This is a genomic window from Streptomyces sp. NPDC006743, assembly GCF_040703815.1.
Lineage (GTDB): Bacteria > Actinomycetota > Actinomycetes > Streptomycetales > Streptomycetaceae > Streptomyces.
The window spans coordinates 1-95,198 of record NZ_JBEYJA010000030.1; the positions used below are offsets into that span (position 1 = coordinate 1).

Genomic DNA, 95,198 nt, shown 5'->3' on the forward strand with positions numbered 1-95,198 from the left:
CGGGCGGGCGGGGGGGGGGGGGGGCGCGGCGGGGGGGGGGGGGGGGGGGGCGGGGGGGGGGGGGGGGGGGGGGCGGGCCCCCGCCCCCCCCCCCCCCCCACGGGGGGGGACGCCGCGAGGATCAGGGCGCCCCGAACGTCAGCACCAGCTGCGGGGTGTTCTCCGCGGCCGACGCCTCCCTCGACCAGAGCCACAGCGCGTCCGTCCCGGTGCTGGTGAGCGCCATGTCATAGGTGCCGCCCAGGGCGGGGGAGAGCGCCGAGGTGTCGAGCGCCGCCGAGTACAGCGTCGAGACGTCGCCGGCGCCGCTCAGGGTGCCGAGCACGGCCTGCGACACGGCGGGCCGGGTCGCGAAGGTCGTCCCCGCCTCCGTCCAGTCCCCGGTGACCGGCAGCACGGAGATGTCGTCCGTGCTGCCCGCGCTGCTCAGTGTGGTGGTCTTCACGGCCAGCCGTGCGCTCTTGAGCACCGTCCCGGCCGGTGCCGACGGCAGGTCGAAGCGCAGGTACGTCTCGTAGGCCGCGCTGCCGCGCACCGCCAGCGAGGTGGAGGTGCCGTAGGCGGTGCCGGCGGCACCGGCGTTGACGTACGTGTCGGCCGTCGCGGGGACGGTCCGCACGGTGTCGGCCGGGGCGGAGGCCAGGGTGTAGTGGCTCTTGACCTGGTCCGCGCTCAGGACCGACGGGTAGATCGCCGTCTCGTCGATCTGCCCGGCGAAGTAGTTGCTGAAGGGCTGGTTCGGCCAGTTGCTGAGGTTGTCACCGCCGACGTGCCAGTAGCCGCTGTAGCTCTGGCTGCCGGTCTCGGCGAGCGTGCCGGCCCGGGCTCCGTCGACGTAGAGCACCACCCCGGAGGGCCCCTGCGTGGCGACCACCTGGTGCCAGGAGCCGTCGTTGTAGCTGCCGGGCGAGGTGACGGTGCGGGTGCTGCCCGTGTACACGCCGAAGACCAGCCGGCCGTCGTTGCGCATGTAGATGTGCTTGTCGTAGCTGCTGCTGGTCCGGGTGGTGTTGTTGCCGAAGCCGACGAGCTTGCCGCCGCGGGTGGTGGTCGTCCTGAACCAGGTCTCGATCGAGTACTGGCTCGGCACGGTGGTGCGCTTGTCGCTGTAGACGTACTGGTTGCGGCCGTTGAAGCCGATGGCGGTGGACGGACCGGTCACGGCGGCCGGCGTCTGCCGCAGCGCGGGCGCGTTGACGTGGATGCCGCTCTGGTCGCCGGGCGAGGTGTCGTTGACGTAGGGAGCGGCCGACTCGTCGTAGCGCCAGTACAGTCCGGCGCCGTCGTCGAGGACCTTCGCCGCGTACTTCTGGGCGGAGACCGGCACCGTCACCGTCGCCGCGGCGGACAGCGCGGAGGTGTTGCCCGCCCCGTCGGACGCGGTCACCCGGTAGTTGTAGGTGGACCCCGCGGTGACGTTCTTGTCGATGAACGACATCTGCGGGCGCGACCACTCCACGGAGTCGCCGTCGACGGTGTAGACCGGCGTGGAACCGCCGTTGCGGTAGACCTTGTACGTCAGCTTCGTGTCGTCCGTGTCGAGACTGGCGCGCCAGCGGACGTGGGTCTCGGTCGGCTTGACGGCGTCGGCGCCGACCGACGGCACCGTGGGCGCACCGGTGTCCGGGGAGGCCGCGAAGCGTGTCAGGCCCTGGGCCGCCGAACCGTTGACGGTGGTGAACTCGCCGCCCACCCACATGTACTTGTTGTCGGCGGTCTCGGAGACCACCATGGCGCGCGGCCCGATGCCCTCGCCCAGCCCGTCGTTGGTGTCCGGGAACCAGCCCAGCTTGTTGGTGCCGGTCGTCGGCTCCGCGAGCAGGTGGTGCCGGCGCCCGTCGGGGAACTCCCCGACGCTGGAGCAGTCATGGGCGTGCGAGGCGCTGTAGAGCACGTCCTGGTACGACCTGACGGCCTGGGTGGCGCCCAGGCAGGTGTCGCGCCAGCGCTGGTCCAGCGTCGACAGGTCGAGCGCGATACGGCCGTCGAAGACGCCGCCGCCGGTGCCCTCGTTGCCGGTGTAGAAGCCGGTGGCGTCGGTGTCGAGCGCCTTGACCACCGAGTTCGTCTCGATGAACCCCTGGTAGGTGCGGACGTTGGCGCCCGTGGTCGCGTCCACGACGGCCAGGGCGTGCGAGTTGGCGCCGTTGACGGTGAAGAAGTCACCGCCGAGGATCACGTTCTTGCCGTCGGGGCTGACCGCGACGGCCCGGCCGGGCTCGTCGACGTCGGCCTGGAACGGCTCGACCGCGCCGCTGTGGGCGTCCACCGCCGCGTACCGCGCGTGCGCGCTGCCGCCGACCGCGGAGAAGTCACCGCCCAGGTAGACGGTGTCGTCGGTGACCGCGAGCGCCCGCACGGTGGCGGAGACGCTCGGGTGGAAGTCCGCCCTGGGTGTGCAGGTGGCGATGTCGATGGCGGCCAGGCTGGAGACCTGCGTGCCGTTGACCGCGCCGAAGTAACCCCCCGCGTACAGCGTCTTCTGGTCGGGCGAGACGGCCAGCGCCCGCACGGTCGCGGTGCCGCTGCCGACGGTGAAGGACAGTCTGCACGACGTGGGCGCGCCGCTCGCCGCGTCCAGCGCGACGAAGTTCACCGCGTCCTGCGCGGTGCCGCTCGCCCCCTCGGGCGGGCGCACCTGCGAGAAGGTGCCGCCCGCGAAGACCGTGCCGTGCGCCTGGGCCAGCGCCCACACGATGCCGTTGGTCTGCCAGGTCGGCAGGTCGTCGGCGGTGAAGGCGACGGGCGCCGTCACGGCGGCGGCCGGCTGCGGTGGCAGGGCCACCACCCCCAGACCCGCCGCGGTGGACAGAACTAGGGCGGCGCTGAACCGCCTGGATCTCTGCATGAACCCCCCGGCTCCCGGGCCCGCTCACGGGCCCTCTGCCTCGGACCCGCCCGGTGATTCCCCGGGCCGGACGGGACCGAATCAACTTGTTCGCTCGCGAACCATACGAGCACATGACACGCCATGGAACGCTTTTGGCTCATCCCGTGGGAAAGAGGAAGGATCCACGCGCCCCGGCCGCCCCACGGGCCGCACGACACGCGCCCGCGGCGTACCGGGCCCCCTCCCGCCCGCGCCCCGCGTTCAGCGGTCGATGCGTACGGCGATGCCCGCGAGCTGGTCCTCCACCTGCCGCACATCGGAGTCGACCATGATCCGCGCGAGTTCGTCCACCAGGACGGTGGGCCGCCAGCCCAGCGTCTCGCGCGCCTTGGAGGCGTCGCCGATCAGCGCGTCGACCTCGCTCGGCCGCTCGTACTTGGGGTCGTAGCGCACGTACTCCTGCCAGTCCAGGCCGGCGTGCGCGAACGCGGTCTGCACGAACTGCCGCACCGTGGACGGGACTCCCGTGGCGACCACGTAGTCCGTCGGCACGTCGTGCTGCAGCATCCGCCACATCGCCTCGACGTACTCGGGGGCGTACCCCCAGTCGCGGACCGCGTCCAGGTTGCCCAGGTAGAGGCGGTCCTGCAGGCCGGCCCTGATCCGGGCGACGGCGCGGGTGATCTTGCGGGTCACGAAGGTCTCGCCGCGGCGCGGGGACTCGTGGTTGAAGAGGATGCCGTTGACCGCGAACATGCCGTACGCCTCGCGGTAGTTGACGGTGGCCCAGTACGCGAAGACCTTCGCGGCGCCATAGGGGCTGCGCGGGTGGAAGGGGGTCTCCTCGTTCTGCGGGGGCGGTGTGGAGCCGAACATCTCCGAGGACGACGCCTGGTAGATCCGTGTCTGGACACCGCTCGCCCGGACGGCCTCCAGCAGCCTCAGTGTGCTCAGCCCGGTCACGTCACCGGTGTAGAGCGGCGCGTCGAAGGAGACCCGCACATGGGACTGGGCACCCAGGTTGTACACCTCGTCGGGCCGAATGTCGCGCAGCAGGTTCACCAGGGCGACCCCGTCGGAGAGGTCCGCGTGGTGCAGCACGAACCGCCGTTCGGCCTCCTGGGGGCCCTGGTAGATGTGGTCGATCCGCTCGGTGTTGAAGCTGGACGACCGCCGCACCAGGCCGTGCACCCGGTACCCCTTCGACAGCAGCAGCTCCGCCAGGTACGAGCCGTCCTGCCCGGTCACGCCGGTGATCAGCGCCGTCTTGCTCATGCGGTGTTCCCCTCCCTGCCGGACGCGTCCCTCGGACGGATCCGGTCCCTGCGCCCGCCGTACGCGGGCCGCATGTCATGAACAACAGGAAAAATCAGCAGAGTTGACGATGCGGGCTCTCCCGTGACACGGCTCCTGGCATGATCCGGCCCATGACCGCATCGCTGCTGCCCGAACGTGCCCGTGTCTTCGTCGCCGGCCACCGGGGTCTGGTGGGCTCCGCCGTCGCCCGCAGGCTCACCGCCGACGGCCACGAGGTGCTCACCCGTACCCGCGCCGAACTGGACCTGCGTGACGCCGCTCGCACCGCGGCCGAACTGGCCGCCCTGCGCCCCGACGCGGTGGTGCTCGCCGCCGCCAAGGTCGGCGGGATCATGGCCAACAGCACCCAGCCGGTGCAGTTCCTGGAGGAGAACCTCCGCATCCAGCTCAGCGTGGTGGCCGGGGCCCACGCCGCCGGTGTGCGCCGCCTGCTCTTCCTCGGGTCGTCGTGCATCTACCCCAAGCACGCCCCCCAGCCGATCACCGAGGACGCCCTGCTGACCGGGCCGCTGGAGCCCACCAACGAGGCCTACGCCCTCGCGAAGATCGCGGGCATCGTCCAGGTGCAGTCCTACCGGCGCCAGTACGGCGCCTCCTACATCAGCGCCATGCCGACCAACCTCTACGGCCCCGGCGACAACTTCGACCTGGAGACCTCGCACGTCCTGCCCGCCCTGATCCGCCGCTTCCACGAGGCGGCGGCCGAGGGACGCGAGGATGTGGTCCTGTGGGGCAGCGGCACTCCGCGCCGGGAGTTCCTGCACGTGGACGACCTCGCCGCCGCCTGCGCCGTGCTGCTGCGCTCCTACGACGGCGACGACCCGGTCAACGTCGGCTGCGGCACCGACCTCACCATCCGCGAACTGGCGGCGACGGTCGCCGAGGTCACCGGGTTCACCGGCCGGATCGTCTGGGACACGACCCGGCCCGACGGGACCCCGCGCAAGCTGCTCGACATCTCCCGGCTCGCCGGGCTCGGCTGGAAGCCGGCGATCCCCCTGCGCGACGGCATCGCCGCCACCTACGCCCACTGGCGCGACGGCCTCGACGGCTGAGGCGCCCGGCACCGGCCCGAGCGCGGACCCCGGCGGTGCCCAGCGCACGCCGGGGCACCCGGCAGACACCGGCGGGCCCCTCAGTACGCCCCGCGGCCGTCGAGGACGGCGCGGAACGTGCGGGCCATGACGTCCACGTCACTGGTGAACGACCAGTTGTCGACGTACGCGAGGTCGAGCCGGACCGTCTCGTCCCAGGACAGGTCGGAGCGGCCGCTGATCTGCCACAGTCCGGTCATCCCCGGCCGTACGGACAGCCGCCGCCACTCCACGGGCGTGTAGTGCGCCACCTCCTCGGCGAGCGGCGGCCGCGGACCCACCAGGGACATGTCACCCTTGAGGACGTTGACCAGCTGGGGCAGTTCGTCCAGCGACGTGCGCCGCAGCCAGTGGCCGACCCGGGTGACGCGCGGGTCGCGGCGCATCTTGAACATCGGACCGTCGTGCTCGTTCTCCTGGGTCAGGGCGGCCTTCTGCCGGTCGGCCCCCACCCGCATGGTGCGGAACTTCCACATCACGAAGGGCTGCCCGGCCCGGCCTATCCGCTCGTGGCGGTAGAGCACCGGTCCCGTCGAGGAGACCTTCACCGCGGCCGCGACGACCAGCAGCACCGGCGCCAGCACCAGCAGGCCGAGCAGCGCCGTGCTGCGGTCCAGGGCCCCCTTGAGCAGGGGCTGTATCCCCTCCCGTACCGGCGGGGCCACCCGCAGCAGCGACATGCCCCCTGCGGACCCGGTCTCCAGCCGCTTGACGGACACCTCCACCAGGCCGGGCGCCACGAACAGCTCCAGGCCCGCGTCGTGCAGCCCCCAGGACAGACGGCGCAGCCGCTCCCCGGCGAGCCCGGGCCCCGGCACGACCAGCGCGAGATCAGCGCCGAGCCGGTGCACCTCCCCGACGACGAGATCGGCGTCCGCGGCGGGAGCCTCGGGCGCGGCGCCGGGAAGACGTTCCCCGATCCGGATCCCCGAGGCGACCGGACCACTGCCCACCGGAACGGCCCCCACCGCCACGTACGGGTGGTCGGTGCGGGCGGCGAGGTGCTCGGTGACCGCGTCCACCGCGGCGGGCTCGCCCACCACCAGGACCTTGATCACCGCCTGGGCCCTGCGGCGCACCGCCGACAGATGGCGGTGCACCGCCTTGCGGCACACCAGGGTCAGCACCAGGCAGGGCAGCAGCGCCACCAGGCACAGCAGCGCGGCCAGCCGGACCCCCGCCGCGGCGTGCGCCACCGCGAGCACGCCCAGCAGGATGAACCAGTCGTGGAGCACCGGCAGCGTGCCCCGGCTCTCGCCGATGGCCCGGCCCGCGTACCGCGAACGGCACAACTGCACGCCCGCCCAGGCCAGCCCCGCGACGATCCCGCCCGGTAGCGCCCACGGCTGCCGTGCGGCCGAGAGCATCAGCGTCACCGGCACCCCGGCGCCGGCGAGATCGGTGATCAGTGAAGCGGGAAGGTACCAGCGGGACTTGCGCCCCATCCACAACGAGGCGGCGCGCCCCCGCGAGCGCGCCGTGCGTGATCTGTCGGAATCAGCGGCCTGAACATCCCACATGTACCCCCCCCAGGCACGTTCTGCGGCATGACGCGCCGGATGTCGCGAACGTTCATCCGTCGAACATGCGGCGCGATGGTGAACAGTACGGCAAACTTGTGCACGACGGGAGGGTTTACGTGAACGTCACCGAGAAGTGCCGCGCCGGGCGAAATCCACTGCGGAGCACGCCGGTTGACCGCCTCCCGCCACGGTCCTGCGGAAAACGGCACGGACGTCGAACACGCTGGCTACAGTGAGCGCCCCGGCGTGGAAGGGGCCGCGCCGGAACGATCGTGGGGGTGCGCGGTGGGGGACGACAGCACGGCCGGTGGCGGACCGGCGGGCCGGGACGTCATGGCGGAAGCGGACGAAAGAGCGGGTGGAGCCGGTTCGCCGGCAGGCGTCCCCCAGCAGGGGGCCGGCCCCCGGGAAGCCCCGGCCGGCCCCACGCGGCCGGACGACGACGCGCCCCGCCCCGCACGGGCGCGGCCCGGGCGCCGCAGGAGCCGGACACGCCGCGTACTCCTCGCGGCGCTCGCCCTGTTCACCGTCGGCCTGCTCATGGCGGGCGGTGTCGTCTGGTGGGCCGTCGACCACTACACCGGGAAGGTCGACCGGGTGTCCGGCGCCTTCCCGACGGACGTCCCCGCGGCGGCGCAGCCGGCCCCCTCCGCCGGGGGACAGACCTTCCTCCTCGTCGGCGTCGACAGCCGCTCCGACCTGCCGACCACCGGGCGGGACGCCAAGGCCCCCGAATGGAAGTACGGTGCCCAGCGCAGCGACACCATGATGCTGGTCCACCTCCCGGCCGACCACTCGGGCGCGTACGTCGTCTCCCTGCCCCGGGACGCCTGGGTGGACATCCCCGGGCACGGCCGGGCCAAACTCAACGCCGCCTTCTCCTGGGGCGGACCGCCGCTGCTCATCGACACGGTGCAGCGGCTGACCAAGGTGCGCGTCGACCACCTCGCCGTCATCGACTGGGACGGCTTCAAGAAACTCACCGACTCCGTCGGCGGGGTGGACCTCGTCGTGGACGGCGCCCGCCGCCACATGAACGGCACCCAGGCCCTGGTCTACGTCCGGGAACGCCACCACCTCCCGCGCGGCGACTTCGACCGCACCCACCGGCAGCAGTACTTCCTGCGGACGCTCATGGCCAAGGTCATGCGCCCCTCGACCTTCTCCAACCCCCTCAAGGGGGCCGGGGTGCTGGACGACCTCACCGCCGCCGTCAGCGTCGACGACCGGCTCAGCGACGGCGACCTGCGCGCCCTGCTGTGGGACAACAAGAAGGTCCGCCCCGGGGACATGGTGTTCATGAACGCTCCCGCCAAGGGCACCGGCATGATCTCCGGCCAGTCCGTGGTCCTCCTGGACCCCCGCGCGGGCACCGAACTGTGGCAGGCCATGCGGGACGACGCCCTCGACCTCTACCTCCAGTCGCACGACGCCGACGTGCTGGGCGGTACGACACCCTGACGGGACCGCCGCGACCGGGCCGCACGTCCCCTCCGGGCCCGTTCGCCGGACAACGGACCGCGCCTGCACTAGAGTTCGCAGCGGCTGCCCACCGGCGTCCGCGGAGGAAACCCATGACGGACCACCCCGCTCGTCCCGCGCACCCGCACCGCAGGCCCACGCGCCGCAGGCGGCGCACCCTGTTCGCCGTCCTGGCCGGCCTGCTGCTCCTCGGCGTGATCGCCGGCACCGGCCTGGCCCTGGACCGGAGCGGCCCCGCGCCCCGCGCCGACCGCGCGGACACCACGGCACTCCCCTTCGACCTGCCGGCCGCCCGGGTGCTGCGCGCCGGCCCGCACCTGGTCTTCGCGCACTACTTCCCGCCGTACCCGCTCTCCCTGGACAACCAGCCCGCCGCGCACGACTACTACGCCCGCAACTACCTCACGCCCCAGGGCGAACAGGGCAGGCACGCGGCCTACGGCGGACTGCTGCGCGACCGGCCCCTGCCCGTCCCGCGGTCCCCGGGCGACTGGCAGCTCGCCGACCTGGAGAAGGAGGTGAGGACCGCACGGGACGCCGGCCTCGACGGCTTCACCGTCGACCTGCTCTCCCTGACCGGCCCCAACCGGCAGCGCGTCGACCTGCTGCTGCGCGCGGCGCACCGCGTCGACCCCGGTTTCCGGATCGCGCTGATGCCGGACATGACCTCCCTGCACACCGACCCCCGGACCCTGGCCGACGCGCTGGCCCGGCTCGCCGCGTCCCCGGCCGCCCACCGGCTGGCCGACGGACGTCTGGTGGTCTCCCCCTTCAAGGCCGAGGCGCAGGACCCCGCCTGGTGGAGCCAGGTCACCGCGCGGCTGCGCGACCACGGCATCCGCACCGCCCTCGTCCCGGTCTTCCTGGACTTCCGCGCCAACGCCGAACGGTTCGCCCCGATCAGCTACGCCTTCTCCTCCTGGGGCAACCGCAGCTACACCCGCCAGGGGGACGTCCCCGGGGACGTCCGGCTCGCCCACGCCCTGGGCAAGAAGTGGATGCAGGCCGTGTCCGTGCAGGACGCCCGGCCCAACCAGGGCGTCTACGACGAGGCGGGCAACACCGCCACCCTCCGGTCGACCTGGAACCACGCGATCGGCGACGGTGCGGACTGGGTGCAGCTCACCACCTGGAACGACTACTCGGAGGGCAGCCAGTTCGCCCCCTCGCTGCACAACGGCCACACCTACCTGGACATCTCCTCCTACTACCTCACGCGCTTCAAGACCGGGGCCTGGCCGCGCATCGTCCGCGACACGGTGTACGTCACCTCGCGCGTCCAGTTCACGGACACCCGCAACGCCCCGCTCCAGCCCCGGCTGATGCGCCCCCGCCCCGGAACCGCGGTCCCGCGCGACCAGGTGGAGGTGCTCACCTTCCTGACCGCGCCCGCCACGGTCCTCGCGCAGGTCGGCACCGTGCCCCACACCTACCGTGCGCCCGTCGGCGTACACGCCCGATACCTGGAGCTGAGCCCCGGCCTCACCAAGGCCGTGGTCCGCCGTGGGGACACCACCGTCACCGAGGTCACCACCCGCTACCCGGCACGGCGCACGGTCACCGTGCAGGACCTCCAGTACTACGGGGTCTCCAGCCGCCGCTGACCCGGGCCTGCGGGGCGCGGCCCACCCTGCGGACGGCACCCGGTGGCCGGCACCCGTGGGACGCCGGCCGGGACAATGAGAACCGAGACCGGCAGGAGGCGCCAGAGCGCTTCTGTACGGTGTTTCCGGTGGGCGGTTAGGGTGCGGGCATGAGCGATCAGGCCCCGACCTTGGAGGATGTCGCCCGAGAGGCAGGTGTCTCCCGGGCGACCGTCTCCCGGGTCGTCAACGGCGTCCGCAATGTGGACCCCGCGATCCAGGAACTGGTGAACCGGGCCATCGAGCGGACCGGCTACGCCCCCAACCGGGCCGCCCGCGCACTGGTGACCCGGCGCGCCGAGACCATCGCGCTCGTCGTCTCCGGAGCGGGCGCCCCTGCCGAGGACGGCCAGGACGCCTTCGCCTCCCGGGTCTTCGCGGACCCGTTCTTCGGACGGGTGGTCGCCGGCGTCGTCGGCTTCCTGCGTCCTCGCTCCATGCACCCCGTCCTCATGTTCGCCGAGTCCGCCGAGGACCGGCGCGAGGTGCTCACCTGTCTGCGCCAGGGCCGCGCCGACGGCGCGCTCGTCGTCTCCACCCACGCCGACGACCCGCTGCCCGCGCTCCTGGCCGGGGCAGGGCTGCCCGCCGTGCTGTTCGCCCGCCCGGCACGCCTGCTCCCGCTGAGCTACGTGGATCTGGACCACCGGCACGGCGGCCGCCTCGCGGCGGAGCACCTCCTGGCGACCGGCTGCCGCCGGCCGGCCACCGTGGCCGGACCGCTCGCCGTGTCCGCCGGCCAGGAACGGCTCGCCGGCTTCCGGGACACGATGGCCGCGCACGGACATCCGCACGTGCCCGTCGCCGAAGGCGGCTTCACCCTCGAAAGCGGGATCTCGGCCGCGCAGCGGCTGCTCGACGGACACCCGGAGGTCGACGGGGTGTTCGCGGCCAACGACCTGATGGCCCAGGGCGTGTGCCAGGTGCTCCGCGAGCGCGGCAGACGGGTGCCCGACGACGTCGCGGTGATCGGTTTCGACGACTCCGGGATCGCCCTGTCCTGCGTGCCGCCCCTGACCACCGTCCGCCAGCCGGTCGAGCAGATGGCGGCGGAGATGGCCCGGCTCCTGGACGCACACATCCGCAAGGAGCGGACCGAACCCACGTCCGTGGTCTTCGCACCCGAACTGGTCGTGCGGGACACCACGTGACCTCGCCCCTCCCCGGCATGAGCTGAACCGTCGACGGAGATCGCGGATCGTCCGGTCCGGGGCTACCAGACGAGGATCCCGCCGCCTTCGGCCCTGGCGCGCAACGCCGCGGCGACGATGTTGTCGAACCGCTTGGTGACGTAGCCGGTGTCGTAACCCGTCTGTACGGCGAGGTGACCGAGGTGCGGACGGATCGCCTCGCACTCCGCCAGAAAGTCGTCGATCTCCTCCCGCTCCACACAGAGATCGTCGCCGTCGAGCCGGGGGAAGAACCGGGATCCCAGGCTCCGGAACGCCTCGGACCCCCACAGCCGGGTGCGGGTGCTCTCGAAACCCGCCAGGGTGTCTCCGTGCTCGGGGTCGTCCAGGAAGTGGTGGCCGCCGTCGGCGTCGTACACGAAGGTGTGCACAAGGAGGGTCATACGCCCAGTGTCCCGGCCGGTGCCGTGCCGCGTCGAGCGCATTGGCCTCGCCACGCCCGTCGGGGTGTTCACCGCTGCCGAGCCGGGAGCGCACGACGTCGCGCGGGCATCCTCGGTATCGGTTCACGGGCCGGGCCGACGAGCACCGGCCCGCCGTCCCGGCGCGGCCCCCGACGCGTCGAAACCCAACTGTTGCCAAACGCCCTCGCGCTCTTTCTCCGCAGGTCATGGACCATGCGGTCGCCGTGCCCCGCCGCCTGGTCCCCGGCATCGCCGGCCGGTCGCGCAAGGTCCCTGGTCGAACCTCTTGACGCCTTCTTCTTGCGAGGCTTAACTCACATTCTAAATTAAGCCGTCCGCCCCTTCAGAAGCCGAACGCTCCCCGCGTTCTCGAGGTGGTCCACGGCTGTCAACTCCCGGAAAGGGACACCAGGAGCCATGCGCAACATGCGAGCCGCGGCCGTAGGCGCCGTCACCCTGTCTCTCACCCTCGCGGCCACGGCCTGCGGAGGCGGTTCGTCCACCGGCGGCGGGTCCGGCGACTCGCCCAAGACGCTCACCTACTGGGCCTCCAACCAGGGTGCCGGCATCTCCGTGGACAAGAAGGTCCTGCAGCCCGAACTCGACAAGTTCGAGAAGCGCACGGGCATCAAGGTGAAGCTGGAGGTCGTGCCCTGGTCGGATCTGCTGAACCGGATCCTGACCGCGGCCACCTCCGGGCAGGGGCCCGACGTCCTCAACATCGGCAACACCTGGAGCGCCTCCCTCCAGGCGACCGGCGCGCTGCTGCCGTGGGACGCGGCGAACTTCGCCCGGATCGGCGGCAAGGACCGCTTCGTGGACTCCGCCCTCGGCTCGACCGGGGTCCCGGGCAAGGACCCGGCGGCCGTACCGCTGTACTCGATGTCCTACGCCCTCTACTACAACAAGAAGATCTTCGCGGACGCCGGGATCACCGAGCCGCCGGCCACCTGGGCCGAACTGACCGCCGACGGGAAGAAGATCCAGGCCCAGGGCAAGCAGGTCCTCGGGGCCGAGGGGTCCAACCTCTCGGAGAACATCCACCAGGTCTTCGTGCTCGCCAAGCAGCACGGCGCCGACTTCTTCACCGCCGACGGCAAGCCCGACTTCACCGGCGACGCAGCGGTCGCGGCCGTCAAGCAGTACGTCGACCTGATGGCGAAGGACAAGGTCATCCCCGCCGGCAACGCCGAGTACGCGCAGAACCAGTCGCTGAGCGACTTCGCCAAGGGCAGGACGGCGATGGTGCTGTGGCAGACGGCCTCCGCCACCTTCAAGTCGCTGGGCATGAAGGACTCCCAGTGGGCTGTCGCCCCCGCACCCGTGCAGTCGGGTGCTCCGGGCACCGGAACCCAGGTCAACTCGATGGTGGCCGGCATCAACCTGGCTGTCTTCAAGAACACCCACAACCTCGACGGCGCCACTCGGTTCGTGAAGTTCATGACGAGCGACGAGGAGCAGAAGATCCTCAACACGGCCTACGGGTCCATCCCGCCGGTGAAGTCCGCGCAGGCTGACCCGGCGTTCAACTCCCAGGGCACCGCGGTGCTCCGCCGCACCCTCGCCACGAGCGCCGCCGCGCTGCCCCAGGTGGCCGACGAGTCCCAGTTCGAGACGGCCGTCGGAACGGCCGTCAAGGAACTGTTCGCGGACGCGGCCGGCGGCCGCCCGGTGACCACCGAGTCGGTGAAGGCCAGACTCCAGAAGGCCCAGCAGCAGATGCCGGCGAAGTGAGCACGGACACCCTCATGACGACCACGGTCCCCGAGACGGGCGCACGGCCGGTGCACGAGGCTCCCCCCGGTGCGGCCCGCCGCCCGCGCCGCACCGGGCGGATCAAGCGCATCGCCCTGCCCTACCTGCTCCTGCTGCCCGCGCTGATCCTCGAACTCCTCGTCCACCTCGTGCCGATGGTCATCGGCGCCGTGATGAGCTTCAAGGAACTCACCCAGTTCTACATCCGCGACTGGGGCACCGCGCCCTGGTCCGGCCTCGGCAACTACAAGCTGTCGGTGGACGTCGACGGCCCGGTCGGCGAAGCACTGCTGCACTCCTTCCTCGTCACCGTCGGCTTCACCCTCCTCTCCGTCGCCCTGTGCTGGGCGATCGGCACCGCGGCCGCCGTCCTCATGCAGGACGCCTTCCGCGGGCGCGGCCTGCTGCGCACCGTCTTCCTCATCCCCTACGCGCTGCCCGTCTACGCCGCCGTCATCACCTGGGCCTTCATGTTCCAGCACGACAACGGCCTGGTGAACCACCTCCTGCACGACCAGCTCCACCTCACCGGCAAGCCGTCCTTCTGGCTCATCGGCGACAACAGCTTCTACGCCCTGCTGACCGTCTCGGTGTGGAAGGGATGGCCGTTCGCCTTCCTCATCGTCATGGCCGGGCTGCAGAACATCCCCAAGGAGCTGTACGAGGCGGCCGCCCTGGACGGCGCCGGACTGTGGCAGCAGATCCGCCGCATCACCCTGCCGTCCCTGCGACCGGTCAACCAGGTGCTGGTCCTGGTGCTGTTCCTGTGGACGTTCAACGACTTCAACACACCGTACGTGCTGTTCGGCAAGTCGGCGCCCGAGGCCGCCGACCTCGTCTCGGTCCACATCTACCAGTCGTCCTTCGTCACCTGGAACTTCGGCACCGGATCGGCCATGTCCGTCCTGCTCCTGCTGTTCCTGCTGGTGGTGACGGGCGTCTACCTGCTGCTGACCTCCCGAGGAAGGAAGACGGCCGATGTCTGACACCGTCCGGGCGCCCCGGCCGGCCCGCTCGCCGATGGCCCCGCCGCGCTCCTTCCTGTGGACCCGGCGGATCTTCCTCACCCTGCTCGGCGGATTCGTCCTGGTGCCCGTCTACGTCATGGTGTCCAGCTCGCTCAAGCCGCTGCAGGACGTCTCGGGGAAGTTCCGCTGGCTGCCCAGCGGACTCACCCTCCGCCCGTACGTCGACATCTGGTCCACGATCCCGCTCGCGAAGTACTTCCTGAACTCGCTGATCGTGGCCGGTGCAGCGACCGCCGGCTCGGTGGTGATCGCGGTCTTCGCCGCCTACGCGGTCAGCCGTTACTCCTTCCGCGGCAGACGTGTCTTCACCGTCACCGTCCTGTCCACCCAGATGTTCCCGGGCATCCTCTTCCTCCTCCCGCTCTTCCTCCTCTACGTCAACATCGGCAACGCCACCGGCATCGCCCTGTTCGGCTCCCGGGGCGGCCTCATCCTCACCTACCTCACCTTCACCCTGCCCTTCTCCATCTGGATGCTCATCGGCTACTTCGACTCGGTGCCGCGCGACCTGGACGAGGCAGCCCTCGTCGACGGCTGCGGACCACTGCGCGCACTGCTGCGCGTCGTCGTGCCGGCCGCGACACCGGGCATCGTCGCCGTCGCCGTCTACGCCTTCATGACCGCGTGGGGCGAGGTGCTGTTCGCCTCCGTCATGACCAACGACACCACCCGCACCCTCGCCGTGGGCTTGCAGGGCTACTCCACCCTCAACGACGTCTACTGGAACCAGATCATGGCCGCCTCGCTCGTCGTCAGCGTCCCCGTGGTCGCCGGGTTCCTCCTCCTCCAGCGCTACCTCGTCACCGGACTCACCGCCGGCGCGGTCAAATAGCGCCCCCGCTCCTCCCGAAAGGTTCTCCGTGTCCGACTCGATCGACCTCGCCGCCTTCCCCCCGGACTTCCTGTGGGGCACCGCCACGTCCGCCTACCAGGTCGAGGGCGCCGTCGCCGAGGACGGCCGCTCGCCGTCCATCTGGGACACCTTCTCGCACACCCCCGGCAAGACCGACAACGGCGACCACGGCGACACGGCCTGCGACCACTACCACCGCTGGCCCGAGGACATCTCCCTGATGCGGCAGCTGGGCACCAACGCCTACCGGCTGTCCGTCGCCTGGCCCCGGGTGGTCCCGGACGGCGACGGCCCCGTCAACGCCAAGGGCCTCGCCTTCTACGACCGGCTGGTCGACGGTCTGCTGGAAGCGGGCATCACCCCCAGCGTCACCGTCTACCACTGGGACCTTCCCCAGACCCTCCAGGACCGCGGCGGCTGGAGCGAACGCGCCACCGCCGAACACCTCGCCCGCTACGCCTCGGTCCTCGCCGAGCGCCTGGGCGACCGGGTCACCCAGTGGGCCACCCTGAACGAGCCGCTGTGCTCCGCCTGGATCGGCCACCTCGAAGGCCGGATGGCCCCCGGGCTCACCGACCTCACCACCGCCGTCCGTGCCTCCTACCACCTGCTCCTCGCCCACGGCCTGGCCGCGCAGGCTGTCCGGGCGGCCGTCCCCGGCGCACAGGTCGGCCTGGTCACCAACCACTCCACCGTCGCCGCGGCCTCGACGAGACCGGAGGACGTCGCGGCGGCGGCGCGGATGGACGGGCACACCAACCGCTGGTGGCTGGACCCCGTCCACGGCCGCGGCTTCCCCGCCGACATGCGGGAGCTGTACGGCGTGGAACTCCCGGAGCGGCCCGGCGACTTGGAGACCATCGCCACACCCCTGGACTGGCACGGGCTCAACTACTACTTCCCGGCCACGGTCACCGACGACCCCACCGGCCCGGCCCCGTACGCCCGTGAAGTCCGTCTGCCCGACGTCCCGCGCACCGGCATGGACTGGCAGATCGACGCCGACGGCCTGGAGAGCCTGCTGATGCGGCTCACCGACGACTACGGCGTCCGCCGCCTGTACGTCACCGAGAACGGCTCGGCCTTCCCCGACACCGTCGCCCCCGACGGCAGCGTGGACGACCCCGGCCGCACCGGTTACCTGGAGCAGCACCTGGCGGCCTGCGCCCGCGCCGTCCGCAAGGGAGCCCCGCTGGCCGGCTACTTCGCCTGGTCGCTGCTGGACAACTTCGAGTGGGCCTACGGCTACGACAAGCGCTTCGGGCTCGTCCACGTCGACTACGCGACCCAGAAGCGCACCGTCAAGACGAGCGGGCGGCGCTACGCGCAGATCGTGCGGGCGCACCGCGAAGGTGCTGCCACCGCCTGACCCGCACCGCGGGCACCGGGCGCCGTCCGCCGGACCACGTCCGGCGGACGGGGCCCCTCGGCGCACGGCCCGGCGGCCCGACGGCAAGAAAGCCCCGCCTCACGGCCCGCCGGTGACCGTCAGCGGGCCCTCCCACCGCAGGTCCCCGGCCGAGCGCCCGACCATGAGGCGGTACGTCCCCGGCTCCGTGCGCCAGGCACGGTCCGCCTCGGACCAGTACCGCAGGGCCCTGGCCGGCACGACCACGTCCGCCGTCACCGCCCCGCCCGCCTCCGCGCGGACCTCGGCGTACCCGGCGAACCAGCGCTCCGGCCGCTCCACGGCCGATCCCGGGAGTGCCAGGTAGACCTGGACGACCTCCCGGCCGGTGCGCCGCCCGGTGTTGCGCAGCCCGACCCGCACCGTGAACGCGCGGCCCGCGGTGGCCCGGGCGGGAGCGTCCACGGCCTCGTAGTCCCACGTCGTGTAGCCGAGGCCGTGACCGAACCAGTACGCGGGCAGGCGCCCGGACCGCAGCCACGCCCGGTGCCCGATGTGCAGGCCCTCGGCGTACTCCAGCCGGCCGCCGGCCGGGCGGGTGTCCGTGACCGGCGCGTCCGCCAGAGAGGCCGGCCAGGTGGTGGGGAGGCGGCCGCCGGGCTCGGACCGGCCGAAGAGGACGTCGCAGACGCCCCCGCCCGCCTCCTGGCCCGGGAACCAGGCGAGCAGCAGGGCACCCACCTGCTCGCGCCAGGGCAGTTCGACGGGGCCTCCGCTGTTGACGACGACGACCGTGCGCGGATTGGCGGCGGCCACCGCGCGGACGAGATCGTCCTGCCGGCCGCCGAGGGACAGCCCGGTGCGGTCGTGGCCCTCCGTCTCGCTGTGCTCGGTGGTGCCGACGAACACGACCGCCGCGTCCGCCTGCCGGGCGGCACCGGCCGCGGCGGCGAGCGCCGCCTCCGGGTCCTCCTCGGGCGGCGCGGCGGCCAGCACCACGGCACGTCCGGTGCCCGCCACCAGTTCCCGTCCGGCCGTCAGCCGCACCGGCCGCCTCGACGTCAGGAACGCCCGGACGGTGTGCACGGGCGGGGTGACGTGGACGGCCGCCGGATCGTCCGTGCGGCAGGGGAAGTCGCCGTTCAGCAGCACCTGTTCGCCGAGGCTGAGCGACAGGCGGCCGAATCCGCCGACCCCGAAACTCCATTCGCCGGTGCACCTGGGCCGCAGCAGTGCGCTGATCTCCACGGTGTGCGCGCCGGGCACCACAGGCGGCTCCAACTGGCGGCCGGACAAGCGGTGTTCGGCGTGCAGTTCGCGGCCGTGCCGGTCCAGCAGCCGCACCAGCACCCCCGGCGTGCCCGACCTGGGATCGGTGCACACGTCCGCCTCGACGGGGGCGGGAGGCAGACCGAGCGACGGGCCGGGCACATGGACCACCCGCGCCCGGCCGCGCAGCCCGGTACGGATGCCGTCGAGCGGGGTCACCGAGCCCGGGGGATGGACGCCCGCGCTGCCGCCGCCCTGGAGGCGGGGCGTCGCCGCATGGGCTCCGAGCACGGCCACCGTCGACAGCGCGGCCGGGTCCAGCGGCAGCACGCCCTCGCTGTTGCGCACCAGCACACAGCCCGCGGCGACGGTACGACGCAGCAGCGCGCGGGTGCCGCGCGCGCATGCCGCCGGTGTCCGGCGCGGCGGGAGGGGGCCGAGGGCGCCCACGCGGCGGGCGAGCCGCAGCAGCCGCCGCACCTTGTCGTCGACGCACCGCTCGGGCACCCGCCCGCCGGTCACCGCGTCGGCCAGGGAGCGCGCCCATGGGCTGTCCGGGCCGGGCATCGCGAGGTCGAGCGCGGCGCGGCCCGGCTCCTGAGCGCTCCGTACGGCCGCCCAGTCGGAGACGGCGACCCCGTCGAAACCCCACTCGTCCTTGAGGACCTCCCCGAGCAGGCGACTGGCGGTCATGGTGGTGCCGTTGACGCTGTTGTAGCCTGCCATGACGAGCCACACCCCGGCCTCCACGGCCCGCTCGAACGGAGCGAGGTACACCTCCCTCAGCACCCGTTGCGAGACCCTGACGTCGACCGTGAGCCGTTCGGTCTCCGAGTCGTTGGCGACGAAGTGCTTGGCCGCGGCCGCGACGCCCTGCGCCTGGATGCCCCTGATCAGCGCGGCGCCGGTGCGCCCGGCCAGCTCCGGGTCCTCCGAGAAGCACTCGAAGTGGCGGCCGCCGAGCGGGCTGCGGTGCAGGTTGAGCGTGGGGGCGAGCACGACGTCCACGCCCTTGCGGACGGCCTCGGCGGCCAGCAGCGTGCCCAGTTCCGTCAGCAGCTCCTCGTCCCACAGCGCGCCGAGGGCCGATGCCGAGGGCAGCAGGGCGGAGGTCCGCCGTTCGTCCCAGCTCTCCCCGCGCACGCCCGCCGGCCCGTCGGAGCAGACCATCTGCCGCAGCCCGATGTCCGGTTCCGCGGCCGTGCGCCACGTAGTGGCCCCGGTGAGCAGCCGTACCTTCTGCGCCAGGCTCAGCTTGCCGACGAGCCGGTCGGTCAGGTCGCCGTCCGCGTCGCCGTTCATGCGCTCGCCCGGGCCCGTGCCCCTGTCGTCGTTCATCCCCACCCCTTGGTGTGCTGTGGCGGCCGTTCCCCTCGGCGGGAAGCGGGCCGAAGGCCCGGCCGGTCCCGCACGGTGCGCGCGGGACCGGCCGGTGCGCGCGGACCGGGCCGGCGCTCAGGGCAGCCGGTAGTTCTCGTCGAGGGCCGCACCCGCCTCCGGGTGCGTCTGGTCGTAGCCGCGGGCGTCGCACTGCAGGCCGCCCACGACGCAGTGGTCGACCAGCGCCTTGAGCGTGGCGTCGTCCCAGGCGTCGAAGAAGTCGTAGTGGAAGGAGTAGCCGCGGCCGCTGGCCAGGCGCACCTGGCTCATGTCACCGTTGACCGGGAACGCCATCTTGAACTCGATCATCGGCACCGCCACCGGGTGATCGGCGGGACACACGTTGTCGTTGGTGCCGGGTCTGACGACCGGGTAGGCCATGTGGCTCTTGTGGTCCGGTGTGTCGAGGTACCTGCCGTCCCAGCAACTGGGCGCCTGGAAGCGGATGTTGAGCTGGACGTCGGCCCGGTCGGGGCAGCTCGCCGGGAAGTCGGTGTTGAAGTAGCTGTCGCCGCACTCCCAGCCCTCCACGAAGCCCGGGTGGCGGCGGAACTCGTCCGCGCTCTGCATCGGACTGCCCACGACGAACCGCAGCCCCTTGGGGAAGGGCCGCACACTGGTGTAGTCGGTGACACCGGACTTGTAGTAGATCGTCTGCGGCCCGACGGGCAGGATCTTCCGGTCGCCCTCGAACAGCGAGGGCATCCAGTAACCCGAGGCGTCACCGGGCGCCTTGCAGGTGGTGGCGCCGCCCTCGAGGGAGGCCGTGGTGCTGTGGGCGTCGGTCGAGGTGTTGCCCATGAAGGTGTGGTCGTGCGACTTGCCGGGCTGGCCCGGGTAGACGATCGGGTCGTCGGGGGCGGTGTGGGTGACCGAGCAGTTGGCCTGGAACTCGTGGAAGTAGCGGTGGGGCGGGTCGGCCGACGACGGTGTGACGCCGGTGACGGGGACGGGGGCCGGTATGTAGCCGTCGCCGTCCGGGTCGTCGGCGGACGCCTGGGTGGACACCGCCATCGTGTGCCCGGCGCGGGAGACGGCTGCCGCGACGGGCACCTCGCGCCCGCCGTCTCCGGACGCGGAGGCGGAGGCGATGGTGCCGGCGCCCAGGGCAGCGGCGAGGAGCGCGGTGCCGAGGAGCAGTGCGGGAAGCCGTTTCGGACTCGATCTCATGGGGTCTCCTGCCCGTGGGATGGGAAGAGGGCCCGCGCGCACGCACACGGGTCACAGGGGCCGCACACGTGTGTCGCACACGTCGGACCTGTCGGACCTGTCGAACGTGTCGCGCGGGTGGTGCGATCGGTGCGGTGGTGGCGGGCCACGGTGCCGGCCGGGCCACGCCACCGGGGTCCGGGGCACAGCGGTCAGCCGTAGATCCCCAGTTCATGGAGGGAGTAGCCCCAGCTCGTGCCGCGCGCCGTCAGATGGAGGCGCATGTAGCGGGCGGTGGCCGACACGTCGAAGGTGTCGACGTCACCGTCGCCCGCGGTGGTGGTGTACACCGAGCGCCAGGTGCTGCCGTCGTCGGAGACCTGTACCTCGTAGGACTTGGCGTAGGCGGGGTCCCAGACGAGCTGGAGCCTGCGCAGGGCCTTGGACGCGCCGAGGTCGACCTGGATCCACTGGGGGTCGCTCCAGTCGCTGGCCCAGCGGGTGCCGGTGTCCCCGTCGACGGCCAGCGCCGGGGTGCACGGGCAGTCGCCGTAGGACTGCTGGAAGGAGGAGGCGGTCACCGGCCGGTTCAGCGCGAGGTCGGTCCCGTCGACCGGCGGGGCGACGACCTTGACGGACCTGGTCTCGATGCCGGCGTTGCCGTGTCCGTCCTCGGCCTGGACGTAGACCTTCCACACGCCGAGCTTCTGCGGCGCGGTGACGGCGAAGGTGCCGTCGCCCGTGGAGCGCCACCGCGCCTCGACGAGCCGCTTGTCGCCGTTCGCGTAGATGCCGCTGAGGTAGATCTTGCAGGTGACCGGATCGCCGTCGGGGTCGCGGACATCGGCGTGCACGGTGAACTCGCCGCCGGCCGGGGCGGCCGAGGCGGGGGAGACGCTCATGCCGCTGATGACCGGCGGCATGTCGGCACCCGCTGTCGAGCCGGTGTACGCCTGCTTCACGGCGTAGTACGACAGCCGCTTCAGTCCGTCGGGCACCAGGTTGAACCAGACGCCGCCGAAGTCGTGCTCGGTGCCGTAGTGGAAGAGGGTGGCGCCCAGGGCGACACCCGGGTGGGCCTTCACGCAGTTCCACGCCTTGGTGTACCCGTCGGCCTTCTGCACGTCGGTGGGTTCGTCGGGGACGCCGTTGGCGTCGTCCGGCACCTCCCACTCGCCGGCCGGGCCGGTCTCGGTGATGATGTACGGCTTGGTGTAGCCGCCGTCGATCCAGTCCTGGCGGACCTTGCACACGTTGCTGTAGGAGTTCATCGCGTACAGGTCGAGGTCGGGCGCGTTGCGCTTGTAGTAGGGCCAGGCGCCGGTCCACGCGTCGGTGGAGGTGACCGGGTGGCCGGGGTCGATGCCGTGGATCTTCTTGGCGACGTCGTCGACGAAGCGGGTGTAGGCGTTGCGCTGTGCCTCCAACTGGTCGCCGCTGTAGCAGTTCTGCAGACCGAGGACCGACTCGTTGCCCACGTTCCACATCAGCGTCGCCGGATGGTTCTTGTACGCCTGCACCCACTTGGCGAACTCGGTGAGCGCGTTGTCCTTGTACGTCGTGTCGTTCACGTAGTCGACGCAGCCGCCGGCGCCCGGGCCGCCGCCCGGCTGGAGCCAGAAGCCGTTGATCACCCGGATGCCCTCGGCCGCCGCGGCGTCCAGCAGCGCCTCGCTGGAGCCGTCGGTGCCCCAGGTGCGGATCGTGTTGGCGCCCATGGCCTTCACGTCCGGCAGGTACACCGGGCCGTCGGAGGCCGCGGGTCCCCAGGTCACGCCCTTGACGGTGTACGGCTGGCCGCCCACGGTCAGGCGCCAGTCGCCCTGGGTCCCCTCGACCTTCACGGCGCCGCCCGCGGGAGGCGGCGGTGTGGTGCCGCCCGCGGAGCCGTAGACCTGGAACTCCCACAGCGAGTACCCGTATCCGCCGGAGCGGGCCAGCCCCTGCATCCGTACGTAGCGGCCGGTCCCGGACACGGCGAGGTCGTCGGTGCCGCCGTCACCGCCGGTCACCTTCTTCAGGGTGTGCCAGTCGGTGCCGTCGTCGGACGCCTGGATCTCGTAGTCCTTGCCGTAGGCGCTCTCCCAGGTCAGGACGACACGGTCGAGGACGGACTGCTGGCCCAGGTCGACCTGGAGCCACTGCTGGTCGCTCCACTGGCTGGCCCACCGGGTCCCGGTGAGGTCGCCGTCGACCGCCGCGGCGGCAAAGTAGCCCGCTCCCTCCTGCGAGGAGGCGGTGGCGGTCTTCCCCTGGGACAGCAGGGTGCCGGCGGCGTGTGCGGCCGGCGCGAGCGCGACGGTGAGCGAGGAGGCGAGCAGGGCGCCGAGCGCGAGCAGGGGCACAGCTGCCCGGCGTGGAGCGGAGACGGTCGCGGAGGGTGGTCTGGACACGGAGGTGCTCCTGACGGCTGGGTTCGCTGCGGGAGGGGCCCCGCCGGGCCGGGGTGCGGGGCGGGCGGCCGGCCCGGCGGGGGCGTCGTGGCCGGGACCGTGCCCGGGGCGGCACGGTCCCGGCGGCCGGGATCGGGGGAAGGAGGGATCAGGGGTAGGACACGACGTTCGACGGAACGGTCGAGGTGCCCGAGGTCGGCGGGCCGGTGTCGTTGATGACGTGCTCGTACTGGCCGTTGCCGCCCAGGGAGACCACCAGGACGTCGTGGAACCTCACCCCGGGCTTGACGGGAGCCTCGAAGCCGTGGTCCTGCCGGATGGACGGGTCCGCGGTGTAGTTGCAGTAACTGCCCAGGCCCCAGGCCTCGTGCGTGGTGACCGAGTCGTCGACCTTGTAGGCGGCGTACCCCTTGGTCGTGCCGTTCTGGACCGCGGCCTGGTCGGGCGCGTCGTAGGCCTTCTCGTTCTGGAAGAAGACGGTCCGGCCGCGCTCACCGTGCCATTCGACGTCGTACTTGTTGAAGTGCTCGACGAACAGGCCGGTGGCCAGGACGTCGTCGCCGTTGACGCGGACGCCGTAGTCGGCCCGGTTGGTCTCCCAGCCCACGCCGTCACCGTGGTCCGCGCGCCACACCCAGGTGTGGTCGATGATCGTGTCGTCGCTGTTGACGACCAGGCTGGTGGTGGCCCGGCCCGGGCCGGCACCGCCGATGCGGAAGTAGACGTCCTGGAGGGTGGTGGGGTCCGCGGAGTGGTCCGCGCCGGTACCCGGGGTGCCGATCTCCAGCAGGGTGGGGGAGTTGACCGGACCGGCGTCGACGAGGAAGCCCGCCAGCCGCACGCCGTCGACGTCGGCGACCTTCATCGCCGTCACCCCGTTGTCCGGGACGATCGTGGCCAGACCGAGGCCGAGCACGATCGTGTCCGGCCGGTTCACCTGGATCGTCTGGTCGACGTGGTAGATGCCGGGGGTGAACAGCAGGTTCAGGCCCTGGGCGAGCGCGGCGTTGAGGGTGGCCGCGGTGGCGCCCGGCTTGACGACGTAGAACTTGCTCAGCGGGACCGACTGGCCCTGCGTGGCGCCGTTCGCCCACGTGGTGCCGCGCGCGTCGGTGCGCTTGGCCGGGGCGAACACCTTCAGCTCACTGCCGGCCAGGTAGAGGAACGGCTTCTCGCGGGAGACCGGAGTGGTGTCGAGCGTGGTGTACGGGGGTGCGGGGAAGCTGGTGGCGGGCGCACCCTCCACACCGGAGAACGTCATGTTCCACACGCCGTTGGTCCAGCCGCCGACGGAACTGTCCCGGGTGTACCACTGCTGCTGCGAGTACGGTCCGACGGTCCCGTCCACCTTGCTGTCGGCGATGTAGCCGCCGCTGGCCCAGCCGTAGCCGGCGGGCGCGAGGTTGAGGCCGCCCTTGACGTGCATCCGGCGGAAGGAGGACGCCTGGGCGACCGCCCACCGGTCCGTCCCGCTGACCGGACGCAGGGCGAGGTTCTCCGCCGAACGCCAGAAGTTCTGGGTCGCGTTGCCGCCCGCCCAGCCGGCGTCGACGGTCACGTCGCCGTTGAAGGTGGTGTCGTCGGGCCGCAGGCCGAGGCCGGCGATCTGGGTGTAGAACCCGATCTGCGCGTTGATGTTGTTGTACGTGCCGGGCTTGAAGAGGAACGCCTGCCGGCCGGTGCCGAACTGGGCGGACTCCTGCTGCTTGAAGACCGCGTCCAGCTTGCCCTGGATGTCGGGGGTCGAGGGGTCGATGATGTGCACGTTGGGCCCGAGATCACCGCCGCCCGGCAGGGTGGGGCCGCCGTCACCCGTACCGCCGTACACCTGGAACTCCCACAGCGAGTAGCCGTACTGCGTCGCCCTGCTCACGCCGTACATGCGCACGTAGCGGGCGGTGCCGGAGACGTTGAGCGTCTCGGTTCCGCCGGTGCCGGAGGCGGTGGAGTAGGCCGTGCTCCAGCTGGTGCCGTCGGTCGACAGCTCGATGCGGTAGGCCTTGGCGTACGCGGTCTCCCAGCGCAGCACCACCTGGCTGACGGCGGCCGGCGCACCGAGGTCGATCCGGATCCACTGCGGGTCGGAGGCGGCGCTCGACCAGCGGGTGGTGAGGTCGCCGTCGACGGCGCCGGAGGCCGGGGTCCCGTAGTTCTCCTGGCTGGACGCCGTCACGGGTTTTCCCTGGGACAGCAGCACGGCGGCGGCCTGCGCCGCGGGGGCCGGAAGCAGGACGAGCAGGGCGCCGACCAGCGCGGCCACCAGCGCGCCGACCGTGACCGGGCGCGCGGGAGCGAAACGCCTTCTTCCTGGGGGCAGCACCGTGTCCGGGGCATGTGGGGACATGAAGTCGTCTCCTGGGGAGGGGAGGGGGAGGAGCGCGGGGTCGGGAGAGCGCTCTCCGGAACCATGCCCGGCCGTCATGGCGCGGTCAAGAAGTTGAGCAGGCTTTTCTTTCGGCTTTGCTTAAGCAGGTGGGAGTGGGAGGGGCCGGGGGGAGATCCACTGGACGGACACCGGTCCGTGGGGCGTGTCATCGCCGTGAACCGGAAAGGCACGTGGCTCGGCATGAAGGCGGCGGCGCCGCACCTGCGCACGTCGCGCGCCCGTGCGCCCGGACATCGCCAGGCGCGGGTTTGCCGCGCCCGCCCTCGTTGCCGGTCAGGGGTACCGCAGGGGGGTGGTGCCGGCCGGATCGGCCCGGCCGCACCGCAGATCCGCAGATCCGCAGATCCGCTCAAGGCGCGTCCCGCCGCGTCCGGGCCGGTCAGGTCGGGTCCCGACGCGTCCGATCCGGTCAGGTCCGGTCCCGCCGCGTCCGGTCGGTCAGGGCGGGTCCTGCCCCGGCCGGGGAACCGGTCAGGTGCTGCCCGACCGGTTCCCCGGCCGGGTCGGGTCGGGTCCGCATCAGGCCGGCTCGGGCCGGGGCTGTGGGCCTCGTCGCCGCCGGGGCTCAGTCCGCGTGCGGCCGGGCCAGGCCGTGGTCGTAGGCGAAGATCACCGCCTGGACGCGGTCGCGGGCGCCGATCTTCGACAGGACGCGGCCGACGTGCGTCTTCACCGTGGACTCCGACAGGACGAACCGCGTGGCGATCTCACCGTTGGTCCAGCCCTTGCCGATGGCGACGAGGATCTGGCGTTCGCGGTCGGTGAGGGCGCTCAGGCGCGGGTCCTCGGCGGACCCGTCCCCGGGGGGCGGGACGATGCGGGCGAACTCGTGCAGCAGACGGCGGGTGAGCGCGGGAGCGATCACCGCGTCGCCGACCGCCACGGCCCGGATGCCCGCGAGGAGTTCCTCGGGGCGGGCGTCCTTGAGGAGGAAGCCGCTGGCCCCGGCGCGCAGGGCCGCGTAGACGTACTCGTCGAGGTCGAAGGTGGTCAGCACGAGGACCCGGGAACGGTCTCCCGCGGCGGCGATGCGACGGGTGGCCTCGATGCCGTCCATGCCCGGCATGCGTACGTCCATGAGGACGACGTCGGGGCGGAGTTCGGCGGCCTTGCGCACGGCCTCGGCCCCGTGCCCGGCCTCCCCGACCACATCGGTCTCGGGAACGGAGTCCAGGAGCATGCGGAAGCCGTACCGCTGGAGCGGCTGGTCGTCCACGACGAGCACCGTGGTCATCGCGCACCGCCCCGGGGGGCCAGGTCGAGGGTGGCGCGCACCGTCCATCCCGGGCCCGCCGGACCCGCGCTGACGTGTCCGCCGTAGAGAGCGGCGCGTTCCCGCATGCCCACCAGGCCGTGTCCTTCCTCGTTCGTCGTGCCGGGACGGACCGCCGGTCCGGGTGGGCCGGAGTCCTGGACCGCGATGGTCAGCCGGGTGTCCTCGGCCACGATCGCCAGGGTCGCCCGCGCGCCCGCGCCGGCGTGTTTCAGCGTGTTCGTGAGGGCTTCCTGAACGATGCGGTAGACGGTCAGCTGCACCCCGCTGTCGAGGGCGTCGACATCACCGGCCGTACGATAGAGGACCTCCAGCCCGGCGGCGCGCACGCCCTCGCACAGCGCGTCGATGTCCGCGAGCCGGGGCTGCGGGCGCAGCTCGGGTTCGCCGTCCGCCTCGCCCGCCTCGCGGAGCACGCCGAGCACCCGCCGCAGTTCGCTCAGGGCCTGGCGGCCGGTGTCGCCGATGAGGTGCAGGGCCTCCTCCCCCCGCGCCGGAGCGGTGGCCGTGGCGTAGGCGCCCGCGTCGGCGAGCGTGATGATGACGGACAGGTTGTGCCCGACGATGTCGTGCATCTCCCGGGCCACCCGGGCCCGTTCGGCCGCGACGGCGAGTCGGTCGCGCTGGTCGCGTTCGATCTCCAGCCGGGTCGCACGGTCGCGCAGCCCCGCCAGCTGGGCCCGCCGGATGCGGACCATCAGGCCCAGGGCAAGCGCCGCTGTCGCCGTGCTGAGCAGGAAGAACAGTGCGTCCCAGACCGAGATCACCGCCGAGACCCGCGCGGCGACCAGGCTCAATGCGCCCGCCATGGCCGCGCAGGCCCACGGCAGCTGCCGGAGCCGGCCGTGCAGGGTGAGGCTGTACAGGGCGACGAAGAGCGAGACGTCCGCACGGAGCGCGGCGCCGAGGGACCACTGGAGGACGAACACGGCCGTTATGACGCCGAAGGCCACGGCGGGTGCCCGGCGCCGCCACAGCAGCGGCAGCACCAGCCCGGTCTGCAGACCCAGCATGCCCGCCACGGGCAGCCGGGTGAACAGCAGGCGGAAGCGGCGCGGGCCGTCGCCGTCGCCGCCGCCGCTGATCACGCCGAGCGCGTGCAGCAGGTCCGGCACGCAGAACAGCAGGAAGACCAGCACCACCACCGCGGTGTCCAGCGCCCAGGGACGGGCCCGGTCGGCGTGCCGCAGCCGCTGGCCGGCCCGGCCGAGCCGGGCGACCAGCGGCCCCATCCCGCCGAGGTCGTCGGCGGGCACGGCGGGCGCGGCGGGCACCGGGGTGCCGGCGGTCACTGATGTCACCAGCCCATGATGCGGGCTGCCGCCGCTCACACGTCGCTGCGCACCAGCCGGTACGCCGCACCGGCCAGCGCCGCAGCGGTCCAGCCGAGGAGGACCAGCAGCCCCGCGGAGGGGGACAGCGCCGTCGAGTCATGGGTCAGCGCGAAGACCGACTCGCCCGCGTGGCTCGGCAGGTAGGGGGTGATGTTCCCCTGCCATGACGTGGGCAGCAGGGAGACCAGTCCGGGCACCAGCATGAGGGCGGCGACCAGGACGGAGATGCCGCCGGCGACCGACCGCAGCAGCGCACCGAGGGCGGTGCCGATCACCCCGACCAGTCCGAGGTAGAGCCCGGCGCCCAGCAGGGCACGGACGACACCGGCGTGAGTGATGCCCAGGGCGGCGGGTGTGCCGGACACGATCCGGCTGCCGACGAGGAAGGCGGCGCACGCACCCACCGTGGCGACCACCAGGGCGACCAGTCCGTACACGGCCGCCTTCGACCACAGCACAGGCAGCCGGCGCGGCACCGCCGCCAAGGTGGAGCGGATCATGCCGGTGGAGTACTCGCCGGCCGTGACCAGCACGCCGAGCACGCCGAGCGCGAGCTGGGCGAAGTTCGTGCCGAACAGGGACAGGCTCAGCGCCGTGGACGTGGCGAAGTCGCGGTCCAGGCGGCGGCCGGAGCCGACGTCGGACCTGTAGTGGCTCGCGGCGATGACACCGAAGGCGACGAGGAACAGCAGGCCCAGGCCGAGGGTGATCCAGGTGGAGCGCAGGGACCAGAGCTTGGCCCACTCGGAGGCCAGCACACGCCGTCCGGTCACCCGGTAGGCGGGGCGGGCCGGGGCGGCGGGGGCGGACTCGGGGGTCTCGGGTGTGGCCGTGAGGGTGCTCATGCGGCGCTCCCTGAGGTCTCGGTGCGGGTCGTGGAACCGTGGTACTCCACGGCGTCCCGGGTCAGTTCCATGAACGCCTCCTCCAGCGACACCGCCTTGGTGGTCAGCTCGAACAGGGGGATCCCGTGCTCGGCCGCCTTCAGGCCGATCTCGCGGGCGGACACCCCCGTGACCTGAAGTTCCTCGGAGCCGATGCGGCCGGTGATGTCGACGCCCGGTCCGGCCAGCACGTCCCGCAGCCGCGCCGGGTCGTTCGTGGCGACCTTCACCGTGTCGCCGCCCGCCTCGCGCACCAGGTCCCGCACGGTCGTGTCGGCCAGCAGCCGGCCGCGCCCGACGACGATCAGGTGGTCCGCCACCAGCGCCACCTCGCTCATCAGGTGCGAGGAGACGAACACCGTGCGCCCCTCGGCCGCGAGGGAGGTGAGCAGGTTCCGGATCCACAGGACGCCCTCGGGGTCCAGCCCGTTGACCGGCTCGTCCAGCATCACGGTCTGCGGATCGCCGAGCAGGGCCGCCGCGATACCGAGCCGCTGGCCCATGCCGAGCGAGAAGGCACCGGCCCGCTTCTTCGCGACGCTGCCGAGACCGGCGAGGCCGACGACCTCGTCGACCCGGCGGCGCGGGATCCCGTGGGTGAGCGCGAGCGCCCGCAGGTGGTGGTGGGCCGAGCGGCCCGGGTGGATCGACTTCGCCTCCAGCAGCGCCCCGACCTCCTGCAGCGGCGCCCGGTGGCGTGCGTAGCGCTGTCCGTTCACGGTGACGGAGCCCCTGGTCGGCGCGTCGAGTCCGACGATCATGCGCATCGTCGTGGACTTGCCCGCGCCGTTCGGCCCCAGGAAGCCGGTCACCGTGCCAGGCCGCACGGTGAAGTCCAGACCGTCGACGGCGGTCTTCTCCCCGTACCTCTTGGTGAGCTGCTGTGCCTCGATCATTCGCGTTCCCTCTTCCGGACTCCGGCGTCCGAAACGCCCGACGCCTCCTGCCTCACGCTAAGTCCGTGATCCGCCCGATCCGGTGGTACCGCGGGCTGAAACCCGGGGGGCCGGTGATACCGCGGTACTACGGCCCGGCCGGGCTGCCGGGCTGCCGGGCTGCCGGACTGCCGGACTGCCGGACTGCCGGACCGCCGGACCGCCGGACCGCCGAGCGGGGCGGTGGCGCGGCGGGGTGGGGTCGCGCGGTGCGGCGGGGTGCGGTGGGGCAGCGGTGCGGTGGGGCGGCGGCGGGCGGGGCGCGTGAAGGGGCGCGCCCGGCCCCTGGCAGCGGAGCAGCATGCTCCGCCGGTCCAGGGCCGCAGCGCTTCGGGCAGGGCCGGCGGACGGCGCCGGTCAGCCCAGTGACGCGGTTGCCGCGCGCAAGTCGTCCAGGGCCGCCAGGGCGTGCGGCGCGAGTCCTCGCGCGTCGTCCCGGTCGCCTTCGCACCACCGGGCGTAGCCGCGTTTGAAGGCGAGGACTCCCAGCTCGCCCGCGAGATGGGCGGTCGGCTCGGGGACGCCGCGGGTGACGAGCGCGGCCGTCATCGCGGCCGCGAGACCGACGCTCTTGAGGGCGTCGCGCTCCTGGAGTTCGGTGCTGGCCGCCACGGCGGCCTCGAGGCGGGGGCCGAGTTCGCGGTTGGCCGGTCCCATGGCGCTCGACGCGCGCTCGAGACCGGCCGCCACCGCCTGCAGCGGGCTGGCGTCCGCGGGCGCCTCCGCGATGCCGTCGGCGAGGAGCCTGCTGAGCGTCTCCTGCCCGGCGACCAGCAGCTCCCGCTTGTCGGAGAAGTGCCGGAAGAAGGTGCTCTTGGTGACGCCTGCGCGCTCGGCGATCTGCGCCACCGTGGTCGCGTCGTACCCCTGCTCGGTGAACAGGTCGACGGCCGCGACGACGAGTCGCTGGGTCGCCCCTGGTTGCCATCTAGCCATGAGGACAGGATAGGTGATGGGACTCTTGTCCCGTCACCGTGTAGTGTCAGTGACGGGACAAGAGTCCCATCACTTTCAGGGAGTACTCATGCACGTCTTCGTCACCGGCGGCACGGGCACCATCGGCTCCGCCGTGGTCGCCGAACTGCTCGGCAACGGCCACACCGTTCTCGCGCTGGCCCGCTCGGACGCCTCCGCGCACACCCTCGAGAGCGCCGGCGCCAAGGTGCTGCGCGGAGACCTGGCGGACGTCGGTGTCCTGCGGTCCGGCGCCGCGCAGTGCGACGGCGTGATCAACCTGGCGTTCGGACGCGACTACAGCAGCCCGGACGCGCTCGCGCGGGCCGTCGCCGAGGAGAGCGCCGCTCTGGCCGCGTTCGGGCAGGAACTCATCGGAAGCGACCGCCCGGTCGTCACGGTCTCGGGTACACCCTGGGTGCCGGGCCGCGCCTCCACCGAGGCCGATCCGCTGCCGACCGACGGGCCGGTGGGCGGCAGGGGCCGATCGGTCACGGCACTGCTGGATCTCGCCGAGCGCGGACTGCGCAGCATGGCGGTCCGCATGCCGCGCACGGTGCACAACCGGGGACAGGGCGGCTTCGCCGGGCTGCTGGCCGAGGCGGCGCGCCGCACGGGGGTGGCCGGCTACCCGGGCGACGGCACCCAGCGCTGGCCGGCCGTGCACGCGCTCGACGCGGCGGTCCTGTTCCGCCTGGTCCTCGAATCGGCACCGGCCGGGACGTCCTGGCACGCGGTCGCCGACGAGGGCGACGCGGTGCGGGACATCGCCACCGTCATCGGCCGGCGCCTGGGTCTGCCCGTCGAGCAGGTTCCGCAGGAGACCTTCGGCCCGTTCGGTCCGATCTTCGCCATGGACCAGCCCGCGTCCGGCGCCCGCACCCGCGACGCCCTCGGCTGGCAGCCGGCCCACCCCGCCCTCCTGGAGGACCTGGAGAACATCCAGCCCTGACCCAGGTGAGCGGGACGTTACGGCGGATCGCTCACCCCGACGGCCAACCGGCCCGCCCCAGCCCGCCGGTGGACATTGTCCTGGATCTGTAACGGCGCCCGCCCGGCGCAACGGGCCGCGGATCATGCCCATCTGAATGGTCGGCGAGGGCGCAACAGGGCGCCGTCGCACACAGGGGAGCGGGCCTCGCCATGGGGGAGACCCGCGGGAAGGAAGTCCATGACCAGGACGAAGAAGGCCGGGACGAAGGCACGCTACGGCCGGATGGCCGTGATCGGCGCGCTGGGTCTGGCCTCGGTGACGCTGGCCGCTGTTCCGGCGTTCGCCAAGGGCGACGTGGACGTCACGGCGCCCCGCACGGCGCACGTCGGCAAGACGATCACGGTCACGGCGCAGGGCGACGACGACAGCGCCGGTTTCCTGCACCAGCTGTGCCTGGAGGAGAACGGCTTCGGCGAGGGCTGGCACCAGGAGAACTGCAGCGCCGTCCACGACGGCGACGTGCGGGTGACCGCGCACGGCACCTCGGCGCGCCGCGGGGACCTGAAGTTCCGCGCGGTGCTGTACGGCCTGACCAGCAAGCACGACCAGCACCCGAAGCGCCTGCACGCCTCTGACGTGGTGACCGTGCACGTCCGCTGACCCGGCACTCCGGCCGCGGGCAGTGGCACAGCCGCTGCCCGCGGCCGGACGGCCGTTCGCCCACGAGTCAGCCGACGGCACGCGAGGCCGCGGTGTCGCGCAGTTCCGTGAGGTCGAGCGGCGGCAGCCGGGACAGCTCGGCCCGCGCGCAACGCAGCGCTGCGGTGTGGTGCGGGGTGCCGAGGGTGGCCGTCACCGCGGCGGCGATCGTCTCGCGCGGCGCCCCCACGCGAGGTGCGCGCCGAGATCACTGCATTCGGCCAGCACCAGGTCGGGGCGCGCCCGTGTCCACGCCGTGATCGGATCGCGGGCCTTCGCGCCGGCCCGGTCCGGCCACAGCCGGCCGAAGACATACCGGCTGAAGGGGCCGTTCCCGCTCTCCTTCCAGATCTCCCTCACCGCCTGCTGCACCGCGCGTCCTCGGCCGCGGAGATCTGCTGACACCCCGACAGACAACGGGCCCCGCGGGCGGGTTTCATCGGTCGGTGACTGTGGCGGGACGGTGACAAGCGCCGTACCGGACGGCGTGGCGCGAGCCGGGACCCAGGCGCCCGGGACGGTCGTCGTAACCGCCGGACGGCGTCATCGCGTACTCGGGGCGCGGTGTACCGGCCGTAGCAGGTCGTGCGCGAGCACGAGGACGGCGCGTCGTGCGCGAAGCCGACGGTGAAGACCCCCTCCTCGCGTGTCCACGACCGCGTCCCAGCACGGCGGCCCACACCAGGGAGCCGACACAGCGGCAGGGCATGTGTGCGGGAACCACAAGTGAGCCGCTCCGTATGGACGGTAGGCCGGATACCGCAGCCGGTCGAGACCCGGACACCGGGACATCGGCCAGCCCGGCTCGTCTCGTGGGATCCGCGAGGTGAGAAGGGGCTCATCGCCGGGTGCGACGCCGGGCCGGCCTCCCCGGCCTCTGCGGGACCCCGGCCGGCCCCTGGGCCGTCACCGGCCTCGGCCTGTGACACTGAACCGCACGCCGATCCTCCGCCCGAGCCGACACCTTTCCCAAGGAGTCCGAAGCAAGCATGAACACCAAGCAGCCGACCGTCACCGCCTTCGCCGTCTACCCCGTGGCGGGCCGCGACTCCATGGCACTGAACCTCTCCGGAGCCCACGCCCCCCGCTTCACCCGCAACGTCCTCGTCCTGACGGACTCCGAAGGACGCACGGGCCTCGGGGAGGTACCCGGCGGCGAGAAGATCACCCAGACCCTGCGCGACGCCGAATCCCTCGTGACCGGGTCCAAGGTCGGCGACTACAAGCGGATCCTGCGCGAGATCCAGGACCGTTTCGCCGGCCGGGACGCCGGCGGACGCGGCGCCCAGACCTACGACCTGCGCACCACCGTGCACGCCGTCACCGCTGTCGAGTCGGCACTGCTCGACCTCCTGGGCCAGCACCTCGACGTACCGGTGGCGGCCCTCCTCGGCGACGGCCGGCAGCGCGACACGGTCCGCGTCCTCGGCTACCTCTTCTACGTCGGCGACCCCGACCGCACCGACCTCGACTACCACCGCGCCCCCGACGCACCGGTGGACTGGTACCGCATCCGCCACGAGGAGGCCCTGACCCCCGAGGCGATGGTCCGCCAGGCCGAGGCCGCCCACGAGCTCTACGGTTTCCGCGACTTCAAACTCAAGGGCGGCGTCCTCGACGGCGCCGAGGAGGTCGCGGCGGTACGCGCTCTCAAGGAGCGCTTCCCCCAGGCACGCATCACCCTCGACCCCAACGGCGCCTGGTCGCTGCGCGAGGCCGTCGAGCTGTGCAAGCCCCTGGCCGGAACCCTCGCCTACGCCGAAGACCCCTGCGGAGCCGAAGACGGCTACTCCGGGCGTGAGATCCTGGCCGAGTTCCGCCGCGCCACCGGCCTGCCCACCGCGACCAACATGGTCGCCTGTGACTGGCGGCAGTTGACCCACGCCATCGCTCTGCAGTCCGTCTCCATTCCGCTGGCCGACCCGCACTTCTGGACCATGCAGGGCTCGGTGCGCGTGGCCCAGCTCTGCAACGCCATGGGCCTGACCTGGGGCTGCCACTCCAACAACCACTTCGACATCTCCCTGGCGATGGTCACCCACTGCGGAGCCGCCGCACCGGGGGAGTACAACGCCCTGGACACCCACTGGATCTGGCAGGAGGGCCTGGAGCAGCTCACCGTGGCGCCGCCTCGCATCGTCGACGGCGAGATCGCGGTCCCCGACGCACCCGGTCTCGGCGTACAGATCGACATGGACCGGCTCCTCGCCGCCCACGAGCTGTATCAGGAGAAGGCGCTGGGCGCGCGGGACGACTCGGCCGGCATGCGATACCTGGTCCCCGGCTGGGAGTTCGACGCCAAGCGGCCCTGCCTGGTCCGGTAGACCGCCGCAGCACATGCTCCCCGCGGCTTCCGCTCCACGGGATCCGCTCGGCGGTCGGACCCCCGGAACCGAGGGCCGGGGGCACTGTCCGCTCCTCGCGCCCGGCGGCCGGTCGCCGCCGGGTGGCGGGCCGGCTGCCGGCCGCAGTGGCTCAGATGCCGGCCGCTGCAGGCCGGCCGTCGGTGGCTGTAGCTCGGCTGTCGGTCGCTGTCGGTCGCTGTAGGCCGGTTGTCGGCGGGGGTCGGTGACCTGTCGGTGGTCTGTCGCCGGACGCCAGCACAGTGGAGTCGTCCGGCGCCGCTCGTCAACGGCACCGGACACCGGCACCACCGTCCCGGCCCGCTGGTACGGGCTCCCCGGCATGACCAGCCGGGAGCCCGTCCAGTCGCCCACGACCAGGAAGAACGTACCCATGACCAGCGATGTCACGATCATCGGCGCCGGCCTCGGCGGCCTCGCCCTCGCCCGCGTCCTGCACCTCAACGGAATACCCGCCGCGGTCTACGAGGCGGAGCCCTCCCCGGACTCCCGCGCACAGGGCGGAATGCTCGACATCCATGACTACAACGGGCAGATCGCCCTCGAGGCCGCCGGGTTGACGGAGCAGTTCCGCGCGCTGATCCTGGAGGGCCGGCAGGCGATGCGGGTCCTCGACCCGGACGGGACCGTCCTGTTCGACAAGGCCGACGACGGCACGGGCGGACGCCCCGAGGTGCAGCGCGGCGAACTGCGGCAGATGCTGCTCGACTCGCTGCCGGCCGGCACCGTCCGGTGGGGCCACAAGGTCGTCCGAGCCCGGAGCCTCGGCGACGGCCGTCACGAGGTGACGTTCGCGGACGGCGGTTCCCTCGTCACCGGGCTGCTGGTCGGCGCGGACGGCGCGTGGTCCAAGGTCCGGCCGCTGCTCTCCGCCGTCACCCCCGAGTACACCGGCAAGTCGGTCGTCGACACCTACCTGTTCGACGCCGATGTCCGGCACCCGGCCGCGGCGAAGGCGGTCGGCGGCGGATCGATGATCGCCGTCACGCCGGACCGGGAGATCTTCGCCCACCGGGAGAAGGACGACACCCTGCACGCCTACCTGGGGCTGGCCCGGCCGCGGGAGTGGTTCGACGCCATCGACTTCACCGATTCCGCCGCGGCCACCGCACGGATCGCGCAGGAGTTCGACGGCTGGGCGCCGGAGCTGACCGCGCTGATCACGGACGCCGACACCGCGCCGGTGCTGCGCCCCCTCTACGCCCTGCCGACCGGGCACCGGTGGGACCGCGTGCCAGGGGTGACCCTGCTCGGCGACGCCGCCCACCTCGCCGCCCCCAACGGTGAGGGTGCCAACCTCGCCATGCTCGACGGCGCCGAACTCGGCAAGGCCCTGGCCGCCCACCCCGGGGACGTCGAGACCGCGCTCAGCGTGTACGAGCGTGAGCTGTTCCCGCGCAGCGCCGAGGCCGTCGACTTCGCGACCGCCGAGGCCCACGCGGCCGATTCCGGCAACGCCACTCCGCACGAACTGGTCGCAGCCTTCACCCGGAACGAACCGCCCCGGGGCCGGTGAGGCACCCGCCCGGGCGGTCCGTTCGCCGGCTCCCGGCGCCGGGCAACCGCGCCGGGGGTCGGCGGGGCCTTCGCCCGGGCCGTCACACGGGCATGCGCTCGTGGGAGTGATCGTCCTCGGACGGCCGTGACGCGGGGGAGCGGTCACCGGGTTGTCAGGGCGGCGGGGCGGACTGAGCAGGAGCGGGTCGCGGTCCTGCGCGGCAGGAAGGACGAAGGACGGTGCACCGTGAGGGCAAGTCCGGGCGGGACCGCCCGGCCCTGGCCGTACGGCTCGGTCTCGAGCCGCATCCCGAGGGCGGCTGGTACCGCAGGCTGTGGTCGGCGGGCGAGCAGGTCGACACCGCACAAGGGCGCCGCGTGGCCGCCTCCGCCATCCACTACCTGCTCGCGCCCGGTGAGCAGTCCCGCTGGCACCGCGTAGCCGGTGAGGAGCTGTGGCTCTGGCACAGTGGCAGCCCCCTCATCCTCGCCCACGGCCCTCGCCCCCACGCCCACACGGCCTCCACCACTCTTCTGGGCCCCGACCAGGCGGCCGGGCAGGTGCTGGGGGCCGCCGTTCCCGCCGGGATGTGGCAAAGTGCCCGCCCCGCCGGTGGCGACCCCGTGCTCGTCACCTGCGTCACCGCGCCCGGCTTCGACTGGAGCGACTTGACGTTGCCGCCGGACGGCAGCTGAACCCGTGCGCCGGTCCGGTGAGCCCGTACGCCGTTCCCGCTCCCGGCGACGGCCGGGGCGGACCGGTCCGGGGCCGCGAGGGACGGGAAGGGCGCCCGCCGTGGATCCGGCGGCCGGTGAGCCACGCTGGTGGAGGCGAGAGCAGCGGTGGTGACGCGTTCGGCGACGCCGGCGATGCCGTCACGACCGCGGGGCCGTGGCGGCATCGCGGACGGGATCAGAGGCCCTTTCGCAGCGAGATGTGAGCGGACGGTCGGGGGAGCGATGAGTTCCGGGTCCCGGCCCGGTCCACCCCTGTAGCCAGTGAAAGCCGCGCCTGAACTCCGCGCCTGAACTCAGCGAGGGGATCATGACCACTCATCCGCTGCCGCCCGTCGTCGACGCCGCCACCTGGGAGCGCCGACTCCAGACACTGCGAGCCAGGGAGAAGGCCGCCACCCGGGAGCTGGACGCCATCGCCGCCGAGCGCCGCCGCCTGCCGATGGTGGAGATGCCCGACTACGTCCTCGAAGGCGAGGACGGGCCGGTCCGCCTGGTGGACGTCTTCGACGGCAAGAGGCAGCTGATCGTCTACCACCACATGTGGTTCCCCAGCAAGGAATGGCAGTGTCCGGGCTGCACGGGTTTCACGGCGCAGTTCACCCGCCTGGAATTCCTGGACGGCTATGACGCGCGCTTCGTCGTCGTCACCCAGGGCCCGATCGACGAGGCACTCGCCTACAAGCGGCGGGTCGGCAACCGGATGACGTGGTACTCGACCGCCGGCAGCTCCTTCGGAGCAGATGTCGGCGCACCGCCCGGGGGAGCGTTCGCGGTGAACGTGTTCCTGCGGGACGGCGACACCGTCTACCGCACCTGGCACACCGGCGGCCGGGGCACCGAGCAGCTCACGCACACCTTCGCGCTCATCGACCTCCTGCCGTACGGGCGGCAGGAGGAATGGCAGGACTCGCCCGAGGGGTGGCCGCAGTCCCCCACCTACAGCCGCTGGCCGGGCTCCGAGGACATCGCCGCGCTCTACGGCCCGGGCGCCGACGGGGCGGAACGTCTGTGACCTGCCAGTTCACACACGCCACGGTGTGAGCCTCGACGGCGGGGCCCTGCCGGGCCGGGCGCCGGGACGAAGTGCTGCCGGCCGGTCCCTGCCGTGGGGCCGGGTCCGGGACGACGGGAGTGAGTGACCGCGAGGGCGGGGCAGCTCGCTCGCCGTCCGGGGCGTGAGGGGGCATACGAAGACCCCGGACGTGGGCGCCGGGTGGCGAGTCCGCTCAGCGCTGGGCCGGGGTGCGCCGGGTGACCGGCAGCGGCGGGGTGACGACGGGTTCCAGGAGCTGGGCGAGCTGACGGCGCTGCTGCGGGTCGAGCCGGCCGGTCGCCGGTGCCAGGGCGTCTCGGATCTCGCCGTCCAGCCGTCGGGTGAGTTCGAGTCCGGCGGGGGTGAGGAAGACGTCCACGGCGCGTTTGTCGTCCGGGTTCCTGCCGCGTTCCAGCAGTCCTCGGCGTTCGGCACGGTCGATGAGGCCGGACATCGTCGACTTGTCCAGGCCCAGGAAGGCCGCGAGGTCGGTCATCCGGGGCCGGCCGCCCACCGGACGCGCACCACGAACACGGCATCACCGTCGCCGCGCCCACGGACGGCCCTCGCCGACGAGGGCTTCGCGCACCCGGCCGGGGTGTGACGACAGGTCTCGGGCCGCCGATCAGGTGAGGCGCTCGGCGGTGTAGGCCTCGATGGCGTCGCGCTGGAACGCCGCGAGGCCGGGTGCGACGGCTTCGTAGGCGGCGCGCCAGGCGGGGTTGTCGACGCAGGCCCGGCCCATGGCCCGGTGCTCCTCCGCCGACACCGGGCGCAGGGCGGTCAGAGCCCGGTACTGGGCGTCGATCTCGCTCTGCACCGGCTCGGAGTCCGCCGGGTGGCCGGCGGCCCGGAGTTCGGCGAGGCGGATCATCTGGGCGGTGCGTTCGCGCTGTCCGGCCTCGATGTCCTGCGGACTCAGGCCGGCGACGTGGCGGGCGACCCGCTCGGCGTGGGCGGGGAAGTCGCGCAGGCTGTCCTGGTACTGGTCGGGCTGGACGCCGTCGAAAAGGTTCTCCGGGCGGTTGATGGTCATGGGGGTGTCGTCCTTCCTGGACTCTTCCAGTTCGGCGATCGTGCGGGAGACGGTGGCGGCCAGTGTGCCGAGCCGGTCGCGTTCGGCCAGCAGCCGCCGGTGGTGGCCGCGCAGGGCTTCCACCTCGTCGACCTGCTCGGCCAGGACGCGGCCGATCTCCTCCAGCCCCAGACCCAGCGCCCGCAGGACGAGGATCTGCTGCAGGAGCAGCAGCTGGCGTTCGCCGTAGTACCGGTGGCCGTTGGCCCCGGTGCGGGCGGGCGGCAGCAGGCCGATCTCGTCGTAGTGCCGCAGGGTCCGGGCGGTCACGCCCGACATCCGGGCCACCTCCGCGATCGGCCAGTCCATCACCGTCTCCCTCATGCTCACCTCACCGGGCCGGTCTTTCCGGCCCTGGTGACGACCGTAGAAGCTGCCGCAACGGCAACCGCAACCCCGCACGGAACACCACCTCGCCGGCCCCGGGCGCAGGATGGCGTGCCTTCGCGCGGCGGCAGCGCCTGACGTCACCATGACGCCTCCCTCCGCCGCCCTCGGGCCGGTGCAGCGAGCCGTGAAGCCCGCCGAAACCTTCGTCGGCTCATGGTCCGAGGCCGGCGCCCGCCGCCGTCACTGGGCGGTGCCGGCCAGCAGCCAGCGGCGCACGTGCACTTCGAGCAGCACTCGCCCGCTGCCGGGACGGGTGGGAGCGGACACGTCCCACCCGTATTTCCGTTCGAACGCGGCCACGACCTGGTGCGGGAAGCCCTCACGCATCAGTGATGCGTCTCCTTCGGCGACGACCGGAAACCGGCCGTCCTCCAGAGCCAGGGACACGCGGGGTTCCTTGCGGATGTTCCGGACTTTGACGGAGCTGTCGTCCGAACCGATCCACCACCGGGAGTCCTGGTAGACGAACCAGACCGGTGTGACGTGGGCGGAGCCGTCCGGACGCACCGTGCACAGCCAGACGTTCTTCTCCTCGGCCAGGCGCGGAAGGACGTCCGGCCCCGGCTCGTTCACAAGATCACTCATTGCGCCATCGGACCAGCTGACGTGCTGAAACACATCGGGCAACGCGTCGGACCATCGGCCTAGGTCTCGCGGTCCGAAGGGAAGGTCCCCTTCGGCAGTGAGCGTCCTGGCCGGGATACGGCATCCATCAGGGAGGCTCTCGTCGTGCCCGCGCCCGCTCTTCCCGAGCGCTCGCCCAGGCCCTGCTCGTCCAGCCCGCCCCGCTGGTCCTCGACGAGCCCTGGTCCGGTCCGGACGCCTCGGCCCACAAGGGACCCGCCGGGTTCATGGAAGGACGACGTGATGACCCGTGCGAGTCGCTCCCACGGCACTCGTCTTCTGCGAGAACAGGTGATGACGATCACGCGGAACGGCATACATGGACCTGCAGCCGCTCCGAGTCCCGCGAGCGAGTGGGCTGTGTGCTCGAGTCGCCCTGTCTCCAGTGAGGAGCCATATGCAAGCCATCACCGTGCGAGACCGTGACGCCGGTCCTGCGGGCATGTCTTTGACGGACATCCCCTACCCCCACGCGGCCGAGAACGACGTCATCGTCCGGGTGCACGCCGCCGGCTTCACCCGTGGCGAGCTGGACTGGCCCGCCACCTGGACCGATCGCGCCGGCCGGGACCGTACCCCGAGCGTGCCCGGGCACGAGCTGTCCGGTGTCGTCGTGGAGCTGGGGTACGGCACCACCGGTCTGAGTGTCGGCCAGCGAGTGTTCGGCCTGGCCGACTGGACCCGCGACGGCAGCCTCGCCGAGTACACCGCGGTGGAGGCCCGCAACCTCGCCCCCCTGCCCGCGGACATCGACCACACGCTCGCCGCGGCCCTGCCCGTCTCCGGACTGACCGCCTGGCAGGGCCTGTTCGACCACGGCCGCCTCACCACGGGCCAGACCGTCCTGATCCATGGCGCCGCGGGCGGCGTCGGCTCGATCGCCGTCCAGCTCGCCCGTGAAGCCGGCGCCCGTGTCATCGGCACCGGCCGGGCCCCCGACCGGGACCGGGCACTCGCCCTCGGCGTTCACACGTATATCGATCTGCAGACCGGGAAACCGGAGGACGCCGGCGAGGTCGATGTCGTGCTCGACGTGATCGGCGGCGACATCCTCGACCGCTCGGCCGCCCTCATCCGGCCCGGCGGCACGCTGGTCACCATCGTCGCGCCGCCCCGCGTCCGTCCCAAGGACGGGCGGGCGGTCTTCTTCGTCGTCGAACCCGACCGCGCCAGACTCGCCGACCTCGCCACGCGAGTGCGGGACGGCCGGCTCCAACCGGTCGTGGGGGCTGTGCGGCCGCTCACCGAGGCGCCCGCCGCGTTCGCCCCCGGCAAGCGCGCCCCGGGCAGGACGATCATCCGCGTCACGGAGGAATGAGCAAGAGACCGGACCCGTAGTGAACCGGACGGCGGATCGCCCCCGGCCTACCCGGCCGCGGCCACACCGCCCGCGCCCGCGGCCCGCCCGCCCCTCCGGCCGGCCGGGCGACGCCAGGCCGACGGCGACGGCCGCGGTGCCCGGGCGCCGGGTCGGGACCTCGAACCGGTGCAGGGGGCGGTGAGTGCGACGGCCTCCTGACTCTTCACTTCTCGGAGCCTGCCAAGGGGATTGACGCGGCTCCCGTATGAGGGGTTAATTCCTTGGTGCCGTACATGGGAGCGCTCCCAAAGTCATCGTGGACGCGCACCTCCACCCCTACGTATCCGAGGAGCCCATCCGCATGAGCGCACGCGACCATGCCGGAAGCACTGGAACACCCGGCAGAGCCCGCCTGACCGCAGGAACCAGAGGAAGCAGAGGCGCCGGGGGATCCGGGCGGACCACCCGAGCCGGAGGAACCGGCGGAACCCTCCGCCCGCTCACCGTCACCGTGGCCGCCGCGCTGGCCGCGACCGCACTCGCCGCCGCTCCCGCGCAGACAGCGGCGGCGGCGCCGGCGCAGGTGACCCGGCCCACCACCCTGTACACGCCGCCCGCGAACCCGGACGCCCGACGCCAGGTCCTGGAGCTGGCAGGGCAGGGGAGGATCAGGGACGCGGCCGGCGTCCTGGCGATGACACTGACCCCGCAGGCCGTGTGGTTCGGCGACGGCACACCCGACGAGGTGCGGGCGTCGGTGCGCAAGACGGTCGTGGACGCGGCCCGCCGCCACGCGCTGCCGGTGCTGGCGCTCTACGACATCCCGGGCCGGGACTGCGCCCAGTACTCGGCCGGCGGCGCCGCCGACACGGCGCAGTACGAGGCGTGGATCGACGCCGTGCGCGCGGGCATCGGACGACTGCCCGCCACCGTGGTCCTGGAACCGGACTCGCTGTCGCTGCTGCCCTCGGACTGCGGCCAGGACGACGCGCAGGGCAGCAGGACCACCGAGCGCTACGCCGAGATCCACTACGCGGTGGACGCCCTGGAGCCGCTCGCCGGGACGAAGGTCTACCTCGACGCGGGGCACAGCGGCTGGCACAGCGTCAACGACATCGTGCCCCGCCTGGTCACCGGCGGGGTCGGTGACGCCACCGGCTTCTTCCTGAACATCTCCAACTACCGCTCCGACAGCGAACTGGCCTGGTACGGCAAGCTGATCTCGTCCTGTCTGAGCTACGTGTCGGCCGGCGGCCCGGCGGCCGACTGCCCGAACCAGTGGTGGCCGGTGAACGACGCCCAGGCATGGCTCGACACACATGTGCACGAGGCGCCGTCCGCCATGAAGCACTTCGTCACCGACACCAGCCGCAACGGCCAGGGCCCGTGGACCCCGCCGGCCGGCGTCTACTCCGACCCGCAGGAGTGGTGCAACCCGCCCGGCCGCGGCACCGGTGCCCGGCCGACCCCCGACACGGGAGACCCGCTGGCCGACGCCCGGCTGTGGGTGAAGATCCCCGGTGAGTCGGACGGACAGTGCACGCGCGGCACGGCGGGCCCCGACGATCCCGAGCGGGGCTACCCGGACCCGGCGGCCGGCAAGTGGTTCCCCCAGCAGGCCCTGGAACTGGTGCACAACGCCGACCCCCGGCTGGTGCGCTGACCGGCACACGCGACGGACGGGGGCACCGGCCCGGCCGGCCACGGCGCCCCCCACGAGCCCGGCGGACCGCGCGTCCGCCGCGCTCGCTCCCGGCGTCCTGAAGCCGGACGCCACGGGATCCGAACCGCCGACGCCGAGGCGTCAAGGCGCAGTTCGCACGGTACGCCGAAGGGGTGGTTTGACCGGTCGTCGGCCGATCGTGAGTGCGGAGGAGGCGAACACTGAGGGGAGGGCTGGCACGGACCACGGGGGAAGGGGCACGGCATGGCCGACGGCACGGTCGTGGTGGCGGTGGCGGAGCATCCGGAGGACAGGAGCGCCACCGCAGGGCAGCTCGCGCGCATCGCCGAGGAGATCCGGGCGGGCGGCTTGCGGGTCCGGTGGGTGGTGAGCGCCTCCGACGCCGAGGCGGTGCTCAGGACGGAGGCCGGTCTGGCCGCCGCGTTGGTCGCCTGGGACCTTCCGCCCGGCGGCGAGGACGAGCCGGGCGGCGCGGCAGTGCTGCGCCGGATCGGACAGCGGTTCCAGGACCTGCCGGTGTACCTGGTCATGGCGGGCGAAGGGCTGCGCGAGCTGCCGCTGTGGGTGTCGCAGTCGGTGGTGGGCTACGTGTGGCCGCTGGAGGACACGCCGGTCTTCATCGCGGGGCGGATCAGCGCTGCCGCGCGGGCCTACCAGGAGGCCCTGCTCCCGCCGTTCTTCAAGGCGCTGCGGCGCTTCGACGACGCGCACGAGTACTCCTGGCACACCCCGGCGCACTCCGGTGGGGTCGCCTTCCTCAAGTCACCCGTCGGCCGGGCGTTCCACGAATACTTCGGGGAGCGGCTGCTGCGCAGCGACCTGTCGATCTCGGTGGAGCAGCTCGGCTCGCTGTTCGAGCACACCGGCCCGATCGGCGAGGCGGAGCGGAACGCGGCGCGGGTCTTCGGCTCCGACCACACGTACTTCGTCCTGCACGGCGACTCCACCTGCAACCGCCTGGTCGGCCACTTCAGCGTGACCCGCGACGAGATCGCCCTGGTGGACCGCAACTGCCACAAATCGGTCCTGCACGGCCTGGTCGTCTCCGGCGCCCGCCCGGTGTACCTGGTCCCCACCCGTAACGGTTACGGCCTCGCCGGACCGCTGCCGCCGGCCGAGATCGCCGCCGACGCGGTGGCGGCGCGGATCGCGGCGAACCCCCTCACGCGGGACGCGGTGTCCTCCCGTGCCCAGTACGCGGTGTTCACCAACTCCACGTACGACGGGCTGTGTTACGACGCGGCGACGGCGGCCCGGGCCTTCGCGGCCGGCACGCCCCGCCTGCACTTCGACGAGGCCTGGTTCGCGTACGCCCGTTTCCATCCGCTCTACGCGGGGCGCTACGGCATGGCGGTGGACGAGGAGGTCTTCCCCGGTCCCGAGCGGCCGACGGTCTTCGCCACCCAGTCCACCCACAAACTGCTGGCGGCGTTGTCGCAGGGCGCCATGGTGCACGTCCGGTCCGCGCCGCGGGCGCCGGTGGAACACGACCGGTTCAACGAGGCGCTGATGATGCACGGCACGACGTCGCCGCTGTATCCGATGATCGCCTCCCTGGACGTGGCCACGGCCATGATGGACGGTCCGCAGGGGCAGTGGCTGGTCGACGAGGCGGTGACGGAGGCGGTGCGGTTCCGTCAGGAGATGGTGCGGATCGGGCGGCGGATCGAGTCCGCCGCCGACCGGCCGCCCTGGTTCTTCGGGGTGTGGCAGCCGCGTGAGGTGACCGACCCGGTGAGCGGGGCGGTCGTGCCGTTCGACGAGGCTCCGGCGGAACTGCTGCGCACCGAGCCCTCCTGCTGGCACCTCGCTCCCGACGCGGACTGGCACGGCTTCCCCGGCCTGACCGACGGCTACTGCATGCTCGACCCGATCAAGGTCACCCTGACCTGCCCGGGGCTCGACGCGACCGGTGCGATGGCCGACTGGGGCATCCCGGCGCGTGTGCTCACCGCCTACCTGACCGCGCGCGGCATCGTCGTGGAGAAGACCGACAGCTACACCACGCTGGTGCTGTTCTCCATGGGCATCACCAAGGGCAAGTGGGGCACGCTGCTCGACGCGCTGATGGACTTCAAGGATCTCTACGACCGTGACGCGCCGCTGGACCGTGTGCTGCCCGCGCTGCTCGCCGAGCACCCCCGCCGCTACTTCGGACGGGGCCTGCGCGACCTGTGCCAGGAGATGCACGACCACTTGCGCGAGGCCCGCCTGGTCGAGCTGCTCGACACCGCGTTCCAGCAACTCCCTGAGCCGGTCGCCCCGCCCCAGCTGTGCTACCAGCGCCTGGTCCGCGGCGGCACGGAACGGATCCGCCTGGCGGACGCACCGGGCCGCATCGCCGCGGCGATGGTCACGGTGACGCCACCCGGCATCCCGGTCCTCATGCCGGGCGAGAGCGTCGGGGAGGCGGACGGCCCCCTGCTGCGTTACCTGAGCGCCCTGGAGTCCTTCGACCACCGCTTCCCCGGCTTCGGCAGCGAGACGCACGGGGTGACCCGCGCTCCCGACACCGGGGACTACCTGATCGAGTGCCTGTGGCCCGACGAGGAGCAGGAGAATGCGGGGGGCAGGACGCCGGCACAGCGGAGCGGAGCGCGGGTGTCCGGCCGGTGAGGTGAGCCCGAGAAGCGGGGGAGGGGCGGCCGGGCCGCGCCCGCCCCTGCCTGCCTCGGCGTCGCTCCACCCGGTCAGCCATCGGCCGGCGGTTCTCCCTTCGGCTCTGGCGCCGCGCAGCGCTGACCGGGACGGTCCCGGTGCCGACCGGACCGGCCCGAGCTGTCGTGCGCAGGGCCCCCGCCGGAACGGCAGCCCCCCCACATGTGCCGGACTGGAGGGGCGGGAGGCCTCCGTCACCCCCGTCGGGCCGCTCCGGTCAGCGACCTCTCGCGGTGCTCCCCGCCAAGGGGACCGTTCCTGTCTTCAGGGTCGGTGACGCAGACTCCAGACAAGGAGCGGTACCGACACCAGGAGCAGCGTTCCCTCCACGGCGAGGCTGGCCAGGCCCAGCGGCTCCGTCCAGTTCCCGACGTCGTCCCTGTAGTCGGGAAGTCCCGGGCCCCTGGAGAGGAGGTAGCCCAGTACAGGCCCGGCGGCGACCCCGGCTGCCAGCAGCCAGCCGGGGCGGGGCAGGCGCATGAGCAGCAGCACGGCGGCGACCACGGCCGCGATCTCCAGGACGTGGTAGGCGATGCCGACGTAAGCGGGGTCGCGCGTCGCCGTGAAACCGCCTTGGTCCACGACGTGGATGCCGGCCACCACGAGGCACAACAAGGCCCCCGCCCACCTGGCCGCCCAGGCGGGCTCGGGCTCCGTCACGGTGCGGTCTGACATGCCGCGGTACCTTCCCTCGCTCCACCCGCGCGCCTTGCCGCGCCAGGATGCCGTTCACCGGATCGTCCGGAACAGGCCGGCAGGCCGTGCCCCTGTCAGGTACCACCTTCGGCGGACGGCGGCGCGCCGTCCCTTCCGGCAGCGCAAGCGAGTGACGTGACGAGCCAGGCAAAGAGGAGACAGGCCGCCCCATCCCCTGGCGCTTGCCGGCGCGTCCAGGGCGTTCGCCCTGAGCCGTACCGAAGCGTTGCGGGAGCAGCCGCGCGGCACCGGCCCACGGCGGGTGCCGGCTCTGTGCCCGGACGCCACCGGGACCGGCCTCGGACTGCCGTGACCGTCGCTGACGCGCTCCCCCGGGGCTCTTCAGGGCCGACGCGCGTCGAGCAGCCCGGCCCGGTACCGTGCGCTGAACCGGGAACGGGGGCGTCCGGCATCCGTGCGCCGGGCAGGGTGCGGTGTGCGCGCGAGCCTTCCGTGGTGTCCGGCGGCCGGCGGACACCACCTCCCGCAGGCCGTCACGCGCGCCCCCGGGCCCGCCTGAAGCGGTCCAGGCCCTCTGCCAGGGACACCACCGGTTCGGGGTAACCGGTGCTCGCGCGCTCCTGGTCCGGAAGGTTCCACGGTTCGTGCACGGACGCCCCCGGCACGTCCGACAGTTCCGCCACCCAGCGCCGCACGTACGCCCCCTGCGGGTCGTACCGCTTGCCCTGGGCGACCGGGTTGAGGACCCGGTTGGGCCGGGTGTCGGTGCCCGTGCCGGCCACCCACTGCCAGTTCAGCTGGTTGTTCGCCACGTCGCCGTCGACGAGCAGGTCCAGGAAGTGCCGGGCGCCCAGCCGCCAGTCGACGTACAGCGTCTTGGCGAGGAAGCTCGCGGTCAGCAGCCGCCCCCGGTTGTGCATCCACCCCTCGTGGCGCAGCTGCCGCATCGCCGCGTCCACGACGGGATAGCCGGTGCGGCCCTCCCGCCACGCCTCGGCGTCGGCCTCCGCGTCCTTCCCGGCACGCCACCGGTCGCCGCGCGTGCGGTAGTCGTGCGCGGCGGCGTCGGGGCGTGCGGCGAGCACCTGGCGGTGGAAGTCGCGCCAGGCGATCTGCCGCACGAACGCCTCCGCGCCCGCGCCGCCGGCCCTGCGGGCCCGGTGCACGACCTCGACCGGCGACAGCGTGCCGAAGTGCAGGTGGGGGGAGAGCCGCGAGGTGGCGTCGCCCGCCAGGTCGTCGTGCCGTTCCTCGTAGGCCTCCACGCCCGAGCGCAGCCACGCCGTGAGCCCGCGCCGCCCCTCCGTCTCGCCGCCCGGGCACAGTCCCGGCGACACACCGCGCACCGCGGCGCGCTCCGGCAGCGGGGCGGAGCCCACCTCCGGCGGCACGGTGAGCGCGCGCGGCACGTCCAGCACGTCCCGCAGGCCCTCGGCGGACCAGCGCCGGTAGTACGGCGTGAACACCGCGAAGTGGTCGGAGGAGGCCGGTGTCACCGCGCCCGGCGCCACGGCGGTGCTCACCGTGTCGTGCACGTACAGACGCCGCCCACCGGCCTCCAGCGCCCGGCGCAGCCGCCGTTCGCGGCTGTGCGCGAAGGCGCTCACATCACCCGCCATGTGCACCTCGTCGGCGTCCGCCTCGGCGGCCACCCGGCACACCTGTGCGACCGTGTCGCCCTCGCGCACCACCAGCCGCCCGCCCCGCGCCCGCAGCCGGGCGTCCAGATCCCGCAGGCAGTCGGCGAGGAACGCGAGCCGGTTCGGCGCGGCGAAACCCGCTGCGTCCACGGCCGGGTCACGCACGAACAGCGGTACCACCCGCCGTCCTTCGCGCAGCGCCGCACGCAACGGCGGGTGGTCCGACAGGCGAAGATCGCAGGTGAACACGACGACCGAGGACCGCATGGGGCTCACTTCCGCTGCCGGGGGACACTCCGATGTCCGCATTTTCCGTATTCTCCCGGACGGAGGGATCCCCAGGGACGGGGGCGCGCTTTCCGGCGGCCCGTGCCACGGCGGCCACGAGGGTCACGGGGGTCGCGGGGCCACTCAAGGACGGCGCTCACCGGCGCACCGGATCGGCGGATGCCCGCGGGTGGCGGCCAGGGCGGCCGGTCCTCTTCGCCCCGCTCGACGACCGGACGGGGGACGGCAGCCACCCGGGTCCGCGCGAGGGCACGACTCGCCGCTCACGCGCTCCTTCTTCCCCGGGGGCCGCCGGCCCCGGACAGAGGCGTTCTGCGTCCCCGGTGGTCAGCGGGCGTGTGCGTGGCCGGTCTCTTCGCGGCGCCCGCCCGGACGGGGGCCTCCCCTGCCGCGCAGGGGGACGTCGGTCTCGGTCAGCACCCGGTGCACGAACCCGTACGACCGGCTGTGGGCCTCGGCTATGGCCCGTATGGACATGCCGCGTTCGTACTGCTCCCGCATCTCCCGCGCGAGCTGCGCGCGGGCCGCGCCGGTGATCTGCTTGCCCTTGTCCACGAATCCTCTCCTTCACTGCTCGGCGTCCGGCTGTGATCGTCGTCTACCCCGCGGAGCCCGTCCTGCGCACCCGGAGGCCGAAATCGCGGCACGGACGCCGGGCGGCCGGAGGCCCGCCCCCCTCCTGCGGACTCGCACGCCCTCGCCCCCGGGGGACTACTCGCCGGGTGACAGCACCGCGTAGGTGACCTGCGTCCCGTCGTCCAGCCTCGTCCGGATGTACTGCTCGTTCATGGTGGGCTTCGAGGTGAGCAGCGAGATCAGCACGCCGACCGGAGCCGAGAGGAACTTGATGACACCACCGGCCGCGGTCTGGGCGAACAACGTCTCCAGCCGCGCGAGGGACGCCTCGGTGAGCAGTTCCCCGACGAAGTCCTTCAAGTCGCCGGAACTTTCGGGCGGGCCGTTGTAGATGGTCACGTAGTAGCCGCTGTTCTGGCGCGGGCTGACGCTGATCGTCGCGTCGTCGCGGATCGGGTTGCCGGCCGGGGCCTCCTTCGGGATCGCGATCAGAGTTCCGTCAGGATCAGGAGCCGCCTCGAATCTGTCGGTGGCGTCGGTCTGCGGATCGGGCAGGGTGTCCTGCATCGTTTCGTCGGACATCGTGGTTTCCTCGCTTCGGCAGGATGAGGGCGACGGTCTGTGCTGCGGGGCGGCGGGCCGGGGGCCCCGCCCGCCGCCGTCCGCTTCCTCCGCGGACGCGTGGTCAGTCGACCACGGGTGGCGAGCCGTCCTGCATGAACGTCACCGTGGTCACGGTGTCCGTGTTGCCCGTGTCCAGGAAGAGTTTGTACAGGTCGACGCCTTGGTAGGTGCCGCCCGGCGCACCGCCGATGATCTCCACCAGCGCCAGGTGCAGATGAGGCGGCGTCGGGTCGAACCGGAGCACGGTGCCCAGCGGGTCACCTCTGCTGACCGTGGAGTCGACGGCCAGCTCGGGCGGCACATCGGTCAGGTGGGTGTAGAAGCCGCCCATCATGTCGTTGGGGGCACGCATGAACAGCTGTGCTCCGTAGACCTTCTGCGTGTCCGCGTCGGGGTCGTGCGGCACCAGCTTGGTGATGTGCGCGTCGAAGGCGGCGAGGATCTGTGTCCCTTCGTCCGCGCCCAGGTCCATGCCGAACTGGATGTACCAGTTCGGTGGCTGGTGGCCCCCCTGGTTGGGCCCTCCGAGCCCCCCGGTGAAGCCCGACGGGAACGGATGGGAAAGGTCGATGTCGAACGAGGCCATGGTGGCCACCTCTTGTCTGCTCCTGGATCCGGGTGACGGATCACACGGAAAGAACGTTGAAGCCCGCGCTCGTGAGCTGTGAACCCAGAGCGCTGACCGTGGCGGCGTCGTCGAACTGCCCGTTCGCCGGGTCGATCCCGTTGGCGTCCTGGAACGCCCGGACCGCGGCCTGCGTCCCGGGACCGTCCACGCCGTCCTGAGCGCCCGGCTTGAACCCGAGGGCCAGCAGGGCACCTTGCACGCCGAACACGTCGGCCAGCTGCATCGCGATCTGTTCCACGGGCTGCCCCTGGTCCGCGACCGCCTGGGCCAGCACGAAGTGTTCCCGGTCGAGTCTGTTGCGGATCCGGATGGTTCCCTCGTCCGGTGTGAAGTGGCACTCGTCCGCGGCAGCCGTCCAGTCGTTCCTGGCGACCGCTGCCCGGAACGTGGGGAAGTCGTTCAGTGTCGGTCCCAGCGCCCAGCACATGCTCAGGGTCGCCAGCTGCGCATTGGCCGGCCAGGCGGCGAAGCCGCTGAACTCCGTACGGGAGAGCAGGGTCGACTCCATCTGGTCCAGCTTGGCGAACACACGGCGGTCGATCTCGTCGTCGTCCACGTGCAGGGAGGTGAGCGGCGGCCGGAAGGCGTTGTGTCCCCGCGGTGCCAGTTCCAGGTGCCCTTTGACGGCGTCCCAGTCGGCGGCGACCTGGTCGGCGGTGGCCTCCGAACCGTCGTCGTTGACCAGCCAGCGGTACTGCCGCGCCTCGGCCAGTGAACGGTCGCGTTCGTCGGCGGTCGGCGCCGAGTCGGGTTTCTCCGTCTCGTCGATCTTGTTGCCGATGCCGGTGCTCACCCAGCCCTTCTGGTCCAGGTACATGAAGGCCACCCGGCCTTCGAGCGGATCGTTGAACGCGATCCAGTAATCGCGCACGCTGTCGAACATGGTGCTGTCTCCGTCCTGGCCGTCGCCACACCTGCCGCCCGGTCAGCGGCGGCCGAACCCGCCGTGCCGGCCGTCCCGGTCGTGATCGTCACCGTCGTCCTCCCGTCCGTCGGGCCCGTCGTGCCTGTTGTCGCCGTCGCCCCGGCCCTGTCCGTCACCGTCGTCGTCATGCCATCCCCTGCCCGGCGAGACCTCCACGGCGTCGCAGTAGATCACCGGCCCACGGGGCTCCGGGGGCGGCGGGCCCACCGGCCCCGGGGACGGTGGACGCCCGTCGGCCGGGATGCCCTCGGTCTCCACGACCAGCAGGCGCAGCGGTGATCCCGGCCGCACCGGCGGCACGGGAACCTGGCCGGTGTAGAAGGGACGGTGGGAGGACTCCGCGTCGATCGAGGTCAGGGTGGTGAGTGTGTCGTCGAGGGTCACCCAGCCGAGGTCTTCGTCGGTGACGGTGCCGTGCCGGCGTTGCAGCACGGCGGTGATCTCGGGCGGCTGCGACCCGGTGGGGTCCCAGGAGGGACCGGTGACGCTCACCGTCAGCGGCCGGCCCGGCTGCACCGTCAGCTCCCGGTCGGGCAGGACGCGCACCAGGTCGGCGAGGACGACGGGGGAGATCTCGGCGCCGGGGATCGAATCCGGCTGGTAGCGGACGAGCGCGAGCCGGACGAACGGCAGGCAGGCGTCCCCGGTGTCCAGTTCCAGATCCGCGAACCAGCGGCCACCCTCCTCCGCCGCGTCGAACTGGGGGGCGAAGCCCACGACCGTGACGGGCAGCGCACCGGTGGGCGTGGGAAGGGACAGCTTCGCGGGCGGGCCCGCGGCGTCGGTGAACATCTGCGCGGTCGGGGCGACGACGGGGGCCGAGTGGTGCAGGGGGTCGCGGCCCATCAGGGTGACCCAGGCGTCGCGGACCGCATCCGGGTCGCCGCCGGGCGGCTCGCCGAGAACCACGCCGAGCAGTTCCCCGTCCCCCGAGGAGAACCACGGGCGCTCCAGGTAGACCCGGACACCGCTCCCGCGCCGGCGTCTGACAAGGGCGCCGGACGGCCCGTCGTCCTGCTCCAGGGAGAGCGTGGGCATGCAGTACAGCAGTCCCGGTGCCGTGGGCCGCGCGCTGCTGAGCACCGAGTACTCCTGCGCCGCGCCCCGCACGCTGAGGTCGTCCCGGCCGGGGTCCGCGAACTGCGCGGGGAAGCAGTCACCGAACCCGCTGCCCGCCAGGGGCCGGTAGTGCACCGTGCGGTGTCTGGTGTCGCCGAACTCGTGCTTCTCGATGAGGGGAGCGGCCTTGTCGGTGACGGCCTTGTCCTCGGCCGCCCGGGTGCTGAAGGACAGGACACCGTCCTGGAGGAGCGCGGGTTCGGTGCCGGGGCTCCCGGTCCGGCTCGCCCGGGCCGTCAGCAGTCCGAACACCGGGGCGGTCATGGTGCGGCTGTCCCGGCCCGTCGGACCGGCGTCCGTCACCTCCGTCCATTCCGCGACCAGGTCGATCCGGCCCGTGCTGTCCTCGTCCAGTGCGATGGTGCCGGTGAGATGCTGGGAGGTCGCCTTCTCCGGACGCGGGGCCGGCTCCTGCGCCAGGTCCAGCACGGGTGTCCGCAGCGGCTTCTGCACGGCGTGGACGAGCGTCAGTTCCTGCCCGGGGGTGAACATCCAGTGCCCTCCGGCCGCGGCCAGCGCCAGCACCTCGTCGGCCGGCCGCGGCTCGGGCCCGGTTCCCGAGGCGGGCATCGGCATGTTCCGGCACCAGGCGGCCAGGCCCATCACGTCCTCGTCCAGATCGATCCCGGAGGACACCTGGACCACCGCCACGGCGCCCTTGGGCAGCAGGACCGTCAGCACCCTGGACGCGTCGTCGAAGCTTGGTGGCCCGCTGCCCTCGGCGAGCCTGAGCCGGAAGGACTCGGGGCGGTGCCAGACCGCGCCGTTCCAGGGGACGAAGAACGGCCGGCCGGCGGGCATCCCGGGCAGGCCGTGGAAGACGGCACCGGAGGACAGGGGGTCACGGAGGTAGGGCAGTTCGACCTGCTCCCCGGTGTGCAGGGCGGTCACCGGCGGATGGAGGGGATCCGCGCCCGGTGAGGTGATCGGCACCGTCCGCACGTCCGGCCCGGTCACGTCGCTCAGTGAGCCGCTCTCCCGCACAGCCAGGTCGTAGACCGCGTCCTGGACGGCGTGGTCGCTCGACCCGATGGCCTCGTCCAGCAGTCCGTGCCGCTCCACGCACTCCAGCGACGCCTTCGGCGCCACCAGGTGACGTTCGTCGGTTCCCTGGTACGGCGCGTGGCCCTGCGCGGTGACCAGCGGTGAACGGTTGAGGTCCGCGGCGTACTCCTCGGCCGTGGTGCCGTCCGCCGGTGGCGCACCGGTGCCGCAGTCCACGATGAAGCCGTTCTTGCGGCCCAGCTCGGTGAGGGACTGGCAGCCCGGCCGACCGTCCGCGTCGCTCCCGGAGAACCCCTGGGCGCGTTGCTCCTCGGCGTAGGCGGCCCGGGTCCGATCGCCGAAGAAGCCGTCGGCGCCGCCCGGAAGGGCGTGGCCCTCGGCGATGAGGGCCTGCTGGACGGTGCGGACGTCGTCGTCGGTCAGCCGGAACTGCACCCGGGAGAGCAGGACCGGGGGTGCGGCCGGCGGTGCGCCGGGCGGGCCGGCCGGCGGCGGCGCGGGACCGGGGCTGCTCCGGATCACCATCCGGTACGGCGAGGCGCCCTCCTGGAACGGCAGCCGGGGGACGACGGCCGGCGAGAGGACGGGCTCGAACCTCTGGAACCGCAGCGTTCCCGCGGCAGGGATCGTCAGGTCCTTCGGATCGGTCGGGGCCGGTTGCGGGGGGTCCGTCAGAGCAGTGGCGCGGGTGGAGTCGATGCCGTTGCCCGCCAGATCGACGGTGCGCAGCCGTACCCGGTACCCGGTTCCGAAGCGCAGCCGGGGCAGGGACCCGGGCCGCGGCCTGGTCGTGATCTCCAGCGGTACGCCCGGCCCGGCATCGTTCTTGGGTGGTATGGGCGGCTTGGGTGGTTCGCCGGGCTCGTCCGTCTCGGTGTCCAGCACCAGGCCCGGGCGGGGGGCGCCGAGCGCCCACCCGTCCCAGGTGGCGAGCTGCTCGGGGACGTAGAGCGTGGAGCCGTCGCGCGAGGAGACCAGGTGTTCCTGGAAGAAGCCTTCGTCCGACGCGGTGAACAGCAGCGGTCCGGAGCCCGGTGCGCGGTACTCCACGTCGCGCTCGTGCAGGGACAACCAGGTGTGCCGCCGGTCGTCCCAGACGTCCATCCGGTGGCCGCGTACCACGTCCTCGGCGAAGAGTTCCGGCCCGGCCGCATCGGCGTCCGGGGGCCGGCCGTCGGGCGGGGCGACTTCGGGGTTGTTCTTCGCGAGCGCGGTGGCGAAGGCCTTGTGCTGTTCGCCCGCGCGGGCGAAGTCACCGGTCAGGACAGACAGGCGGTCGTTGCGGAACAGTGAGATCCCGGGCGCCCGCACCGGTCCCAGGCCGACGGAGTTCTCGGTGGCGGCCAGCATGCCGAGCGCGACGGAGTCGAAGTCGGTCTGCTCCAGCAGGTATCGGGGCTCTCCCGCTTCGTCCCGTGCTCCCAGGGCTTCCAGGCCCAGGGAGGGAGGCGGCAGCGGATCACCGGGTGTGGCCGCCCTGGCCGCGGGGACGAAGACGTGCCGGTCCGGGAGGAAGACGTAGCGGGTGCGGGAGGAGACGTCGTGCGGGTCCGGGGCGGGCCCGGGCGGCCACAGGGGCTCGACCGTGAGCAGCCGCTCGCCCGAGGAGACCGGGAGGCGGTCGGCGGGCAGCAGGAAGTCCAGGACGATCCCGAGCCGCCTGAGCAGGGCCGGGTGGTCGCCGAGATGGGTGAGCAGTTCGTGGAAGCCGGGCCGCTTCGCGGTCACCGGCTGCGGCGCGTCCCCGTCCGTACCGGCGGCGACCGTCTCCAGCCGCGTGTTCGAGTGGAACCTGGCCAGCGAGTCGAGCTGTGGCAGCGCGGGGGGCTGGGGTGCGGCCGCCGTCCCGGACGCCACTTCCTGCGGGGTGTCCGAGGCGGGGCTCTGGGGTTTCAGTGCTCCCCACGTGGGGGGCGGCCGGTCGGGCCACATCCGTCCGGCGCCGGCGTAGGTCCGCTGGGTGAGGTCGCGCACCTCGGCGACCGAGTAGGTGCGCACCTGCCCTGGGCTGGTCTCCGGAGTACTGAAGGCGGGAGGTTCCAGGCGCGTGCCGGCGGGGAAGACGCTCGCCCACAGCGTCGGGTCGGGCGCCGGACCCTGGGGCCGGAGGCCTTCGGTGAAGACGGCGGTCGTGGCCGGGGTGCCGCTCTCCGCGGCGAACCGGAAGGTGGCCCCGGCGACCTTGTCCGGCCAGTGGAGGAAGTCATCGAACTGGCTCAGTGTGCCCTCCGCCGGGGGATCGCCCGGGGGTGTCAGCCGGGGGGCGACGAAGACCGACACCCTGGCCTGGGTGCCGTCCTCGGACAGGCCCGCCGGCAGGACGGTCCAGTTGATGTGCTGGTCGATGGGCATGGTCGTCTCCCACCGGGCTCACCTGGCGTAGGCCTCGCAGTAGGCGCGCCAGTGCGGGTCCTTGGGCATGCAGAGGGCGAAGGAGGGGTCGGCGGGCGAGCCGGAGAAGGACCGCTCGAAGGGGATCGAGACGGACTTGCTGAAGAAGGCGATGCGCACGCTGACGGTGAGGCTGCCGCTGCCGCGGATCACCGTCCGGCCGTGGTCGTTCGTGTAGCTGAGTTCCACGTAGAAGTCGACGGACACGGTCACGATGCCCAGCACGGAGAGGAAGCCGTGGAACCGCAGGTAGCCGCTCAACTGGACGTTCCGGGGGCCCGCGACCTTGAAGCGGACGCCCGCCATGATGGTCACACCCCCGGCGGCGACTCCGACGTCGATCGCGGCGCCGCCGCCGAACTCCAGGGCGCCCTCGATCTCCCGCAGGCCGTCCTTGACGTCGACGCACATGGAGAAGTAGCCGCCCCCGCCGAAGAGGGAGACGGTGACGTTGAAGGGGTGCTGCTGCTCCGAGACGGAGAAGCGGAAGGAGACGGGGGAGGAGTCGAGGGGGATCGTCAGTTCGGCCGTCAGGGTGAGGTTCGTCAGGCTGAGGGCGCCCAGGGCGATGGAGGGGAGACCCAGTCTGTAGCCGGCGACGATGCCGGCGGGCCGGACGTCGACGTAGGCACCGGGGCCGATGAGGTCCGAGGGCAGCGCGCTGCGGAGGGTGTTGACGAACTCCAGGTCGTTGCGGAACTTGACTGCCAGACCGGAGGCGGTGACGTCGGGTTTCCGGCCCGGGCCGGTGCGGAACTTCAGGTCCGCTATGTCCACCTCGATGTCACCGAAGTCCAGTCCGAAGTTGGTCAGTTCGCCCGTCACGGTGGCGTTGTCGACAGCGTCCTTCGAGCGGGTGGTCCTGGCGTCCAGGGTGAGCGTGGCACCGGTCACGACGAGGAAATGGGTCGGGTCGTCCTCCCGGGCGGAATCGGGCTTCGCCAGTTTCGTCTTCCACACGTAGCGCAGTTCCTTGCCCTGCCCGTCCGCCAGGTCGCGGATGCGCAGCACCGGCGCCGGCAGCATCCGTTGCGAGTCCTTCAGGATGGCGTCGATCTGGTCGTCGCCCAGCTGCCGGAGCTGTCCGAGGTCCTCCTTGACGATGTCGCTCATGACCTGCGGGAGGTCGATCAGACCGAGCAGTTTGGCCCCGCCGAAGGCCGTCTGTATGAGCTGGCGCGCGTCGGTGGCGCCTGCCGCGAAGACGTCCGGGACGACACCTGCCTGACTGGTGATGAGCCGCAGCGCGGTCTGGGGGCTGGCGAGGCCGCCGGCCTTCTCCGCCCCCAGGGTGAGGGGGAGGGCTTCCGCGAGCTTGAGGTAGGCCCCGGCGGGGTGGCTGTCCATGCCGTGCACCAGGTAGGTGGTGTCGAACGTCACCGGGAGCGCTTCGGCCTTCGGCAGGAACTGTTCGGCCGCGGGCACCCGCACCGTCCCGCCGGACACGTGGGGCAGCCCGACGGCGGGGTGGGTCTCCTTCCCGTCGTCGTCCGTGGTTCCCAGACCGAAGGTCAGGGTCTCGACCGCGTGTGCGGTGCTGCCGGGCGCCTCGGCCGGGGGCTGGGCCATGGCCATCGTCTGCCCGTGCAGCTCACGCACCCGGCGGTTGGGGACGGCACCGGCGCGCGGGTCCGTCTGACCGTAGACGCCCCTGAAGTTCCCGTCGGGATCGGGGAGCCCGTCGGGAACGAAGACCAGGGGCATGGTGAAACTGACGTTCCGGCCTTCGCTGTCCGTCCCTATCAGGGTGAACTCGTGATCGGCCTCGGGGTTCTGAAGGACCACCCAGAAGGCGGTCGAATCCTTGAGGGGCTTGTTCTTCTCCTCCAGCGAGGGGGGTACCGGCGGCTTGATGGGCGGGGTGGCGCGGTCCGTGATCCGCAGCGTGCGGAAGGGCATCTCACGGCCCCCGTGCGTGTAGCCGCCCTGCCCGTAACGGACCTCCGGCTGCTTGATGATGACGCGGTCCTCGCGCCGCAGGAAGGCGACGATGCCGCCGTCGGGGTGGACGGCGAACACCCGCTTGAACTCCTTGACGTGCGAGGCCTCGTGGCCGGTGCTCAACCGGCCGTGCCGCACCACCCGCACGAACTGGTCGCGCCCCAGGCCCGTGATGTGGTCGTACGCCTCCAGCCCGTTGCTCGCCGGCACCGGTGGCCAGGTGCCGTGCAGATGGGCCGAGGAACCCAGGGGGGTGACGATGAACTGGTCCGACCGCAGCGGTGCGCTGGGGATCTCGGGGGGCGGCCCGCCGGGGACGACCTGTTCGTTCCGGCTGGTGAGGGTGACGATGTCCGCCAGGTCCTCGGCCGTGAGCGGACTGCCGGCGGGCAGGTCACCCCGGCTCCCGGCCGCGGCGAAGGCGCGGAGCAGGACCGGGCCCTCCTGGCTGCCGTGCAGTCGGGCGTGCCACAGGGCGGTGCGCCCGTCCGCCTGCTCGGGGCCGGTCCGCCCCACCCAGTCGACCGGCTCGTCGTACGTGATCAGCAACCGGGTGGGGAACTCGATGACGCTTCTGGGCAGGCCCTGGAAGAGAGCCGGCCCGCCGGGGTCCGGCTGCGTCTGACCGACCGGTACGGTCATCGGCACCAGGCGCGACCAGTCGAGGAGCGACTCCAACGACAGCTCCAGGCCCTCCAGCGTGGCCGGGACCGAGAAGGACAGCGTGCTCGTCCCGGCGGTCACCGCGGACGCGGTACCGGCGGCGGGCAGCTGCTCGAAGCTCTGCTCCAGCACATGCTGGGGCGGCAGCGTGACGACCACCAGCGTGGGAGCGGCCGGGTCCGCGCGCACCAGGCGGTGGCCGTCGAAGCGCAGGTTGACCAGGGATATGTCGAGGACGAGCATGTCCGACGGCCGCACCACGCGGAACGGACCCGCGACGACGTCGTCGTCCGGCGGACAGGAGTCCGGGGGGCCGCCGGGGCGGGGGCCGTCGCACGGGCCGGACGGCCGGCCCCTGCCGGGGGGTCCGTGCCCGCCGAAGTCACCGTCGTGGTCGCCACCGGGGCCACCGAAGTGGCCGTCGCCGGGATGGTGTCGCAGATCTTTCCACAGCCCCGCAGAGCCGGGGCGGACGATGCCGAATGACATGGGAAACGCCTCATCCGAGGAGCGTCGTAGCGTGGCACGAAGCCACCGACCTCTCCTCCATGTTCACTCGCATGGCAGTGCCCCGCCACCGGGCGGGGCACGTGATGCAGCCGCGGCGCGCGCCCATTTCGTAGACGACTCAACCGAATTGGGGCCGACGGCAGCTCGCGGACGCGTCGTCGCCCACCGGAACAGGCTCCGCTCGTCCCGGCGGGGGCCCGGCTCGTCCCGGCGGGAGTCCGGTTCGCCCCTTCGGGCGGACGGACCGGCCGAAGCGCGGAAGGAGCCTTCCCCGTACCGCCGTTGCACCCCGTGCGGCGCGGGGATAGCGTCGTTCATGTCCGGCCCCCCGCCTCCCCGCAATCCGTACACGTCGTCGGGAGCCGCCATGACCATGCTGCTCATCAACGGATCCTTCCAGGTGGAAGGCACGCAGCCGGACGGTGACACCGTCCACTTCACCCCCACCGACCCGAACACGTGGGAACTCCTCGGCACGCGCGCTCACGCCGTCAAGCACGACGCGCTCGGACGCGCCACGCTCCGCCTCGACGCGATCGACGCGCTGGAGACCCACTACGGCGCGAACCGAGTGCACCAGCCCCTGCGGTTCGCGCACGCGGCGCGCGACGAACTGCTCCGCTGGCTGGGCTTCGAGAACGTCCGGCAGGGTCCGGACGAGACCGTGACCGCCACCGAACCGGCCACCGTCCCCGGCTCCGTCCTGACCGGCGGAGCCGACGTCCACGGACGGTGCGTCTCCCTGGTGGGCCGCGGTGCTTGCGAAGGCCCGGGCGGTGTGGAGGTCGACGTCGACGCCGCCCTGCTCCGGACGACGGCCAACCACCACCTGCTCACGGAGGGCCTGGTCTACCCCACCTTCTACCGCAGTCTGTTCCCGAGCCTGCGCGAGGAGTTGACCGCCGCCGCCCGGCAGGCGCGGACGGCACCGGGCCAGGGGCTGTGGCCCAGCGACGTGACGACGGCCGGGGCGAAGGTGACGGCACTCTCCTCCCTCACCGACGACGTCGTGATCCTCCCCAAGCTCTTCCGCCGCCTCGTCGACTTCCTCCAGCTCGGCGCCCCCTCCCTGACCTGCTTCCCCGCCTACCTCGCCGGAGTGCGGGACCACTTCACCGTCCTGTCCACCGGCCGGCGCTGCGCCGGCCTGCACGCCGTCGTCGAGGTCACGGACGGCCAGACGGTGCGGATGACACAGCCGCCCGAGGACCTCGTCTTCGACGAGGCGTGACGAGAGGAGGCGTGACGAGGGAGTCACTGACGAGGGAGCAGTCACTGAGGCGGGAAGGTCACCTTCACCGGGGTTCCTCTGGGCACCGCCGTGCCCTTCGGCGGGTCCTGACGGGATATGGCGGCCGGCGCCGCCGAGGGCCCGGATCCCGGCGCCAGTTCCAGCCTGAGCGTGGTCGTGCCCAGTCTGGCCGCAGCCTCGTCCATGGTGCAGTGGACCAGGTCGGGGACGGTCTCCTGGCCGCCGAACGCGGCGCTGAGCACGTCCCTGCGGGCATCGGCGGCGACCTTGCCCGAGAAGTAGAAGGCGACCGTCGACCCGACGGCCGCGGCGAGTGCCCCGATCAGTGTGCTCCGCAGGTTGGTGTCACGGACCGCGAAGGCCACCGCGCAGAACGCCACGAGGCCGGTGACGAGTGCCAGGGCGATCCAGCTGCGGACGATGCTGCTGTCCGAGGACGCCGAACGGCTCGGGACGAAGCGCCTGGCGGCGACCAGGACGACCCCGATGGCCACGATCGCGACCAGGAGGATCACCAGGAGCACTTGGACGTGCCCCCAGGAGATTTCCGCCGGAACGTTCGTCTGAGGCTGGAGAACTCCCATGGTGCGCGCCCCTCGCTGGTCACCGTCCCCCTGCCGCGTCCTGTGGTCACGGCACGCGCGGGCGCGGCCGCCGGCCGGCGTCGAGCCGGCCCCACCGCCCTCCCCGACTTCGAGTCTCGCCCCCGCTCCGCGCGGGAGGCAAACGCGCCGGTTCCTCCTCGACCGGTGCGCGGACCCGGCGAGTTGAGGTGTCCGCCCCGCCCCCCGGTGACGCCCGCCCCCGGCCTGGCGGCGATCCCGCGGTGCTGTGCAGCGCGGTTGCACGGCCCCGTGGCACCGACCCAGACTGGTGAGGAGAGGCTTCGCCTTCACGGGGCGCGCTCGACCGGACCAGGGTGAGCGGACGATCAAGGTGGTTTCCCCTTCTGAACTGCGGTTGCTCGGCCAGTTCCGGCTGGAACGCGACGCCGGGCCCGTCGAACTGTGCCGCAACGGGCAGCGTCTGCTGGCCTTCGTCGTCCTGCGGCGGAGCGTGCCGCGTACGGTCCTCGCCGGGACGCTGTGGCCCGAGGTCACCGAGGAACGGGCCAGGGGCAGCCTGCGCACCACCCTGTGGAAACTGCCGCGCGGTGACCAGCCGCTGATCAGGTGCTCCGGCGACGCGCTCGTGGCCGCCCCTGGCCTGCACGTCGATGTGCACGCTTTCACCGAGACGGCGCTCAGTGTCGTCCAGGGCTGTGGTCCGCCGCTCGTCACGGGGCGAGCGCCGTGCCGGCTCCCGCGGGAACTTCTCGGCGGAGACGACCTGCTGCCGGGCTGGGACGAGGAGTGGGTACTGCTGGAGCGCGAACGCCTGCGGCAGTTGCGCCTGCACGCCCTCGACGCACTGGCCGAGGCGCTCGTCCGCGAGGGCAGACCGGCCCTCGCGCTGGAGGCGGCGTGGGAGAGCCTGCGCGCCGAGCCGTTGCGGGAGAGCGCGCACCGGGCCGCCGTCTCCGCGCACCTGGCGGAGGGCAACGTCGGCGAGGCGGTCCACCACTACCGCTCGTTCCGGCGGTTGCTGCGCGCGGAACTGGGCGTCGAACCCTCTGCCCGGTTCACCCGGCTGCTCGCCCGTGGCGGGGTGACGGTCCCCCCGACGGGGGTGACACCGCGGTGACGCCGGGGTGACGGCAGGTCCGTAGACTCGACGAACCGCAACGGGAGGCTGAGGAACCCCCACTCGGCCGGCATCGTCGTCGGCCCCGCGGACGCTCGCTCCCGGAGAGCGCTGGACGGTGACCCGGGAGGACCGCATGGCACCGACGCAGAAGCTGCCGATCGTCTACGTCCGGGGATACGCGGGCGGCACCGCCGGCATCGACAAGGCGGTCACGGACCCCTTCTACGGCTTCAACCTGGGCTCCACACACATCCGTATCGGACCGGACGACGAACCCTGCTTCTACCAGTTCGAGAGCCCCCTGCTGCGCCTGCACCTGGACGAGGGCTACCACATCCTGGTCGACGGCGGCCAGGAGCTCTACCTCGCCACCCATGACACGATCCCGCCGGACAGCATCTGGATCCACCGCTTCTACGACACCGCCGCGACCACCTGGGACGGCACCCCGCACGAGTTCCGGATGGAGACGGCCGCGCAGGATCTGCACCGGCTGATCGAGACGGTCAGGGAGAAGTCGGGGGCACCCCGCGTCCACCTGGTGGCCCACTCCATGGGGGGCCTGGTGTGCCGTTGCCTCATCCAGAAGATCCTCCCCGATCTCGGTCTCGACCCGGCCGACCACGTCGACAAGCTCTTCACGTACGGAACGCCGCACGGCGGCATCGCCTTCGACGTCGGCTTCGGCGTGCTGGAGAAGCTGCGCGACCTCACCGGAGTCAACGGCGCGGACGTCTTCGGCCCGGAACGGATGTACGCGTACCTGACCCCGGCGAAGCTGACCGACCCCGGCGGCCCTCCGCAGGGGTGGGACAGCCGCGCGATGCCGGACGACGGGCCGTCCGCCTTCCCCCATGCCCGCGTCTTCTGCCTGGTCGGCACCGACCCGGCCGACTACGACGTCGCCCACGGCCTCTCGGCCGCCACCGTGGGGCCCCGCAGCGACGGGCTGGTGCAGACCGACGACGCCCGCGTCCCCGGCGCCCACGAGGCGTACGTGCACCGCAGTCACAGCGGAAGCTACGGCCTCGTCAACTCCGAGGAGGGCTACCAGAACCTGCGCCGCTTCCTGTTCGGGGACCGCCGGGTGGAGGCCGAACTCGTCGGCGTCCACCTGGCCCGGCCGGCCGGCACGGTCTGGCAGGCCGAGGTCCGGCTGTCGGTGCGGGGCCTGCAGATCGTCACGCACGAACGCACCACCGCCCACTGGTGCCCCATCCAGCTCGGCGACGGCGCGCAGGACACCGCCGGCGCGTCACCGCGGGCCGGCACGGAGGCCGGCGAGGCGGACGGGACGACCGTCCCGCTGGTGAGCACCTTCCTGTGCAGCGGTCTCAGGGCGGCCGACTCCTGCGCCCTGCGCTACGCCCTGCATCTGCGGCTCCTGTCGCTGCACCGGTGCGAGGGGGTGCTGAGCTTCCGGGACCACCTGGAACAGTCCGCCGACTTCGACGACACCCTGGTCATCGACGTCGGCGCCGACCCGGCCTGCGACGTGCCCGCGCTCTCGGCCACCTGGAACTCCGCCATCCAGGGTCCGATCAGCGACTACCGGCCCGCAGGCCGTGTCCTCGGCGACGAGAACCCCGCCCCCGGCGTCTGGGTGAGCCACATCGCGCTGCCCGCCACCGCCGCCCCCATCCTCGGCGAGGACGCGCGGATCCGGCTCACCGTGACTCCCTGGGGCTGAGGCGACCGGCGTGGGCCCGTCGCCGGGGCGGCCGGAGTTCCGGGTGATTCCCATGGACACGAGCGAGGCACGGCCCGTCCGCCCGCCACCCGCGGGCGCGGTCCCGTCCGCGGGAGAGCGGAAGCAGGGCCACCGAAGCACCGCGCGTGCCTCCGGACGTGGGAATTCCCGGCGACGCGGCGCGGCCGTCGACGGCCGCGCCGCAAAGGTGGTGTGCTGGTCACCGAGCAAGATCGTCCGGCCGGGCACGCACTCGGCGCCGACCGCCGGCCCGAGCCGGTCCTCAGCCGCCGGCACGGCCCTGACACCACGGCCCGCCGGTGGCCCCAGGAGGTGATCAAGTGAGGACTTCCCCCAGGCATCAGCCCCGCTCGCACCTGAAAGTGCGGCGGCCCCCACCGAGAACACCCCGGTCCCGCGTGGCGATGGCGGTGAGCCTTCTGGTCCTCCTCGCGACGACACTGGTCATGGGGTGGTTCGGCCTCGAGGACTTCGTCCACGCCCTGACCTTCCCCGGGCGTATCACGGGCGCCGTCCTCATCGCGGTCGCCTTCACCACGTTCCTGAGCGCCGCCGCCGTCGTGGACCACTGGTGGTGGCGCAGTTTCCCCTACTCCGGGATGGTCGCGCTGATCGGCGCGTTCGCCGCCCTGCTGACCAACGCCCTGCTCGTGATCGAGACGGCCAGGGGCGACTCCGCGGTCTACCTCGCGCTGTTCACCGCGCTCACGGCGGGCTCGGCATGGGCCGTCTTCGCGGTGTGGCGGACAGCGGTCACGATCCCCGCTCCCAAGCGGGTGGCCGCGGCGCTCGTCGTCTCCTCGGCCCTCGCCGTCGCCAATTTCGGCTACCAGAACCTCTATCAGCCCTACCAGCGTGAGACCAGGCCGCTCATCGGACTGTCCCTGGGAAATCCTGTGCTGAGTCAGAACCGGAAGGAATTCGCCATCCCCGTCGACATCACCCTGGAGAACCACGGTGACGTCGGCTTCTACGTGCTCGGCACGGAATTCCACGCCATGGGGGAACGGGTGCCCCTGAGCGCGAAGGACCGGCTCCGCCGGCAATGGCGGACCGACGCGGAGCAGTGGAGCAAATCCCAGGAAGTGAATCCGCTCTCCCGCAGGGAGATCCATCAGCCCGGCGAGCTGGTCGAGGCCCGGCCCTGGATGCCCTACGGGCAGTGGATCGAGTCGAGCGACACGTTCGCCACCCGGGTGGTGGTGCAACTGCCCATCGACACCCCGTACGACCAGCTGGCGTTCTACGCCACCGCGAGCCTGGCCCGCAAGGACCGGCTCGCTCTGGAGCCGCCGCTCGAGTTCAAGGCGTACTCCTGGAACGGGAAGGGGGTCCCCGCCTGGGTGAAGCAGCAGCAGAAGCAGGGCCTGGACTCCATCATCTACCGCGCCAGGGTGCACGAGAACAACGCGATCGACGAGCGCACCCGCGACCCCCGGTACGTGACCGTCTACTGGAGGTTCGGCACGCACGGCGCGAACGTGGCGACGAACGTCGCACGCAGGAGTGATGAGGAGCGCATCCCCACCGGAGCGGAGCAGCGCGAGCTGGTGAGCCGCTACGGCCTCGTCGACGTCCTCACGGGCCCGATGGAACGGTCCCTGTGGGACATCAAGAGCCGGCGTTGACGGGCCGGGCCTCGCCGAAGCCGCCGGTGCGCCCTTCCAGACGCTCCAGCCAGGCCACCAGCGCCAGCGAACTGTTCACCCGGTCCCAGGAGTGCGCGTCCCCGAGTCCGAACCGGGCCTCCCGCACCGCCCGGCACAGCAACGGGACGTCGAACATCTCCGCGACCAGCGGATGCCGGGCGGAGCGGCACAGGTCGATGAGCGCGTCGCCATGGGTCCGCAGACCGCGGGCGTAGAGACCGTCGAAGGGGACCTTGGCCGTCCTTCTGCTGATCCGGGCCGGCAGCAGATCCGCCATCGCCTCGCGCAGCACCGCCTTCGGACGGCCGGGAACGAAGACGTCTTCGGTGGGGAGGCGGCGCATCGTCGCGATGACCTCCGGGTCGAGGAAGGGGTGCGAGAGGAAGAACCCGTCCTCCCGCGCGCGCTGCCAGGACAGCAGGTCCGGAGCGGCGAGGTAGTTGGCCGCTTCGTAGAGCGACCGTTCCGGCCTGCGCCCGTACACGAAGCGGCTCTCCGCGACGCTGGCCTCCCGGTAGCCGTGCGCCCGCGCGAACGCGGCTCGCAGCCAGGGGGGACGGTTGAAGGAGCCCAGGCCGCCGAGCACGGTTCCGCCGCTCACGAGGGCCCCCGCCCGTTCGGCGGCCAGCGGAAGGGACGGCCGTACGACGTAGGCGTGGACGGTCTCCCGCAGCCCCCGCTCGCCGCCCTCGGCCCAGGCGCGTGCCTGCCTGGCCAGCTCCCGCAACTGCCCCGTGCGGGCGAGCCGGTGCAGGTGGAACGGGTTGGCGTCCACGACCGGGTCGGCGCCGCAACCGGTCAGGACCGTGTCACAGCCCAGTTCGGCGGCGGCGGCGTGGAGCCTGGCCCAGAACGGGGCGCGGAAGGCGTGCGCATGGGGTTCGTCCGCGTCTCCCGCGTGGTGCCCGAAGTCGTCGAAGTCGGCGACGCCGTCGGCGTCGACGATCACCGGGCGGGCCGCGGGGGCGAGACGGCGGATCCCCTCCACCGCCGCGTCGAGGTACGGCTGCTCCCCGGCCAGCTCTCCCTCCGCGAAACGTCCGGCGAGCAGCAAGAGGTTGCCGGTACCGTCCCCGGCCAGCACCTGTGCCGTGAGCAACGCCACGCTGGTGGAGTCGAGGCCGCCGGAGACATGGCATGCCGTCATGGTGCCCAGGCGGCGCCGGACGGCCTCCTCCAGCACCCGGCGCAGCTCCTTCGCCGCCCCCTGGCGGCGGGACCCGTCGGCCGCCGGCACGGGCGGGTCGGGGGCCCGGCGGACGTGTCGTGGCCCCCGGCCGCGCATCCGCCCGGTGACCGAGAGCTCCAGCACCTCACCGCCGAGGACACGGTGGACCCCCGCGAAGGGGGTGAGGTCCGCGTGCGGTTGCGCCATGTTGCCGGTGAGATACCGGCAGAAGTAGCGGGGTTCGAGCGCCGAGCCGCTCCCCAGCGCGCGGACCGAGGTGCTCACGGCGCTCACGCGGCCACCCGACTCGCGGAAGAACAGCGGGACGCGTGCCTGCTCGTCCCGGGTCACGAGGACGCGGTCGCGGTACACCAGTACGGCCGCGTAGTCGCCCGCCGGCAGCGGCGCGGGGGTTCCCCGCCGGCCCAGGGCGTCCAGGAGACGGCGGGCGCCCGCCACCCGGTCCCGCGCCGCACCGACGAAGCCGACGACGGCCGCGGTGCCCTCCGGCGAGGAGACCGTCGTCACGAGCCCCTCACGCTCCATCCCCGCGGCGGTCCGGAGCTTCGGCTCCCCGCCGCCCCACTCGAGGCGGAGCGCGTCCATGTCACGCTCCTCCGCGGCCGATCGACAGCACGGGGGTGAACGCGTGCCCGCGCGGGTCGGCGTCCGGGATGCACACACCGGCCGAGGAGACCCAGGCGTGCAGGGCGAAGGGGTGTTCGCGTACCCCCACGTGCAGGACGGCCTCCCAGCCGCGCCGCCGGAGCAGCACGAAGGCCGTCACGGCCTCGGACTTGCAGTCACCGTCGACCAGGCAGCTCCTGCGGCTGTGCGACTGCACCGCTCGTTTCAGCCGTCCCACCTGCTCCGCCGTGGGACTGTCCGTGCGGGCGTAGTCCGGGGCGATCACCGACAGCAGCCGGAGCACTCGTCCGAACCCCATGGTCCGGATCAGCAGGTGGGCACCGTGCAGCCAGAGCCGGACGCCGGCGTCCGTGTGATCCCGCCGGCGCCCCGTGGCGCAGCCGGCCCGGACGAGGCCGGTGACGACTTCGGCGCGTTCCTGAGCGTCTCCCTCGGTCAGCACGCGCATGTCCGCCGGTGTCATCCCGAGGAAACGTGTCCGCTTCCAGTCCGCGATCAGCGCTCCACCGGACAGCCGGGTCACACGGCAGTGCGGTGCCAGGATCTTCGCCAGGGCTGCCAGGGCATCGGCCTCGTCCGCCACCGCGCCTCCTCCCGGGTCCGGTGGGGAACGGTGTCAGGACTGGTATCCGTGACCGTCGTAGAAGCCGCCGCTGAAGCCCCGGATCAAACGGCCGGTACCGAGAAGAACGAGGCGACGAGGCGTACGGATCCGCAGCAATCGGAGAAACATGGTCTACCTCCGAAATAGGGCAGGATCTGCCAACTCCAGGCTACCGGGCCCCGAATGCTCCGCAACCGGGCCGAACGTCCGCCCCGTGCGCCCGCGTGACCGCACGCCCGGGTGTCCGGGTGCCGGACGGCGACGCCGCTCTTTCATGCTCTGCCTCCGCCACCTGTTCACGACCGTCACCTCCGGCACGGACCCGCACGCTCGGTCCCCTGGGCGCGGCGGCAGCGGCACCGGCCGGCCTGGACGCCCGGTCCGCCGAGGACGCCGCCGTCAGGCGCCTCACCACCGGCTTCCTCCGCTCATGCACGAGCCACCGCGGCCTGCCCCGGCCAGATCTGCGCGAGCCGCACCGAGAGCCCCGCACCACTCGGCCGACACCGCCGCATCGCCTGTACGACGCGTCGGAAGGGGTGTCGGGAGCCGGGCGCCTCTTTTGTCCGCAGCTCTCAAGGGCGAGGCCGGTGTCCGGCGGCCGGGCCGGCCCCGTGCCGTGCCGCCACGCGTGGCGGACGTCCGCGGGGCCGGGGGAGGGGCCATGATGGGGACACGGAAGCGGTGCGAGGAGCGTGCGATGTGGGCGGGTCGGGCTCTGGCGGTGCGGCGCACGGCAAGTCCCGGTTCGACGACGTGTACGTCCAGCCGGACCCCCGTGCCTACTTCACCCGGCTGGCTCCGCTCGACTACGAGATCCCGCACCACGCCCAGCCGGTGTTCCGGCGACTGGCCGCGGAGCGGGCGGCGCACGGTGACGGGCGGCCCGGCGGCCCGGTGGTGCTGGACCTGTGCTGTTCCTACGGCATCAACGCCGCCCTGCTCAATCACGAGGTGACGCTCGCGGAGCTGTACGAGCGGTACACGTCCGACACCGCTCGGCGGATGACGCCGACTCAACTAGCGGCATGGGACCGGAAGTTCTACGCCGAGCGGCGACGGCCGGACGCGATCGCGGTGTACGGCCTGGACATCGCCGGCCCGGCGGTGCGCTATGCCCAGGAAGCCGGTCTGCTGGAAGCCGGTTTCACCGACGACCTGGAACGGGTGCCGCCCGGGCCGGCCCTGCGCGACGCCCTGGACGAGGTCGGCCTGATCACGCTGACGGGCGGCGGCAGCTACATCACCGAGCGGACGTTCGCCGCGCTGCTGGACGGAATCAGGCGTCCCGTGTGGGTGAGCGCGTTCGTGCTGCGGACCGTCTCGTACGAGCCCGTCGTGCGGACGCTGGCCGCACACGGACTGCACACCACGGTGGACGGGGCCAGGACCTACCCGCAACGGCGGTTCACGGACGAACGGGAGCGGCAGCACGCGATCGAGGCCGTGCGGGCCCTCGGCGGTGACCCGTCGGGGCGGGAGGAGGAGGGCCGCTACCACAGCGTGCTCTACACCTCCCGTCCCCGACCGGTGCCGTAGCCGGCGTCCCTGAGCCTGCCGGCGGCTTCGTCGACCGGCGGCGGGCGGGCGGGACGGGCGGCGCGGTCGCGGCCGGGGCCGGGGACCGGGGCGCGCCCGGCCGGTTGCGCGCCGGCGGTACCCGCCGCGCCGCTGCGACCGCGGAGGCGGGCGGGACGGAAGACGCCGACGCCCACCGGATGCAGGAGCCCAGCCTTGTTGTCAGTGGCCTGCGGCATCATGCGGGGCATGGCATGTGACGGCCTGCCCGACAAGGGCTCGCGGGCCGTCCTCGACGAAGGGGTGCCCTGTGCGCAGGCCGGTCACGAGCGAGGAAGGGGCCGCCGAGGAGCGGCGACTGCACCACGAGAAGTGGGTATGGGGCGGACGGCTGCCGAGCGAGTCGCTGCGACGGCTCCGCGGGAGCAACGTCCTCGGTCTCCTCTCCTTCGACAGCGACCTGGTGCACACCCTCGACGCCGTGGGACCCGAGACGCAGCGGACGGTGTCCTTGCTGGCCGCGCGGCGGGCCTGCGAGGAAGCGGGCCTGACCGATGTGCTGTGGGTCGCCCGGGCGCTCACTGCTCTGACGGAGGGACGTCCGCTTCCGCCGCCGTTCGACGACAGGGCCCGGATGTGGGAGACCCTGCGCGCCGACCTCCCCGTACAGGGGCGGCCGGTGCTCCGGGCGATCCCTCCCGAGCGAGCGCCGTACTGCCCCCCGGACATGGGGAACGACGGCGTCGTGGTGGTGCAGCCCTCCATCACGCCCTGCGTCGGCGGAGAGACCTCACCACCGCACTTCGCTCTCCCCGCCGTGCTCGCCGCCGCCGACACCGCCCCGCTCAGGGCCGCCCTGGACGCGGTGTGGCATGCGCTGCACACCTACGGCGAGCACTGTCCGAGGCTGCTGCGGGAGATCTGGTCGGCTTGCGTCGAACACGTGGGGTAGGCCCTGGCCGGTCCCGGTCCCGGTCCCGGTCCCGGTCCCGGGCGCGGGACATGGACGCCACCGTGCCCGGGCGGGGTTGCGGCGTCGGTGGCCACCGGCGGTTCTCGCCGGACGTTCTCCACCGGTGCCGGTCGGTGCGTAGGGCCGCCGTGCGGCTCACGTCCGGGTGGGTCGGGGGCGGGCGGTCAGCGGCCTGCCCGGGCCGGGAAGGCGGTCGTGGCGAGGATCCTGGCCGTCTCCTCGTGGCCCTTGGTGTTGGGGTGGCCCGATGCCCACAAGGGTTCCCGGCCGTCGCCGTCGATGGCCTGGTTCAGGTAGGCGAGTCCTTCAGGGGAGAACGGGTTCGCGGGCCGCTCGTACGGTGAGCCGTCCTGGTGGGTCATGGGCACGTCGGCGAGGACGCGGTGGATCCACCGCTGGTCCCTGGCCTGACAGGCGTCGTGTCCCTGGAAGACGCGGGCCAGGTCGGCGAAGGCGGCGCCGCCCTCCCGTGCCGCACGGCGCAGGACGGTGTTGAGCTCGGCGAGCCGCTGCGCGAAGAACTCCTGGTCGGGAACCGAGACCGGTCCGAAACCCTGCGCCCGGCCGGGGTACACGTCCACCGTGAACGGACAGTGCCGGGGGGCCCGTCCCAAGGGGAGGACCAGCGGGTAGCCGAGCACGACCACCCGGGCGTCGGGAGCCTTGCGGCGGATGGCCCTGAGCGCCTTCACGGCCCTGTTCCTCGTTCTCACGAGGTCGATCCGGTAGCCGTCCCTGTGCTCCTCGACCCGCTTCTCGCAGAGCGCCGCCCTGGGGTCGTTCCGCTGCGCGACACCGTCCTTGAGGCAGTTCTTCATCGCTTCGGTGATGCCGCTGTCGTTGCCGCCCAACTGGAACGTCACGTACTGGGTGCGGCTGTCGACCGCGCCGAGCATCGGCGGATTGTCCTGCGCGTAGGGGAGGCTGCGATAGAAGCCGCCTCCCTGGCCCGCGGACTCGTTCTCCTCGCCGATCCGGCCGCCGCTGCAGGTGACGTCGGTGAGTGCCCAGCCGTTCCCCGCGGCCAGCAGGTGCGCGTAGTCGCCCGTGGAGCGCCTGCAGTCCGTGCCGCCGGGGGAGGCGCTGTCCTTCGGCGCCAGACCGGCGCCGGAGGCGAAGGAATCGCCCACCGCCACGTACTCGTTCGGCGCCGCCTCATGCTGACCGGCCGCGGCGCGCGCGGACACGGCTCCGGTGGTGGCGGCGGGCAGGGCCATGGCAGCGGCGAGGGTCGCTTTCGCGGCCAGGCCGGCGAGTCCGCGTCGGCGCGGGGGGTGGTGCATGCGGTCTTCCTCTCAGGCAGGGCGCGGCCCGTGTTCTGCACTCGGTGCCGCGCGGATCGGCGGGCGCGCTGATGCTGTGAAGCCTTTCCGTACGCATCGGGGCGCCCGCGGCAGGCGCCGACCGCTCGGTCACGTCCTGCCCGGCCGACTGGCCCCGACGCCCAGTGTTATCACTGTGTGCGCATAATTGAACGCTTTTAGTTACTGGCGAGGTGGCGGGGGCGCGCTCGTTCCGCCGGATCCGGGTGTGTCGAAGTGTCAGCTCCTCACGGGTCGGCGGGAGCTCGCCGGCTGATCGCGGAAACAGAACGAGAACAGCACCGGCAAGCCGCCGCACGCCCCTGCGGAGCAGGACGGCACTCTGATGTGCGGATCGTCGGCCGCGCGGCCAGGTCGACAGCGGGAGATCCCCACGTGCCACCCCGTGATCATCACAGACTGTGATCTACTTCGGGACATGGCGCCGACGAACGAGATGCCGAGGACATGATCAGCCACTGCTGCGAGGCGATGAACAGCCGGGCCAACATGTGCTGCGACCGGCACGCCGACCTCTTCGCATGTCCGGACGCGCTGATCGAGTTCAGTGCCAGATTTCAGGAGTACGGGCTGATCGTCCACGACGGTGGTACATCAAGTATCACCATCGACTTCTGCCCCTGGTGTGGACGGCGTCTCCCCGCATCACAGCGCGACCGGTGGTTCGACGAACTGGAAGCCCGTGGGATCGACCCCTGGCAGGACGATGTCCCTCCTGAGTTCCAGGACGACCGCTGGCTCGCTGTCCTGCCTCGAAACTGACGAACCACACGACCGCTCGAGCCACTTCCGATAACGCCATGGAGGTCGGTGCGGTCCGGAACGCGAAGGCCGTTCGCCGAGGAGTCCGGCGCCGTGAGGCGCAGGCGGGCGGCGGTGTCCTCGATGTCTCGCCGACGGCGAACGTGACGCGGTGGGTGCCCAGGGTGCTCCCCGGCCGGTTGCGTGGCCGGGGGCTGATCACGGTGCGGCCGCGGTAATTCCCCTGGGAGGACCGATGGAGAAGAGAGTTCGCGTCATGGCTGACTACGGATGCCATCCCTTGTGGCTCTTCGGGGAAGACCTGGGTGACGCAGATCCGCGAGACACCCGATTCGGCCTTTCCGGCGAGCTGGCCGATCGGCTGGATGCGTGGGCCCGGACGTACGAGGGGATCCTGGTGTTCGACGATCCGGTCCGATCTGGCTTCCCGTCACCCGAAGCAAAGTCCCGATGGGTGGACGAGGGACACGTGATTGCCACTGACTTGGCTGCCGAACTGGGAGCCGATTGGACGGTTCACTACTTCGACTGTCTCCGGGGAAGGGTGTCGGACATCCAGCTGGCGAAGTGAGGCACTGGGACGAAGTCCGCACCCCGTAGCCGTCGGCCCTCGCACGGGGAGAGTCTCATCGTCCAGGCGTGCCGCCGAGCGGCGCGTACGGGGACGCGTCGCCACGCACGCCCCTGGCTCACCGTTCGTCACGTCTTGCGACGCGCAGCTCCCGCCCCCCGGGTTCCGGGAGCCGTGCCCGGCCCCAGGGAGTCGATGAGAGGGAGGGGGTGGCCGGCGGCCTGGAGCGGGGCCCGGACGTCTCGGTCGAGGTCGGGCAGGTAGCCGAACAGGACGTCGGCCGGACCGCCGATCTCGACCTTTGCGCACGCGGCGGGCAGCAGGAGCGTCTCGGCCCGGCCGAGTTCGCCGCTCCACGTGCCCGTCCGCACCCGGACCGGGGCACCGACGTTGGAGAGGATCTGCGCGGTGGCGAAGGAGTGGCGCAACGGCTCCGCGGTCCCGGCGCGCCAGCGTTCGAGGGCGAAGTACGGGCCGGCGCAGAGGAAGACCCGTTCCACCCCATCCCCGACGGCGATGCTCAGTCCGGGCGTGAAGTCCGGCCGTGTCTCCAGGTCGACCTCCTGCATCAGCATGTCGAGGTGGGAGTGGAAGTCCGCGTCGTCCACCGGGGAGCCGTCCTCCATGTTCCAGCGCATCGCGTGCTGCTGGATGTCGGACGTCTGCTCTATCTCGTAGACGAGGGTGTCCGGTCCGAAACTGTGCGGGGTGCCGCCGGGTACGTACAGCGTCTCCCCCGCGCGCACGGGCAGGCGCCGCAGGACGGAGTCGAACTCCTGCGCCTCCAGCGCGGCGCGCAGCCGCTCGCCCGTCACACCGGCCTTGACACCGCACAGGGCGGTCGCGCCCGGAGCGGCGTCCAGGATGTGCCACGCCTCGGTCTTGCCGTTGGGGCTGCCCTCCAGCCGCCGGGCCGCCTCGTCGTCGGCGTGCAGATGGACGGGCAGGGAACCGGTGGCGTCGAGGAACTTGGTCAGCAGCGGGAAGCGGGAGCCGGACCACCCCGGGCCCATGAGTTCCCCGGGGTGATCGGCGACCACACGGCGCAGGGACCGGCCGGCCGGCGGCCCGTCGGTCACGACGCTGCCGGAGCCGTCGACGTCGCTGCACTCCCAGGTCTCCGCGATGCTCCAGTCCGGCAGTCCCGTCTTGCCCAGGCGGCGGGCGATGGCGTGCCCGCCGAACACCAGCGGCCTCGCCGTGACGGAGAGCCGGAGCGGGTACGCGAGCGTCCGGCCGGTGTTCACAGGATCGGCTGTCCGCCGGTGACCGCGATCCGGGCCCCGGAGACGTAGCTCGCCTCGTCCGAGGCGAGCAGTACGTAGACCGGCGCCAGTTCGGCCGGCTGGCCCGGCCGGCCCAGGGGCACCTGCGATCCGAAGCTCTCCACCTGCTCCGGCGGCATGGTCGCCGGGATGAGCGGTGTCCAGATGGGTCCGGGGGCGACGCTGTTGGCGCGGATGCCCTTGGAAGCCAGCATCTGGGCGAGCGAGCCGACCATGTTCGCGATGCCCGCCTTGGTGACGTCGTAGGGCAGGAGCTGCGGGGGCGGACTGTCGGAGTTGACCGACGTGCTGCCGATGATCGACGCTCCCGGGGGCATGTGCGGGACGGCGGCCTTGGTCAGGTGGAAGAAGGCGCTGAGGTTGATCGCCAGCGTGCGGTCCCACTCCTCGTCGGGGATGTCCTCGATGGAGTCGCGGGTCATCTGGAACGCGGCGTTGTTCACCAGCACGTCGATCCGGCCGAACTCCTCCACGGCCTTGCCGACGACCGACCGGCAGTGCGCCGGGTCGGCCACGTCCCCGGGAACCAGGACGCACCGGCGGCCGGCTTCCCGCACCCACCGCTCCGTCTCCCGCGCGTCCTCGTGCTCGTCGAGGTAGGAGACCAGCACGTCCGCGCCCTCACGGGCGTAGGCGATCGCCACCGCACGGCCGATCCCGCTGTCCCCGCCCGTGATGACCGCGGCCTTGCCCGCCAGCCGTCCGGATCCCCGGTAACTCTCCTCACCGTGATCGGGCCGCGGTGTCATTTCGGCGGTGTCGCCCGGCGGGACCTGTTGCTGACGAGGCTGGGACATGGGCAGCTCCCTGAGATCGTTCGAACGCGCGCGGCCCGTTGCCTGGGGGACCGGCGCCCGGGGGTGATGCGAGGCGGCGGGTACCCCGTCGCGCCCGTGTCCACCCCGGCGCACTCGCTCGCACCCGTCTCGGCCCGCTCGCCGCTTCCGGCCCGGCCCCGCGGAGCGCGGGCGGCAGCGTCGCCGATCCCGTGCCGCGGTGTGTCCGCCGGCCGGGCGGGTACCCAGGCGGGGCCGTGGGCGCGCTCCTTCCCGCACGTCCGCGCGAGGAGTGAGGGAGAGTGGGTCATGACACGCCAGGGGCCGCCGGAGGCCGAGGACAGGGCCGGGCGCCTGCGCGAAACCGCCTCGGACGTGTTCGGCTGGGACACGCTCCTGCCCGAACAGCTCACGGCCATGGAATGGGTGCTGGAGGGCCGGGACGTCCTCGTGGTCATGCCGACCGGCTCCGGCAAGTCGGCCGTCTACCAGGTCCCCGCTCTGCTGCTCGACGGACCGGTCGTGGTGGTCTCACCGCTGCTGGCGCTCCAGCGGGACCAGATCGCCGGTCTGCCGGACGACTCCCGCGTCCCCGGCGCGGTCGCCGTCAACTCGGACCTCGACGCGGCCACGACGGAGGCCGCCTGGCAGGCCGTGGGTCGGGGGGAAGCCCGTTACCTGTACCTTGCGCCGGAACAGCTGGCCAAGGACGAGGTGACCGAGCGGCTCGCCGAGGCACGTCCCTGCCTGTTCGTGGTGGACGAGGCCCAGTGTGTGTCCTCCTGGGGGCACGATTTCCGCCCCGACTACCTGCGCCTGGCCCAGGCCGTACGACGGGTGGGCCGGCCACCGGTCCTGGCGCTGACGGCGACCGCCGCTCCACCCGTGCGCAGGGAGATCACCGAGCGGCTGGGCATGCACCGCCCGCGTCTGATGATCACCGGGTTCGACCGGCCGAACATCCGGCTGGAGGCCTGCCGCTTCCAGAGCGAGGACGACCGGCGCCGGGCCGTGGTCGAGCGGGCCGCCGCCGAGCCCAAGCCCGGCATCGTGTACGCGGCGGCCCGCAAGGACTGCGAGTACTACGCACGCGAACTGGGGTCGCTGGGGCTGGCGGCCGAGGCCTACCACGCCGGGCTGCGCGCCCGCGAGCGCGCCCGGATCCACGACGCCTTCCTGTCCGGCGCGGCCGACGTCGTGGTGGCGACCTCGGCGTTCGGGATGGGCATCGACAAGGAGGACGTCCGCTTCGTCCTGCACGCCTCACTGCCGGGATCCCTTGATGCCTACTACCAGGAGATCGGCCGCTGCGGCAGGGACGGCCGCCCCGCACTCGCCGTGCTCCACCACCGGCCGCAGGACACCGGGATGCAGACCTACTTCGCCGGCCGCGCTCCGAGCCGCGGCACCGTCCAGGACGTGGCCGAGGCCGTTCACCACCACCGGGGGGAGCCCGCCGGCCTGGACGGACTGCGTGAGGAGACAGGCCTGTCCAGGAACCGGGTGACCGCGGCGGTGAACCTGCTGGAGGAGGCGGACGCCGTCGCGACGGGGGACGACGGCCAGGTGCGGCCGGTTCCCGGCGTGTCGGCCGGTCGAGCGGCCGAACAGGCGACTCGGGCGGCGCAGGCGCACCGCCGCACCGACCGGTCGCGGGTCGACATGGCCCGGGCGTTCGCCGAGACCACCGGTTGCAGGCGCCGCTTCCTGCTCGGTTACTTCGGCGAGGAGTACGTGCCGCCGTGCGGGAACTGCGACAGATGCGACGAGGACCGCTCCGAGAACGCGGCGACGGAACCGGCCGCCCATCCCGACGCGGCTTCGTACCCCGTCGGGAGCGAGGTACGGCACCGGCAGTGGGGCGAGGGAACGGTGCTGAGCCAGGACCGGGACCGCATCACCGTCCTGTTCGACCAGGCCGGATACCACACGCTGTCCCTGGCGGCGCTGGCCGAACAGCAGGGGCTGCTGACGGTGGCGCGCCGGCCGGGGGACCAGGGGACGGCGCCGTGACGCGCGGCGCGGCGAGAAACGGAGCCCCCTCGGCCGTGCCGCGAGGCGGTCCGGGCACGGCGGTCGGGGGAACGCGCGACAGGACGCGGCCCGAGTACGACGGGAGGGTCCCGAGTATGACGGGAGGGTGTGGGATGACCTCGGCAGTGGGAGAGCGGCGTGAGGGCCGCGGCAGCAGGGGAGCGGCAGGATGACCTCTTCCGAACACCCCCGCGGCATCAGGACGGAGGCCGCGGCCGGCTGACCGCCGGGCCGCACGTGCCATGGTTCGCACGAAGCAGTACGCCGTCGCCGCCTGCGGACAGTGGACCGAGGAAGAGGAGGGCCGCCGCCGGCTGCCGGCCGGCGAGGTCCACGCCTGGGAACCGGGTCGCAACGAGACGGTGTGCGGCCTCTCGCTCAGCCGTTCCCGGCTGACCCGCTTCCCGCACATCACCTGGACCGACACGTTCCCGGCATCGGGCGGTGCGGCCGACCGGGTACGGCGCGTCTGTCCGCGGTGCGCCTCCGTCGCCGGGCGCCGCGGCGGCGACGCGCGCCCCAGGTGGCAGCGCACCCGCCCCCGGCCGTGACCGGGGGCCGTCCGCCGCCTCCGGCCCTCCCGGGGTCCGTCTGGCCGCGGGCGGGAGCCCGTCCGCACCGGCGCGGGTCGCCTGCCCTGGAACGACCGCCACAGAGTCCCGTCCCGGCACGGGCGAGGAACCGGTGTCCGGGCGGCCGGGGACGCACGACGACGGTGGGGTGTCCCCGCCGACGTGGACGCCGCCACACACCGCGGAACTCGCCGTCCACGCCCCGCGGGCCGGTAACGGCGAGGGGCGGGGCGTCGCGGGGCGCCCGCCCGTCAGTTCGCGCGGTCGGCGAAGCCCTCGGGCAGTTCCTCCGGGCCCACCGCGACGACGCTCTCGTCGTTCTCCCCCACGTACTCGAACAGGGTGATGCGCGCGAACTCGGGGACGACGTAGATCGGATAGGTCGGGCCGGCGTCCCGGTAGGCGCGCATCTCGTCCAGGTGCTCGTTCTGGAAGAGGACGGTCCTGCTGCCGTCCTGCTCGATCCACTGCGGGAAGAATATGGTGCCGTGCAGGACCCGCCGACGGGGCAGCACGTTGACGACCACGGAAGTGCCGGTCGGCTCGTTCCAGGAGACCTTGTAGACGTCGTCGCCGAGCTGGACCAGGTCGACCTGCTGGTCCTTCACCCAGCGGCCGCCGACCATGCCGGAGTGGATGCGGTAGTCGATGGTGGTGGCGTTCTTCACGTACATCTCGTACTGCCAGCCGTTGGCGTACGTGTAGATGAACCGGTGCCCGACGACGCCGGACAGGTCCTGCGGCGGGACGGGGTTCTCGACGGTGGTCGTAGGGGTCATGTGTGCAGTGGTCATGGTGGTGCTCCTCGTAGTGCTCGGCGGCGGCCGTCCGGTGTCCGGTTCACACCGGTGGCGCACTGCCTAGAAACTATTTTGACACAAAAATGTGCGGGAGCAAAAGCCCCTGGTGACGGTCCACAATGAGGGCATGCGCGACAGGGAGAGCACAGGGGACGGGGAGTTCGGCGGAGAGGCCGCGCGGGTGGCGGTCGCGCTCGGGGGACTGCTGGGGCCGTTGCGACGTGCGGTCCTGCGCGCCACCCGCAGTGCCGAGGGGCTGCCGGACCTGCCGGAGGCGCAGATCGAACTGCTGCGGGCGTTGTCCTCGTCACCGGAGGGCCTCAGTCCCGGCGCGGTGGCCGCGCGGTTGCGAGTGGCTCCCTCCACGGTGAGCAACCTGGTCCGGACGATGTCCGCCGCGCGGCTGGTCGAGCGTGTCAGGCCCGAGCACGACCAGCGGAGCGTGGTGCTCACCGCGTCGCGGGAATCCCTGGACCTTCTGGAGCGCTACGACCGGGCCAGCACGGCGGCGCTGACCCGGGTCGTCGAGGAGCTGCCCGACGTCGACCGCCTGGCCCTGAACGGGGCGCTGCCCGCCCTCGACCGACTGGTGGCCGCGCTGCAAGCGGCCCACGGCGCAGGCAACGGCACGACCGCATAGCGCCCGGGGTGCGCGGCGAGGGCGGCGGGTCCCGCCGGGCTCCTGACGTTCGTCGAGGAGTGTGGAGGTCCGGTCGCGGCGGTGGTGGTGGACAGCACCCCGCGCACCGGGCCGGCACCGCACGTCCTCGCCGCCTCGGACTCGGAGGGCTTCGCGGCCGTGGGCGTCGTCGCAACCCTCGTGCTCACCTACGACGTCGTACAGGGAGTCCAGCCCGGCGCGAAAGCGCCGGAGGACTGAGCCGCCGGGCCCCCGTGCGGCTCTTCCCCGACGCGCCCCTCACAGAGGACGCCTCCTCCACTCTGCTGTGGGCCACGGGACGCATCGACAGCCCCGAACGAACCCGTTCTGAGAACTGGCGCTGGTACGGTGCCCGCCGCCCGTCCCGGTGACCCGGCTCCCGGCCTCCCGGACGCCGGCGACGCCGGACGCTGCGCGCAGGGGCCGCCGGCCCGGGGTGGCGTAGTCGGGACCGTGAGGGGTTACTCGGCAGGTATGGCGAAGCTGCATCTTCCAGGGCGGAAAGCGCCCCACGACAGCGACGATCCGTCGGCCCACCAGGTGCCGGCGCCCGAGGAGGCCGGGCCGGGGCCCGAGGTGGAGCGCCGGGCACCGGACACGCCGACCGAACTGCCCAAGCGGGCCTGGGGCCGGGTGCTCAAGGGGGCGCTGCGGGAATTCAAGGACGATGAGCTGACCGACCGCGCGGCAGCCCTGACGTACTACGCGGTGCTGTCCCTGTTCCCGGCGCTGCTCGTGCTCGTGTCCCTGCTGGGCATCACCGGCAGGTCCACGACCGACGCGGTCCTGGCCAACGTCAGAAAACTCGCTCCCGGCTCGGCCCGGGACATCATCACCCGGGCCGTGGAGCAACTGCAGAGCAGCGCCGGCGTCGGCTCCGTCATGGCCGTCGTCGGCATCGTGCTGGCGGTGTGGTCGGCCTCCGGCTACGTGGCGGCGTTCATCCGCGCCGCGAACGCCGTCTACGACATGCCGGAGGGCCGCCCGGTGTGGAAGATCGTTCCCGTGCGGCTGGGCGTCACCGTCGTGCTGATGGTGCTGGCGGTGGCCAGTGCGCTGATCGTGGTGTTCACCGGCGGTCTCGCCCGCCGCGCCGGTGCCGCCCTGGGCATCGGTGACATGGCGCTGACGGTGTGGACGATCGCCAAGTGGCCCGTCCTGGTGGTTCTGGTCACCGCCATGATCGCGATCCTGTACTGGGCGAGCCCGAACGCGAAGGTGAAGGGGTTCCGGTGGATCACTCCGGGTAGTTTCCTCGCCCTGGTGATCTGGATGATCGCCTCGGCCGGGTTCGCGTTCTACGTGGCGAACTTCGCCTCCTACAACAAGACGTACGGCACCATGGCCGGGGTCATCGTGTTCCTCGTCTGGCTGTGGATCACCAACCTGGCCATCCTCCTGGGCCTGGAGTTCGACGCCGAGACCGTACGCCAGCGATCCATCGCGGGCGGCCTGCCACCGGACACCGAGCCCTACACCCAGCCCCGTGACACCCGTAAGTGGGACGAGGACGACCGGCGCCGCCTGGGCGAGCGCTGACCTGCCCGATGATCTCGGGTATGGGGCTGGAGGATTTACAGGCCCTCCTCTTCAAGGGACCTGTGGCTTCAAGGGACCTGTGGCAGAACGGCGTGATCCGCCGGCGCGCCCCGGCGCTGGCAGCGACCACCAGCGCCGGACCCACGGGCGGTCGCCGCTCCCCACGGCGCTCCCGGATGACGGCTCCGCCCCGGGCGACGGCCTAGCGGTTGACCGACCGCATCCCCGCCTCGTCGTACCGTTCACCGGCCGCCTGCGGCAGCTCCGCGTCGATGCGGTGCAGGTCCTCCGCGGTCAGCTCGATGCCGACCGCGGCGGCGTTCTGCTCCAGGTAGCCGCGGCGCTTGGTGCCCGGGATCGGCACCAGATCCTCGCCCTGCGCCAGCACCCAGGCGATAGCGAGCTGGGCAGGCGTGACGCCCTTCTCGGCCGCGATCTCCTTGACCTTCGCCGCCAGCCGCAGGTTCGCCTCCAGGTTGGCGTCCGTGAAGCGCGGGTGGCGCCGGCGGAAGTCGTTCTCGTCCAGTTCGTCCGGGGAGCTGAAGCGGCCCGCGAGGAAGCCGCGTCCGAGCGGCGAGTACGGCACGAACCCGATGCCCAGCTCCCGGCAGGCCGGCAGCACCTCGGCCTCCACGTCGCGCGTCCACAGCGAGTACTCGCTCTGCACGGCGGTGACGGGGTGCACGGCGTGGGCCCGGCGGATCGTCGCCGCGCTCGCCTCGCTCAGCCCGATGTGCCGCACCTTGCCCTCGGCGACCAGCTCGCCCAGCGCGCCGACCGTCTCCTCGATGGGCACGTTCGGGTCGACCCTGTGCTGGTAGTACAGGTCGATGTGGTCGGTGCCCAGGCGTTCCAGCGAGCCGTGGACCGAGCTGCGCACATGCTCGGCGGAGCCGTCCTGACGGCCGATGCTGCTCATGTCGCCCGGTACGGCGTCGTCCATCCGGTAGTTGAACTTGGTCGCGATGACGTACTCGTCGCGGTGCCCCCTGATCGCCTCGCCGACCAGGGACTCGTTGGTGAGCGGACCGTACATCTGGGCGGTGTCGATGAAGGTGATGCCGAGTTCGAGGGCCCGCCGGACGGTCGCGATGCCCTCCTCCCGGTCGGTGGTGCCGTAGAAGGCGGACATCCCCATGCAACCGAGCCCGATGGCCGATACCTGGAGGTCCCGCAGACTGCGCTCCCGCATGAAGGTCCTTTCCCGCACTCTCGTTCGTCGTCCGTCCGGCGCGAGGGCCTTCTTCCGGCCGGCGGCCGGCCCCGCCCCCCGCATCCTGCGCCAGGCACGTCGCTCCGCCGCCCCGGCACGCCGGACGTCTGCGACGGTACGAGCTGAAGCGCGCTCGAAGTCAAATCACGCCTCGCGGTGCCTTCCCGGAGGCGAAACCCAGGTCCGGGTACACGGCCTCGGCCGACACCGCGTTCTGGTGCTTCACGGTCGACCCCGGGCGGCGCCGGAAGGGGTTCAGGAGCAGGAGAGCGTGACGCCGGCCATGCGAGGGGGATCACATCCTAAAGAGGGTCGTACATGTGGAAGCCCCCTAAAAGGGCATTTTTGTCTCTAAATGGCTCTCTAGAGCATTTTCTCCGTAGGTGCGTAGTAGGTCACATCATTGCGTCCCGGGCCGGCCGCCGCTAACCATGGTTGTCGTCGCTGCGAGCCGGACGCCCGGACGCCGGTGACTCCCTGTGGGGCCTGCTGCGTGATCGCGGCTGCCCCGACGCCGCCGCGAGCACGACAGCGGCCGGCAGTGATGCTGCCCCCTACGGAAGGTTTCCTCCGCATGACCATGACCACCCGCACCGCCCGCCTGCGCTCCCTCGGTCTCACCGGCCTCGCCACGACCGGCGTCGCGGCCGTCGCCCTGACCCTGATGCCGACCGGCGCGCAGGCCGCCGACATGACGACGCGGGTGCCCGCCGCCGGCGCGGCCAAGGCCTCCACCCACACCAGCCACTCCGCCGACCGGCAGAAGGCCGGCGGCGGCAGCAATCTCGACGGCTGGATCACCGAGTCCTTGAAGGTCATGAAAGCCAAGGGAATCCCGGGCAGCTACGAGGGCCTCAAGCGCAACATCATGCGTGAGTCCGGCGGCAACCCCAACGCCCAGAACAACTGGGACGTGAACGCCAAGAACGGTGTCCCGTCCAAGGGCCTGCTCCAGGTCATCGACCCCACCTTCAACGCCTACCACGTCGCCGGTACCCCGCAGAGCATCACCGACCCGGTGGCGAACATCACCGCGGCCGCCAACTACGCCGCCCACCGCTACGGTTCCATCGACAACGTCAACTCCGCCTACTGACCGGGCCGTCCGCCCAGGGCGTCTGCTCACGGTCCGGACGTGGACGGACCTGGCCGGTCCGACGGGCAGCGGTCCGGGATTCGTCCGCACCGGACGGACCGCACCGGACGGACCGCCCCGCCCACGTCCTACGACGCGGTGTCCGCCTCCCGTGTGCCGATCGGCCGGGTCGTACGGCCGAGGTAGGTGAGCGGTCCGGGATCGCCGACCGGCAGGACCGAGAAGCCGAGCCGGTCGTAGAAGGCGCGGGCGGCGGTGTTGGCGGTCAGCATCCCGAGATGGACCCGCTCCACACCGCCTTCGGCCAGGGCGGCCAGGAAGGTGTCCATCAACTCCCGCCCGTATCCAGCCCGTTGGTGGCTCGGGAGCAGGTCGATGTGCAGGTGGGCCGGATGGTCGGCGATCTCGGGCACGAGCATCCGCTCGGGAGTGTGCATCAGGTGCAGCATCATCTCGGTGGGGGTGCTCGCCTCGCCGGCCGGGGCGGGATAGCGGTCGGCCAGCCGGGGCAGCCACTCGTCCCGGAAACGCCGTACGAAGGTGGGGGTGTCCGCCGTGCCGAGGACGTACCCCACCGCGCGGTCGCCGTCGTCCACCACGAACGCCAGCTCAGGCTCCAGCTCGGCGTAGGGCGCGGCGAAGATGTTGGGCAGCAGGTCGAGGTCCGGGTGGACGTGCCGGGAGTCGCCCCCGTTCTCGGCCGTCCGCACGCAGATGTCGAAGAGGGCGTCGCGGTCGCTGGGACGGTAGGGCCGGATGAGTGCGCGAGACGTAGCCATGGGGGACATGCTGCACCGCGCGGGAGCGCTCCCACAACGTGCTCCGGTGAAAGCTTCCAGCGCGCCGTCGTTCCCCGGGCGCGCAGGCCGGGCGGAGACCCGGCCTGCGGGGGCGAGCGGAAGGTCACCCTGCCGGTCCCAGGCCGGGACCGGGCACGCCGCCAGTGACCGGCGACCTGCCGGACGTCAGGTCACGCGCGTTCGCCGGGTACGCGAGGGAACGCCTGCGCAGGCCGGCCGAGGGAGCCCACCGCCTCGGAGGCGAGCCGACGCTCAGGGCCGGGGTCGCGCGCACCGCGCACCGCGCAGGCGAGGCCCGGACTCCCCGCGCGAACCCGCCACCACGCAAGCCGGCCGCCTCCCACGGCGGACGGGGGGCTCACGGTTCCGGGAGGGCGGAACTCCGCCGCGGCAGGGTCTCCAGGACGGCCGCCACCACCTGCGCGGGCGTGCGGCCGTCGGTCGGCACGTGGCAGGCCGCCACCTCCTCGTACAGGGGGCGTCGGGCCCGGGCCAGTGCGGCCCAGCGCCCTGCCGCGTCGCCCGCCAGCAGGGGGCGCGTCCCCTCGTCCGCGAGGCGCCGTACGGCCTCCGTCCCGGCCATGGTCAGCCAGACCACGTGCCGTCCGGCCAGCAGCGACCGGGTGTCCTGCTCCAGGACCGCGCCGCCGCCGAGCGAGAGGACGCCGTCGTGCTCGGCCAGCGCCACCCGCACGGCTTCCTTCTCCAGCGCCCGGAACCCCGCCTCGCCGTGCTCACCGAACAGCTCCGCGACGCTTTGCCCCTGATCGGTGACGAGATCGTCGTCGGTGTCCCGGTGCGCCACCCCCAGCCGCTCGGCGAGCAGGCGGCCCACCGTGGACTTGCCCACGCCCATCGGCCCCACCAGCACCACCCGCGGCCCCGTGGCCACCGGCCGCGGCACTGCCCGCAGGTGCGGCTGCGGCACTGCCCGTGGCCGCGGCGCCGTCCGTGACTCCGGCCGCGGCCGCTCGCCGTCGTGCCGGGTGCCCGCCGTCAAAGACCCCCCTTCGTCGTACGGTCCCGCCGATCCCGGCCGGCCGATCACCGCACCGTCATGCCGTCGAGGTACGACCGCACGTTGCGGCGGGTCTCGGTGACGCTGTCCCCGCCGAACTTCTCCGCGACCGCGTCGGCCAGCACCAGCGCGACCATCGCCTCCGCCACGACGCCGGCGGCCGGCACCGCGCACACGTCGGACCGCTGGTGATGGGCCCGCGCCGGCTCGCCGGTGGCCACGTCCACCGTCCTCAACGCCCGCGGCACCGTCGCGATCGGTTTCATCGCCGCCCGCACCCGCAGCAGCCCGCCCGTGCTCAGACCGCCCTCCGTCCCGCCCGAGCGCCCGGAAGCGCGCCTGATGCCCTCCGGCGTGCTCACCATCTCGTCGTGCGCCCGGGAGCCCGGCACCCGTGCCAGGCCGAAGCCGTCACCCACCTCCACGCCCTTGATCGCCTGAATGCCCATGAGCGCCGCCGCCAGCCGGGCGTCCAACCGCCGGTCCCAGTGGACGTGCGAACCCAGCCCCACCGGCACACCGTGGGCCAGCACCTCCACCACACCGCCCAGGGTGTCGCCTTCCCTGTGGGCCCGGTCGATCAGTGCCACCATCGCCTTCGAGGCGTCCGCGTCCATGCAGCGCACCGGGTCCGCGTCCAGTACGGCCACGTCGGCGGGGGAGGGGTGCACGCCGTCGGGCGCCCTGGCTCCGCCCAGCTCGACGACATGGCTGACGATCTCGACACCGGCCGTCTCCCTCACGTACGACCGGGCCACCGCGCCCAGCGCCACCCGCGCCGCCGTCTCCCGCGCCGAGGCCCGCTCCAGGACCGGGCGGGCCTCGGCGAAGCCGTACTTCTGCATCCCCGCCAGGTCCGCGTGCCCCGGCCGCGGCCGGGTGAGCGGCGCGGCCCGGGCCGACCCCGCCGGCACCTCGGCTGCGACCGGGTCGGCCGCCATCACCCGCTCCCACTTCGGCCACTCCGTGTTGCCCACCATCACCGCCACCGGGGAGCCCAGGGTCAGCCCGTGGCGCACCCCGCCCAGGAACGTGACCTCGTCCCGCTCGAACGTCATCCGCGCGCCGCGGCCGTGGCCGAGCCGTCGGCGCGCCAGGTGGTCCGCCACCGTCGCGGTGGTGATGGGCACACCGGCGGGAAGGCCCTCCAGCGTCGCGACGAGTGCGCGACCGTGGGACTCGCCCGCGGTGAGCCAGCGCAGTCTGCTCACCGCCGCTCCCCTGCTCCGGTGCGCGGGTTCCGGGCGGCCGCCGGCGCGGGCCGTACGGGGCCGGTGCCCGGGCCGCCTTCCGGGTCACCGCCCGCGGTGGTCCGGGGGGCGATGATGCCGCTCGCGAGTGTGCCGATCAGGCGGACGCCGTCCTCGGTGAGCAGCGACTCGGCGTGGAACTGCATCGAGGCGAAGTGCGGTCCGCGCAGTGCGTGCACCTCGTCGGTCCCCGGGTCCCGGCTCACGCGTACCGTGCCGACCCCGGCGCGGTGGATCTCGTCCGCGGGGCTGCGGGCCGCGAACGTGTTGTAGAAGCCGACGCGTTCACGGCCGCCGAAGAAGTCGATCTCCCGCTGGACGCCCTGGTGGGGGACGTCCCGGCGGACCAGCGGCAGGCCCAGCCGGGTACTGAGCACCTGGTGGCTCAGACACACGGCGAGGAACGGACTGCGGTCCCGGAGCAACCGGTCGACGGCACCGCGCAGATGGGCGATCTTCGGGTCCGCCGCCGCCCTGGGGTCGCCGGGCCCCGGCCCCATGACGACGAGGTCGTGGCCGGTGAGGGAGTGGGGTTCGTCGAAGCGACGCACCGTCACCTCCAGCCCCAAGGAGCGCAGTTGGTGGTCGAGCATCCAGGTGAAGGTGTCCTCGGCGTCGACCACCAGTACCTTGCGGCCCGCCAGTGCGGGCAGCGGATGGCGCCGGGCGGTGTCCTTGGCCAGCCAGAACCCGGCGAGCGTCGCATTGCGCCGCTCTAGCACCGCCCGGATCCGCGGATGCGCGGCGAAGCGCGGTCCCGTCGTCCGCGCACCGTCCGCGGCCCCCTCGGCGCGGGACGCGGCCGGGGCGCCGGAGCGCAGGGCGGCGAGCAGACCGGCTGCCTTGGCCCGGGTCTCCGCGACCTCGGAGGCCGGGTCGGAGTGGCGTACGAGGGTGGCGCCGACGCCGATCCGCAGCCGGCCCCCGGCGTCGATGTCGGCGGTCCGGATGAGGATCGAGGAGTCCAGCGCGGGCGCGCCGGTCGTGTCGCGTCCCAGGAGGGCGAGGACGCCGCTGTAGTAACCGCGGCCGTGCGGCTCGTACCGGCTGATGACCCGGCAGGCGCTCTCCAGCGGGCTGCCGGTGACCGTCGGGGCGAACAGGGACTCGCGCAGGATCAGCCGCGGGTCCAGCGTGCTGGTGCCCTCGATGAAGTACTCGGTGTGCGCGAGCCGGGCCATCTCCTTCAGCTGAGGGCCCACCACCCGGCCGCCGTCCTGGCAGATCCGGGCCATCATCTTCAGCTCCTCGTCCACCACCATGTACAGCTCGTCGGCCTCCTTGCGGTCGGCGAGGAAACCGAGGAGACCGGTCAGAGTGGGGCCGGTGGCCGGATAGCGGTACGTGCCGCTGATCGGGTTCATGACGGCGGTGCCGTCGGTGACGCTGACGTGCCGTTCCGGGCTGGCTCCGACGAGCGTGCGCTCGCCGGTGTGGACGACGAACGTCCAGTACGCGCCCGTCTCCCCGAGCAGCAGCCGCCGGAACAGGGACAGCGCGCTGCGGTGGGTGCAGCCGGTGATGTCGGCCACGAAGGAACGCTTGACGACGAAGTTGGCGCCCTTACCGGTGCCGATCTCGTCCGCGACGACCCGGCGGACGATGTCCGCGTACTCGTCGTCGCGGACGTCGAAGTGCTCGCCGGTCAGCGTGATCGGATCGTCCGGCAGCCGCTGAAGCACCTCGGCGACCGGCAGGCGGCCCTGGCCCGTCACGGTCATCGCGAGGAGGGGAGCACCGTCGTCCACGTGGGCGAAGCCGCGTTCGCCGATCTGCCGGTAGGGGACCAGCGCGAGCACCTCGTGCCGGGCGGCGCCCGCGTCACCGGCCGCCGGCCGGGCGGGGAAGGGGAGATCGGCGAGGGTTTCCGGGGCGGACATGTCGCCGACGAGCACGTCCAGGGTGGCCGGGCCGGTCGCCTCCGGCCGGTGCAGCAGTGCGAAGGCCGGCGGCCGGGAGGCGAGCACCCGGTCGAGCAGTTCCGCGGCCGATGCCTTGGGCCCGGCCCCGGACGTCCGCCGCGCGCTCACGCGGCCGCCTCACGGGCGCCGGGCGCCGGACGGACACCGGCGGGCGTGGTGGCCCCGGTGAGCGAGCCGGTGGTGGTGACCACCGCGCAGCGCTGGGCCGCGTACTCCAGGGCGAGCCGGTGCCGGGCGGCGGAGAAGTCGCCGACCGCGTCCGCCACCAGGAACGGCTGGATGTCGTGGGTGAACGCCTCCACCGCGGTCATCAGCACCCCGACGTGCGCGTAGACGCCGCAGACGATGAGCTGGTCGCGGCCGTTGGCGTGCAGCCAGTCCAGCAGCCCGGAGCGGAAGAAGGCGCTGTAACGCCACTTGGTGAACACCGCGTCCTCCGGCGCGGGCGCCAGCGGCTCCACGACCTCCCGGTCGGCGGGGTCGACGCGCATGCCCGGCCCCCAGAAGTCCTTCAGCAGGCCGCGCTCGCCCTCGGTCATGCCGCCCGGCTGCGCGGTGTACGCCACCGGGAGGCCCAGCGCGACGGCCCGGCGCCGCAGTCGGGCGGCGTTGTCCACCAGCGGACGGCGGACGGCCTCGGGGAACGGGCGCAGGAAGTAGCGCTGCATGTCGTGGACGAGCAGGGCCGCCCGGCCCGGCTCCACCGTCCAGTGCGCGGTGTTGCGGGGCAGTTCGTGAGCCGAGGGCAGCGAGTAGGGCTCGATGGGGGGTATGCCCGCCATGAGGTTCCTTTCCTGGGACGTGCGGGATCCTGGGACTGCGGTGCGATGCGCGGTGCGCCGTGCGAGGCACGGGCCCGCGACGGCCGGGCGGGTGAGGCACCGGCGTCGGCGCGCGGCGGCGGGGCAGGGAGTCCACCCGGCGCCGGCGCCGGGGCCGGGGCAGGGCGGGTTCGGTGAGGTGCGGGTGGATGAGGCGCCCGAGTCAGACGGCGACGGGCGAGGCGCCCGCCCGGCTCGCCGACCAGGCACCGACCGCCGCGAGGGCCTGGGCCGGATTGAGCCGCGGGTCGCAGAAGGAGGTGTACGCCGTGCCGACCGTGTCGAGGGCCGACTCGTCCGCTACGCACTCGCTGACGTCGTCGGGGGTGGTCTCCAGGTGCAGCCCGCCCACGACACCCCCCTCGGACATGACCGCGGCCAGGAACCGTTCGATCTCCCGCGTGACCGTACGCACCAGACGGGTCTTGAGCCCGCCGGGAGCGGTGACGGTGTTGCCGTGCAGGGGATCGCTCAGCCAGATCACCGGGTGCCCGGCCGCACGCACCGCGGCGACCAGCCCGGGCAGCCGCTCGGCGACCGCGTCGGCGCCCATCCGGGCGATCAGGGTCAGCCGGCCCGGCGTGCGGGCCGGGTCGAGCCGCTCGCACAGTGCGAGCAGTTCCCCGGCCGTCATGGCGGGCCCCACCTTGCACGCCACGGGGTTGGTGACGGAGGCGAGCAGAGTGACGTGCGCGCCGTCGGTCTGCCGGGTCCGCTCCCCGATCCACGGCCAGTGCGTCGAGGTGAGCAGCAGACGCCCGTCCTCCCGCCGGCGCACCATGGGCAGCTCGTAGTCCAGCAGCAGCGCCTCGTGGCTGGTCCACACCGGCGCGCCGATGGGGGTGCTGCTGCGGGGGCCGTGCCAGCCGAGGTGGCGCATCACCCGGTGCGCGGCGTCGTAGCCGGTCAGAATGCGCAGCGGGTCGGGTCTGCGCGACTGCGCGTCCGGGGCGGGACTGTTGACCATGTGCCCGCGGTAGGAGGGGAGTTCGAGGCCGCCGACGCGCTCGAAGGGCTGCGAGCGGGGCTTGCCGTACTGGCCGGCGATCCGGCCCACGCGCACCACCGGCCGGCCGCTCTCCATCTCCAGGGCACCCGCCAGCATGTTGAGCAGGCCCGTCTTGCGCGCCACGTCGTCGGCGGTGCTTTCCGCGAAGTCCTCGGCGCAGTCGCCCGCCTGCATCACGTGGGCTTCGCCGGCCGCCACCCGGGCGAGCAGGGTGTGCAGCCGGTCCACGTCCTCGGCCGCCACCAGCGGGGTACGCCGCACGAGTGCGCCGCGGACCTCAGCCACTTGTGCGGTGTCCTCCCACGGCGGCTGATGAAGGGCCTTCTGGTCTTCGAGGTCGAGCAGTACGTCGTCCACTGGTTCTCCGATCACGGATCGTCGGCCTGGGCCACGGCCTTCGCGCGCCGTGTTCCATTCACGTGGGATCAAGAGCGGTGGACGGGGAAAAAGAAAAATGAGCAGGAGAAAACGGCGGTGACGCCGTGCTGGGCCTACCCCCGTCCGAAGGCCGACTCTCATCGGCACGACTGATCATGTCGGTGGGTGAATGCCGTGCCAATGATTTGCGCCGCGATGTGTCAGGTGTTCCGTGATCCGTCAAGTCCGGTGGTGACGCAGGGGTGAACGGAAAAAGTCAGGCGGCCGAATGCGGCCGCCTGACCGGCGACGAAATCAGATGGGAAATGCGGCAGGACACGGAAGGGCGGTCGAGACAGCGGAGACCGGAAAGGAGGAAAGAGGGAGAGGACCGGTCAGGACAGAACCTTTCAGGACACCCTCCGGTGGATTGCGGCGCACGCCACCGGACCGCGCTCCCTGATCCGGCCTGACGCTGACGAGGCCCCCTGGCGGGCGTGGCCGGCCAGGGCCACGATGGCGTGCGCCGCCGACGCCAGGGTGACGTGCCGGTGCCAGCCGCCGAAGGAGCGCCCCGTGAAGTCCCGGATGCCGACCTCCTCGGAGATCTCAGTGAAGTCCGCGCCGACCTTCTCGGTGAGCCCGGTCAGCCGCACCAGCAGGGCGGGCTGCACACCGGTCATGTTGGTCAGCCAGAGCTGGGTCCGTCCCCGTCCGCGCGCGTCCTCCACGCCGAGCAGGGCCAGTTCGCCCCGGCCCGCGGCCCACCCGCCCGGGTCCGGCAGGGCGACGCGGACGGTGGCGGCCAGGTGGGTGTGACGGGTGGTGTCCGCACGCGCGTCGCCCCGGTGGGCGGGCCGCCGCAGGTCCCGCGCCATCCCCATGATCTGGTCCGCGGGCATCGTCTGGCCCTCGCCGGCCGGCAGCAGCGGGTCGGTGACGGTCAGGGCCAGGCCGTCACAGGCCCGCACCAGCAACGGGATGCCCGAGTCCGCGAACTCCCTGAAGAGCGCGGCCGCGTGGACTTCGTCGCTGTCCACGACGAGCGGGCGCCGGGGCGGGTTCCAGCCGAGGAGCGTCTCGGCGCAGACCCTGGCGAGGGACTCCGTCAGGGTCTCCGGACCGGCTCCGTCGGGTATCGCGACCTGGCTGCGGCGCTGGTGGTCCCTGAGCCAGGTCCTGGGAAGGTGCAGTCGCCAGTTGACGGGCACCGTCACCTCTTCGGACGCCGCCCAGACACCGATGGCGCGCTGCGCGTTGAGCACTTGGCCGAGTGACGGGAAGAAGTGCCGGCCCACGCCCACGGAATGATGGCCGGACTTGGGGATGATCATGAGACGGGCCACCCAGGCCTGCGGGTGCGTCACGCCCGTCAGATGGTCCGCGAGCGCTCGCCGCATGGGCATCCAGTCCCATGTGGAGGACGACACGAAGTGGTGCAGGTTCTGTTCGGAGACGTCGTCGCCGAACAGCGCGGCGATGGCGCGGATGGATTTGCGTCCTTCGGCCTCCAGCAGCCCGCGTAAGTAATACAGAGCCTTGCGGTGCTGGTCGCTGCGGATCAGGGAGGCGAACAGACCAGGCGTCAGCTGGTCGAACACCACGTCACGCGGGTGTGGCGCCAGGGAGGGGAAAACAGCTCGTCCGGAGATCTCGGGGTGCACGTCGACGTAGGTCATGGGTCTCCTTGGGATCCGGTTGAGGCGCGCAAGACACGCACGCGAGTGCCACGGCGGGCAGTCGGGGTACGGGATTCGGCGACCTGGGGGAGTCAGCGCCGTGGGCGGGGACATCGGGCGGACCGCCCGGCGCGCACCGCCGGCGTCGCGCATGCCCGGGATCCGGGCGCCCTTCGCTCGACGCGCGATGCCATCCCCACCTCCATGAACCGTCGTGACGCCCTCCCACGAAAGCTCTGCCGACTGTAATGGTCGCCCACCGTGAGGACCACTGTACGGAGAGAGAGTGTCAAGTCGTCGACGAGTAAATTGACGCTCAAGCATCGGTCAAGTTCCTATCGCGCCAGTCTGGTGCGAGCGGCTGCCCCGTGGTGGGCTGCGGGGCGACCGGGTCGCGGTGAGGGTGCGCGCAGGCGGTGGTCGGCGGTGTCACCCGCGAGCGGCTGCCTCCCTGGCAGCGTCCTGCCTCACCGACGGCCTGTGAGCGATGTCCGGGGCCCACCACGGCCGCCGCCCGCCGCCTACCATCGGCCGTCGTGCTCCGCAGCCGGCCGTGCCCCGCCGTGTACCACCGGCCGTCGTGCTCCGCCACCGGCCGTGCCCCGCCGACTGACGCCGCGCCGTACTCCGCACCTGCCGGTACGCCTCCGCACCTGCCGGTACGCCTCCGCACCTGCCGGTACGCCTCCGCACCCGGCGGCGCGCCGCCTACGCGGCCGGCGCCTTCTCGCGCGGCACCCAGCGCACGGCGAGGTAGCCGAGCCCCAGTGAGAGCAGACTCGCGACGGCGATCGCCACGTGCATGCCGGAGACGAAGGCGTTCTTGGCGTCCTCGACAGCGGCCGCACTGAGTCCGGGCCGCTCCAAGGTCTCCGGCAGTGTTCCGGCGAGGTCGGGGCCGAGGAGCCGGAAACACACGGCGGCGAGGGAGCCCAGCAGGGAGATGCCGAGCGCGTTGCCGAGTTCGTTGCTCATCTCGGCGATGGAGGCCGCCGATCCGGCCCGTTCGGCGGGCACCGCCGCGACGGCCGTCTCGGCGACGAGGCTGAAGGACAGGCCGTAGCCGATGCCCGCGATCACGGTGGAGGCGACGAACGCCGTGACGCCGCCGAGAACCCCGGTGAGCAGCATCAGGGAGAGGCCGATGGCCATGGCGAAGTGCGAGGTGATCAGGGCGGCGCGCTTGCCGACGCGGTCGACGATCGCGGTGGTCCCGACACAGGTCACGGTGAGCACCGTCGCGCCGGGCACCGCCAGCAATGCCGCGCTCAGCACGCTGTGCCCGAGGACGGACTGGAGGTAGACGCCGCTGAGGTAGCCGGCGGCGGCCCAGGCCACCAGGGAGAGCAGGCCGGTGAGGATCGCGACGGTGAACACCCGGTCGCGGAAGAGCCGCAGGTCCAGCAGCGGCTGCGGCAGGCCGAACTGCCTGCGCACGAAGAGCGCCACGATCGCCACGCCGGCGATGCCGATGCCCAGCTGGGTGGGGGAGAGGCCCGAGGCGGCGGCCGACTTCACGGAGTAGACGGTCAGCAGGATGCCGACCGCGGACAGCAGCACGCTGAGCGCGTCCACCCGGCCGGGGCTCGACTCGCGCACGTCCTTGAGCAGGAAGGGCGCAAACGCGAGGAAGAGGATGACGACCGGGATGTTGATGAGGAAGACCGAACCCCACGAGAAGTGGTTGAGCAGCAGTCCGCCGACGATGGGGCCGATCGCGAAGCCGGCCGCGAAGGTCGCCGCGAAGATGCCGATGGCCTGGGCCCGTTGCTTGGGGTTGGGGAAGAGGTTGCTGATGATCGCGAGGCCGGAGGGCAGCAGCGTCGCGCCGCCGAGCCCCATGAGCGCCCGGCAGCCGATGAGGACCTCCGGGGTCGGCGAGAGCGCCGCGCCCACCGAACCGGCCCCGAAGACCGCGGCGCCCGCGAGGAGGAACTTGAGCCGGCCGTAGCGGTCACCGAGATTGCCGAACGCGATGAGCAGCGACGCGACCACGAAGCCGTAGATGTCGAGGATCCACAGCGCCTGGTCCGTGGTGGGGGTGATCGCGGAGGTGATGCTCGGCATCGCGAGGTAGAGCACGGAGCCGTCCATCGCGACGAGGGCGACCGGGCCGAGCACGATCAGCAGGCCCAGCCAGGCGCGCCGGTCGGCGCGCTCCGCGACTAAGTCCAGGGAAGTCACAGGGAACCTTTCAGGAGGCGGTGCGCGGTGGCGCGCACCGTGGTCGTCTCGTTCGGCATACGATGCGTACGATGTACGCACAAGGGTGTGCGAAGGGTGCGCGAGGCGCGTCGGAAAGGGCGTCCGGCGGGTGCCGGACGGGCGTGTGTGCCGTACGCGAGACATCTTTGCGTACGGTGTACGCGTGTGAGTGCGTACAGTGTACCCACACCGCTGGTTAGACTACAGCATGGCCATCAAGACGCAAGGCCGTCAGGCGAGTTCACCAGGGCTCACCCGGCGCGCCATCATCAACGCCGCCATCCGTATCGCCGACGCCGAAGGCATCGCGGCGCTGTCCATGCGCCGGCTCGCGAACGACCTCGACTCGGGCGTCATGTCCCTGTACCGGCACATCGCCAACAAGGACGAACTGCTCACCGCGATCACCCGCGCGGTCTGCGAGGAGCACCCCTATCCGACCCCCGCCCCGCCGCGGTGGCGCGACGCGGTCCGGCTCGCGGTCGCCCTCGACCGCGAGGTCTACCGCAAGCATCCCTGGACCCTGGTCACCCAGGCCTCCGCCCGTCATTTCAGCGACACGACGTGTCTGGACTGGATGACGGACGCCCTGGCAGGCCTCACGGACGACCCGCAACTGGCCCGCACGCTGACGCTGACCGTGTGGTCCTACGTCCAGGGCGCCTCGATCCAGAGCGTCGCGCAGCAACTGCTCCCCGGGGACGACGAGCCCGCGCAGTCACCGATCCGGCCCACCGAGGCCGATGTCGACGCGGGTCTCGAGGTACTCCTCGACGGGCTCGAACGACAGGCGAAGCGAGCGTGACGGGTGAGTGACACCGGGGAACAGCAGACCTGATGGGCCGTCAGCTGGCTTCACTCGTACGGCCCTTGATCGTGTCCTCCCGGTGAGGGCGTCGTTCTCGGGGACATGACCCGAACGACCCCCCGCCCCCTCGCATGGCGAGACGGCGAGACGCCCACCGCCGCGGACCTCGTCCCGCTCGCCTTCATGGGATTCGCCCACTTTACGGCCATGCAGGTGCGCGACAGCCGGATCCGCGGACTCGACCTCCACCTGGAGCGGCTGCGCCGCGGCTCGCTCGAGCTGTACGGCCACGCCCTCCCCGACGAGCAGGTCCTGGCCCAGCTCCGCCTGGCGCTGAAGGAGGCGCCCGCCGACACCTCGCTCGTGGCCACGTGCTACCTCCCGGGCGGCGAGTTCACGGCGGCCGGCCCCGAGACCGCTCCGGCCCTGCTCATCCGCACCGCACCGCCCTCCGACGGCCCCGAGGGGCCGCTGGCCCTGATGGCGGTACCGCACGAACGCTTCCTGCCGTCCGTCAAGCACGTCGGCGAACCGGCCAAGACGTACTTCCTGCGGCAGGCCGCCGCACAGGGCTTCGACGACGCCGTCTTCCTCGACCGCCGGGGACGGCTGAGCGAGGCCTCCATCTGGAACCTCGCCTTCTGGGACGGCTCGGCCGTGGTGTGGCCCACCGCCGAGATGCTGGGCGGCATCACCATGGGCATCGTCCGGCGGCAGCTCGCCCGCCTCGGCGTCCCGCAGCGCGAGGCGGAACTGACCGTGGACGACCTGCCCGGGCTGGCCGGCTGCGCGCTGCTGAACTCCTGGACCCCCGGAGTCGCCGTGCACCGCATCGACGGAGTACGGCTGCCCGAGGCACAGGCGTTCCTCGACCTCCTGCACGACGCCTACGAGCGCGAACCCCTCACCGCGCTCTAGCGTCCCGTTCATTCCCTGTATCAACCGGCCCAGGGCTCCCGCGCGGCACACCCGCGGGAGCCCCACTCGCCCACCGGCCCTTGCTTCGGCCCCGTTATCTTCTTCGCGGTCCTGCAAGAGGGCCGCTGGCCTCCGGGCCCGGTATGACTGTTGCCCCCTGTCGAGTGGATGACCTGGGGGGTGG

General features: G+C 72.5%; 75 protein-coding genes and 1 pseudogene. 34 read left to right on the plus strand and 42 right to left on the minus strand.

The annotated features are described in order from the left end of the window. Positions 1 to 121: 121 nt before the first annotated feature. Positions 122 to 2,848, minus strand: coding sequence for a LamG-like jellyroll fold domain-containing protein (locus tag ABZ719_RS23255; RefSeq protein WP_366727098.1), 2,727 nt, complete (start codon positions 2,846 to 2,848; stop codon positions 122 to 124). 243 nt (positions 2,849 to 3,091) lie between these two features. Next, a complete protein-coding gene (gene gmd / locus ABZ719_RS23260; RefSeq protein ID WP_366727099.1) occupies positions 3,092 to 4,105 on the minus strand; it encodes a GDP-mannose 4,6-dehydratase in 1,014 nt (337 codons plus the stop codon). Between the two features lie 152 nt (positions 4,106 to 4,257). On the opposite strand from gmd, the gene ABZ719_RS23265 reads away from it, so the two are divergent. Beyond that, positions 4,258 to 5,202 carry a GDP-L-fucose synthase gene (locus ABZ719_RS23265; protein WP_366727100.1) on the plus strand — a complete coding sequence of 315 codons (945 nt, stop codon included), beginning with the start codon at positions 4,258 to 4,260 and terminating at the stop codon, positions 5,200 to 5,202. A gap of 80 nt (positions 5,203 to 5,282) precedes the next feature. Here ABZ719_RS23265 and ABZ719_RS23270 read toward each other — a convergent pair whose 3' ends face one another. Next, positions 5,283 to 6,686, minus strand: coding sequence for an exopolysaccharide biosynthesis polyprenyl glycosylphosphotransferase (locus ABZ719_RS23270; RefSeq protein ID WP_366727101.1), 1,404 nt, complete (start codon positions 6,684 to 6,686; stop codon positions 5,283 to 5,285). Positions 6,687 to 7,049: 363 nt separating this feature from the next. Here ABZ719_RS23270 and ABZ719_RS23275 point away from each other — a divergent pair, with 363 nt between their 5' ends. The 3 genes from ABZ719_RS23275 to ABZ719_RS23285 all read left to right on the plus strand — a co-directional run bounded on the left by ABZ719_RS23275 (position 7,050) and on the right by ABZ719_RS23285 (position 11,040). Next, a complete protein-coding gene (locus ABZ719_RS23275) occupies positions 7,050 to 8,225 on the plus strand; it encodes an LCP family protein (RefSeq protein WP_366727102.1) in 1,176 nt (391 codons plus the stop codon). 113 nt (positions 8,226 to 8,338) lie between these two features. Then, on the plus strand, positions 8,339 to 9,850 hold the full coding sequence (locus ABZ719_RS23280) for a glycoside hydrolase family 71 protein (protein WP_366727103.1): 1,512 nt from the start codon (positions 8,339 to 8,341) through the stop codon (positions 9,848 to 9,850). Between the two features lie 149 nt (positions 9,851 to 9,999). After that, positions 10,000 to 11,040: a LacI family DNA-binding transcriptional regulator gene (locus ABZ719_RS23285; protein WP_366727104.1), complete on the plus strand. Its 1,041-nt coding sequence runs from the start codon at positions 10,000 to 10,002 to the stop codon at positions 11,038 to 11,040. A 62-nt stretch (positions 11,041 to 11,102) separates the two neighbouring features. On the opposite strand, the gene ABZ719_RS23290 is transcribed toward ABZ719_RS23285, so the two are convergent. Continuing rightward, entirely contained in the window at positions 11,103 to 11,462 is a 360-nt protein-coding gene (locus ABZ719_RS23290; protein WP_366727105.1) for a hypothetical protein, read from the minus strand. A gap of 438 nt (positions 11,463 to 11,900) precedes the next feature. Between ABZ719_RS23290 and ABZ719_RS23295 the strand changes: the two genes are divergently transcribed. From ABZ719_RS23295 to ABZ719_RS23310, 4 genes are read left to right on the plus strand one after another with little or no spacing between them, the layout of a single operon-like run. Continuing rightward, on the plus strand, positions 11,901 to 13,217 hold the full coding sequence (locus ABZ719_RS23295) for an extracellular solute-binding protein (protein WP_366727106.1): 1,317 nt from the start codon (positions 11,901 to 11,903) through the stop codon (positions 13,215 to 13,217). Positions 13,218 to 13,231: 14 nt separating this feature from the next. Beyond that, complete coding sequence (locus tag ABZ719_RS23300; RefSeq protein WP_366727107.1) at positions 13,232 to 14,224, plus strand: sugar ABC transporter permease; 993 nt, start codon at positions 13,232 to 13,234, stop codon at positions 14,222 to 14,224. Next, positions 14,217 to 15,098, plus strand: coding sequence for a carbohydrate ABC transporter permease (locus ABZ719_RS23305; protein ID WP_366727108.1), 882 nt, complete (start codon positions 14,217 to 14,219; stop codon positions 15,096 to 15,098). The genes ABZ719_RS23300 and ABZ719_RS23305 overlap by 8 nt, the downstream gene beginning before the upstream one ends. 28 nt (positions 15,099 to 15,126) lie before the next feature. Further along, on the plus strand, positions 15,127 to 16,488 hold the full coding sequence (locus ABZ719_RS23310) for a GH1 family beta-glucosidase (RefSeq protein ID WP_366727109.1): 1,362 nt from the start codon (positions 15,127 to 15,129) through the stop codon (positions 16,486 to 16,488). A gap of 99 nt (positions 16,489 to 16,587) precedes the next feature. On the opposite strand, the gene ABZ719_RS23315 is transcribed toward ABZ719_RS23310, so the two are convergent. The 9 genes from ABZ719_RS23315 to ABZ719_RS23355 form a co-directional block, all read right to left on the minus strand. After that, positions 16,588 to 19,038, minus strand: coding sequence for a glycoside hydrolase family 3 C-terminal domain-containing protein (locus ABZ719_RS23315; RefSeq protein WP_366727168.1), 2,451 nt, complete (start codon positions 19,036 to 19,038; stop codon positions 16,588 to 16,590). Positions 19,039 to 19,191: 153 nt separating this feature from the next. Continuing rightward, on the minus strand, positions 19,192 to 20,286 hold the full coding sequence (locus ABZ719_RS23320) for a DUF1996 domain-containing protein (RefSeq protein ID WP_366727110.1): 1,095 nt from the start codon (positions 20,284 to 20,286) through the stop codon (positions 19,192 to 19,194). Between the two features lie 191 nt (positions 20,287 to 20,477). Beyond that, the gene (locus ABZ719_RS23325) at positions 20,478 to 22,658 is read right to left on the minus strand and encodes a discoidin domain-containing protein (RefSeq protein WP_366727111.1); all 2,181 of its coding nucleotides are present in this window, start codon (positions 22,656 to 22,658) and stop codon (positions 20,478 to 20,480) included. 148 nt (positions 22,659 to 22,806) lie between these two features. After that, positions 22,807 to 25,002 (minus strand): discoidin domain-containing protein, encoded by a 2,196-nt coding sequence (locus ABZ719_RS23330; RefSeq protein ID WP_366727112.1) that lies wholly within the window; start codon positions 25,000 to 25,002, stop codon positions 22,807 to 22,809. A gap of 607 nt (positions 25,003 to 25,609) precedes the next feature. Further along, complete coding sequence (locus ABZ719_RS23335; protein WP_366727113.1) at positions 25,610 to 26,278, minus strand: response regulator transcription factor; 669 nt, start codon at positions 26,276 to 26,278, stop codon at positions 25,610 to 25,612. Then, complete coding sequence (locus ABZ719_RS23340) at positions 26,275 to 27,549, minus strand: histidine kinase (protein ID WP_366727169.1); 1,275 nt, start codon at positions 27,547 to 27,549, stop codon at positions 26,275 to 26,277. The genes ABZ719_RS23335 and ABZ719_RS23340 overlap by 4 nt, the downstream gene beginning before the upstream one ends. A 95-nt stretch (positions 27,550 to 27,644) precedes the next feature. Beyond that, entirely contained in the window at positions 27,645 to 28,496 is an 852-nt protein-coding gene (locus tag ABZ719_RS23345) for an ABC transporter permease (RefSeq protein WP_366727114.1), read from the minus strand. Continuing rightward, positions 28,493 to 29,431, minus strand: a complete 939-nt coding sequence (locus ABZ719_RS23350; protein WP_366727115.1) for an ATP-binding cassette domain-containing protein — start codon at positions 29,429 to 29,431, stop codon at positions 28,493 to 28,495. Before ABZ719_RS23350 ends, ABZ719_RS23345 begins: the two co-directional genes overlap by 4 nt. A 396-nt stretch (positions 29,432 to 29,827) precedes the next feature. Beyond that, positions 29,828 to 30,406: a helix-turn-helix domain-containing protein gene (locus tag ABZ719_RS23355; RefSeq protein WP_366727116.1), complete on the minus strand. Its 579-nt coding sequence runs from the start codon at positions 30,404 to 30,406 to the stop codon at positions 29,828 to 29,830. A gap of 88 nt (positions 30,407 to 30,494) precedes the next feature. Between ABZ719_RS23355 and ABZ719_RS23360 the strand changes: the two genes are divergently transcribed. After that, positions 30,495 to 31,376: an SDR family oxidoreductase gene (locus tag ABZ719_RS23360; RefSeq protein WP_366727117.1), complete on the plus strand. Its 882-nt coding sequence runs from the start codon at positions 30,495 to 30,497 to the stop codon at positions 31,374 to 31,376. A 219-nt stretch (positions 31,377 to 31,595) separates the two neighbouring features. Next, complete coding sequence (locus ABZ719_RS23365; RefSeq protein WP_366727118.1) at positions 31,596 to 32,018, plus strand: hypothetical protein; 423 nt, start codon at positions 31,596 to 31,598, stop codon at positions 32,016 to 32,018. 67 nt (positions 32,019 to 32,085) lie between these two features. On the opposite strand, the gene ABZ719_RS23370 is transcribed toward ABZ719_RS23365, so the two are convergent. Beyond that, a complete protein-coding gene (locus ABZ719_RS23370) occupies positions 32,086 to 32,214 on the minus strand; it encodes a hypothetical protein (protein ID WP_366727119.1) in 129 nt (42 codons plus the stop codon). Continuing rightward, positions 32,211 to 32,429, minus strand: a complete 219-nt coding sequence (locus ABZ719_RS23375) for a hypothetical protein (protein ID WP_366727120.1) — start codon at positions 32,427 to 32,429, stop codon at positions 32,211 to 32,213. The genes ABZ719_RS23370 and ABZ719_RS23375 overlap by 4 nt, the downstream gene beginning before the upstream one ends. A gap of 617 nt (positions 32,430 to 33,046) precedes the next feature. Between ABZ719_RS23375 and ABZ719_RS23380 the strand changes: the two genes are divergently transcribed. The 4 genes from ABZ719_RS23380 (at position 33,047) to ABZ719_RS23395 (ending at position 37,667) form a co-directional block, all read left to right on the plus strand. Beyond that, positions 33,047 to 34,381: an enolase C-terminal domain-like protein gene (locus ABZ719_RS23380; protein WP_366727121.1), complete on the plus strand. Its 1,335-nt coding sequence runs from the start codon at positions 33,047 to 33,049 to the stop codon at positions 34,379 to 34,381. A 412-nt stretch (positions 34,382 to 34,793) separates the two neighbouring features. Then, positions 34,794 to 35,936, plus strand: a complete 1,143-nt coding sequence (locus ABZ719_RS23385; protein WP_366727122.1) for an NAD(P)/FAD-dependent oxidoreductase — start codon at positions 34,794 to 34,796, stop codon at positions 35,934 to 35,936. A gap of 221 nt (positions 35,937 to 36,157) precedes the next feature. Further along, positions 36,158 to 36,613, plus strand: coding sequence for a cupin domain-containing protein (locus ABZ719_RS23390; RefSeq protein WP_366727123.1), 456 nt, complete (start codon positions 36,158 to 36,160; stop codon positions 36,611 to 36,613). A 349-nt stretch (positions 36,614 to 36,962) separates the two neighbouring features. Next, a complete protein-coding gene (locus tag ABZ719_RS23395; protein WP_366727124.1) occupies positions 36,963 to 37,667 on the plus strand; it encodes a DUF899 family protein in 705 nt (234 codons plus the stop codon). Positions 37,668 to 37,881: 214 nt separating this feature from the next. Here the strand turns inward: ABZ719_RS23395 and ABZ719_RS23400 are convergent, their stop codons facing one another. The 3 genes from ABZ719_RS23400 to ABZ719_RS23410 form a co-directional block, all read right to left on the minus strand. Next, positions 37,882 to 38,184: a MarR family winged helix-turn-helix transcriptional regulator gene (locus tag ABZ719_RS23400; RefSeq protein WP_366727125.1), complete on the minus strand. Its 303-nt coding sequence runs from the start codon at positions 38,182 to 38,184 to the stop codon at positions 37,882 to 37,884. Positions 38,185 to 38,313: 129 nt separating this feature from the next. After that, positions 38,314 to 39,072 carry a MerR family transcriptional regulator gene (locus tag ABZ719_RS23405; RefSeq protein ID WP_366727170.1) on the minus strand — a complete coding sequence of 253 codons (759 nt, stop codon included), beginning with the start codon at positions 39,070 to 39,072 and terminating at the stop codon, positions 38,314 to 38,316. Between the two features lie 261 nt (positions 39,073 to 39,333). Continuing rightward, the gene (locus tag ABZ719_RS23410; protein WP_366727126.1) at positions 39,334 to 39,738 is read right to left on the minus strand and encodes a pyridoxamine 5'-phosphate oxidase family protein; all 405 of its coding nucleotides are present in this window, start codon (positions 39,736 to 39,738) and stop codon (positions 39,334 to 39,336) included. A gap of 167 nt (positions 39,739 to 39,905) precedes the next feature. On the opposite strand from ABZ719_RS23410, the pseudogene ABZ719_RS23415 reads away from it, so the two are divergent. From ABZ719_RS23415 to ABZ719_RS23430, 4 genes and pseudogenes are all read left to right on the plus strand, one after another. Continuing rightward, a pseudogene (locus ABZ719_RS23415) lies at positions 39,906 to 40,007 on the plus strand (ABC transporter ATP-binding protein); the annotation flags it as partial. A 167-nt stretch (positions 40,008 to 40,174) separates the two neighbouring features. Beyond that, entirely contained in the window at positions 40,175 to 41,095 is a 921-nt protein-coding gene (locus tag ABZ719_RS23420; RefSeq protein WP_366727127.1) for an NADP-dependent oxidoreductase, read from the plus strand. Positions 41,096 to 41,588: 493 nt separating this feature from the next. After that, positions 41,589 to 42,740, plus strand: coding sequence for a glycoside hydrolase family 6 protein (locus ABZ719_RS23425; RefSeq protein ID WP_366727128.1), 1,152 nt, complete (start codon positions 41,589 to 41,591; stop codon positions 42,738 to 42,740). Between the two features lie 264 nt (positions 42,741 to 43,004). After that, complete coding sequence (locus ABZ719_RS23430; protein WP_366727129.1) at positions 43,005 to 45,377, plus strand: Orn/Lys/Arg decarboxylase N-terminal domain-containing protein; 2,373 nt, start codon at positions 43,005 to 43,007, stop codon at positions 45,375 to 45,377. Between the two features lie 306 nt (positions 45,378 to 45,683). Here the strand turns inward: ABZ719_RS23430 and ABZ719_RS23435 are convergent, their stop codons facing one another. The 8 genes from ABZ719_RS23435 to ABZ719_RS23470 form a co-directional block, all read right to left on the minus strand. Further along, positions 45,684 to 46,094 (minus strand): hypothetical protein, encoded by a 411-nt coding sequence (locus ABZ719_RS23435; protein ID WP_366727130.1) that lies wholly within the window; start codon positions 46,092 to 46,094, stop codon positions 45,684 to 45,686. Between the two features lie 515 nt (positions 46,095 to 46,609). Beyond that, the gene (locus ABZ719_RS23440) at positions 46,610 to 47,983 is read right to left on the minus strand and encodes a deoxyribodipyrimidine photo-lyase (protein ID WP_366727131.1); all 1,374 of its coding nucleotides are present in this window, start codon (positions 47,981 to 47,983) and stop codon (positions 46,610 to 46,612) included. Between the two features lie 348 nt (positions 47,984 to 48,331). Then, the gene (locus ABZ719_RS23445; protein WP_366727132.1) at positions 48,332 to 48,559 is read right to left on the minus strand and encodes a helix-turn-helix domain-containing protein; all 228 of its coding nucleotides are present in this window, start codon (positions 48,557 to 48,559) and stop codon (positions 48,332 to 48,334) included. A 156-nt stretch (positions 48,560 to 48,715) separates the two neighbouring features. After that, positions 48,716 to 49,162 carry a hypothetical protein gene (locus ABZ719_RS23450; protein ID WP_366727133.1) on the minus strand — a complete coding sequence of 149 codons (447 nt, stop codon included), beginning with the start codon at positions 49,160 to 49,162 and terminating at the stop codon, positions 48,716 to 48,718. 103 nt (positions 49,163 to 49,265) lie between these two features. Beyond that, positions 49,266 to 49,790 carry a peptidoglycan DD-metalloendopeptidase family protein gene (locus tag ABZ719_RS23455; protein WP_366727134.1) on the minus strand — a complete coding sequence of 175 codons (525 nt, stop codon included), beginning with the start codon at positions 49,788 to 49,790 and terminating at the stop codon, positions 49,266 to 49,268. A gap of 40 nt (positions 49,791 to 49,830) precedes the next feature. Then, positions 49,831 to 50,715, minus strand: a complete 885-nt coding sequence (locus ABZ719_RS23460) for a peptidoglycan-binding protein (protein WP_366727135.1) — start codon at positions 50,713 to 50,715, stop codon at positions 49,831 to 49,833. 42 nt (positions 50,716 to 50,757) lie between these two features. After that, on the minus strand, positions 50,758 to 55,233 hold the full coding sequence (locus tag ABZ719_RS23465; protein ID WP_366727136.1) for a peptidoglycan-binding domain-containing protein: 4,476 nt from the start codon (positions 55,231 to 55,233) through the stop codon (positions 50,758 to 50,760). A gap of 18 nt (positions 55,234 to 55,251) precedes the next feature. Next, positions 55,252 to 58,365, minus strand: a complete 3,114-nt coding sequence (locus ABZ719_RS23470; protein ID WP_366727137.1) for a hypothetical protein — start codon at positions 58,363 to 58,365, stop codon at positions 55,252 to 55,254. 388 nt (positions 58,366 to 58,753) lie between these two features. Between ABZ719_RS23470 and ABZ719_RS23475 the strand changes: the two genes are divergently transcribed. Beyond that, a complete protein-coding gene (locus ABZ719_RS23475; RefSeq protein ID WP_366727138.1) occupies positions 58,754 to 59,617 on the plus strand; it encodes a nuclease in 864 nt (287 codons plus the stop codon). 41 nt (positions 59,618 to 59,658) lie between these two features. Here ABZ719_RS23475 and ABZ719_RS23480 read toward each other — a convergent pair whose 3' ends face one another. Then, positions 59,659 to 60,222 (minus strand): PASTA domain-containing protein, encoded by a 564-nt coding sequence (locus ABZ719_RS23480; protein ID WP_366727139.1) that lies wholly within the window; start codon positions 60,220 to 60,222, stop codon positions 59,659 to 59,661. Between the two features lie 346 nt (positions 60,223 to 60,568). On the opposite strand from ABZ719_RS23480, the gene ABZ719_RS23485 reads away from it, so the two are divergent. From ABZ719_RS23485 to ABZ719_RS23495, 3 genes are all read left to right on the plus strand, one after another. Then, a complete protein-coding gene (locus ABZ719_RS23485; protein WP_366727171.1) occupies positions 60,569 to 61,321 on the plus strand; it encodes a BTAD domain-containing putative transcriptional regulator in 753 nt (250 codons plus the stop codon). 136 nt (positions 61,322 to 61,457) lie between these two features. Continuing rightward, entirely contained in the window at positions 61,458 to 63,014 is a 1,557-nt protein-coding gene (locus ABZ719_RS23490) for an alpha/beta fold hydrolase (RefSeq protein ID WP_366727140.1), read from the plus strand. Positions 63,015 to 63,439: 425 nt separating this feature from the next. Next, complete coding sequence (locus tag ABZ719_RS23495; RefSeq protein ID WP_366727141.1) at positions 63,440 to 64,663, plus strand: hypothetical protein; 1,224 nt, start codon at positions 63,440 to 63,442, stop codon at positions 64,661 to 64,663. Here the strand turns inward: ABZ719_RS23495 and ABZ719_RS23500 are convergent. Together ABZ719_RS23500 and ABZ719_RS23505 are read right to left on the minus strand one after the other, a co-directional pair. Further along, entirely contained in the window at positions 64,647 to 66,458 is a 1,812-nt protein-coding gene (locus ABZ719_RS23500) for an asparagine synthase-related protein (protein WP_366727142.1), read from the minus strand. The two genes, ABZ719_RS23495 and ABZ719_RS23500, sit on opposite strands and share 17 nt — an antisense overlap. A gap of 1 nt (position 66,459) precedes the next feature. Continuing rightward, positions 66,460 to 67,083 carry a lasso peptide biosynthesis B2 protein gene (locus tag ABZ719_RS23505; RefSeq protein WP_366727143.1) on the minus strand — a complete coding sequence of 208 codons (624 nt, stop codon included), beginning with the start codon at positions 67,081 to 67,083 and terminating at the stop codon, positions 66,460 to 66,462. A 723-nt stretch (positions 67,084 to 67,806) separates the two neighbouring features. Between ABZ719_RS23505 and ABZ719_RS23510 the strand changes: the two genes are divergently transcribed. Beyond that, on the plus strand, positions 67,807 to 68,643 hold the full coding sequence (locus ABZ719_RS23510; protein ID WP_366727144.1) for a hypothetical protein: 837 nt from the start codon (positions 67,807 to 67,809) through the stop codon (positions 68,641 to 68,643). 289 nt (positions 68,644 to 68,932) lie between these two features. Continuing rightward, the gene (locus tag ABZ719_RS23515; protein WP_366727145.1) at positions 68,933 to 69,574 is read left to right on the plus strand and encodes a hypothetical protein; all 642 of its coding nucleotides are present in this window, start codon (positions 68,933 to 68,935) and stop codon (positions 69,572 to 69,574) included. A gap of 185 nt (positions 69,575 to 69,759) precedes the next feature. Here the strand turns inward: ABZ719_RS23515 and ABZ719_RS23520 are convergent, their stop codons facing one another. Continuing rightward, positions 69,760 to 70,878, minus strand: coding sequence for an SGNH/GDSL hydrolase family protein (locus ABZ719_RS23520; RefSeq protein WP_366727146.1), 1,119 nt, complete (start codon positions 70,876 to 70,878; stop codon positions 69,760 to 69,762). Positions 70,879 to 71,364: 486 nt separating this feature from the next. Here ABZ719_RS23520 and ABZ719_RS23525 point away from each other — a divergent pair, with 486 nt between their 5' ends. Then, positions 71,365 to 71,679, plus strand: a complete 315-nt coding sequence (locus ABZ719_RS23525) for a hypothetical protein (RefSeq protein WP_366727147.1) — start codon at positions 71,365 to 71,367, stop codon at positions 71,677 to 71,679. 256 nt (positions 71,680 to 71,935) lie between these two features. After that, the gene (locus ABZ719_RS23530) at positions 71,936 to 72,250 is read left to right on the plus strand and encodes a hypothetical protein (RefSeq protein ID WP_366727148.1); all 315 of its coding nucleotides are present in this window, start codon (positions 71,936 to 71,938) and stop codon (positions 72,248 to 72,250) included. A 128-nt stretch (positions 72,251 to 72,378) separates the two neighbouring features. On the opposite strand, the gene ABZ719_RS23535 is transcribed toward ABZ719_RS23530, so the two are convergent. Both ABZ719_RS23535 and ABZ719_RS23540 read right to left on the minus strand, forming a co-directional pair. Further along, positions 72,379 to 73,497, minus strand: a complete 1,119-nt coding sequence (locus ABZ719_RS23535) for a mannose-6-phosphate isomerase (RefSeq protein ID WP_366727149.1) — start codon at positions 73,495 to 73,497, stop codon at positions 72,379 to 72,381. Continuing rightward, complete coding sequence (locus ABZ719_RS23540) at positions 73,494 to 74,333, minus strand: SDR family oxidoreductase (protein ID WP_366727150.1); 840 nt, start codon at positions 74,331 to 74,333, stop codon at positions 73,494 to 73,496. The genes ABZ719_RS23535 and ABZ719_RS23540 overlap by 4 nt, the downstream gene beginning before the upstream one ends. A gap of 288 nt (positions 74,334 to 74,621) precedes the next feature. On the opposite strand from ABZ719_RS23540, the gene ABZ719_RS23545 reads away from it, so the two are divergent. Further along, positions 74,622 to 76,325: a RecQ family ATP-dependent DNA helicase gene (locus tag ABZ719_RS23545; protein WP_366727151.1), complete on the plus strand. Its 1,704-nt coding sequence runs from the start codon at positions 74,622 to 74,624 to the stop codon at positions 76,323 to 76,325. 263 nt (positions 76,326 to 76,588) lie between these two features. Next, a complete protein-coding gene (locus ABZ719_RS23550; protein ID WP_366727152.1) occupies positions 76,589 to 76,897 on the plus strand; it encodes a hypothetical protein in 309 nt (102 codons plus the stop codon). A gap of 272 nt (positions 76,898 to 77,169) precedes the next feature. Here ABZ719_RS23550 and ABZ719_RS23555 read toward each other — a convergent pair whose 3' ends face one another. Then, positions 77,170 to 77,712 carry a phenolic acid decarboxylase gene (locus ABZ719_RS23555; RefSeq protein WP_366727153.1) on the minus strand — a complete coding sequence of 181 codons (543 nt, stop codon included), beginning with the start codon at positions 77,710 to 77,712 and terminating at the stop codon, positions 77,170 to 77,172. A gap of 133 nt (positions 77,713 to 77,845) precedes the next feature. Between ABZ719_RS23555 and ABZ719_RS23560 the strand changes: the two genes are divergently transcribed. The 3 genes from ABZ719_RS23560 to ABZ719_RS23570 all read left to right on the plus strand — a co-directional run bounded on the left by ABZ719_RS23560 (position 77,846) and on the right by ABZ719_RS23570 (position 79,918). Beyond that, positions 77,846 to 78,358: a MarR family winged helix-turn-helix transcriptional regulator gene (locus tag ABZ719_RS23560; protein WP_366727154.1), complete on the plus strand. Its 513-nt coding sequence runs from the start codon at positions 77,846 to 77,848 to the stop codon at positions 78,356 to 78,358. 81 nt (positions 78,359 to 78,439) lie between these two features. Beyond that, on the plus strand, positions 78,440 to 78,598 hold the full coding sequence (locus ABZ719_RS23565; protein WP_366727155.1) for a hypothetical protein: 159 nt from the start codon (positions 78,440 to 78,442) through the stop codon (positions 78,596 to 78,598). Positions 78,599 to 78,853: 255 nt separating this feature from the next. After that, entirely contained in the window at positions 78,854 to 79,918 is a 1,065-nt protein-coding gene (locus ABZ719_RS23570; protein ID WP_366727156.1) for a YihY/virulence factor BrkB family protein, read from the plus strand. A 202-nt stretch (positions 79,919 to 80,120) separates the two neighbouring features. Here ABZ719_RS23570 and ABZ719_RS23575 read toward each other — a convergent pair whose 3' ends face one another. Next, positions 80,121 to 81,110, minus strand: coding sequence for an aldo/keto reductase (locus ABZ719_RS23575; RefSeq protein WP_366727157.1), 990 nt, complete (start codon positions 81,108 to 81,110; stop codon positions 80,121 to 80,123). A 595-nt stretch (positions 81,111 to 81,705) separates the two neighbouring features. Between ABZ719_RS23575 and ABZ719_RS23580 the strand changes: the two genes are divergently transcribed. Then, positions 81,706 to 82,227 carry a transglycosylase SLT domain-containing protein gene (locus ABZ719_RS23580; protein ID WP_366727158.1) on the plus strand — a complete coding sequence of 174 codons (522 nt, stop codon included), beginning with the start codon at positions 81,706 to 81,708 and terminating at the stop codon, positions 82,225 to 82,227. Positions 82,228 to 82,355: 128 nt separating this feature from the next. Here ABZ719_RS23580 and ABZ719_RS23585 read toward each other — a convergent pair whose 3' ends face one another. The 8 genes from ABZ719_RS23585 to ABZ719_RS23620 form a co-directional block, all read right to left on the minus strand. Next, complete coding sequence (locus tag ABZ719_RS23585; protein ID WP_366727159.1) at positions 82,356 to 83,006, minus strand: GNAT family N-acetyltransferase; 651 nt, start codon at positions 83,004 to 83,006, stop codon at positions 82,356 to 82,358. A 379-nt stretch (positions 83,007 to 83,385) separates the two neighbouring features. Beyond that, entirely contained in the window at positions 83,386 to 83,919 is a 534-nt protein-coding gene (locus ABZ719_RS23590) for a shikimate kinase (RefSeq protein ID WP_366727160.1), read from the minus strand. 152 nt (positions 83,920 to 84,071) lie between these two features. Next, on the minus strand, positions 84,072 to 85,256 hold the full coding sequence (aroC, locus tag ABZ719_RS23595) for a chorismate synthase (RefSeq protein ID WP_366727161.1): 1,185 nt from the start codon (positions 85,254 to 85,256) through the stop codon (positions 84,072 to 84,074). After that, a complete protein-coding gene (locus ABZ719_RS23600; RefSeq protein WP_366727162.1) occupies positions 85,253 to 87,325 on the minus strand; it encodes an anthranilate synthase family protein in 2,073 nt (690 codons plus the stop codon). The genes aroC and ABZ719_RS23600 overlap by 4 nt, the downstream gene beginning before the upstream one ends. Further along, complete coding sequence (locus ABZ719_RS23605; RefSeq protein ID WP_366727163.1) at positions 87,322 to 87,999, minus strand: isochorismatase family protein; 678 nt, start codon at positions 87,997 to 87,999, stop codon at positions 87,322 to 87,324. The genes ABZ719_RS23600 and ABZ719_RS23605 overlap by 4 nt, the downstream gene beginning before the upstream one ends. A 202-nt stretch (positions 88,000 to 88,201) precedes the next feature. Continuing rightward, positions 88,202 to 89,404, minus strand: coding sequence for a 3-deoxy-7-phosphoheptulonate synthase (locus ABZ719_RS23610; protein ID WP_366727164.1), 1,203 nt, complete (start codon positions 89,402 to 89,404; stop codon positions 88,202 to 88,204). A gap of 410 nt (positions 89,405 to 89,814) precedes the next feature. Then, a complete protein-coding gene (locus tag ABZ719_RS23615; RefSeq protein WP_366727165.1) occupies positions 89,815 to 91,083 on the minus strand; it encodes a transposase in 1,269 nt (422 codons plus the stop codon). Between the two features lie 708 nt (positions 91,084 to 91,791). Further along, on the minus strand, positions 91,792 to 93,177 hold the full coding sequence (locus ABZ719_RS23620) for an MFS transporter (protein ID WP_366727172.1): 1,386 nt from the start codon (positions 93,175 to 93,177) through the stop codon (positions 91,792 to 91,794). Between the two features lie 319 nt (positions 93,178 to 93,496). Between ABZ719_RS23620 and ABZ719_RS23625 the strand changes: the two genes are divergently transcribed. Both ABZ719_RS23625 and ABZ719_RS23630 read left to right on the plus strand, forming a co-directional pair. Continuing rightward, positions 93,497 to 94,093, plus strand: a complete 597-nt coding sequence (locus ABZ719_RS23625; RefSeq protein WP_366727166.1) for a TetR family transcriptional regulator — start codon at positions 93,497 to 93,499, stop codon at positions 94,091 to 94,093. Positions 94,094 to 94,198: 105 nt separating this feature from the next. After that, entirely contained in the window at positions 94,199 to 95,014 is an 816-nt protein-coding gene (locus ABZ719_RS23630) for an aminotransferase class IV family protein (protein ID WP_366727167.1), read from the plus strand. The last annotated feature ends 184 nt before the right edge of the window (positions 95,015 to 95,198 follow it).

Bases quoted from the DNA above. Each gene is read 5' to 3' on its own strand.
- ABZ719_RS23255 (WP_366727098.1), bottom strand. From the start codon at position 2,848: ATGCAGAGATCCAGGCGGTTCAGCGCCGCCCTAGTTCTGTCCACCGCG.
- gmd (WP_366727099.1), bottom strand. From the start codon at position 4,105: ATGAGCAAGACGGCGCTGATCACCGGCGTGACCGGGCAGGACGGCTCG.
- ABZ719_RS23265 (WP_366727100.1), top strand. From the start codon at position 4,258: ATGACCGCATCGCTGCTGCCCGAACGTGCCCGTGTCTTCGTCGCCGGC.
- ABZ719_RS23270 (WP_366727101.1), bottom strand. From the start codon at position 6,686: ATGGGGCGCAAGTCCCGCTGGTACCTTCCCGCTTCACTGATCACCGAT.
- ABZ719_RS23280 (WP_366727103.1), top strand. From the start codon at position 8,339: ATGACGGACCACCCCGCTCGTCCCGCGCACCCGCACCGCAGGCCCACG.
- ABZ719_RS23285 (WP_366727104.1), top strand. From the start codon at position 10,000: ATGAGCGATCAGGCCCCGACCTTGGAGGATGTCGCCCGAGAGGCAGGT.
- ABZ719_RS23290 (WP_366727105.1), bottom strand. From the start codon at position 11,462: ATGACCCTCCTTGTGCACACCTTCGTGTACGACGCCGACGGCGGCCAC.
- ABZ719_RS23295 (WP_366727106.1), top strand. From the start codon at position 11,901: ATGCGCAACATGCGAGCCGCGGCCGTAGGCGCCGTCACCCTGTCTCTC.
- ABZ719_RS23300 (WP_366727107.1), top strand. From the start codon at position 13,232: ATGACGACCACGGTCCCCGAGACGGGCGCACGGCCGGTGCACGAGGCT.
- ABZ719_RS23305 (WP_366727108.1), top strand. From the start codon at position 14,217: ATGTCTGACACCGTCCGGGCGCCCCGGCCGGCCCGCTCGCCGATGGCC.
- ABZ719_RS23315 (WP_366727168.1), bottom strand. From the start codon at position 19,038: ATGAACGGCGACGCGGACGGCGACCTGACCGACCGGCTCGTCGGCAAG.
- ABZ719_RS23320 (WP_366727110.1), bottom strand. From the start codon at position 20,286: ATGAGATCGAGTCCGAAACGGCTTCCCGCACTGCTCCTCGGCACCGCG.
- ABZ719_RS23330 (WP_366727112.1), bottom strand. From the start codon at position 25,002: ATGTCCCCACATGCCCCGGACACGGTGCTGCCCCCAGGAAGAAGGCGT.
- ABZ719_RS23335 (WP_366727113.1), bottom strand. From the start codon at position 26,278: ATGACCACGGTGCTCGTCGTGGACGACCAGCCGCTCCAGCGGTACGGC.
- ABZ719_RS23340 (WP_366727169.1), bottom strand. From the start codon at position 27,549: ATGGGGCCGCTGGTCGCCCGGCTCGGCCGGGCCGGCCAGCGGCTGCGG.
- ABZ719_RS23345 (WP_366727114.1), bottom strand. From the start codon at position 28,496: ATGAGCACCCTCACGGCCACACCCGAGACCCCCGAGTCCGCCCCCGCC.
- ABZ719_RS23350 (WP_366727115.1), bottom strand. From the start codon at position 29,431: ATGATCGAGGCACAGCAGCTCACCAAGAGGTACGGGGAGAAGACCGCC.
- ABZ719_RS23355 (WP_366727116.1), bottom strand. From the start codon at position 30,406: ATGGCTAGATGGCAACCAGGGGCGACCCAGCGACTCGTCGTCGCGGCC.
- ABZ719_RS23360 (WP_366727117.1), top strand. From the start codon at position 30,495: ATGCACGTCTTCGTCACCGGCGGCACGGGCACCATCGGCTCCGCCGTG.
- ABZ719_RS23365 (WP_366727118.1), top strand. From the start codon at position 31,596: ATGACCAGGACGAAGAAGGCCGGGACGAAGGCACGCTACGGCCGGATG.
- ABZ719_RS23380 (WP_366727121.1), top strand. From the start codon at position 33,047: ATGAACACCAAGCAGCCGACCGTCACCGCCTTCGCCGTCTACCCCGTG.
- ABZ719_RS23385 (WP_366727122.1), top strand. From the start codon at position 34,794: ATGACCAGCGATGTCACGATCATCGGCGCCGGCCTCGGCGGCCTCGCC.
- ABZ719_RS23395 (WP_366727124.1), top strand. From the start codon at position 36,963: ATGACCACTCATCCGCTGCCGCCCGTCGTCGACGCCGCCACCTGGGAG.
- ABZ719_RS23400 (WP_366727125.1), bottom strand. From the start codon at position 38,184: ATGACCGACCTCGCGGCCTTCCTGGGCCTGGACAAGTCGACGATGTCC.
- ABZ719_RS23405 (WP_366727170.1), bottom strand. From the start codon at position 39,072: ATGGACTGGCCGATCGCGGAGGTGGCCCGGATGTCGGGCGTGACCGCC.
- ABZ719_RS23410 (WP_366727126.1), bottom strand. From the start codon at position 39,738: ATGAGTGATCTTGTGAACGAGCCGGGGCCGGACGTCCTTCCGCGCCTG.
- ABZ719_RS23420 (WP_366727127.1), top strand. From the start codon at position 40,175: ATGCAAGCCATCACCGTGCGAGACCGTGACGCCGGTCCTGCGGGCATG.
- ABZ719_RS23430 (WP_366727129.1), top strand. From the start codon at position 43,005: ATGGCCGACGGCACGGTCGTGGTGGCGGTGGCGGAGCATCCGGAGGAC.
- ABZ719_RS23435 (WP_366727130.1), bottom strand. From the start codon at position 46,094: ATGTCAGACCGCACCGTGACGGAGCCCGAGCCCGCCTGGGCGGCCAGG.
- ABZ719_RS23440 (WP_366727131.1), bottom strand. From the start codon at position 47,983: ATGCGGTCCTCGGTCGTCGTGTTCACCTGCGATCTTCGCCTGTCGGAC.
- ABZ719_RS23450 (WP_366727133.1), bottom strand. From the start codon at position 49,162: ATGTCCGACGAAACGATGCAGGACACCCTGCCCGATCCGCAGACCGAC.
- ABZ719_RS23455 (WP_366727134.1), bottom strand. From the start codon at position 49,790: ATGGCCTCGTTCGACATCGACCTTTCCCATCCGTTCCCGTCGGGCTTC.
- ABZ719_RS23460 (WP_366727135.1), bottom strand. From the start codon at position 50,715: ATGTTCGACAGCGTGCGCGATTACTGGATCGCGTTCAACGATCCGCTC.
- ABZ719_RS23465 (WP_366727136.1), bottom strand. From the start codon at position 55,233: ATGCCCATCGACCAGCACATCAACTGGACCGTCCTGCCGGCGGGCCTG.
- ABZ719_RS23470 (WP_366727137.1), bottom strand. From the start codon at position 58,365: ATGTCATTCGGCATCGTCCGCCCCGGCTCTGCGGGGCTGTGGAAAGAT.
- ABZ719_RS23475 (WP_366727138.1), top strand. From the start codon at position 58,754: ATGACCATGCTGCTCATCAACGGATCCTTCCAGGTGGAAGGCACGCAG.
- ABZ719_RS23480 (WP_366727139.1), bottom strand. From the start codon at position 60,222: ATGGGAGTTCTCCAGCCTCAGACGAACGTTCCGGCGGAAATCTCCTGG.
- ABZ719_RS23490 (WP_366727140.1), top strand. From the start codon at position 61,458: ATGGCACCGACGCAGAAGCTGCCGATCGTCTACGTCCGGGGATACGCG.
- ABZ719_RS23495 (WP_366727141.1), top strand. From the start codon at position 63,440: ATGGCGGTGAGCCTTCTGGTCCTCCTCGCGACGACACTGGTCATGGGG.
- ABZ719_RS23500 (WP_366727142.1), bottom strand. From the start codon at position 66,458: ATGGACGCGCTCCGCCTCGAGTGGGGCGGCGGGGAGCCGAAGCTCCGG.
- ABZ719_RS23520 (WP_366727146.1), bottom strand. From the start codon at position 70,878: ATGCACCACCCCCCGCGCCGACGCGGACTCGCCGGCCTGGCCGCGAAA.
- ABZ719_RS23525 (WP_366727147.1), top strand. From the start codon at position 71,365: ATGATCAGCCACTGCTGCGAGGCGATGAACAGCCGGGCCAACATGTGC.
- ABZ719_RS23530 (WP_366727148.1), top strand. From the start codon at position 71,936: ATGGCTGACTACGGATGCCATCCCTTGTGGCTCTTCGGGGAAGACCTG.
- ABZ719_RS23540 (WP_366727150.1), bottom strand. From the start codon at position 74,333: ATGTCCCAGCCTCGTCAGCAACAGGTCCCGCCGGGCGACACCGCCGAA.
- ABZ719_RS23545 (WP_366727151.1), top strand. From the start codon at position 74,622: ATGACACGCCAGGGGCCGCCGGAGGCCGAGGACAGGGCCGGGCGCCTG.
- ABZ719_RS23550 (WP_366727152.1), top strand. From the start codon at position 76,589: ATGGTTCGCACGAAGCAGTACGCCGTCGCCGCCTGCGGACAGTGGACC.
- ABZ719_RS23555 (WP_366727153.1), bottom strand. From the start codon at position 77,712: ATGACCACTGCACACATGACCCCTACGACCACCGTCGAGAACCCCGTC.
- ABZ719_RS23560 (WP_366727154.1), top strand. From the start codon at position 77,846: ATGCGCGACAGGGAGAGCACAGGGGACGGGGAGTTCGGCGGAGAGGCC.
- ABZ719_RS23570 (WP_366727156.1), top strand. From the start codon at position 78,854: ATGGCGAAGCTGCATCTTCCAGGGCGGAAAGCGCCCCACGACAGCGAC.
- ABZ719_RS23575 (WP_366727157.1), bottom strand. From the start codon at position 81,110: ATGCGGGAGCGCAGTCTGCGGGACCTCCAGGTATCGGCCATCGGGCTC.
- ABZ719_RS23580 (WP_366727158.1), top strand. From the start codon at position 81,706: ATGACCATGACCACCCGCACCGCCCGCCTGCGCTCCCTCGGTCTCACC.
- ABZ719_RS23585 (WP_366727159.1), bottom strand. From the start codon at position 83,006: ATGGCTACGTCTCGCGCACTCATCCGGCCCTACCGTCCCAGCGACCGC.
- ABZ719_RS23605 (WP_366727163.1), bottom strand. From the start codon at position 87,999: ATGGCGGGCATACCCCCCATCGAGCCCTACTCGCTGCCCTCGGCTCAC.
- ABZ719_RS23615 (WP_366727165.1), bottom strand. From the start codon at position 91,083: ATGACCTACGTCGACGTGCACCCCGAGATCTCCGGACGAGCTGTTTTC.
- ABZ719_RS23620 (WP_366727172.1), bottom strand. From the start codon at position 93,177: ATGGACGGCTCCGTGCTCTACCTCGCGATGCCGAGCATCACCTCCGCG.
- ABZ719_RS23625 (WP_366727166.1), top strand. From the start codon at position 93,497: ATGGCCATCAAGACGCAAGGCCGTCAGGCGAGTTCACCAGGGCTCACC.
- ABZ719_RS23630 (WP_366727167.1), top strand. From the start codon at position 94,199: ATGACCCGAACGACCCCCCGCCCCCTCGCATGGCGAGACGGCGAGACG.